The sequence below is a fragment of the Cytobacillus sp. SAFR-174 genome, from assembly GCF_051964675.1.
Lineage (GTDB): Bacteria > Bacillota > Bacilli > Bacillales > Cytobacillaceae > Cytobacillus.
Window position 1 is genome coordinate 1 of record NZ_JBQCMZ010000007.1, and the last position, 115343, is coordinate 115343.

Annotated in this window: 104 protein-coding genes and 3 other annotated features (1 of these 107 running past the window's edge); of the genes, 85 read left to right on the top strand and 19 right to left on the bottom strand. The window is 42.2% G+C overall.

All coding sequences use genetic code 11. The annotated features are described in order from the left end of the window. Positions 1–281: 281 nt before the first annotated feature. From ccpA to motS, 3 genes are all read left to right on the top strand, one after another. The gene (ccpA, locus tag ACTHRG_RS09140; protein ID WP_076261960.1) at positions 282–1280 is read left to right on the top strand and encodes a catabolite control protein A; all 999 of its coding nucleotides are present in this window, start codon (positions 282–284) and stop codon (positions 1278–1280) included. Positions 1281–1667: 387 nt separating this feature from the next. Beyond that, a complete protein-coding gene (motP, locus tag ACTHRG_RS09145) occupies positions 1668–2486 on the top strand; it encodes a flagellar motor protein MotP (RefSeq protein WP_076261962.1) in 819 nt (272 codons plus the stop codon). Then, entirely contained in the window at positions 2476–3207 is a 732-nt protein-coding gene (gene motS, locus ACTHRG_RS09150) for a flagellar motor protein MotS (protein ID WP_076261965.1), read from the top strand. The genes motP and motS overlap by 11 nt, the downstream gene beginning before the upstream one ends. 77 nt (positions 3208–3284) lie before the next feature. On the opposite strand, the gene ACTHRG_RS09155 is transcribed toward motS, so the two are convergent. From ACTHRG_RS09155 to ACTHRG_RS09165, 3 genes are all read right to left on the bottom strand, one after another. Beyond that, positions 3285–4457 carry an acetoin utilization protein AcuC gene (locus ACTHRG_RS09155; protein WP_076261968.1) on the bottom strand — a complete coding sequence of 391 codons (1173 nt, stop codon included), beginning with the start codon at positions 4455–4457 and terminating at the stop codon, positions 3285–3287. Beyond that, positions 4454–5101 (bottom strand): acetoin utilization AcuB family protein, encoded by a 648-nt coding sequence (locus ACTHRG_RS09160; RefSeq protein ID WP_076261970.1) that lies wholly within the window; start codon positions 5099–5101, stop codon positions 4454–4456. The genes ACTHRG_RS09155 and ACTHRG_RS09160 overlap by 4 nt, the downstream gene beginning before the upstream one ends. A gap of 466 nt (positions 5102–5567) precedes the next feature. After that, positions 5568–6200 (bottom strand): GNAT family N-acetyltransferase, encoded by a 633-nt coding sequence (locus ACTHRG_RS09165; protein ID WP_440231033.1) that lies wholly within the window; start codon positions 6198–6200, stop codon positions 5568–5570. Positions 6201–6422: 222 nt separating this feature from the next. Between ACTHRG_RS09165 and acsA the strand changes: the two genes are divergently transcribed. Further along, positions 6423–8141, top strand: coding sequence for an acetate--CoA ligase (acsA, locus tag ACTHRG_RS09170; protein ID WP_076260806.1), 1719 nt, complete (start codon positions 6423–6425; stop codon positions 8139–8141). A gap of 102 nt (positions 8142–8243) precedes the next feature. Here the strand turns inward: acsA and ACTHRG_RS09175 are convergent, their stop codons facing one another. Beyond that, positions 8244–11120 (bottom strand): transglycosylase domain-containing protein, encoded by a 2877-nt coding sequence (locus ACTHRG_RS09175; protein ID WP_076260803.1) that lies wholly within the window; start codon positions 11118–11120, stop codon positions 8244–8246. Between the two features lie 156 nt (positions 11121–11276). Further along, positions 11277–11501, top strand: a binding site (T-box leader). Between the two features lie 75 nt (positions 11502–11576). Between ACTHRG_RS09175 and tyrS the strand changes: the two genes are divergently transcribed. Next, complete coding sequence (gene tyrS / locus ACTHRG_RS09180; protein WP_076260801.1) at positions 11577–12836, top strand: tyrosine--tRNA ligase; 1260 nt, start codon at positions 11577–11579, stop codon at positions 12834–12836. Between the two features lie 181 nt (positions 12837–13017). On the opposite strand, the gene rpsD is transcribed toward tyrS, so the two are convergent. Continuing rightward, the gene (gene rpsD, locus ACTHRG_RS09185) at positions 13018–13620 is read right to left on the bottom strand and encodes a 30S ribosomal protein S4 (RefSeq protein ID WP_035330337.1); all 603 of its coding nucleotides are present in this window, start codon (positions 13618–13620) and stop codon (positions 13018–13020) included. Positions 13621–14148: 528 nt separating this feature from the next. On the opposite strand from rpsD, the gene ACTHRG_RS09190 reads away from it, so the two are divergent. Continuing rightward, positions 14149–16017: a diguanylate cyclase domain-containing protein gene (locus tag ACTHRG_RS09190; protein WP_440231034.1), complete on the top strand. Its 1869-nt coding sequence runs from the start codon at positions 14149–14151 to the stop codon at positions 16015–16017. A 142-nt stretch (positions 16018–16159) separates the two neighbouring features. After that, positions 16160–17347, top strand: coding sequence for a methionine gamma-lyase (megL, locus tag ACTHRG_RS09195; protein WP_076260796.1), 1188 nt, complete (start codon positions 16160–16162; stop codon positions 17345–17347). 49 nt (positions 17348–17396) lie between these two features. On the opposite strand, the gene ACTHRG_RS09200 is transcribed toward megL, so the two are convergent. After that, on the bottom strand, positions 17397–17876 hold the full coding sequence (locus ACTHRG_RS09200) for a GAF domain-containing protein (RefSeq protein ID WP_440231035.1): 480 nt from the start codon (positions 17874–17876) through the stop codon (positions 17397–17399). A gap of 190 nt (positions 17877–18066) precedes the next feature. On the opposite strand from ACTHRG_RS09200, the gene refZ reads away from it, so the two are divergent. Continuing rightward, positions 18067–18696, top strand: coding sequence for a forespore capture DNA-binding protein RefZ (gene refZ, locus ACTHRG_RS09205; RefSeq protein WP_440231037.1), 630 nt, complete (start codon positions 18067–18069; stop codon positions 18694–18696). Here refZ and hisJ read toward each other — a convergent pair. After that, a complete protein-coding gene (hisJ, locus tag ACTHRG_RS09210) occupies positions 18693–19487 on the bottom strand; it encodes a histidinol-phosphatase HisJ (protein ID WP_440231038.1) in 795 nt (264 codons plus the stop codon). The genes refZ and hisJ overlap by 4 nt on opposite strands. A 494-nt stretch (positions 19488–19981) precedes the next feature. On the opposite strand from hisJ, the gene ezrA reads away from it, so the two are divergent. Further along, on the top strand, positions 19982–21670 hold the full coding sequence (gene ezrA, locus ACTHRG_RS09215; RefSeq protein WP_076260786.1) for a septation ring formation regulator EzrA: 1689 nt from the start codon (positions 19982–19984) through the stop codon (positions 21668–21670). Positions 21671–21964: 294 nt separating this feature from the next. Here the strand turns inward: ezrA and brnQ are convergent, their stop codons facing one another. Beyond that, a complete protein-coding gene (gene brnQ / locus ACTHRG_RS09220; protein WP_440231039.1) occupies positions 21965–23311 on the bottom strand; it encodes a branched-chain amino acid transport system II carrier protein in 1347 nt (448 codons plus the stop codon). Between the two features lie 334 nt (positions 23312–23645). Between brnQ and ACTHRG_RS09225 the strand changes: the two genes are divergently transcribed. The 6 genes from ACTHRG_RS09225 (at position 23646) to rarD (ending at position 30831) form a co-directional block, all read left to right on the top strand. After that, entirely contained in the window at positions 23646–24791 is a 1146-nt protein-coding gene (locus tag ACTHRG_RS09225; RefSeq protein ID WP_440231040.1) for a cysteine desulfurase family protein, read from the top strand. Next, on the top strand, positions 24788–25996 hold the full coding sequence (gene thiI, locus ACTHRG_RS09230; RefSeq protein ID WP_440231041.1) for a tRNA uracil 4-sulfurtransferase ThiI: 1209 nt from the start codon (positions 24788–24790) through the stop codon (positions 25994–25996). Before ACTHRG_RS09225 ends, thiI begins: the two co-directional genes overlap by 4 nt. Before the next feature lie 121 nt (positions 25997–26117). Beyond that, positions 26118–26321 carry an alpha/beta-type small acid-soluble spore protein gene (locus ACTHRG_RS09235; protein WP_035330326.1) on the top strand — a complete coding sequence of 68 codons (204 nt, stop codon included), beginning with the start codon at positions 26118–26120 and terminating at the stop codon, positions 26319–26321. 171 nt (positions 26322–26492) lie between these two features. Then, positions 26493–28082 carry an acyl-CoA synthetase MbcS gene (gene mbcS / locus ACTHRG_RS09240; protein ID WP_440231043.1) on the top strand — a complete coding sequence of 530 codons (1590 nt, stop codon included), beginning with the start codon at positions 26493–26495 and terminating at the stop codon, positions 28080–28082. A 91-nt stretch (positions 28083–28173) separates the two neighbouring features. Further along, positions 28174–29769: an amidohydrolase gene (locus tag ACTHRG_RS09245; RefSeq protein ID WP_440231044.1), complete on the top strand. Its 1596-nt coding sequence runs from the start codon at positions 28174–28176 to the stop codon at positions 29767–29769. 129 nt (positions 29770–29898) lie between these two features. Then, positions 29899–30831 (top strand): EamA family transporter RarD, encoded by a 933-nt coding sequence (gene rarD / locus ACTHRG_RS09250; protein ID WP_440231045.1) that lies wholly within the window; start codon positions 29899–29901, stop codon positions 30829–30831. 38 nt (positions 30832–30869) lie between these two features. On the opposite strand, the gene ACTHRG_RS09255 is transcribed toward rarD, so the two are convergent. Then, the gene (locus ACTHRG_RS09255; protein ID WP_076260770.1) at positions 30870–31670 is read right to left on the bottom strand and encodes an NAD kinase; all 801 of its coding nucleotides are present in this window, start codon (positions 31668–31670) and stop codon (positions 30870–30872) included. A 214-nt stretch (positions 31671–31884) separates the two neighbouring features. Here ACTHRG_RS09255 and sppA point away from each other — a divergent pair, with 214 nt between their 5' ends. The 9 genes from sppA (at position 31885) to ACTHRG_RS09300 (ending at position 39497) form a co-directional block, all read left to right on the top strand. Beyond that, the gene (gene sppA / locus ACTHRG_RS09260; protein WP_440231046.1) at positions 31885–32895 is read left to right on the top strand and encodes a signal peptide peptidase SppA; all 1011 of its coding nucleotides are present in this window, start codon (positions 31885–31887) and stop codon (positions 32893–32895) included. A 15-nt stretch (positions 32896–32910) separates the two neighbouring features. Then, on the top strand, positions 32911–33495 hold the full coding sequence (locus ACTHRG_RS09265) for an RDD family protein (protein WP_076260765.1): 585 nt from the start codon (positions 32911–32913) through the stop codon (positions 33493–33495). 87 nt (positions 33496–33582) lie between these two features. Continuing rightward, a complete protein-coding gene (locus ACTHRG_RS09270; RefSeq protein ID WP_076260763.1) occupies positions 33583–34278 on the top strand; it encodes a DUF2953 domain-containing protein in 696 nt (231 codons plus the stop codon). A 17-nt stretch (positions 34279–34295) separates the two neighbouring features. Next, positions 34296–34760, top strand: a complete 465-nt coding sequence (gene ytfJ, locus ACTHRG_RS09275; RefSeq protein WP_076260761.1) for a GerW family sporulation protein — start codon at positions 34296–34298, stop codon at positions 34758–34760. A gap of 111 nt (positions 34761–34871) precedes the next feature. Next, positions 34872–35372, top strand: coding sequence for a thiol peroxidase (tpx, locus tag ACTHRG_RS09280; protein WP_076260759.1), 501 nt, complete (start codon positions 34872–34874; stop codon positions 35370–35372). Positions 35373–35500: 128 nt separating this feature from the next. Then, positions 35501–36484 carry a class I SAM-dependent methyltransferase gene (locus ACTHRG_RS09285; RefSeq protein ID WP_440231047.1) on the top strand — a complete coding sequence of 328 codons (984 nt, stop codon included), beginning with the start codon at positions 35501–35503 and terminating at the stop codon, positions 36482–36484. Between the two features lie 289 nt (positions 36485–36773). Beyond that, on the top strand, positions 36774–37961 hold the full coding sequence (locus ACTHRG_RS09290) for an acetate kinase (protein WP_061792491.1): 1188 nt from the start codon (positions 36774–36776) through the stop codon (positions 37959–37961). Between the two features lie 141 nt (positions 37962–38102). Next, positions 38103–38942, top strand: coding sequence for an EcsC family protein (locus ACTHRG_RS09295; RefSeq protein ID WP_076260750.1), 840 nt, complete (start codon positions 38103–38105; stop codon positions 38940–38942). A gap of 42 nt (positions 38943–38984) precedes the next feature. Then, a complete protein-coding gene (locus ACTHRG_RS09300) occupies positions 38985–39497 on the top strand; it encodes a MogA/MoaB family molybdenum cofactor biosynthesis protein (protein WP_440231048.1) in 513 nt (170 codons plus the stop codon). Between the two features lie 36 nt (positions 39498–39533). Here ACTHRG_RS09300 and ACTHRG_RS09305 read toward each other — a convergent pair whose 3' ends face one another. Continuing rightward, positions 39534–39848, bottom strand: coding sequence for a hypothetical protein (locus ACTHRG_RS09305; RefSeq protein ID WP_440231050.1), 315 nt, complete (start codon positions 39846–39848; stop codon positions 39534–39536). Positions 39849–40088: 240 nt separating this feature from the next. Here ACTHRG_RS09305 and pbp4b point away from each other — a divergent pair, with 240 nt between their 5' ends. The 3 genes from pbp4b (at position 40089) to argH (ending at position 44272) form a co-directional block, all read left to right on the top strand. Beyond that, positions 40089–41477 (top strand): penicillin binding protein PBP4B, encoded by a 1389-nt coding sequence (pbp4b, locus tag ACTHRG_RS09310; RefSeq protein WP_440231051.1) that lies wholly within the window; start codon positions 40089–40091, stop codon positions 41475–41477. 192 nt (positions 41478–41669) lie between these two features. Next, the gene (locus tag ACTHRG_RS09315) at positions 41670–42878 is read left to right on the top strand and encodes an argininosuccinate synthase (protein WP_440231052.1); all 1209 of its coding nucleotides are present in this window, start codon (positions 41670–41672) and stop codon (positions 42876–42878) included. Further along, on the top strand, positions 42875–44272 hold the full coding sequence (gene argH, locus ACTHRG_RS09320) for an argininosuccinate lyase (protein ID WP_440231053.1): 1398 nt from the start codon (positions 42875–42877) through the stop codon (positions 44270–44272). Before ACTHRG_RS09315 ends, argH begins: the two co-directional genes overlap by 4 nt. A gap of 36 nt (positions 44273–44308) precedes the next feature. Here the strand turns inward: argH and ACTHRG_RS09325 are convergent, their stop codons facing one another. Then, on the bottom strand, positions 44309–44761 hold the full coding sequence (locus tag ACTHRG_RS09325; protein WP_076260737.1) for a universal stress protein: 453 nt from the start codon (positions 44759–44761) through the stop codon (positions 44309–44311). A 111-nt stretch (positions 44762–44872) separates the two neighbouring features. Between ACTHRG_RS09325 and ACTHRG_RS09330 the strand changes: the two genes are divergently transcribed. Together ACTHRG_RS09330 and ald are read left to right on the top strand one after the other, a co-directional pair. Further along, positions 44873–45040 carry a hypothetical protein gene (locus ACTHRG_RS09330; RefSeq protein WP_175609141.1) on the top strand — a complete coding sequence of 56 codons (168 nt, stop codon included), beginning with the start codon at positions 44873–44875 and terminating at the stop codon, positions 45038–45040. Positions 45041–45184: 144 nt separating this feature from the next. Next, positions 45185–46306, top strand: coding sequence for an alanine dehydrogenase (gene ald, locus ACTHRG_RS09335; RefSeq protein WP_440231055.1), 1122 nt, complete (start codon positions 45185–45187; stop codon positions 46304–46306). A gap of 108 nt (positions 46307–46414) precedes the next feature. On the opposite strand, the gene ACTHRG_RS09340 is transcribed toward ald, so the two are convergent. Continuing rightward, complete coding sequence (locus ACTHRG_RS09340) at positions 46415–47512, bottom strand: M24 family metallopeptidase (protein WP_440231056.1); 1098 nt, start codon at positions 47510–47512, stop codon at positions 46415–46417. 561 nt (positions 47513–48073) lie between these two features. Here ACTHRG_RS09340 and ACTHRG_RS09345 point away from each other — a divergent pair. The 3 genes from ACTHRG_RS09345 to ACTHRG_RS09355 all read left to right on the top strand — a co-directional run bounded on the left by ACTHRG_RS09345 (position 48074) and on the right by ACTHRG_RS09355 (position 50510). After that, positions 48074–48754, top strand: a complete 681-nt coding sequence (locus ACTHRG_RS09345) for a metal-dependent hydrolase (protein ID WP_335690848.1) — start codon at positions 48074–48076, stop codon at positions 48752–48754. 105 nt (positions 48755–48859) lie between these two features. Continuing rightward, on the top strand, positions 48860–49108 hold the full coding sequence (locus ACTHRG_RS09350) for a hypothetical protein (RefSeq protein WP_048008355.1): 249 nt from the start codon (positions 48860–48862) through the stop codon (positions 49106–49108). An 82-nt stretch (positions 49109–49190) separates the two neighbouring features. Further along, positions 49191–50510: a CBS domain-containing protein gene (locus ACTHRG_RS09355; protein WP_076260721.1), complete on the top strand. Its 1320-nt coding sequence runs from the start codon at positions 49191–49193 to the stop codon at positions 50508–50510. Between the two features lie 72 nt (positions 50511–50582). Here ACTHRG_RS09355 and ACTHRG_RS09360 read toward each other — a convergent pair whose 3' ends face one another. Continuing rightward, entirely contained in the window at positions 50583–50888 is a 306-nt protein-coding gene (locus tag ACTHRG_RS09360; protein WP_440231058.1) for a YtpI family protein, read from the bottom strand. Positions 50889–51026: 138 nt separating this feature from the next. On the opposite strand from ACTHRG_RS09360, the gene ACTHRG_RS09365 reads away from it, so the two are divergent. Next, on the top strand, positions 51027–51965 hold the full coding sequence (locus ACTHRG_RS09365) for a DHH family phosphoesterase (RefSeq protein WP_440231059.1): 939 nt from the start codon (positions 51027–51029) through the stop codon (positions 51963–51965). A gap of 30 nt (positions 51966–51995) precedes the next feature. Here ACTHRG_RS09365 and ytrI read toward each other — a convergent pair whose 3' ends face one another. Together ytrI and ACTHRG_RS09375 are read right to left on the bottom strand one after the other, a co-directional pair. Beyond that, positions 51996–52496, bottom strand: coding sequence for a sporulation membrane protein YtrI (gene ytrI / locus ACTHRG_RS09370; protein WP_076260716.1), 501 nt, complete (start codon positions 52494–52496; stop codon positions 51996–51998). Continuing rightward, entirely contained in the window at positions 52493–52888 is a 396-nt protein-coding gene (locus ACTHRG_RS09375; RefSeq protein WP_335690840.1) for a YtrH family sporulation protein, read from the bottom strand. The genes ytrI and ACTHRG_RS09375 overlap by 4 nt, the downstream gene beginning before the upstream one ends. Positions 52889–53002: 114 nt before the next feature. On the opposite strand from ACTHRG_RS09375, the gene dnaE reads away from it, so the two are divergent. The 8 genes from dnaE to ACTHRG_RS09415 all read left to right on the top strand — a co-directional run bounded on the left by dnaE (position 53003) and on the right by ACTHRG_RS09415 (position 64138). Then, complete coding sequence (gene dnaE / locus ACTHRG_RS09380) at positions 53003–56362, top strand: DNA polymerase III subunit alpha (protein ID WP_440231118.1); 3360 nt, start codon at positions 53003–53005, stop codon at positions 56360–56362. Positions 56363–56551: 189 nt separating this feature from the next. Next, the gene (locus tag ACTHRG_RS09385) at positions 56552–57790 is read left to right on the top strand and encodes an NAD(P)-dependent malic enzyme (protein WP_048008362.1); all 1239 of its coding nucleotides are present in this window, start codon (positions 56552–56554) and stop codon (positions 57788–57790) included. An 8-nt stretch (positions 57791–57798) separates the two neighbouring features. Further along, positions 57799–58422 (top strand): FadR/GntR family transcriptional regulator, encoded by a 624-nt coding sequence (locus ACTHRG_RS09390; protein WP_440231060.1) that lies wholly within the window; start codon positions 57799–57801, stop codon positions 58420–58422. A gap of 162 nt (positions 58423–58584) precedes the next feature. Further along, on the top strand, positions 58585–59463 hold the full coding sequence (gene accD, locus ACTHRG_RS09395) for an acetyl-CoA carboxylase, carboxyltransferase subunit beta (protein WP_048008363.1): 879 nt from the start codon (positions 58585–58587) through the stop codon (positions 59461–59463). After that, a complete protein-coding gene (gene accA / locus ACTHRG_RS09400) occupies positions 59448–60425 on the top strand; it encodes an acetyl-CoA carboxylase carboxyl transferase subunit alpha (protein WP_076260711.1) in 978 nt (325 codons plus the stop codon). Before accD ends, accA begins: the two co-directional genes overlap by 16 nt. A gap of 399 nt (positions 60426–60824) precedes the next feature. Beyond that, positions 60825–61784: a 6-phosphofructokinase gene (gene pfkA, locus ACTHRG_RS09405; RefSeq protein WP_035330297.1), complete on the top strand. Its 960-nt coding sequence runs from the start codon at positions 60825–60827 to the stop codon at positions 61782–61784. Between the two features lie 85 nt (positions 61785–61869). Further along, complete coding sequence (pyk, locus tag ACTHRG_RS09410; RefSeq protein WP_076260709.1) at positions 61870–63630, top strand: pyruvate kinase; 1761 nt, start codon at positions 61870–61872, stop codon at positions 63628–63630. A gap of 121 nt (positions 63631–63751) precedes the next feature. Continuing rightward, a complete protein-coding gene (locus ACTHRG_RS09415; RefSeq protein ID WP_076260707.1) occupies positions 63752–64138 on the top strand; it encodes an FxsA family protein in 387 nt (128 codons plus the stop codon). A gap of 177 nt (positions 64139–64315) precedes the next feature. On the opposite strand, the gene ytvI is transcribed toward ACTHRG_RS09415, so the two are convergent. Beyond that, complete coding sequence (gene ytvI / locus ACTHRG_RS09420) at positions 64316–65437, bottom strand: sporulation integral membrane protein YtvI (protein WP_076260705.1); 1122 nt, start codon at positions 65435–65437, stop codon at positions 64316–64318. A gap of 375 nt (positions 65438–65812) precedes the next feature. On the opposite strand from ytvI, the gene ACTHRG_RS09425 reads away from it, so the two are divergent. From ACTHRG_RS09425 to ACTHRG_RS09550, 26 genes are all read left to right on the top strand, one after another. Further along, a complete protein-coding gene (locus tag ACTHRG_RS09425) occupies positions 65813–66274 on the top strand; it encodes a DUF441 domain-containing protein (RefSeq protein ID WP_076260703.1) in 462 nt (153 codons plus the stop codon). Between the two features lie 656 nt (positions 66275–66930). Next, on the top strand, positions 66931–68052 hold the full coding sequence (gene citZ / locus ACTHRG_RS09430) for a citrate synthase (protein WP_076260701.1): 1122 nt from the start codon (positions 66931–66933) through the stop codon (positions 68050–68052). A 212-nt stretch (positions 68053–68264) separates the two neighbouring features. Beyond that, a complete protein-coding gene (icd, locus tag ACTHRG_RS09435) occupies positions 68265–69533 on the top strand; it encodes an NADP-dependent isocitrate dehydrogenase (protein ID WP_076260699.1) in 1269 nt (422 codons plus the stop codon). Positions 69534–69742: 209 nt separating this feature from the next. Then, complete coding sequence (gene mdh / locus ACTHRG_RS09440) at positions 69743–70684, top strand: malate dehydrogenase (RefSeq protein WP_440231063.1); 942 nt, start codon at positions 69743–69745, stop codon at positions 70682–70684. A gap of 185 nt (positions 70685–70869) precedes the next feature. Continuing rightward, positions 70870–71346, top strand: coding sequence for a MaoC/PaaZ C-terminal domain-containing protein (locus ACTHRG_RS09445; protein WP_076260694.1), 477 nt, complete (start codon positions 70870–70872; stop codon positions 71344–71346). Positions 71347–71557: 211 nt separating this feature from the next. Then, positions 71558–72274 (top strand): response regulator transcription factor, encoded by a 717-nt coding sequence (locus ACTHRG_RS09450; RefSeq protein WP_076260692.1) that lies wholly within the window; start codon positions 71558–71560, stop codon positions 72272–72274. Continuing rightward, positions 72271–74031 (top strand): two-component system histidine kinase PnpS, encoded by a 1761-nt coding sequence (gene pnpS / locus ACTHRG_RS09455; RefSeq protein WP_076260689.1) that lies wholly within the window; start codon positions 72271–72273, stop codon positions 74029–74031. Before ACTHRG_RS09450 ends, pnpS begins: the two co-directional genes overlap by 4 nt. A 263-nt stretch (positions 74032–74294) precedes the next feature. Beyond that, positions 74295–75260, top strand: coding sequence for an FtsH protease activity modulator HflK (gene hflK, locus ACTHRG_RS09460; RefSeq protein WP_440231066.1), 966 nt, complete (start codon positions 74295–74297; stop codon positions 75258–75260). Beyond that, complete coding sequence (hflC, locus tag ACTHRG_RS09465; protein WP_440231067.1) at positions 75253–76185, top strand: protease modulator HflC; 933 nt, start codon at positions 75253–75255, stop codon at positions 76183–76185. The genes hflK and hflC overlap by 8 nt, the downstream gene beginning before the upstream one ends. Positions 76186–76520: 335 nt before the next feature. Then, positions 76521–79154, top strand: coding sequence for a DNA polymerase I (gene polA, locus ACTHRG_RS09470; RefSeq protein ID WP_440231068.1), 2634 nt, complete (start codon positions 76521–76523; stop codon positions 79152–79154). 51 nt (positions 79155–79205) lie between these two features. Then, positions 79206–80033, top strand: coding sequence for a DNA-formamidopyrimidine glycosylase (mutM, locus tag ACTHRG_RS09475; RefSeq protein ID WP_440231070.1), 828 nt, complete (start codon positions 79206–79208; stop codon positions 80031–80033). A 94-nt stretch (positions 80034–80127) separates the two neighbouring features. Beyond that, positions 80128–80763 (top strand): sporulation membrane protein YtaF, encoded by a 636-nt coding sequence (ytaF, locus tag ACTHRG_RS09480; protein WP_076260677.1) that lies wholly within the window; start codon positions 80128–80130, stop codon positions 80761–80763. A 23-nt stretch (positions 80764–80786) separates the two neighbouring features. Beyond that, positions 80787–81386, top strand: a complete 600-nt coding sequence (gene coaE / locus ACTHRG_RS09485; RefSeq protein WP_440231071.1) for a dephospho-CoA kinase — start codon at positions 80787–80789, stop codon at positions 81384–81386. A 247-nt stretch (positions 81387–81633) separates the two neighbouring features. Continuing rightward, positions 81634–82665, top strand: coding sequence for a glyceraldehyde-3-phosphate dehydrogenase (locus tag ACTHRG_RS09490; RefSeq protein ID WP_440231073.1), 1032 nt, complete (start codon positions 81634–81636; stop codon positions 82663–82665). Positions 82666–82986: 321 nt separating this feature from the next. Continuing rightward, complete coding sequence (gene speD / locus ACTHRG_RS09495; RefSeq protein WP_048008383.1) at positions 82987–83361, top strand: adenosylmethionine decarboxylase; 375 nt, start codon at positions 82987–82989, stop codon at positions 83359–83361. A gap of 133 nt (positions 83362–83494) precedes the next feature. Further along, entirely contained in the window at positions 83495–83899 is a 405-nt protein-coding gene (locus ACTHRG_RS09500; RefSeq protein ID WP_076260671.1) for a hypothetical protein, read from the top strand. A 102-nt stretch (positions 83900–84001) separates the two neighbouring features. Continuing rightward, positions 84002–84463 carry a transcriptional regulator NrdR gene (gene nrdR, locus ACTHRG_RS09505; protein WP_048008385.1) on the top strand — a complete coding sequence of 154 codons (462 nt, stop codon included), beginning with the start codon at positions 84002–84004 and terminating at the stop codon, positions 84461–84463. Between the two features lie 140 nt (positions 84464–84603). Further along, positions 84604–86034 carry a replication initiation and membrane attachment family protein gene (locus tag ACTHRG_RS09510; RefSeq protein ID WP_440231075.1) on the top strand — a complete coding sequence of 477 codons (1431 nt, stop codon included), beginning with the start codon at positions 84604–84606 and terminating at the stop codon, positions 86032–86034. Then, on the top strand, positions 86034–86963 hold the full coding sequence (dnaI, locus tag ACTHRG_RS09515; protein ID WP_440231119.1) for a primosomal protein DnaI: 930 nt from the start codon (positions 86034–86036) through the stop codon (positions 86961–86963). The genes ACTHRG_RS09510 and dnaI overlap by 1 nt, the downstream gene beginning before the upstream one ends. 417 nt (positions 86964–87380) lie before the next feature. Continuing rightward, positions 87381–88265, top strand: coding sequence for a putative sporulation protein YtxC (gene ytxC / locus ACTHRG_RS09520; RefSeq protein WP_076260666.1), 885 nt, complete (start codon positions 87381–87383; stop codon positions 88263–88265). Positions 88266–88727: 462 nt separating this feature from the next. After that, the gene (gene thrS / locus ACTHRG_RS09525) at positions 88728–90659 is read left to right on the top strand and encodes a threonine--tRNA ligase (protein ID WP_440231076.1); all 1932 of its coding nucleotides are present in this window, start codon (positions 88728–88730) and stop codon (positions 90657–90659) included. A 240-nt stretch (positions 90660–90899) separates the two neighbouring features. Further along, positions 90900–91023, top strand: a sequence feature (ribosomal protein L20 leader region). Between the two features lie 176 nt (positions 91024–91199). Beyond that, positions 91200–91703, top strand: coding sequence for a translation initiation factor IF-3 (gene infC / locus ACTHRG_RS09530; protein WP_048008086.1), 504 nt, complete (start codon positions 91200–91202; stop codon positions 91701–91703). 14 nt (positions 91704–91717) lie between these two features. Further along, a complete protein-coding gene (rpmI, locus tag ACTHRG_RS09535) occupies positions 91718–91918 on the top strand; it encodes a 50S ribosomal protein L35 (RefSeq protein WP_009333215.1) in 201 nt (66 codons plus the stop codon). 26 nt (positions 91919–91944) lie between these two features. Further along, a complete protein-coding gene (gene rplT / locus ACTHRG_RS09540) occupies positions 91945–92304 on the top strand; it encodes a 50S ribosomal protein L20 (RefSeq protein ID WP_009333214.1) in 360 nt (119 codons plus the stop codon). Between the two features lie 118 nt (positions 92305–92422). Continuing rightward, positions 92423–92695: a DUF1294 domain-containing protein gene (locus tag ACTHRG_RS09545; RefSeq protein WP_048008087.1), complete on the top strand. Its 273-nt coding sequence runs from the start codon at positions 92423–92425 to the stop codon at positions 92693–92695. Between the two features lie 65 nt (positions 92696–92760). Then, the gene (locus tag ACTHRG_RS09550) at positions 92761–93330 is read left to right on the top strand and encodes a TVP38/TMEM64 family protein (protein WP_076260660.1); all 570 of its coding nucleotides are present in this window, start codon (positions 92761–92763) and stop codon (positions 93328–93330) included. 27 nt (positions 93331–93357) lie between these two features. On the opposite strand, the gene ACTHRG_RS09555 is transcribed toward ACTHRG_RS09550, so the two are convergent. Beyond that, positions 93358–93771 carry a sigma-w pathway protein ysdB gene (locus tag ACTHRG_RS09555; RefSeq protein ID WP_076260658.1) on the bottom strand — a complete coding sequence of 138 codons (414 nt, stop codon included), beginning with the start codon at positions 93769–93771 and terminating at the stop codon, positions 93358–93360. Positions 93772–93912: 141 nt separating this feature from the next. Between ACTHRG_RS09555 and ACTHRG_RS09560 the strand changes: the two genes are divergently transcribed. Together ACTHRG_RS09560 and ACTHRG_RS09565 are read left to right on the top strand one after the other, a co-directional pair. Continuing rightward, positions 93913–94404, top strand: coding sequence for a dUTP diphosphatase (locus tag ACTHRG_RS09560; protein WP_076260656.1), 492 nt, complete (start codon positions 93913–93915; stop codon positions 94402–94404). Positions 94405–94511: 107 nt separating this feature from the next. Continuing rightward, positions 94512–95597: a M42 family metallopeptidase gene (locus tag ACTHRG_RS09565; RefSeq protein ID WP_076260654.1), complete on the top strand. Its 1086-nt coding sequence runs from the start codon at positions 94512–94514 to the stop codon at positions 95595–95597. A gap of 148 nt (positions 95598–95745) precedes the next feature. Here the strand turns inward: ACTHRG_RS09565 and sspI are convergent, their stop codons facing one another. Continuing rightward, entirely contained in the window at positions 95746–95952 is a 207-nt protein-coding gene (sspI, locus tag ACTHRG_RS09570; RefSeq protein WP_035330267.1) for a small acid-soluble spore protein SspI, read from the bottom strand. A 140-nt stretch (positions 95953–96092) separates the two neighbouring features. Between sspI and ACTHRG_RS09575 the strand changes: the two genes are divergently transcribed. From ACTHRG_RS09575 to pheT, 3 genes are all read left to right on the top strand, one after another. Continuing rightward, positions 96093–96842: a TrmH family RNA methyltransferase gene (locus tag ACTHRG_RS09575; RefSeq protein WP_076260652.1), complete on the top strand. Its 750-nt coding sequence runs from the start codon at positions 96093–96095 to the stop codon at positions 96840–96842. Between the two features lie 76 nt (positions 96843–96918). Beyond that, positions 96919–97197: a binding site (T-box leader), on the top strand. Positions 97198–97262: 65 nt separating this feature from the next. After that, positions 97263–98300, top strand: a complete 1038-nt coding sequence (gene pheS, locus ACTHRG_RS09580; protein ID WP_076260650.1) for a phenylalanine--tRNA ligase subunit alpha — start codon at positions 97263–97265, stop codon at positions 98298–98300. A gap of 42 nt (positions 98301–98342) precedes the next feature. Beyond that, a complete protein-coding gene (gene pheT / locus ACTHRG_RS09585) occupies positions 98343–100757 on the top strand; it encodes a phenylalanine--tRNA ligase subunit beta (RefSeq protein WP_440231078.1) in 2415 nt (804 codons plus the stop codon). 163 nt (positions 100758–100920) lie between these two features. On the opposite strand, the gene rnhC is transcribed toward pheT, so the two are convergent. Beyond that, complete coding sequence (rnhC, locus tag ACTHRG_RS09590; RefSeq protein WP_076260645.1) at positions 100921–101859, bottom strand: ribonuclease HIII; 939 nt, start codon at positions 101857–101859, stop codon at positions 100921–100923. A 156-nt stretch (positions 101860–102015) separates the two neighbouring features. On the opposite strand from rnhC, the gene zapA reads away from it, so the two are divergent. From zapA to uvrC, 13 genes are all read left to right on the top strand, one after another. Further along, positions 102016–102282, top strand: coding sequence for a cell division protein ZapA (gene zapA / locus ACTHRG_RS09595; RefSeq protein WP_009333202.1), 267 nt, complete (start codon positions 102016–102018; stop codon positions 102280–102282). Between the two features lie 2 nt (positions 102283–102284). Next, entirely contained in the window at positions 102285–102827 is a 543-nt protein-coding gene (locus ACTHRG_RS09600; protein WP_076260643.1) for a CvpA family protein, read from the top strand. Between the two features lie 400 nt (positions 102828–103227). Then, a complete protein-coding gene (gene polX, locus ACTHRG_RS09605; protein WP_076260641.1) occupies positions 103228–104946 on the top strand; it encodes a DNA polymerase/3'-5' exonuclease PolX in 1719 nt (572 codons plus the stop codon). Positions 104947–104976: 30 nt separating this feature from the next. Further along, complete coding sequence (locus ACTHRG_RS09610) at positions 104977–107334, top strand: endonuclease MutS2 (protein WP_076260639.1); 2358 nt, start codon at positions 104977–104979, stop codon at positions 107332–107334. A gap of 64 nt (positions 107335–107398) precedes the next feature. Continuing rightward, positions 107399–107806, top strand: a complete 408-nt coding sequence (locus ACTHRG_RS09615; protein ID WP_076260637.1) for a DUF350 domain-containing protein — start codon at positions 107399–107401, stop codon at positions 107804–107806. A gap of 118 nt (positions 107807–107924) precedes the next feature. Then, on the top strand, positions 107925–108182 hold the full coding sequence (locus ACTHRG_RS09620) for a hypothetical protein (RefSeq protein WP_076260633.1): 258 nt from the start codon (positions 107925–107927) through the stop codon (positions 108180–108182). After that, positions 108157–109860 (top strand): long-chain-fatty-acid--CoA ligase, encoded by a 1704-nt coding sequence (locus ACTHRG_RS09625; RefSeq protein ID WP_440231080.1) that lies wholly within the window; start codon positions 108157–108159, stop codon positions 109858–109860. Before ACTHRG_RS09620 ends, ACTHRG_RS09625 begins: the two co-directional genes overlap by 26 nt. Before the next feature lie 274 nt (positions 109861–110134). Continuing rightward, complete coding sequence (locus ACTHRG_RS09630) at positions 110135–110719, top strand: TetR/AcrR family transcriptional regulator (RefSeq protein WP_440231081.1); 585 nt, start codon at positions 110135–110137, stop codon at positions 110717–110719. A 39-nt stretch (positions 110720–110758) separates the two neighbouring features. After that, positions 110759–111532 carry an enoyl-CoA hydratase gene (locus tag ACTHRG_RS09635; protein ID WP_440231082.1) on the top strand — a complete coding sequence of 258 codons (774 nt, stop codon included), beginning with the start codon at positions 110759–110761 and terminating at the stop codon, positions 111530–111532. Positions 111533–111797: 265 nt separating this feature from the next. After that, the gene (locus tag ACTHRG_RS09640) at positions 111798–112571 is read left to right on the top strand and encodes an electron transfer flavoprotein subunit beta/FixA family protein (protein ID WP_440231083.1); all 774 of its coding nucleotides are present in this window, start codon (positions 111798–111800) and stop codon (positions 112569–112571) included. Between the two features lie 41 nt (positions 112572–112612). Then, a complete protein-coding gene (locus ACTHRG_RS09645; RefSeq protein ID WP_076260617.1) occupies positions 112613–113590 on the top strand; it encodes an electron transfer flavoprotein subunit alpha/FixB family protein in 978 nt (325 codons plus the stop codon). A 170-nt stretch (positions 113591–113760) separates the two neighbouring features. Then, complete coding sequence (gene trxA, locus ACTHRG_RS09650; RefSeq protein ID WP_035330252.1) at positions 113761–114075, top strand: thioredoxin; 315 nt, start codon at positions 113761–113763, stop codon at positions 114073–114075. A gap of 633 nt (positions 114076–114708) precedes the next feature. Beyond that, positions 114709–115343, top strand: the beginning of a protein-coding gene (uvrC, locus tag ACTHRG_RS09655) for an excinuclease ABC subunit UvrC (RefSeq protein WP_076263469.1). It continues 1159 nt past the right edge of the window; the window shows 635 of its 1794 coding nt (coding positions 1–635); its start codon is at positions 114709–114711; its stop codon lies beyond the right edge, outside the window.

Consider the following 115343-nt stretch of genomic DNA (forward strand, 5'->3'; position numbering starts at 1 on the left):
TTTCGAACCGCCGTATACCGAACGGTACGTACGGTGGTGTGAGAGGTCGGGGGTTAATCACCCCCTCCTACTCGATTTCGCTTGTAAAGTGAAGTTTTAAGTTTTTTTCAGAAATATAAGCCTTGACATTGCGGCAAATCCTGGACTGTCGTATGATTAAATACATAATTGTTCATGTGTAACTACTCACAAATTAGGATAAAAAATGAGTAGGTTATGTCGTGTTGCTGTAAAATATAAAATAATAGAAGTGACCGCTAATTAAAGAAGGAGTGTCAGTAATGAATGTAACAATATATGATGTGGCAAGAGAAGCGAATGTATCAATGGCAACGGTTTCTCGTGTTGTAAATGGCAACCCGAATGTTAAACCGGCAACAAGAAAGAAAGTAATGGAAGTAATTGACCGGCTTGGATACCGTCCTAACGCAGTTGCAAGAGGATTGGCAAGCAAGAAAACCACTACAGTCGGTGTGATCATTCCCGACATTTCCAGCACCTTTTTTGCAGAACTGGCAAGAGGCATAGAAGATATTGCGACAATGTACAAATACAATATCATTCTCAGCAACTCCGACCAGAATATCGAAAAAGAGATGCACTTGCTCAATACTATGCTAGGGAAACAGGTGGATGGTATAGTCTTCATGGGCGGCAACATTACGTCCGAGCTTGTTGAAGAGTTTGAAAAGTCTCCGGTTCCAATTGTGCTGGCCGGCTCTATTGAAGAAACAGGCAAAATTCCATCCGTAAATATTAATTATGAACAGGCAGCATTTGATGTCACAAAGTCATTTATTGAAAAAGGCCATAAAGATGTAGCGCTTGTGGTAGGACCCCTTCGTGAGCCGATTAATCAGGAAAAGAAGCTTGCAGGTTATAAGCGTGCATTGGAAGAATCTGAAGTATCCTTCCGCGAGGATTTGGTGGTTGAAGGAGATTATACGTACGATTCAGGTATAGAAGCCTTTGAAAAGCTGCTTGAGGCCGACCCTCGTCCAACTGCTATATTTGCGGGATCTGATGAGATGGCTTTAGGAATCGTCCATGGGGCTGAGGATAAAGGCTATCATGTCCCGAAAGACTTTGAGGTCATCAGCTCAGACAATACCAGATTGACCTTAATGGTCCGTCCCCAGCTGACGTCAGTTGTACAGCCATTGTATGATATCGGTGCAGTTGCCATGAGATTGCTTACGAAACTTATGAATAAAGAATCTGTCGATGAGCAAATTGTTGTACTCCCACATCGAATTGAAGAACGAAGCTCAACAAAATAAGAAACATGCCGATATAAAAGAAAAGCGGAAGCGCCTCGACCATCCCCGACAAGCGCTGGAGGTCCAGAAGTTGAAGTCGTTCTTTGACTTCAGCATCTGGACCGAAGTGACTCGGGGGGCTAGGCGCTGCAGCTGGACAAGGGAAGAAAGAAAAACGCCTTAATTTGAAAGGCGTTTCTTTCTGTCAAAGTTTATCGCAGTCTAACGGGCAGCAAGATCCCCACTTCAAGACTCAGTGGAATCAAAGGAGATAAGTGGGGGTCAAACTGCCCGTAAAGGCCCGATTGGTTCAACTAACAATCAGCGGGGAGAAAAGCACTCCCACTGATTGAAGTTTCACTTTATCCTAAAACTTTTAGATAATGCAGTGAATCAGGGAGAGAGAGTATGAGAAAGTTCGATATGTTAACACCTGCAGGGTTAATGGTGGGCATGGCTATGCTTATTTTTGGGATTATGTGGAATGGTGGAGCAGATGGATTTTTATCATTTATTGACCCTTCATCAATCCTTATTGTTTTAGGGGGATTAATAGCCGGGCTGCTTGTTAGTTTTCCATTAAAAGATATCAGGCATATGCCCACAGTTTTTAAGCAGGTTTTTTCCAATGAAGAACAAAGCGTTGGCGAGATGATTGGAATTTTTGTCAAACTCTCTGAGCGTGCCCGGCGTGAAGGGCTGCTGTCGCTTGAGGCTGAAGTCGGGAAAGTTGAAGATTCTTTTATTCGGAAAGGCATTTATCTCGCTGTGGATGGCATAGAGCCGGATGTCATTACTGACATTATGAATGCCGAAATAATGGCGATGGAAGAGAGGCACAGAAAAGGCAGGAGCATTCTTGAAAGAGCGGGTGAGTACGCTCCCGCATGGGGAATGATAGGGACTCTGATCGGCCTGGTTCTGATGCTGAAAAATTTAAATGATCCCTCCACTCTTGGGCCAAATATGGCCATTGCCTTATTGACTACTTTATATGGCTCACTTCTGGCTAATCTTATTTTTCTGCCGATGGCAGCAAAGCTGGCTTTAAAGACAGAGAAGGAAGTGTTTTTAAAGGAGATCATTATTGAAGGGGTCATCGGTGTTCAATCCGGTCAAAATCCAAAAATTCTGGAGGAAAAGCTGAGTGCCTTTTTATCCTCTGAGGAACGGAGAGAGCTTGAGAGAGCTGTAAACGCGGGGGAGGCTTTGGATCATGAGGCGTAGGCGAAGACCTCCTGAGCCTCCCAAGGGTGCCCCGCGCTGGATGGTGACTTTTTCAGATCTCGTCACATTAATTTTGGTTTTCTTTATTCTGCTTTTTTCAATGTCACAGATCGATTTAATGAAATTTCAGACGATATCTGACTCCTTCAGGGACAGACAGGTGCTTGATTTCCAGCCGTCCATCATCCCCGCGGAGAATCAGGGAGAAATGAAAGAAAATACGGAAGAAGAAGGTAGCGGTCAATCTGATTCACTTGATAAGCTCCAGATGGAAATACAGTCCTTTCTGGATGAGAATGGATTAGAAGAGGTGATAGTGGCAAACAGAACGGAGCGTGGTGTTGTTCTCGTTCTGCAGGAACAGGTTTTATTCGAATCCGGGGAGGCCAGTCTTATAGACAGCTCATACCCTTTCCTGGATAAAGTAGGAACCCTGTTAGCAAACATGCCCAACCTGGTGAAGGTGGAAGGACATACTGATGACCGGCCCATAACCACATACAGATATCCGTCCAATTGGGAGTTATCTGCCGCCAGGGCCAGTACAGTAATCAGATATTTAACAGAAGGGCATAAACTTGACAGCCACAGATTTATGGCTGTCGGCTACGGGGAAACCCGTCCCATCGTTCCCAATTCCGGACCGGAAAATTGGGAGAAGAACAGGCGTGTTGAAATCATTATTTCTGATCCGAAATTTAATGAAGAGAATAATCAATAAACAGGTCTGGCTAAAGCCAGACCTGTTTATTTGCGTGTGAAGAAATGGCAGCCGGATGTTTCCGGCCAGTCACTTTCTTATTTAGACTCTGTCATTGATTTGTTCCGGATGGGATATAGAACCTTGTCCAATGTCCGGGCATTTTTTTCAGTTATTTCACTTTTTCGGGGGATAGGGTTATATAAATCAGCCGGATCTTCCCATTCAGAGGGAAGAGGCACAGGTGCGTGTTCTTTCCACTTATTTATCCATTCCTCCGGGATATTGCCGTAACAATTAGAGTTTTCAGTCATTTCGAGCCAAATCATGGCCCATGCCCGGGGAACAACTCGCCAAATATCATAGCCGCCGCCGCCGACTGCAATCCATTTCCCTCCGCAATATTCATGGGCAATTTCATGAGCCAGTTTCGGAATTTCCCTATAGATTCTTATAGTAGATGATAGATGGGTAAGAGGGTCAAGGTAATGTGCATCAGCACCATTTTGCGTCAAAATTACATCAGGCCTGAAAAATTCCGCAACCTCCCGAAAAGCTGTACGGTATGCATGCAGCCAGGAATCGTCTTCAGTGAAAGCATCCACGGGAATATTGAAAGAGAATCCATATCCTTTCCCTTGTCCCCGTTCATTGATATTTCCGGTACCGGGAAACAGGTATCGGCCTGTTTCATGAATTGATAGGGTGCATACATCCGGGTCATCATAAAAAGACCATTGGACACCGTCACCATGATGAGCATCAGTATCTACATACAGAACACGGGCTTTATACTTTTCCTGCATGTACTTTATGGCTACTGAGCTATCGTTGTAAATGCAAAATCCGGAGGCTTTTCCCCGAAAACCATGGTGAAGGCCTCCACCAAGGTGCAGTGCATGCTTAGCACGTCCGCTCATTACGGCATCAACGGCTGCCAGGGTGCCTCCTACTAAAAGAGAGCTCGCTTCATGCATATTGGGAAATACGGGTGTGTCCTCAGTTCCAAGACCATAGTTTTCGCATGATTCCTCCGGAAGCTGTCCCCGGCCGGCAAGCTTGACAGCATTCACATAATCAGGATCATGAATCAGGTGAAGCTCTTCATCCGCAGCCTGGCGGGGCGGGATAATATGAGTGTCATCGATGGCATTTATATTTTTGAGCAAATCGAGTGTCAGCTTCAGCCTTATCTGATTAAAAGGATGATTTTTGCCGAATTTGTAATTCAGCAGGTCTTCCGAATAAACAAATACTGAATCATGTATCATAGTGACATCCCCGGCATATTTGGCCATAAAACGTGGTGGCCTGCTTTTTTCAAATCTTCCACTACAAGCGTAGGGTTCATTGTCTGTACCCTTATCACGAGTATTTTGAATTTATCATCCGTTTTGTCAGGATATACAAGGACACTCTGGATATTTGCTTTCCTTTTGCAAATGACTTCAGCGATTTCAAACAGCATGCCCGCCTTGTTTGGCACCTTAACTTCAATCTGCGAGCCTGGCTGATGAGCTCCCGTCAATTGAACTAATGTATGAAGCAAATCGGTTTCTGTGACAATCCCAACCACCTTATTATCGTTTAATATAGGCAGGCAGCCAATCCGCTGCTCGTAAAAAACCGCAGCAATTTCTTCAGCAAAATCAAGCGGATGACCAGTGATGATATCTGTCTTCATAATCATTTTTAACGGTCTCTGCAGATCTTCCTTAAACAGTTCTGTATGAAAAATAGAAGGGGTGGCATCCCGGATATCTCTGTCTGTTACAAGTCCCTGGAGTCTGCCATCTTCATCTGTTATCGGCAAATGCCGGATTCTTTTTTCGCTCATAATTCTTATGGCGTCGGCAATCGTGTCTTCTTTTGACAAAGCAGTGACATCCGTTTTCATAATTTCTTCAACAATCACCTTAAATGCCTCCTTTTAAAGTGAAACTTCAATCAGTGGGGGTTTTCCTTATCCCCCACTGATTGTTAGTCGCGTTCTAGTGTTGCTAAGGTCTCCGCTAGCGCTTCGATCAATCGACACTGCGAACCCGATTGGTTCAACTAAGCCTCTGCCTGCGCGACGGCAAGTTTCACTGTATCTCACCAATCGGGCCTTTACATTATAAAGCGAGGCGACTTGCCTTGGGGTGACAAGCATAAGACGAGCAGATGGTGGGGAGTGCTTTTCTTCCCATCAGCTGATTGGCTTATGACCTCGAGCCCCTAGGAGCCGCAGCTAGATCGGGCAGTTTGCCCCCCACTTATACTCCTTTGATTCCTCTGAGTCTTGAAGTGGGGGTCTTACTGCCCGTTAGACTGCGATAAAATATATGGAGATACACTCATGCAGGAAAAATTATAGCATGAACTATGTATTTACACTTCTATTAATACATAAAGCGATTCATAAAGCGCAGGCGGTCAAATTGCTGCACAGAATCCTGGTCTACTCTTTTTCCGATTCGGGCCATCAGGCAGTTTGCAGGGTGAGAACTGATTTCCGGGTCATCTGTGGCGTACCATTCAAGACCGCCTGCATTCATCATCTTTTCCATGATTTTTCGATATTCCCATACATTCAGGCCAGTTCCTTTTAAATCCCAATGCCAATAATACTCTGTAGTTATAACAATATAATCCTCCATAGCATCATCCATCATAGATACTTTCAGGAGGCTCTTGCCTGTTCCTGAACCCCGGAAAGCAGGAATCACTTCTATAGCGCCCAATTCAATTAAATTATCCATCTTACCTTCCGACCAGCGTTCAAGAGGATCCGGATATAAGTAAGTGACATAGCCGACGATGGTATGTCTGTCTCGGGCCACTATTATTCTGCCCTCAGGCAATCCCGCAATTTCAACCAGGGCTTTATGCTGCTGTGCCGGCGGCCTGAAAGCGACAAGATCTTTATGAAACTCATAATCTGCCAATTTTTCGGGTGTAATTGGCCCCTCAATGATTAGTTTTCCATTGGCTGTTTTTAATTCCTTTGCATTATACGTTTTTTTATGTTCCATGTATTCACCACCCAGGTAGCATGATCAATGTATCTTCTATTATACATAAAAACGCGGATGATAAAGCGCTTTCACATAATTTTCTGTGTAATTTATAAAAGTTTGTGACAATTTACGAGTCTTGTCATAACTACTTTTTTCTTCTTTAAAATTTTAAAAATTGAGAAAATATAATGTTTATACTATAATAATATCAAATCTAAATAAGGGGGAGAATGATTTATGAAAGTGGAAGCGCTGCCAGTAACACAAGGGGACTTCAATTTAAAAAATTATGATGAACTTTATGCAAATTTCAACTGGGCTGATGTTGAAAAAGAATTTTCCTGGAAAGAAACCGGCCGCATGAATATGGCCTATGAGGCTATTGACCGTCATGCGGAATCTTTTAGAAAAAATAAGGTTGCCCTTTATTATCGCGATGGGGAGAGAAATGAGAAATATACTTTTAAAGAATTGAAGGAACTATCCAATAAAGCGGGAAATGCATTAAAAGCATATGGCGATGTTGAAAAAGGCGACCGGGTGTTCATCTTTATGCCGCGTTCTCCTGAGCTCTATTTTGCCGTATTGGGGGCTGTTAAGCTGGGGGCTATTGTGGGTCCTCTATTTGAAGCTTTCATGGAAGGTGCTGTCCGTGACAGGCTTGCTGACAGTGAAGCAAAAGTCCTGATTACAACACCTGAGCTGTTGGAACGGGTGCCTGTTGACCAGCTGCCTGCTTTAAAGCATGTATTCCTAGTTGGGGAAAATATAGAGGAAACCGGACCATATGTTAATTTTAATAAAAGAATGGCTGAATCCAGCAGGAAGCTCCCAATTGAATGGGTTGACGGAAACGATGGGCTTATTTTGCATTATACTTCCGGTTCAACAGGCAAGCCAAAAGGGGTGCTGCATGTACATAATGCAATGATTCAGCATTACCAGACAGCTAAATGGGTGCTGGACTTAAAAGAAGAAGATGTATATTGGTGCACTGCTGATCCAGGATGGGTAACCGGTACTTCATATGGTATTTTCGGCCCGTGGCTGACAGGGACTTCAAATCTTGTGGTCGGAGGCAGGTTCAATCCGGAGACTTGGTATAAAATGATTGAGGAGTATGGCGTTACAGTTTGGTATAGTGCTCCGACTGCATTCCGCATGCTGATGGGAGCGGGTGATGAAGTTGTGAAAAAATTTGATTTAAGCTCCCTTCGCCATGTCCTCAGTGTGGGTGAACCGCTAAATCCTGAAGTTGTCAGATGGGGTACAAAAGTCTTTAACATGCGCATCCATGATACATGGTGGATGACTGAAACAGGTGCACAGCTCATCTGCAATTATCCTTGCATGGAAATAAAGCCGGGATCCATGGGTAAGCCGATTCCGGGTGTAAAAGCAGCCATTGTCGATGATCAGGGAAATGAACTGCCGCCTAACCGTATGGGCAACCTTGCGATTAAAAAAGGCTGGCCTTCGATGATGCATACCATCTGGAATAACGAGCAAAAATATGAATCTTATTTTATGCCGGGTGATTGGTATGTTTCCGGAGATTCCGCTTATATGGATGAAGATGGATACTTCTGGTTCCAGGGCCGTGTAGATGATGTTATCATGACATCTGGCGAACGTGTAGGGCCGTTTGAAGTAGAGAGTAAACTGATCGAACATCCTGCGGTTGCAGAAGCCGGGGTTATCGGCAAGCCGGATCCTGTCCGCGGCGAAATTATTAAAGCGTTTGTTGCTTTACGGGATGGGCATGAACCTACTGAGGAATTAGTGGAAGAAATTCGCCAATTCGTTAAGAAAGGCCTTGCTGCCCACGCTGCTCCGCGTGAAATCGAATTCCGCGACAAGCTTCCAAAAACCCGCAGCGGCAAAATCATGCGCCGTGTGCTTAAGGCATGGGAACTGGATCTCCCAACCGGTGATTTGTCTACAATGGAAGATTAAGAAAGTTGAAGGCCGCTGTTCAAAAACAGCGGCCTTCATGTGCTTATGAAAGTATAAAACGGGAAAAGCAGACATCCAATCAATGGATCTCTGCTTTTCTTTTTAACCATTTTCAGCTGATGTCTCTCCATCTTCACCAGATTCTGCTGGTTTTTCTTCCTTGGGCTTTTCTTCGGCTGGCGGATCTTTCGGTTTTTCTTCCTTAGGCTTTTCTTCTTTTGGTTTATCTTCCTTAGGTTTCTCTTCTTCCGGCTTTTTGCCGATTTCCACTGCATTGGATGGAGCAGACTCTCTGCCGGCAATGTCAACGGCTGTTACATGGATTGAGCCGCTTCCAGCTTTAAAGCTAAGGGAGGAGCCGGCTTTTATGGTACCGACTTTTTTGCCTCCGTTATAGACACGGTAACCTATCACATCTTTTTCGGGGTGTGCGCCCCATGTAATGCTTTCACCCGAAGCTTTTATGCCTGGAGCTGCCGGGGATTTACCGTTGTCTTTAAGCTGGTCAGCGCTAGTCAGGATGCTCTTCCAGCGTTCTTTATTCGGAATTAGAGTACTTAAATTTGCTTTGATGCCGAACAGCTTTTGAATATATTCCGGATTCACAACCATTCCAGGTTCAGTAAACTCTTCAGGTGTTGAATCAAGTGCCATATATTTTTTATCGCCAATTCGTACAAGTTTTCCATTGCCGAGGCTGTCATCCACTTTTGTAGGAACAAATTTGGCATTAAATAAATCAGTCTCGACCAGGCCAGCTTTTGAACATGCCTCTGAAGGGAGCAGGCCGGAAATAGCACAGAATGAACGTCTTACGATCCCGCCCGGCATTTTAAAGCTTTCGCTTGGGTCCACAAGGTCAGGGGCAACATCATATGCTGCATTCATCAGGTCAGCCCACAGATAATTATTTCTCAGGCTATAGCTTAATGGGCCAGGAGCCTTCAATGATTTAGGCGTATCATAACCAGACCAGATGCCGAAGGTGACATTCGGGTTGGTTGCCACAAACCAGGCATCTATGAATTCAGTACCAGTACCTGTTTTTCCCGCCCAGTCAGAACCGAACTTTAATCTGCTCTTAATCGATGTGGCAGTTCCACTGTTAATAACGTCTCTCATCATATCGATTGTAAGGTACGCTGTCTGCGGGCTAAATACATCAACAGGCTCGGACTTATGCTGGAATATGACGTTCCCGTCTTTATCTGTAATTTTTTCAATCATATAGGCGTCAATAAATTTCCCGCCATTAGCAAACGTAGTAAATGCGTTCGTATTTTCTTCTACAGTTACACCGTATTCCAGTGATCCGATGGATGTAGACAAGTTTGTATAGTCAGGGCCGATAAGAGAAGTAAAGCCCATTTTTTCCAGGTAAGCAGCAGGCCGCTGTCCGACTATATCCTTATAGAGCTTTACAGCAGGGACATTGTAGGAATGCTTAAGTGCATGTCTGGCCGAAACGAGCCCGCTATAGGTATTTGTATAGTTCTTTGGCCAAGGTCTGTTTAGTCCCGGAGCAAGGTGCAGCGGCACATCAGGCAGAATGGTGCCCGGCGCTGCTTTTCCAAGTTCTATTGCCGGAGCATAGACTAAAAGCGGCTTCATGGTTGAACCATTTTGCCTTAGAGCGCTTGTAGCATGGTTCAGCTGCTCGCGTTTGTGATCGCGTCCGCCGACAAAGCTGATAATTTTACCGGTTTTATTTTCAATTAGGATCGCACCAACTTCTACAGGCTCCATGATTTGCTTGTTTTCACCAGTTTCCGGATCCTTCACGGTCTCAGGTTTGTCCGGCCCGTAATAAGGGTAGTTATCTTTGACCTGCTGCATCTTATCATAAATATCTTTATTTATCGTCGTATGGATCTGGAAGCCATTTTGACGGATCGTCCGGTCTGCAAGAGTCCTGTATTCCTCCCGGACCTCGTCATCTTCTTTTAAGTCCTTCTCTTCGTATCCATCATTTTTTGCGAGAATTTTAGTCATGATGTCTACTGCGCGTTCTTCTATTTCATACGTTAAATATGGATACTTTTCCAAAGGGCTCTCTGAAGCTGTGGTAAAATCCTTTGTCAGGTCGTAGGCAATAGCTTCCTCATATTGCTTCTGGTCAATCTTTCCGTCATCATACATTCTTTTCAGAACTGTTTTCATCCTAGAAAAACCTGGTTCCAGATTCTCTTTGACCGTTCCCTCCCTTGTAAAAGGAGTGTAGCCGAATGGACTCTGAGGGAGACCTGCAATGAAAGCGGCCTGAGGCAATGTTAATTCTTTTGCACTCACCCCAAATATACCTTTGGCAGCTGCTTCAACTCCGGCAATATTACGTCCGGACGCATTTCTTCCAAAGGTGGAAACATTGAGATATGCTTCCAATATTTCTTTTTTATCAAAGAATTTCTCCAGCCGCAAAGCAAGGAGAATTTCTTTTGCTTTCCGCTCGAAAGAAACTTCATTCGTTAAGATTTGGTTCTTTATCAGCTGCTGTGTCAGCGTACTTCCGCCGGATTGAACAGATGAATTTGTAACTTCCTGGAACAGTGCGCGCATGATCGCTTTTGGCACCACCCCATCATGCTCGTAGAAATACTCATCTTCAGTAGCTACCACTGCATTAATTAAGTGCTCCGAAACGTCATCAAGCTTAACTTCCTCACGTTCAAGGTCTGTTCGGAGCTTTCCGAGATATACATTGTTTGCAAAGTATAGTTCGGATGTTTCTTCATAGTCATAAATATCCTTTTTCATGCTGGCATAGGATCGAATGGGTTCATCCTTTACAAGCGAAGCGAAATAACCGGCTCCGAGTCCACCGGCAAATGCACCGCCAATGACAGCCAGGATGATAAAAAGCAAAGTAAGATTCCATATGACCTGGTATGTAATACTTGCGCCTTTAGCGGCTTTCTTATTACCAAAAAGGCCCGGATTCTGCCTCAATTTATCCATTAACATTTGAAACTTTTCTTTCATCGTATCAATCCCCCTAAAATCACCTATATTATAGCACAACGTGACAGCTCAATATGACATGGTTCGCCATTTATCTGAAATTTCCTTTTTTGCACAGGGATTTGACATTTGGCTCATTTATATGATAAAAATATTCTATCTTAGACGTTAAATATTTTACAGGCATTGATGGGAATCCAGTAATGCTTCTATCCCTGTTTCAGAAAGCCGGCGTTTGCTGCGAGCCGGTACAAATAGAAGGATGAATTACCTCCCTGAGCTTTCACTGTCAACCTGCACAGCAGTTATAGCAGTGGACGGAATTATCCGTTATTCTGAAAGAGTGGAGGACATTTGTCCTCAATCTGGGTGGTACCGCGCAAATGATCATGCGTCCCTGCATAATTGCAGGGGCGCTTTTTGTATGGTTAAAACCTTCAATGCCTTGAAAATAACTGTTGATTAGGAGGATATAAGATGAGCTTACTTGAAGATCTGCAATGGAGAGGAATTGTTTATCAGCAGACAGATGAAGAGGGTATCCAAAATACTCTCGAGAAAGAGAAAATTTCTTTATACTGCGGTGTTGACCCTACTGCTGACAGCATGCATATCGGACACCTGCTTCCATTTTTAACATTAAGACGTTTTCAAAAAGAAGGCCACCGTCCAATTGTACTTGTTGGCGGAGCCACTGGACTTATTGGTGATCCAAGCGGCAAAAGCGAGGAACGGAAGCTGCAGACTCTTGAAACAGTACAGCATAATGTGGACTGCATAAAGGGACAGCTGAAAAGAATTTTTGATTTTGAAAGTGAAAATGGTGCAATCATGGTTAACAACTACGATTGGGCAGGATCCATGGATATCGTTACGTTCCTGCGTGATTACGGGAAACATGTCGGAGTCAATTACATGCTCGCTAAAGACACCATTTCTTCCAGGCTGGAAACAGGGATATCCTTTACGGAATTCACTTATACCATCCTGCAGGCAATGGATTTCCTTCATTTATATGAGAACCATAACTGTAAAATGCAAATTGGCGGAAGCGACCAGTGGGGAAATATAACAACCGGACTTGAGCTTATCCGAAAAATGGCGCCTGAAGGTTCTAAGGCTTACGGCCTGACAATTCCTCTTGTAACGAAAGCGGATGGAACAAAGTTCGGCAAAACGGAAAGCGGCGCAATCTGGCTTGATCCTGAGAAAACATCTCCTTATGAGTTTTACCAATTCTGGATTAACACAGCAGATGCCGATGTAATTAAATACCTTAAATTCTTTACCTTCTTATCCCGTGAAGAAATTGAAAATCTTGAAAAAGCTGTTCAGGAAGAACCGCATCTCCGCAAAGCCCAAAAAGCACTTGCTGAAGAAATGACGCGTCTGATTCATGGAAATGAAGCATTAGAACAGGCTATCAAAATTACAGCTGCCCTCTTTAGCGGAGATATAAAAAACCTTTCGGCCTCAGAGATTAAACAAGGCTTTAAAGATGTTCCATCTTATGAGCATTCAGAAGGAGAGGAATTGGGCATAGTTGAGCTGCTTGTTGCTGCCAAAATTTCTCCATCCAAACGCCAGGCGCGTGAAGATGTGACGAATGGCGCTGTTTCAGTAAACGGAGAACGTGTAACAGAGCTTGATTACACTCTTACTGATAAAGACAAGATTGAAGGTCAATTTACTGTCATTCGCCGTGGAAAGAAAAAATATTTCCTGATTAAATACTAAAAATCAAAAGTCCTCCTGTGAAGGAGGGCTTTATTTATACAGAATTGAATCAAAAATAGGGGACAGATAGCTGATCCTGTTGATTAATGGAAAAATAAGGGTTGAGGGAGAAAAATGGTAGTTAGTTAATCCAGAGATATAACAAAAAAACTGCCGAAATGCATCGGCAGTTTTAATATTATTAACGAGAGTAGAATTCAACGATTAGAGATTCGTTGATTTCAGCTGGAAGTTCAGAACGCTCAGGCATACGAGTGAAAGTTCCTTCTAGCTTGTCTGCATCGAAAGATACGAAGTCAGGTACGAAGTTGTTAACTTCGATTGCTTCTTTAACGATGTCAAGGCTGCGAGATTTTTCGCGAAGTGTAATTGTTTGACCAGGTGCTACGCGGTATGATGGGATATCAACACGAGATCCATCAACCATGATGTGACCGTGGTTAACAAGCTGGCGAGCTTGACGGCGAGTGCGTGCAAGACCCAAACGGTAAACAACGTTATCAAGACGTGATTCAAGAAGAATCATGAAGTTTTCACCGTGCTTACCAGGCATTTTGCCGGCTTTATCGAATAAATTGCGGAATTGACGCTCATTTACTCCGTACATGTGACGAAGCTTTTGCTTCTCCTGCAATTGTAATCCGTATTCAGAGATTTTTTTGCGCTGGTTTGGACCATGTTGTCCAGGAGCGTAAGGACGCTTTTCTAATTCTTTTCCAGTACCGCTTAGAGAGATTCCAAGACGACGGGATAATTTCCAGCTTGGACCAGTATAACGAGCCATTTAAGACTCCTCCTTTTGTGTTTTTATTTGGGTAAAATAAAAACAGAAACAGATGCGCACAACAATCATGTTCATTTTGTTTTCATGTACCTTCGCCCTAGCAGCAGAGGGTTACACAGTACCCCATCCCCAGAAACATATAAGTCACCAAAGGCGACTGAAGCTGGTTGAGGAACAAAATGAGTACATCAAGGTGCTCACATAGGCTGCAATATTTTACACAAGGAGTATTATATAATTTTCAGAGGATAAAAGTCAAGGTTATCTTTATTTTTTACTTCTTTTGATTTAAAACATGTACTCATTATATGGCAAAGTTTTTTTCTAAACCATATTTCACAAAACTTGCAGGAGTCTCTTCGAAACTGTGATATAATAAAGAAAAATTTGGCAGATTACTATCCTGCTAAAAACCGAATTGAAACGAAATAGCCACATTTTTACCGGGATTATTAATTTTGGTCCGTTATAATATACCTTATTGGTTTAAAGATTCATGATCTGAGACATTTGATGGGTGATAAGAAGATGGATACACTTGAACGTCAAATCATACTTAATATAAAAAGCCGCTTTTTTGATATTATCGATACGGAGAACGGTTTCTTTCATTATGAAAAATTACTGAATGAAATGCTTTCTGCCATTCAGGCCCTTACCGAAGCGGATGAAATAACCCTCTGCGTTTTTAATGAATGGAAGCAGGAGTTTTTTGCAGAAGCTTCCACAAATCCGGATGCTTTGGATTCACGTCGGTTTTCAGGTGATTTAAAAAGATGGGCTAAAACAAACAGAGAGTTCCAAAGGTTAGACACGGAGGTTACGGAGGAACAAATCATGATTCCTCTTGTAAAAGGAAACCAGCTGCTGGGCTGTATGATTCTAACAGGGTCATCAGGCTGTTTTCACACTTATCCAGAAAAAGTTTTTCAGGAACTTAGCGAAGAATGCGGGCAATTTCTTGATAAAGCTCAGGGTATGGCCAAAATTGCTTCTGAAGAGAAACGCTACAAACAGCTGTACCGCGTTACTGAGAAATTCCATTCTTCAATGGATATGGATATGGTGCTGGGGGAAATTATCTTTACTCTCCAGGAAATGTACCCCACTTTTACCTATTATCTTCTGCTGTCCCAGGATAATAATAATCATGGTGATCTGCCTATTAGAGATCTTGAATATGACAGCGAAAACATCGCGGCCATGCAGGCTTATGTCACGGGGGCTGTTCAATTTGAAGATTCCCTGCAGGAGGTTCGCTCTATTCTGTATGCTCCCTTAAAAGGGAAACAGGGGGTTTATGGCGTGCTTCAGGTTATTGCACCTAATACCATCATATTCCCTAAAAATGAAATTGAATTTATAACTCTTCTGGCCAATACTGCAGGCAGTGCCCTGGAGAATGCACAGCTTTACCAGCAATCCAAGCGGCTTATAGCGGATCTTCAATTAATTAATGAAACATCCCATCGCCTGAACTCGAATTTGCGCCTTACAGAAACGATGAACTTTATGTCAGATCAGATTATGCAGTCCTTTGATGCTGAAGAAGCCGGTTTCATCCTGATATCTGCTGATGCTTCTGATGTGAATATTATTCAGGGCAGTACTGAGTTTTTTCATACAAAAGAGGCAGAAAGCTATATCCAGTATATGAAGGAAAAGATCATCAGGGAGAAAGAGTCTCTTTTTATTGGAGATTTTTCTTTACAGTCCGAGGGTGCGGCGGGCTGCTTTAAATCCATTATGGCGGTACCGATGACCCAGTCTGGAGTATTAAAGGGATTTGCGCTTGTCCTGCACAGTTCTCCTTATCATTTTTCATTTGAAACATTCAAGCTGCTGCAATCATTGATTCATCATTCCACCCTTGCCTTTACCAATTCAATGCTAAGAGAAGAGCTCGAAAAGATGGTTGTAACGGATCACTTAACAAAGCTTTATTCACGAAGCTATCTGGATGATCGCATACATCAGTCCATGAATGAAGATCATGAAGGAACCTTTATGCTGGTTGATATAGATGATTTTAAATTGATAAATGATACATACGGACATCAGGTAGGCGATGAAATCATTATTCAAGTCGCCAATTTAATTAACAGCAATATTCGCGGCACTGATATAGGAGCAAGATGGGGCGGTGAGGAGCTGGCTCTTTACCTGCCCGGTGTATCATTGTCAGCGGGTGCGCTTATTGCTGAGCGGCTTGTCAGAAAGGTATGCCAGATTACAGATCCCAAAGTAACTATTTCTTGCGGAGTTTCGCATTGGAGCAGGGGAAATAAAGATTCATATGCTGCGCTTTTTAAGCGGGCTGACAGGGCTTTATATACTGCCAAGAATACAGGTAAAAATAAAGTGGTACTTGAGTCGGCAGCAGATTCATTTATATAGGGGACTGCCTTATTAAGAGGCAGTCTTTATTAATATTTTTCCAAAACAAATTACTTTCAAAAAATATGCAATTATCATATGCTGAAAGAGGAGCTTATTATAGCAAATAATGTAAGCGTTTTCAGTGAAGGGGAGAGTTATAATGGATAGAAATCATCGGTTTAACTTCGAGACGCAGGTCATCCATGAAGGATACGATGCAGAAAGCTTCAAGGGAAGCCTGGCGCCGCCTATTTTTCAGACGTCAACTTTTACTTTTGAGACAGCACAGCAAGGGGAAAAGCGTTTTGCCGGTGAAGAAGAAGGCTATATTTATTCCCGTCTGGGCAATCCAACAGTAAAGATGCTGGAAGAAAGAATGGCCGCTCTCGAAAAGGGAGAAGCTGCCCTTGCTTTTGGTTCGGGCATGGCCGCGGTTTCAGCTGTTCTGTTTGCTTTAACGAAAACAGGTGATCATATCTTATGTTCCCAGGGAGTGTATGGTTGTACATTTGGACTTCTGGAGATGATGGAGGAAAAATATAAAATCAGCCATGATTATTCAGCTATGGAATCAAAGCAGCAGCTGCTTGATCAAATAAAGCCTGAGACTGTCTGTATATATGTTGAAACCCCGATAAATCCAACAATGAAATTGGTGGATTTGAAGATGGTTGCAGAAGTAGGAAGGGAGAAAGGAATTCCAGTTGTGGTTGATAATACTTTCTGTTCTCCATATTTACAGAATCCGATTGAGCTGGGATGCGATATTGTCATTCATAGTGCGACAAAATACATCGGGGGTCATGGTGACGTAATTGCCGGCCTTGTTATTGGCAGCAAGGAATTCTTGAATGAAGTAAGGATGACTACACAAAAAGACATTGGGGGCATTATTTCACCTTTTGATGCCTGGCTGCTGCTCCGCGGATTGAAAACACTTGCAGTCAGACTTGACAGGCACTGTGATAATGCCGAACAGCTTGCATCATACTTATTGGCGCATCCAAAAGTGGAAAAAGTTTATTTTCCAGGAGACAGCAGTAATGCAGATTTTGAAATAGCACAAAAACAAATGAGGAAGCCGGGTGGTATGATTTCCTTTACTCTAAAAGGAGATAAAGAGACTGCTCAGGAATTTATGAACAGGCTGAATCTAATAAAAATTGCCGTGAGCCTTGGAGATGCAGAGACATTAATTCAGCACCCTGCAACTATGACGCATGCAGTTGTTCCAAAAGAATTCCGTGAGAAAATGGGCATTGAAGATACACTGCTGAGGCTTTCAGTCGGCCTCGAATCATGGGAAGATATCAGGGATGATCTGTCCCAGGCTCTTGAAGAAGTCTGATAAAAAAGAGATGGCCGTTTTTAAATGGCCATCTCTTTTTTGAAATCTTTTACAGGAAGGATACAAGTACCTCTGAGAATTGTTCCAGGTATTTTTGGTCAAGTTCATCAAAACGGTTTTTTTCCGGGGAATCAATATCCAGCACACCGAGAAGCTTGCCATCTTTGATAAGCGGAATAACGATTTCGGACAGTGAAGCAGCGTCACAGGCGATATGTCCAGGGAATTGTTGGACATCTTCAACACGGACAGTTACCAATTGCTTCGCGGCTGTTCCGCACACGCCCTTGCCAATGGGGATTCTCACACATGCAGGCAGACCCTGAAATGGCCCGAGAACAAGCTCGCCTTCTTCCATCAGATAAAACCCTACCCAGTTTGTACGTTCCAGAAATTGATTTAGAAGTGCTGATGCGTTACTTAAATTGGCAATGCTGTTCGTTTCTCCTTCAAGAAGAGCAGAGAGCTGTTTAATCAATAATTGATAATTTTCTTCACGGGTTCCCTTGTATGATTCGACACTAAACATCACAAATCACCTTGCTTTCTCAAAGATATATGAATTTCCTGGCAGATGAACAGGAAATTAGAAGGACATTGTCGAGAACTTTATAAAGGATAAGACGATTTTAGCAAGAATGTTTAATTATCACAACAAATCCGTTTATGAATTCGCGTGTTTGGACAGAAACTTTACAAAAGAAAGTGAGGCGGGAACTTTGAAGAAAAATTCAAAAGAGGCAATTGTGTCTGCCGCTATCTCCTTATTTAATACGAAGGGTTTTTCTGGGACTTCCATCCGTGATATTGCAGGCAAAGCTCAGACGAATCCAGCGAATATCGCATACTATTTCGATAACAAACACGGGCTGCTTGAATATTGCTTTACTGCTTTTTTCGAAGGGTATATTCAGGAGATAGAGAAGGGGTTTTCATTTCTTGAGCAGGGGGCGGCTCTGAGCCTGAAAAAAATGGCGCAAAACATCATGGTTTATCAATTTGAGCATAGCCATTTAACAAGATTGATACTCAGGGAAATTTCAATAGATTCACAGGTGGTAAGAGAAATCATGTCCACTTATTTAGCAAAGGAAAAGTTTTATTTTAGCAAGGTGCTCGAAAGGGGCATGAAAACAAAAGAGTTCCGTAACCATTCAGCCAATTATATGATTATCCAGCTGAAAGGACTCCTGTCCATGCCATTTCTGAACACACATTATATGTCTGAAGTTCTGCATGTATTTCCTCATGAAAAATATTTCGCTGACAAATATACGAAAGAGATCTTCAACTGGGTTGATGGAGTCCTGTGCAATCATGCCGGAAAATCATATGCTGCTGTACTCTAAAGGTGTTTCATTCTATCAAGGCCCTGACCCATTTCCTTTGCCTGATGAGAATCGGATCCATATACCAGTGTAATGCCTTTTTGGGCCGCTGCTGCAGCAGCCCAGTCCGGAGGATAGGAATCCTTGCATAAAGGCTTGGCGAAACCGGCTCCATTATAGTCGAGTTCATAGCCATGGGTATGAACCTCATCAAGTATTTGGTTTATTTCCTCTCTAAATTCCCGATCAGCGGGATATTTTTTTTGAAATTTTTTCACCAGGGTGATATGCCCAATTCTTTTTGGTTTAAACGGTCCCAAATCTGCTTTTATAGATAAAAGCAAGGTGCGGAAATAATTCATATAAACTGCATCAATAGAACCATATTCTTCGATCATCTTTGCAAAAACATCCGGGCTGTAGTCCACGCATTCGTAGCGACTGCCATGTTTTAGAAAATGTACAGATAAAATAGAATCATCCATGTATTTTCCATTTTTATCGAGGAATTCTTTAATCTCCCGTTCAAAGCCTTCAATGTAATCCACTTCAAGTCCCGCATTAACCCTGATTTTTCCTTGATAATCTGCTTTTATTCTTGAAATATCAGTAAAATATTTTTCAAGATTCTCCTTGCGCATCGCACTGTCCCGGGCAGGTGCCGGGTCCTCAAAGCTATCAGGGAGCGGAGCATGTTCAGTAAAAGAAATCTCCTTAAAACCCAGACTTATTGCTTTTTCAACATAATTTTCCAATGAATCCTTTGTCCCGTGCGGGCAATAGGGTGTGTGAATGTGGCCGTCTTTTAGCATATGAAGAGCTTCCTTTCTGAAATGGTTTAATGGATGTAGTACTCAAGTCTCTTTTTAACATATCTCCTAAATAAAGAAGGATATCTTTTATAAAAAGCGAATTGTTTGTATTTGAACAGTTCATATTGTTCAATTAAAAAGGCGGTTTACTGTTGCATATTATATATTAATTACTGAGTTGATTGTAGCGAGCAGCCTGGAGCGGAAATCAACGGACAACATTGAAAGGCAAAAACAACAATTTATACGAAAAGAGCCTTGAAAGAAACATTAAAAAAATTATAGATGCTATAGTTATTTTTCGAAAATAGCATTTTAGATGAGATATAAAAGAAGAAATTCATAAAAAAATGAAATAAATAGTCAAAAAATGTCGTTTACATGGTATCATAAAAGCATTGAAAATAACATGTGAAATAAAGAAACGCCTCACACTATTAAATAAAAACTTTACATATACATACTGGCTCGGGAACAGAACAGGGGGCTTTAAAATGGAATACATAATTGGAGCTATAGTCATTCTTTTAGGCCTATATCTCACCGGATATTTTTTAAAGAAAAAACATTACAAAGAAATTGACAGGCTGGAAACATGGAAAATGGATATAACGGACCGCCCTGTTCTAGATGAAATGTCTAGAGTTAAAAAGCTGAATATGACAGGGCAGACAGAGGAATTATTTGAACGCTGGAGAAATGAATGGGATGAAATAGTTACATCGCAGCTTCCGGATGTGGAAGAATTGTTATTTGATGCTGAAGAGAGCATAGATAAGTACCGCTTTAAAAATTCCCAGGAAATTCAGCAGAGAATAGAAAAAAGATTAACTGAGATAGAAGAAAACATCAAAAACCTGCTTGCTGAATTGAATGAACTGGTGGGCAGTGAAGAGAAAAATAGAGCGGAAATTGAAGAATTGAAGGAAATGTACCGCCAATGCAAAAAGTCTCTCCTTGCACACCGCCATACATTCGGCAAATCTGAAAAAATTCTTGAAGAACAGCTGGATGAAGCTTTGGCAAAATTTGAAGAATTCGATGACAAAACCGAAAAGGGCAATTACCTTGAAGCACGTGAAATCCTTCTTATAATCAAAGCGCTGATAGAGGATTCTCAAGCGAAAATGGAAGCTATCCCAAGCCTGATGGTTGACTGTCAATCCAAGATCCCTTCCGAGCTGGAAGAGTTGAGAGACGGATATAAGGAAATGCTGGAGCAGGGATATCTGCTTGATCATCTGCAGATTGATAAAGAAATTGAGAGGCTTGAAGAACAAGTAAATGTATATGCAGGCTCCATTGATCAGGCACAAATCGAAGAAGTTCAAACAGGGGTCGAAGAGATTAAAGATAATATTGAACATTTATACGACCTGCTCGAAAAGGAAGTACATGCCAGACATTACTTAAGTCAGCAGGATGAGGCAACAAGAACCATGCTATATAATAACCGTGATATGAACAACCAGCTAAAGACAGAGATAGCTGCTGTCCGGAATAGCTATCATGTTCCAGAAAAGGATCTTGAAATTCAAATCCACCTGGAGAAAAAAATAAGCCAGCTGTTCAAAAAATTCGAAGTGCTGGAGCATAAGATTAACAGCCAAAATACTCCTCATACACTTCTGAGAGAAGAGCTGGCTGAAGTCAAGGAACACATTGAGGAGATTTCAGATGAGCAGACAGCCTTTGCCGAAAAGCTTCAGGCCTTACGAAAAGACGAAATGTCTGCAAGGGAAAAAGTAAAAGAATTAAGCAAGAAAGTGGCAGAAACAATAAGGCTTATTTCCAAAAACAACGTGCCCGGAGTCTCCCAGGAATATAAATATTTGATCCAGGATGCGAAAGAAAGCATAGATAATGTGCTGGCTAAGCTCGATGAAAAACCATTGAATATTCCCTCGGTCCAGCAATATCTTGAAGTTGCGGTGCTGACTGTTGATAAGGCTGCTGATTCTGTGAGTGATATGATTGAGACGATCCTTCTAGCTGAGAAGGTCATCCAATATGGCAACCGATACAGAAGCAGTTATCCATCTATTGATAATGGATTAAGGGAAGCAGAGGCCTCATTCAGAAGCTATGAATATAAAAAAGCATTGGAGCAGGCTGCCTCTTCAATTGAAGAAGTTGAGCCGGGTGCGATCAAGAGAATTGAAGAATTAATAACTGAACAATAAAAAAACAGATCCGATTATCGGATCTGTTTTTTTAAAAGGAATCTGTCTGGCTCCTGCGATAAGCGTGCGCCAAGAGCTTCTTTATCGCAGTCTAACGGGCAGTTACACCCCCACTTCAAGAGTCAGCGGTATCCTCGAGAATAAGCGGGGGTCAAACTGCCCGTAAAGGCCCGAAATAAGGTCAAAGACTAAAAACGCCACATCCTGTGGCAACGTCTTTGTGACCCACCTCCTGTGGGCCTCAACTAACAATCAGCAGGGAGAAAAGCACTCCCTGCTGATTGAAGTTTCACTTTATTTTTCGTTGCCAGCAATTATTTTTTTCGGCTCCCCAACAGCAATTGCCAGAAAGTAGCCTATAACAGCTCCAGCAATGGCAGGCACAATCCAGCCAATACCCTCAGCAAAGAATGGGAGGAATTGAAGTGAGTCTGTGATGAAGGATACGTCCATACCTGCTGTATTCAAGCCATCCACAAAACTAATTAATCCTGTTGGAATTAATGCGCCAATATATACCACCGAGTAGCCATTAAAGGCATTGTGCATAAACGATAGAAGTATCAGCACGATGGCCAGAGGATAAATGATGATCAAAATTGGCAATGAAAGCTGAATCAACTGAGTTAACCCAATGTTTGCAACCACCATACTGAACAGTGAAAGGATGATTACAATGGTTTTATAGGATATTTTTGGGAGCAGTTTATGAAAGTATTGCGCACAAGCGGAAACGAGTCCGATTGAGGTTGTCAGGCATGCAACCGTTATAGCCAGCCCAAGGATCACTGCTCCCGCAGATCCAAATAGATAATGAGAAGCGGCAGATAGGATAGCGCCGCCATTATCGAATTCACCTATAGCATCTGTACTTGTTGCACCGATGTATGCAAGAGATAAATATACTGCCGCAAGGCCGGCAGCAGCTATCAGTCCGGCAGTAATGCAAATTTTCATTAGTGAATGTTTATTTGACACACCCATACCCTGTATGGAGCTGATAACGATAATACCGAATACCAGAGCTGCAATTGTATCCATCGTCAGGTAGCCTTCAATGAAGCCCTTAAAGAACGGCCCCTCTGCATATGCACCCACTGGCGCCTGCAATTCGCCCATAGGAGTAATGATGCTTTTTATAACCAGTACAGCAAGAATAATGAGCAAGGCAGGTGTAAAAATATTGCCGATTCTATCCACTAATTTCGATGGATTGAGAGAAAGCCAGGCTGTGATGCCAAAAAAGGCAATGGTATAAACCAATAACGAAAAAGCACTATTGGAAGCGGTTTCAGATAAGAACGGAGTAACCCCAATTTCATAAGCAACTGTCCCGGTACGCGGGATTCCGAAAAATGGTCCAATAGCTAAGTACATAATAATAGTAAAAATCATTCCGTATAAAGGGTGTACGCGGCTTGCAATTGTTTGTAAATCACCATTTTTAGCAATGGCGATAATTCCTAATAGCGGCAATCCAACCCCTGTAATTAAAAATCCAATAATAGCAGTCCATACACTTGTGCCGGCAGCTTGTCCCAGGAAGGGAGGGAAAATCATATTTCCTGCCCCAAAGAATAGAGCAAATAACATGAGTCCGACGGCGAGAATTTGTTTGGTTGACAGTGTTTTATTCTCCATATATATCCTCCTGAAAGAGTTCTATATCATAATGTTTAGAACATTTTCATATTAGCATAAGAACTAAAAAAAATGTCGAAAAAATACGAAGTCTTAATATTTAGTATTTTGTAATAGTAAATTCGAAATGTGCTTTGCTCAAATTACAATAATATCAGCCTCTCCACGTAAGAATTTATCCATTCATTTGGTTAAACTGCTCAAACTTGATTAATTTAAATAGTATAGATTTGGATAGTTGAATCTAATGCTTCAATTACAATTTCCATTCTTCACTAATTATGATAAGATTTAAAGTTGGCTAAAGGGTTATCGGAACGGAAAGGAGAAGACCGTGATTTATTTAGATAACAGTGCAACAACTAAACCATATAAAGAAGCGCTTGATTCTTTTATGAAGGTTTCTTCAGAATACTTTGGGAATCCCTCTTCCCTGCACGAATTTGGAGGTAAGGCAGAGAGGTTGCTCATGCAGGCGCGTGAGCAAATTTCCCAATTGCTGAATGTTAAGAGCAATGAAGTGTTTTTCACATCTGGAGGGACAGAGAGCAATAATCTTGCTATAAAAGGAACTGCATTAATGCATAGAAAAAGAGGGACCCATCTTATCACCACCGGGCTGGAGCATGCATCTGTAAGGGAAACTGCTGATCAGCTGAAGGAATTGGGCTACCGCATAACCGTAATTGAACCGGATAGTAAGGGTATTGTCCATGCTGAAGACATTGAAAAGGAAATTACACATGAAACTGTTTTAGTCTCTGTTATGCACGTAAATAATGAAATTGGTTCCATTCAGCCAATTAATGAAATAGGAGAGATGCTGAAGAAGCATGCGCGGGTCATTTTCCATGTGGACAATGTTCAGGGAATCGGCAAGGTGCCCCTTGACCTTTATCAGGCCCGCGTGGATCTGTGTACGATTTCGGCTCATAAATTTCACGGTTTGAAGGGAAATGGGGTTTTGTTCATTCGTGATGGACTTCGTCTTTCGCCGCTGCTATCCGGGGGCAATCAGGAATGGAGAATGAGAAGCGGTACGGAAAATGTAGCTGGCATTGTAGCTATGGCAAAGGCACTAAGGCTTACGATGAATAATATGGAAAGGCACTTAAGCCGGCTTACATCCATCAAAACCTATATTATGGAGGAAGCGGGAAGAATTGAGGGCATTACAGTTCATACCCCTGAAAAAGATTCTGCTCCCCACATCGTCAATTTCTCCATAAAAGGATTCAAAGCGGAGGTATTTGTCCACGCTTTAGAAGAGCGCGGAATTTTTATTTCAACTACAAGTGCCTGCTCTTCGAAGAAATCTGCTGCCAGCAGTACCCTGATGGCTATGGGAATTCCTGAAAAGGATGCGAAAAGTGCAGTCCGTGTCAGCTTGTCTTATGATAATACGAAGGAAGAGGCAGAAATTTTTATACAAGCAGTAAAAGAGACCGTTATTAGGCTAAGAGAGGTTATGAAATCATGATAAATTATGACCGTATACTTATACGATATGGAGAAATCTCCACAAAAGGCAGAAACCGCAATATGTTTGTCGATAAACTAAGAAGAAGCATATACGATGTGCTGAATGAATTTCCCGGCATCAAGATAGAATCTACAAGAGACCGAATGTACGTTGTTTTGAATGGTGCAGATGGCGGAGAGGTTGCTGATCGCCTTAAAGGGATCTTTGGCATTCAGTCATTCAGTCCTGCTGTGAAAGTCAATAAAGATATCGAAGAAATGAAAGCTGCAGCGTTGGCGTTATTTTTAAAACATTTTGAAGAAGGAAAGACTTTCAAGATTACGGCTAAGAGAGCCGATAAAAGCTTCCCTTTAAATACTGACGAACTTAATCATGAATTTGGCGGACACCTCTTGAAAAATGTGCCGGATCTAAAAGTGAATGTGAAAAAACCGGATATCAATCTGCAGATTGAAGTTCGCGAAGAAGCGGCTTACTTATCATGCGAAACCATTGAGGGAGCCGGCGGACTTCCTGCAGGCTCGAGCGGTAAAGCCATGCTTATGCTCTCCGGAGGAATTGACAGCCCGGTAGCAGGCTACTTATCCATGAAGAGAGGATTGGAAATTGAAGCTGTCCATTTTCACAGCCCGCCTTTCACGAGTGAGCGTGCAAAGCAAAAAGTAATTGATTTGACAGAAAAACTTGCGAATATTGCTGGAAACGTTGTTCTCCATATTGTCCCGTTTACAGAAATCCAGCAGCTGATCCATCAGCAGGTTCCGTCTAATTATACGATGACAGCAACAAGACGATTAATGCTGCGGATCACTGATGAAATCCGCGATAAAAACGATGGCCTGGCCATTATCACAGGGGAAAGCCTTGGACAGGTAGCAAGCCAGACGCTTGAGAGCATGTTTGCCATTAACGATGTTACGACAACACCTATCCTGCGGCCGCTGATCACAATGGATAAATCAGATATCATCGACATTGCCCAAACCATCGATACCCACGACATATCCATCAGGCCGTTCGAAGATTGCTGTACCGTTTTTGTTCCATCATCACCCAAAACAAAACCAAAACGCGACAAAGTCCGCCGCTTCGAAAGCTTTGTAGACTTCGAGCCGATTATTGCAAAAGCAGTTAATGATACCGAAAAGATGGTTATTAAACCTCAATCGCACAATGAAGAGTCTTTTGGGGAGTTATTTTGATCTTAAATGCAGATTAATTGTTAAATTTAACTTTAAAAAATAATACAACAATTACCAATTAAATAGTGTATATGGCCATGTGATTCTACACATTCTATACTCACAAGGAGGTGAAAATCACATGGCAAACAACAACAGCTCAAACCAACTTCTAGTTCCTGGAGTACAACAGGCTCTTGACCAAATGAAGTACGAAATCGCTACTGAATTCGGTGTAAACCTTGGTGCTGAAACTACTTCTCGCGCTAACGGTTCTGTAGGTGGAGAAATCACTAAGCGTTTAGTTCAAATGGCTGAACAGCAATTAGGCGGTTTCCAAAGATAATTAAATAATATGGCTACAAGGAGCAGGAATCATTCCTGCTCCTTATTTTTGTGCAAAAAACTTTTTAAATAATAAATAATTTTAAATTTTATAATAATTTAGTATAATAATTCTATAGAACAAGCATCCAAGTTCTAGCAACAGCAAAAGAAATGGTCAGGGGGAGATTTGATGAAACGGGAAGACTTAATCGCACCGGAAAAGTACAACCTCGTAACAGAAATGGAGCGGTTTGCCGGGGATAAGGACAACCTTGCACTTAAGTGGGAAAATGAGCATGGAGAAAAGAAAGAGATTACATACAGTGACCTGATTCACAATGCGAACAGAATTGGAAACGTTTTCTTAGAAAATGGTTTGAATAAAGGGGATGTTATTCTTATCATTGTTCCAAGACTGATTGAAGCGTATCAGGTTTACATTGCATCACTAAAAGCGGGAATTGTTGTTATACCAAGTTCCGAAATGCTTCGTTCGAAAGATCTGCGATACCGCATTAATCATGGCGATGTTAAAGCGATCGTAAGTTATTATCCATATGTTGACCAATTTAAAGATATTAAGGAAGCAGAAGCCCTGCCGAAATTTGTGATAGGCGGGAACGCAGATGGATGGATCGGTCTGGACGAGGAAATGAAACAGGCTTCGCCGGAACTATCATTGGCTGATACCTCCAGGGATGACATGGCATTCCTTTCCTATACATCAGGAACAACAGGAAATCCTAAAGGTGTCGTACATACACATGGCTGGGCATTTGCTCACCTAAAAACAGCAGCACCTAACTGGTTATGCATTAACGAAGGTGATACAGTATGGGCAACGGCAGGTCCCGGCTGGCAAAAGTGGATTTGGAGCCCGTTCCTTTCCGTTCTGGGTTCTGGTGCCACGGGAGTTGTCTACAATGGAAAGTTTGAGCCGAAAAAATATTTGCAGCTATTAGAGGATTACCAGGTCAATGTTCTTTGCTGCACACCGACTGAATACAGGCTGATGGCAAAGGCTGACAATATTCATGAATACAAGCTGCCGGCCCTTCATAGTGCTGTTTCGGCGGGTGAACCGCTTAACCGGGAAGTAATTGATACATTTAAGAAGCATTTTAACGTGAATGTCCGTGATGGGTATGGACAGACTGAAAATACCCTGCTTGTCGGCATTACAAAGGAAATGGAGCTAAAGGCAGGCTCAATGGGCAAACCGACTCCAGGCAACAGAGTCGAAATAATAAATGAAGACGGTGAAGTATGTGCTGTGGGTGAGACAGGAGATATCGCTGTCCATGTAGAAACTCCTGCACTCTTTAAAAATTATTATAAAGACCCGGAAAGAACTGCTATGCAATTCCGAGGTGATTACTATATTACCGGAGATAAGGCAAAGAAGGATGAAGATGGCTATTTCTGGTTTGAAGGCCGCGGTGATGATATTATTATCAGCTCAGGCTATACGATTGGACCATTTGAGGTGGAAGACGCACTCGTAAAGCACCCATATGTAGCCGAATGTGCAGTTGTAGGAAGTCCTGATGAAGTTCGCGGATTGATCGTTAAAGCATTTGTTGTTTTAAGGGAGGGTGTCGATCAAAATAATCCTAACCTTGTTTCAGAGCTCCAGGAGCATGTAAAAGAGCTGACAGCTCCTTATAAATATCCTCGGAAAATTGAATTTTTATCTGAGCTGCCAAAAACGACTTCAGGAAAAATAATGCGTGTGGAATTGCGGAAGAAAGAAGCGGAAACTGCTTCAGCTCAAAACTGAATGCTTTGAAAAATACAGGCGGAATTCCGCTTGTATTTTTGTTATACTATGGTAAATGTGAACTTTTACTTATTAAAGGAGAAAAGATTATATGGGAACGCTATGGCACGGGGGGCCAATATATACCCTTCAACAGGAAGGCCATCAGATAGAGGCCGTTTTTACAGAAGGCAGCCAAATTATTGAAATTGGCTCCCTGGAAGATTTAAGGGATAAGTATAAAGGAGAGATTCAAAAGGAGATTGATCTGCAGGGAAGCACCATGCTTCCGGGATTTGTGGATAGCCATATGCATCTCATCGGGCATGGCGAAAGGCTGATAAGACTCGACTTATCTGAGCACACGTCAAAGCAGGAAGTACTTCTGGCTGTTAAGCAATTTTCAGAGACAATAGAGGAGGGAGAATGGGTCATTGGGGAAGGCTGGAATGAAAATTTATGGGATCAGCCGGAGCCTATATATGCTTCAGAACTGGACCAATATGTTCCCAATCACCCTGTTATGCTGAAACGTGTGTGCAGACATGCTCTTGCAGTCAATTCTCTTGGATTATCTAAAGCAAATATTACTGAAGATACTGAATGTCCTCCAGGAGGAGTAATTGAAAAAGATGAACTGGGAAAACTCAATGGACTTTTGAAGGATCAGGCCCAGGAGCTTTTATACAATGTGATGCCAGCTGTCTCAGAAGGCTATTTAAGGAAGGCGCTTCATGCTGCCATTAATGACGCCTATAAGCTTGGATTGACAGGAGGGCATACGGAGGATCTCAATTATTATGGAGGGTTCACCCAGACCTATCAGGCTTTCAGGCAGGTAATTGAGGAGGAAGGTCTTTCTTTCCGGGCACATCTGCTGGTTCATCATGAAGTTGCTGATGAAATGAAGGAATCAGGCGGAGGATTTTTAGCGGGAAGTAAACATATAGAGTTTGGTGCTATGAAGATATTTGCCGATGGGGCTTTAGGGGGAAGGACGGCTTTGTTAAGCCATCCCTATGCAGATGATCCGTCCACTTCGGGAGTTGCTATTTTTTCACAGGAGCAGCTCGATGCCTTAGTGGAGAAAGCCCGCAACCATGAAATGCCGGTTGCCATCCATACGATTGGAGATTTGGCATTTGAAATGGCATTAAATGCAATAGAAAAGCATCCGTTGGAAGGTCTGGGGCGAGACAGACTGATTCATGCTCAAATATTGCGCAAGGACCTTATTGAAAGGGCTAAAAAGCTGCCTTTAATCCTTGATATCCAGCCGAGATTTACAGCCTCCGACTTTCCTTGGGTGATCGACCGTATTGGTGAAGAAAATATGGAGTATTGCTACGCATGGAAGACACTGCTGAAAGAAGGAGTACATTGTGCAGGAGGCTCTGACGCACCGATTGAGCCGGCCAATCCATTTCTTGGTATTCATGCAGCTGTTACGAGAACAAACATAGATGATCCGCATAACACAGTCTATTATCCAAGTGAGGCATTATCTGTGTATGAAGCAGTATGTTTATTCACAAAGGGCAGTGCATATGCTGCTTCCCATGAAAATGATAGAGGCGTCATACAAGAAGGGTATCTGGCAGATTTCACTATTTTAAATGAAGATATTTTTAAAATGCCAATAGGGCAAATTGCAGCCGTTACCGTTAACAAAACTGTTATTGATGGAAAAATAGTATACGAAAAATAAATGAAAATGTCAGGTGCCTATCCAATAGGTGCCTGACATTCTTTTTGGCAGGAAAAAATGATTGCAAACATTTTTCTGGCAGCCTTATAATATAAATATTTCGATACTGGAAAGAATTGAGGAAATGAAATGAAAAATAATGAAGTGCAAATGGGAGCTTTATACGCAGGGTTTGCTTACTTTTTATGGGGCATTTTGCCCGTATATTGGAAGTTAGTGGACCACGTGCAGGCAGATGAAATTTTGGCTAACCGGATTTTTTGGTCATTCTTCTTTATGCTGATTATTTTGCTGGTCTCAAAAAAGTGGAGTGCTTTCTCTGCAACACTTAAAGGGTTTAAAACTAACAAGAAGCAGCTTTTCGCCCTTGTGATTGCTTCCATTCTGATCAGCACAAACTGGTTTTTATATATTTGGGCGGTCAATACCGATCAGATGATTGAGGCCAGTCTCGGCTATTATATTAATCCTCTTGTAAGTGTGATTCTGGGCATGCTGGTTTTTAAAGAGAAACTGTCACCTGCGCAATATGTATCTTTTGGATTTGCGTTTGCCGGAGTTATGATTTTGACTGTCAGCTATGGGCGTTTCCCCTGGATAGCCATTGTTCTTGCATTATCCTTTGGCCTTTACGGGCTGGCCAAAAAGCTTATAAAAGTAGATTCGGCTGTTGGCTTAACGCTGGAAACATTAGTAGTGACTCCGATCGCATTTATTTATATGGTGATGCTTTTTATGAATGATAAGCAGGCTTTTCTGCATGTTTCGCTAAGCACCGATTTGCTTCTTATTGGGGCAGGTGCAGCCACAGCAGTGCCTCTCTTGTACTTTGCCAAAGGAGCTCAGAAGATACCGATGTCCATGCTTGGCTTTCTGCAGTATATTGCGCCGACAATTACGCTGATTCTGGGAATTTTCGTTTATCATGAGCACTTTACAAAACTTCACATGCTTTCCTTTATGTTTATCTGGCTGGCTTTAACGATTTACTCTGTTTCGAGGACAAAGCTTTTTGCCCATCGGGAAACAAAATTAAAGCGCGGAAAAGGTATTGGTATTTAGAAAAAAGAGTTTCGCACGAACATGCGAAACTCTTTTTTTTATAAAAATGTCCTCTTCACTTTTTCCCAGAAGGAATTGTCTTTCAGTTTTACGGTTTTAATGATTTTGCTGCTCAGTTTTATATCAATTTTTTCAACATGCTGAATGCTAAGGGCTTCATTGTCCATTCCCATTGTAGGATGGTCATTGCCATCTTGAACGACTTTGAGGGTCAGCTTGCGGTCTCCGCTCAGGATAAAGGAGGATCCCAGTGTACGATAGCGGTTGTTATTCAGTGAAGCTAGTTCGCTCACCTGCATGCATGGCAGCAGCGGGTCAACAACTGCTCCATTTACTGACTTATTATAAGCTGTGCTTCCGGTTGGAGTGGCAACAATCATTCCGTCCCCGCGGAAAGTTTCAAAATGGAAATCATCGATAAAGACATCGATTACAAATGTTTTAATTATGGCAGAGCGGATGCTGAATTCATTTAAGCACTGAAAGGATGTCTGGTCATCAACTGTAACATCAATAGTGGGATAGCGTCTTACCTCTACTTGTTCATTTGTCATTGCCTCCACCATCTTGTCTGTATCATCAAGATGGAAATCACAGTACAGGCTAAGGCTTCCGGTCGTCGAAATTCCGGCATACAAACAGTCATCTCTATAGCCGGTTTTCCGGACAGCCTGCAAAAACGTACCGTCTCCCCCTATACTTACAATGATATTGGCTTTTTTGAAGTCATTGACGATTGTAAAGGCATGCTCCTCTGCCAGGCTGTATAGAGGAGCTACTTTTTCCATCGTTTCTTCATCTTTTTTGTGATAGAAGTATATATTGCGTCTTTCAGGCATATTCATTCCTCCAAGCAGTAAGAAAGTCTTTCCCAAATAATTCAAATTTTGCTATGATTATGGTTGTTGAATTCAGTTTACCTTTTTTTGAAACATTTTTAAAGTTTTATACGTATGAAGAATATGTGACAAATAGGTTTTCTGGGAATCATAATCAGTCTAACAAGGCGGCTGATTATGTTAGGAGAGGGCATTTTAAAAGGAGGATTTCTTAATGAATGGAAAACGTTGGGCTGCACTGGGAATAGCAGCAGGTTTGTTTGTATTTTCCGTTGTGCTGAATTTTGTGACTGCATTTGCATTTACAGATCTTGAAAGCTCGGTAAATGAACTGTTTGCAGGAGGCAATGAAGCATTTTTGGAAGAAGTTATTGAAGAGGGAAATGCACAGAAAAAGATTGCTGTGCTGGACGTGAATGGAGTGATCCAGGATACTGGTGATGCAGCCTCTTTATTTGCAAGTCCGGGATATAATCACAAAGCATTTATGGATAATCTTGACTATGTAAAAGAAGACAGTACAGTAAAGGCGATAGTCATTAAGGTTAATTCCCCAGGCGGAGGGGTAGTGGAAAGCGCCGAAATACATGATAAGATTATTGAAATCCAAGAAGAAGCAAAGAAGCCGGTATACATATCAATGGGATCAATGGCTGCATCAGGAGGCTATTATATTTCTGCTCCAGCTGACAAGATTTTTGCCAGCCCCGAGACATTGACCGGTTCTCTGGGTGTTATCATGCAGGGCTATAATTATGCGGGGCTTGCTGAAAAATATGGTGTCGAGTTCGTTACGATTAAGAGCGGTCCATATAAAGATATTATGAGCCCTACCAGGGAGATGACGGATGAGGAAAGAAAAATTCTTCAATCCATGATTAATAATTCCTATGAGGGATTTGTTAAAGTTATTTCGGAAGGCCGAGGATTAACTGAGGCACAGGTGAAGGAAATTGCGGACGGCCGAATTTATGACGGGCGGCAGGCGAAAGAACTGAATCTGATTGATGGTTTTGGCTATGACGATGATGTTATTGAACAATTAAAGAAAGATCATAAATTAAATGGTGCGCAGGTAGTAAAGTATACTGAGAATTTCGGGTTCGGCTCCATGTTCAGCATGGGAGCACGAAAAATCATGGGTGATGACCTGGAAATGGCAGGCGTAATGAAGTTGTTATCACAGCCAAACTCACCGCGTTTAATGTATCTTTATGCTGAATAGGAAGGGGGAGAAAAGATGACTTCAAATGATCCGAATGAAAGAGAGCTTGCCCATTCTGAGTTAAAGCAGGATGAAGGCGGGATCGAGTCAGCCTTTGATGAAGCAGATCCTGCTCGTAAGGAAACGGTCATACAGACAGAAACCCTCCCTATTCAAAAAGCTTCGGCACCCATCAGGTTTGCTGGTTTCTGGATGAGATTTTGGGCGTATCTTTTAGATTTGGCTGTGGTTGGCAGTGTAGACCGGATATTGATCAATCCAATTTTTAGAGCATTGGATATTCCTTTGCATGAAAGCAGTTTGTTTGCACCGATTTCCATAGCAACTGCCATTACGTTTTACGCTTATTTTGTGCTGATGACAAAGTTTTTTGGACAGACGCTCGGGAAAATGGTATTTGGTTTAAGAGTAGTAGATCTTAAAGGAGAAAAGCTGACATGGGGCACAATTTTGTTCCGTGAATGGATCGGCCGTTTTATATCAGTGAGCATTTTTATCGGCTATGTCATTGTAGCTTTCCTGCCGAAGAAACAGGGATTGCATGATCTTTTTGCAGACACTTCAGTGGTTCACGAAAGGCAAAATGAACAAGTCATTTAATGGAGAGATGGAAGCCTGTCACCGCCTGGTGGCAGGTTTATTTTTATTTAGTTGGGCATAATACAAAGCTGAAAGGGTGTGAAAAAAGTGAAGTGGCTCCTGATTGCCGTAATTGCCCTCATACTTCTTTTAATACTAGTTATGATAACAAAACTAAAGATATATTTTCATTTTTATCATGGAAATGATAATGATCATTTAAAAATCCAAGTGAAAGCCTGGTTCGGGCTGATCAGATACAAAATAGAAGTCCCGCTGATAAAAGTGGATGATGACTCGCCAACCATTGTCGTAAAGGAAAAGACAGCAGCAGGGCCACATGAGAATACAACTGGCAAAGATACTAAGCAATTCTCCGCGACTGATTTAATGAATAGTTTGCATGACACGAAAGCTATGATTAATCATATCGTTTCTCTCCACAAAATAATTAGGAAATTTCTAAAGCGTGTAACCATCCGGAATCTGGAATGGCATACTTTTGCAGGTCTTGGGGATGCAGCTCACACAGGGATGATCACCGGGGCTCTCTGGGCGATAAAAGGGAGCATTCTTGGATTAATAAGTCATTATATGAAACTGAAAACGCCTCCCGTTATCACTGTTACTCCCCATTTTCAATTTTCCGTTTCACAAACAGCCATTTCATGTATGATTCATTTTCGGGTCGGGCATGCTATGTTAGCAGGAATTAAACTGATCAAATATTGGAAAGGCGGACGGCCGGATTTCAGAACTAAGCCGCTTTCTGCCTTATCTGATGATGGTACTAAAACTGTCTAATAGAGGAGGAGCAATGAATGTCTGACCATCCTATTCAAGGGCTTATGACAACTGCCATGGAAAACCTGAAAGAGATGATTGACGTTAACACGATAATTGGGGATCCAGTAGAAACCCCTGATGGCAGTGTAATTTTAACCGTTTCAAAGGTTGGGTTTGGCTTTGCCGCTGGAGGAAGCGAATTTATGCTTGATGGACAATCAGGCGAGGAAAAGGGCCACCCGTTTGGCGGCGGCAGTGGAGGCGGTGTCTCCATCACGCCAATCGCTTTTTTGATTGTCAATTCCCACGGGGTGAAAATGGTTCATCTTGATGAAAGCACTCATTTATATGAGAAAATTTTGGATCTTGCCCCGCAGGCAGTCGATAAAATTCAGCAGATGTTTAATAAAAAAGACAGCGGGTCCGGCAGCCATCAAGGCCAGAATCAGCACGAAAACAGTGATGAGTACAACGGACCTAAGCAGGATCTTGATCTCTAAGAGAAGAAGGAAGTTAACTTTTTTCTTGGAATGTATCCTTAATAATTGCAAAAAAGATTCTGAAAAGATATGATTTACACTGTACATAAGTGATTAAGGGGGACGATTTAAATGGCATCTATTACGTTCAAAGGAAATCCAGTAACATTGCTTGGCAATGAAGTAAAAGCAGGAGATAAAGCTCCTGAATTCAAGGTTCTGGCAAATGACCTTTCTGAAGTTACACTTGCTGATTCAAAAGGGCAAGTACGTCTAATCAGCGTAGTTCCTTCTATCGACACTGGTGTTTGTGATGCACAGACACGCCGTTTCAACGAAGAAGCTTCCAAGCTTGATAATGTTAAAATTCTTACTGTAAGCGTAGATCTTCCGTTTGCTCAAAAGCGCTGGTGTGCAGCAGCAGGAATTGAAAATGTTCAAACTGTTTCCGATCACCGCGACCTGTCTTTCGGAGAAGCTTATGGGGTAGCCATTCAGGAACTTCGTCTACTGGCTCGTGCCGTTTTTGTAGTCGATTCGAACGACACTGTGACATATGCGGAATATGTCAGTGAAGCAACGGATCATCCAAACTATGAAGCAGCAGTGGAAGCTGCTAAACAAGCGAAATAATATAGAAAATTGGAAGCTCCGGATCCGTTCCGGGGCTTTAATTTTTTTTTGTTCCTCAGCACGAAACTTGTGAATGAACCAAAAGCCCGTTAAAATAGGAAAAAGAATAAGGACGGGAGGAATATGCTGTGAAAATAACTCCGGTTGAGGATTTATTTACGATTTTAAACGAAACGGCTGTAATTATGCAGGAAGAACTGCATTGTACATACTTAGAAGCTCTTGCTGAAACAGGAGAGAATTTATTTCATGAAAGTATTCTTCAGGATGGGCTCAGTGAATTAACAGTTAAAAGGCTCAGGAAGAGTTATGAATCCATTGACTTAAGCAGCTGCACAAAAGAAGAAATCAGAAAATCCTTTCAGCTTGCTATATTAAAAGGCATGAAAGAAAATGTGCAGCCTAATCATCAAATGACTCCTGACGCAGTCGGAATGCTGATGGGGTATCTTGTGGAAAAGTTCATTCAGGATAAAAGCTACCGCCTGCTTGATCCTGCGGTAGGAACAGGAAATTTATTGACCACTGTTATGAATCACCAAAGCGGTAAAGTGATTGAGGCAACAGGGATTGAAATTGATGACTTATTGATTAAGCTTGCTTATATCAATGCCAATTTACAGGAGCACCCCATTCAATTCTTCAATCAGGATAGTCTTGAACCGCTGTTTATCGAATCTGCTGATGCTGCAGTAAGTGATCTGCCTGTCGGGTATTATCCGAATGATGTCCGTTCGGCCGAGTATAAGCTAAAATCAGATGAGGGGCATTCCTATTCTCATCACTTATTTATTGAGCAGAGTATGAATCATGTGAGATCTGGCGGCTATTTATTTTTTATCATTCCTAATGGGATGTTCGAAAGTGATCAGGCTCCAAAGCTTCATGAGTTCATCAAGGAAAATGCCTACATTCAGGGATTGATACAGCTGCCGCTCACTATGTTCAAAAATGAAAAAGCAGCCAAAAGCATATTCATCCTTCAGAAGAAAGGGGAAGGAGTCACTCCCCCTAAGCAGGCGCTCCTGGTCAACTTGCCAAGCTTGTCCAAAACAGCAGAAGCAGAAAAAATCCTCAAGAAAATTGATGTCTGGTTTAAAGAAAACAAATAAGGATAAACGAAAAAGAAGCTGTGCATTTGCCGGCTTCTTTTTAAATGAATAAATATAAGGAAGTATCAGAAAATATTTAATTTAACATGTAAACGATGTCATTGCAAGGTGATTCTTGAAATGTTTGGCATACAGTGTTTAAATGGAAAATTGAGAGATATTAATTGTGGCCGATGCACAAAATAAAGTTGTATGACTTTATATCGCCGTATCACACATTATTATATAAAAGTATGAGTTTAAAGTGACAGATCAGTCCCTTTGAACATTCTAAAGGAGCGGTAGCTTTATGGCAAAAATCATTGCAATTAACGCCGGAAGTTCTTCATTAAAATTTCAATTATTTGACATGCCGAGTGAAGAAGTTATTACTAAAGGTTTAATCGAGCGTATTGGGCTGGATAACGCAGTCTTCAATATTTCTGTAAACGGTGAAAAAATCAAGGAAGTAACAGATATTCCAGATCATGCAGTAGCAGTTAAAATTCTTCTGGACAAATTAACAAATCTGGGGATCATTAAATCGCTTGATGAAATCGAGGGCATTGGCCATCGTGTTGTTCACGGCGGCGAAGCTTTCAATGATTCAGTTGTTATTACGGATGAAGTGCTTGCAAAAATAGATGAACTATCTGAGCTTGCACCTCTTCACAACCCGGCTAACATTACAGGAATAAAGGCGTTCCAGCAGGTTCTTCCAAATGTCCCTGCAGTGGCAGTATTCGATACTGCGTTCCATCAGACGATGCCTGAAAGCTCTTTCCTATATAGCTTGCCATATGAGTATTATGAAAAATATGGCATTCGCAAGTATGGCTTCCATGGAACTTCACATAAATATGTTTCAGAGCGTGCAGCAGAAATGCTTGGCCGTCCGCTTGACCAGCTTCGCCTCATCTCCTGTCACTTAGGAAATGGAGCAAGCATTACAGCTATTGAAGGCGGAAAATCAATCGATACATCAATGGGATTCACTCCATTAGCGGGTGTTACAATGGGTACGCGATCAGGTAATCTGGACCCTGCTCTTATACCATTCATTATGGAAAAGACAGGCTTGAATGCAGATGAAGTTCTTGACGTTCTTAATAAAAAGAGCGGTATGCTAGGTGTTTCCGGCTTCTCGAGTGATCTTCGCGACATTGAAATTCAAGCTGTCGAAGGAAATGAAAGAGCAGAATTGGCTCTTGAAGTATTTGCAAATAGAATCCATAAATATATCGGATCTTATGCTTCCCGCATGTATGGCGTAGATGCTATCATTTTTACAGCCGGAATCGGTGAAAACAGTGATGTCATCCGTGAACGTGTTCTTCAGGGACTGGAATTCATGGGCGTATACTGGGATCCAGCATTAAACAAAGTGCGCGGTGAAGAAGCATTCATCAACTACCCTCATTCACCAGTTAAAGTCATGATTATCCCGACAAATGAGGAAGTTATGATTGCACGTGATGTTGTGAGATTAGCTAAATAAGACTCATAGTAAGGCAAGGGCTTAATAGCTCTTGTCTTTTTTATTGTATCGGGAATATGGCACAATCAGGCTGAAGGAGAATTCCCCATCCAACTTATGCTATACTGAGTCCAAGAAAAAATGTTTTTGGGAGGAATTGCGGTGCCATTGAACGAACGGGAAGAAAGCGTTTTGGCAGGTATTCAGGAGTGGGAAAACAAGCTGTTGAGTTATGAGCCCAATGATTTGGAAATGGTTTATGATAAGTCATTAGAGGGGTCTTTTTCACTGTTGCCAGAAGAAGTTCAGCAACAATTTTTTTCGGCAATGGATAGCTGGCTGTTTCATCTTCATGCGCTTATTCAAGGTTCACAGCTTCAAATGGATGCGAAAGAGCGAATTTTGACGGCAGGGCGTGTATTTCATTCTGATATCGAGACGATCGAAGATCTAAAACAATTAAATATCGACCAGCTTCAATACATAGCTCATCAGCAAATTGCCCGGCATCGTCTTTATTCTTTTGCACAGGGCGGCATTTCCGGGTCAGGCAGCTCTCTCATGCTGGGGGCAGATATTCCTGCAATGGCAGTTATTAATCTTCGTGCCGTACAGCTGATTGCCATGACCTATGGTTTTGAGGTTAATACTCCATTCGAAATGATGAGCTCTCTTAAGGTTTTTCACGCAGCCACACTGCCGCCTCGCATGCAGGGCAGTGCTTGGGAAGAATTAATGAACGAGCTGAAGAATCAGGAAGAATTCTACTTTTATGAAGGAAAAGAAGAGTTGACTGATATCACCTGGATTGAGCAGCCAATGAAGCAGCTTTTTAAAGGAATGGCTATTTTCTTTTTCCGAAGAAAATCGATTCAGGGAATTCCTTTCATCAGCATGGCTATTGGAGCAGGGGCCAATTACCAGCTGACAAGAAAAGTAACTGAATTTGCCCATAAATATTATCAGATGAGATATCTGCATAGAAAGAATGATCAGCAGTGAACTCAAGGATAAATAGGATCTTTAAGTAAAGGTGGTGCCAAAATGAGTACATTAGAGCATAAAAAAGAAGCGCCAAAAGAAGTAAGATGCAAAGTGATCACCGTGAGTGATACGAGAGATGAAGAAACGGATAAAAGCGGAAAGCTGATGATTCAGCTGCTTGAAGAGGCAGGGCATATTATTGTTGATTATGAAATCGTCAAGGATGAAAAAACTCTCATTCGACAGGCCGTATTAAAAGGCTGCGAAAACCCCGGGGTTGACGCTGTACTTACGAATGGAGGCACAGGTATAGCCCTCCGGGACGTAACGATCGAGACGGTTAGAGAATTATTTGATAAAGAAATTGACGGATTCGGTGAATTGTTCAGGATGCTGAGCTACACTGAAGATATCGGGTCTGCGGCCATACTTTCACGGGCTGCTGCAGGCACCGTGCAAAATAAAGCAGTTTTCTCAACACCGGGATCATCCGGGGCAGTCCGCCTTGCGATGAATAAGCTGGTTTTGCCTGAACTCGGGCATATCGTCAGGGAACTAAGAAAAGATTTATAAAAGGCAAAAAACCTTTCCGCCGCGGAAAGGTTTTTCTTATGAATGCATTTTTCCTGTAATATCCTGATTCGTTCGATACCATAGCCACAGATCATTTATGACGGATGCAAGTTCTGAAATTTCACTGTTGAGTCTGCATGATCTTTCAAAATTCCCCTCATCTGACAGCTCAGCCTGTTTCCTGTTGATATCCTCTTCAAGCTCGGCAATGCGGTCAGGAATCCGGCCTCTTATTTTTTCCCATTGAAACAGAATCATCTGCTGTGTTTTTGGTGAATATTCATCCCACTCCCGGTCAAAGTTGGGAATGTCAATTCCAAGCCGGCTATTATGTGAAAAATGCTCCTCCATTATAAATCCCCCAAACGATAATCTTGCTTTTATTTTACTATAAAGATGTTTGCGGTGCATGAATGTTTTAGTATTCAATCATTTTCTGCAGATACTACTATGGAACTAATATGAAGATAAATGAACTTGGTTCACAAGAACTGATTTAATAGAAAGGCTAAGGTATTGGTTTACAGCTTTAATATATATCGATAGTATATTGACTATTGAGAATATTAAAATAAATAAATGGGGGAGAATATGAAAAGATTTATAGCGCATTTAACAGTTTTAGTCCTGGTGCTGGGTTTGCTTTTGCCTTACCCCGCTGCAGCCATGGGAGAAGAGCTGGGCAGAACAGGAAACAGCCCAGTAGAGCAAGTATTTAAACATAAAAAAGCTTTAGAATATCCAACCTTGTCAAAAGCAAAGCGGCCCGAGGATGCAGGCTTTTCTTCCAAAAAGCTCAAAGAGGTTGATAAGCTGATTGAGGAGGAAATCAAAAATGGTTTTCCAGGAGCTGCTTTAGTCGTTATTAAAGATGGCAAGATTGTTAAAAATTCTGCATATGGTTCAGCCAAAGTCTTTGATGAATCTGATCCTTTAAATCACCCGCAGAAAATGAAAACAAAAACCATGTTTGATTTAGCATCAAATACGAAAATGTATGCCGTTAATTTTTCACTGCAGCATCTTGTCAGTGAAGGAAAGATCAATCTTGAAGAAAAAATTCAGCATTATTTTCCTGAATTTAAAGATTCAGCGGACGATGAGATAAAAGGGAAAGGTGAACTCCGGATCATCGACTTGCTTCATCATACAGCCGGATTTCCTTCAAGCGTCCATTATCATAATCCTGAAAGAGCGGGAGAATTGTATTCCCAGGAACGCAGTAAAACGCTTTCCATGATTTTAAAAACTCCCCTTCAGTATGAACCTGGCACCAAACAGGTTTACAGTGATATTGACTATATGCTGCTGGGATTTATTATTGAAAAAATTACTGGAGAGCAGCTTGACCGTTATACTGAGAACCATATTTATAAGCCTTTAGGGTTAAAGAAAACTTTATTTAATCCTCTCCGCAAGGGATTTAAAGAAAAGGATTTCGCTGCAACTGAACTGCACGGCAACACCAGGGATGGCGTCATTTCCTTTCCGAATATCAGGACTTATACTCTCCAGGGAGAGGTTCATGATGAGAAGTCCTTTTATTCAATGGATGGAATATCAGGGCATGCAGGTCTTTTTTCCACGACTTCAGATCTTGCTGTACTGATGCAGGTGATGCTTAATAATGGGGGCTATGGAAATATAAAGGTATTTGATAAAAAAACAATTGATAAATTTGTAAAACCTTATGATATGAATCCTACATATGGGTTAGGATGGCGTTTGAACGGAGATCCAAGTATGGAGTGGATGTTCAGCGAATATGCCGGGAAAGAAGTATTTGGACATACCGGCTGGACAGGAACAGTAACGGTTATAGACAGAGAAAATAATTTAGCAATCGCTCTCCTGACAAATAAAAAACATTCTCCTGTCATCGATCCATTAAAAGATCCGCACAAATTTCAAGGAGACACATACAGTATCAGTCAATATGGAAGTGTAATATCAGCGGTTTATGAAGCATTAAAACATTAACCTATACTGCAGGCAAAAGCTAAATACAGGGCTTTTGCCTTTTTTTAATGAAAAAATTGTATTTATTTTTATACATTTTTACGAATAAGTATTGATTTTTAAATAAAAGGTTGTTAAAGTAAGAGAATAATAAATGAATAAAAACATAATTTAAATGTATATTTATACGTATATTCTAAGGAGGAAATATAAATGTCACAAAATAAAGTTGTTCTTGCATACTCAGGCGGTCTGGATACATCAGTTGCGGTTAAATGGCTGCAGGATCAAGGTTATGCTGTTGTTGCCTGCTGCCTTGACGTTGGGGAAGGAAAAGATCTGAACTTTATCCAGAAAAAAGCTTTAACTGTTGGAGCAGTCCAATCTTATGTGATTGATGCAAAAGAGGAATTTGCTAATGAATATGCATTAATTGCGCTTCAGGCACATGCTTTATATGAAAACAAGTATCCATTGATTTCTGCACTTTCACGCCCGCTGATCGCCAAAAAGCTTGTTGAAGTAGCAGAAAAAGAAGGTGCAGTAGCAGTCGCGCATGGATGTACCGGCAAAGGAAATGACCAGGTTCGTTTTGAAGTGGCAATTCAGGCTCTTAACCCTGATCTTCAAGTATTAGCTCCGGTTCGTGAATGGAGCTGGTCACGTGAGGAAGAAATTGAATATGCAAAACAAAATAATATACCTATCCCAATTAACCTGGATTCTCCATACAGCATTGATCAAAACTTATGGGGAAGAAGCAATGAGTGTGGTGTACTGGAAGATCCATGGGCTGCTCCTCCGGAAGATGCATACGATCTTACCGTTTCTCTTGAAAAAGCTCCTGATACACCTGATACGGTTGAAATCGGTTTTGAAAAGGGTGTGCCAGTCAGCTTGAATGGTAATAGCATGAAGCTTTCCGAACTTATTGCCGACCTGAATGAGCTCGCAGGCAAGCATGGGGTTGGGCGTATCGACCATGTGGAAAATCGCCTTGTCGGCATCAAATCCCGTGAAGTATACGAGTGCCCGGGTGCGATGACACTTCTGAAAGCTCATAAAGAGCTTGAGGACTTAACAATGGTTAAAGAAATGGCCCACTTTAAACCGGTTATTGAGAAAAAAGTGGCTGAACTTATATATGAAGGATTGTGGTTCTCTCAGCTTAACAATGCGTTATCGGCTTTCCTGAAAGAAACACAAACATTTGTAACAGGAATAGTCAGAGTAAAGCTCTTTAAAGGCCATGCAATTGTTGAAGGGAGAAAATCTCCTTATTCCCTGTACGACGAAAAGTTAGCAACATATACTTCAGATGATGAATTTGACCATAATGCGGCAGTTGGCTTTATTAAGCTATGGGGGCTGCCGACAAAAGTGCAGAGCATTGTTCAAAACAGCAAGAAGGTGACAGTGTGAAAAAACTATGGGGAGGCAGATTCACAAAATCTGCTGAAGAATGGGTAGATGAATTCGGAGCATCGATTTCGTTTGACCAGGAATTGGTTATGGAAGATATCGAAGGAAGCATGGCCCACGTTTCCATGCTTTCTAAAACAGGAATTATTACTGAGAAAGAAGCAGAAAAAATCAAAACAGGCCTTCATCAGCTAAAACAGAAGGCTGCGAAGGATGAACTGGATTACTCAGTAAAGCTTGAAGATATTCATTTAAATCTAGAGAGTCATTTGACTGAACTGACGGGACCTGTCGGCGGCAAACTCCATACAGCAAGAAGCCGAAATGACCAGGTGGCAACAGACATGCATTTATATCTCCGCAAGCAGGTGGAGCAAATTGTTGAATTGATTCAGGAAATGCAGGAGGAGTTAATCATCCAGGCTGAAAAGAATGTGGAAACCATCATGCCGGGCTATACTCATTTGCAGCGGGCACAGCCGATCTCTTTCGGCCACCATCTGATGGCTTATTTCTGGATGCTTGAGAGGGACAAAGAGCGCTTTGCTGAAAGTCTAAAGAGAATTAACGTATCACCTCTTGGAGCTGGGGCGCTGGCTGGCACAACTTTCCCGATTGACCGTGAGTATACGGCTGAGCTTCTCGGGTTTGAAGGCATTTATGAGAACAGCCTGGATGCTGTCAGCGACAGAGACTTTATTTTGGAGTTCCTGTCTTCAAGCTCCATCCTGATGATGCATCTGTCGCGTTTAAGTGAAGAATTCATCCTTTGGTCAAGCCAGGAATTTCAATTCATTGAACTCGATGACAGCTTTGCAACAGGCTCAAGCATCATGCCGCAGAAGAAGAACCCCGACATGGCGGAGCTCATACGCGGTAAAACAGGACGTGTCTACGGAAACCTCATGGGTCTCCTGACAGTATTGAAAGGTCTGCCTCTTGCCTATAACAAAGATATGCAGGAAGATAAGGAAGGGATGTTTGATACTGTAAAGACAATCACAGGATCACTTAAAATCTTTGCCGGGATGATCCGCACCATGAAGGTTAAAACCGGGCAGATGGAAAAAGCGACTAAAAATGACTTTTCCAATGCTACTGAACTGGCGGATTATCTGTCTGATAAAGGCATTCCATTCAGAGAAGCACATGAGATTGTCGGGAAACTGGTGCTTGTCTGTGTACAAAAGGGATGCTTCCTTGGAGATTTGCCGCTTGATGATTTTAAGAGTGCCCATCCATTGTTCGAAGAAGATATTTATGAAGTGCTGGATCCATATACAGCTGTCAAAAGAAGAAATAGTGCAGGCGGAACAGGATTCAAACAAGTAAGTATCGCGATTGAAAAAGCGAAGGAATACGTCGCCGGCACTAAAGAGGTTGCCAATAAATAGTAAAAAATGGCGCTGCATCAGGCAGCGCCATTTTTTCTACTCTTCTTCTTTATCCGTTCTGACTACGAGGACATCACAGCGGGCATAGCGGGTAATATGTTCAGAAACACTGCCGATGATGAAACGTTCAACCGCGTTCATGCCTGTTGCTCCGCAAATGATCAGGTCAACATTGTGCTTTCTGGCAATATCCTTTGGAACCTTCACTTTAGGAGAACCATAGTCAACTTCATATGTTACATTCTCGATGCCTGCATCCATAGCCGTTCTTTTGTATTTTTCCATTAATTCTGTTGCGAAACGGTCAGCCCTTTCAGCTATTGTACGGTCATAGGCTTCAACAGTGGCAAACGTGCGGGTATCAATGATATGCGCCAATATCAGAGAAGCGTTATTGCGCTTGGCAATTTCAATTGCCTTTTTAAAAGCCCATTCTGCTTCAGTTGAACCATCTACAGCGACTAATATGTTTTTATACTTCATGCCCATTTGAATCTCCTCCTTTACCTATATTATACATCTATAAAAACTGAATATCTGTAACAGAAAATCGAACAATAGTAAGGCTGATAAAAATTTTATGAAGAGGAGCAGATGAAGATGGAAAAGAGAGAACCAAAAGCAGAATCCGGATATTTTTTTGATGAGCAGGGTACAAATGAGGTTAGCGCACAAATCATGAATGCTTATAACAGCGGTGTTATTGATCAGCCAAATGCCGAGTTTGACATGGAAGCTCACGAACGGAATGAAGGCAATCTGCAATAAGAAAAGCAAGCTCTCATAAATACATGAGGGCTTTTTATATGCTTGTTTGGGAAGAGAAAAATAGGCGAAGGAATTGTATACTTTTCCCTAAAATAGCCATATAAAGTTAATAGCGGTATCATTAAAAATACGGAGGTATGCAGAATGCGTATCGGAGTTCCAAAGGAAGTAAAAAACAATGAAAACAGGGTTGCCATGACTCCTGCCGGTGTTATGAATCTTATCCAATTTGGCCATGAAGTCTATATAGAAACGGGTGCCGGGATCGGATCGGGCTTTTCTGACAGCGACTATATGAGTGCAGGCGCACATATTGTTCAGTCTGCGGAAGAGGCATGGGCCATGGATATGGTCATGAAGGTAAAGGAGCCGATACAGAGCGAATATGTGTATTTTCGGGAAGGGTTAATTCTCTTTACATATTTGCATTTGGCTGCTGAACCTGATTTGACAAATGCTTTAATAAATAAAAAGGTTGCAGGCATTGCTTATGAAACAGTCCAGCTTCCCAGCCGGACTTTGCCTCTATTGACTCCAATGAGTGAAGTAGCGGGAAGAATGGCAGCTCAGGTAGGCGCACAGTTCCTTGAAAAAATACATGGCGGGAAAGGAATTCTTCTATCGGGGGTCCCGGGTGTACAGCGTGGGAAAGTTACAATAATCGGCGGCGGTGTTGCTGGAACTAATGCGGCAAAGATGGCAATTGGTCTTGGTGCCAAGGTGACTATGATCGATTTGAATCCAGATCGCCTTCGGCAGCTTGATGATATCTTTGGAAGAGAAGTAACAACTTTAATCTCAAATCCTTATAATATCGCTGAAGCTGTTAAGGATTCAGACCTCGTCATTGGAGCTGTACTGATTCCGGGTGCTAAAGCTCCTAAGCTTGTGACGGAGGAAATGATCAAAACGATGAGCCCGGGTTCTGTTATTGTGGATATCGCCATTGATCAGGGAGGGATTTTTGAAACAACTGATCGAATTACTACCCATGACCATCCCACATATGAAAAACATGGCGTCGTTCATTATGCGGTAGCTAATATGCCGGGGGCAGTTCCGAGAACATCAACAATGGCACTGACAAACGTGACGGTTCCCTATGCAGTTCAAATAGCAAATAAAGGCTGCAAACAGGCATGTCTGGATAATGAAGCTTTATTAAAGGGAGTCAATACATTAAATGGCTACGTGACATACAAGGCGGTAGCTGAGGCCCATAGTCTTGACTACTCAGATGCGAGAACACAATTGGAGCAGCAATAGAAAAAGCTGAAGGCGCCCGTTTATTGATGATATTGATCTAATACAGAATTTATATAAAAAATCCGGGGCTGATTAGCCCCGGATTTTCTGTGGAATTTGTTCAACTCTCTATTTAATAATTTGAAGTTCTTTCGGGAATTTGGTCAAAATTTCTACTCCGTCTGCTGTTACAGCAAGGTCATCTTCAATCCTCACTCCGGCAACACCTGGAACATAGATACCCGGTTCGATGGTGAAGACCATACCTTCTTCAAGCAAAAGCGGGTTTGTTTCTGTTAATGAAGGGTACTCATGCACGCTCACACCCAGCCCATGGCCTAATCGATGCGGGAAATAGTCGCCGTATCCGGCTTCTGCTATCAGGTTTCTTGCTGTCAGGTCAATATCTGCGCAAGTGACTCCCGGTTTGCTCGCTTCCACAGCTGCAAGCTGAGCTTTTAAGACTGTATCATAAATTTCTTTCTGTTTATCATTGATATCACCGTAAGCTACAGTTCTTGTAATATCTGAGCAGTAGCCATTCCAGACAACTCCGAGGTCAAACAGGACTAAGTCCCCTTTTTGAATCTTGGTCATTCCTGGTGTGCCATGAGGGGAAGCTCCGTTAGCCCCCGTCAGGACCATGGTAGAAAAGGACATTTCATTAACGCCTTTTTTCTTTAATGCGTACTCTACGGCAGCCAGAACATCCAGTTCTGTTTTTCCTTCCTGGATCTCGGCACAGCCTGTTTCAATCGCAAAATCAGCCAGTGCACATGCTTCGCGGATGATTTCCAATTCTTTTTCATCCTTAACCATACGAAGCTGACGCAGCTTTGCTTCAGCCGAAACGAATGAAGCACCGCTGAACAGGCCGGAAATGGCTTCATAACGCTCCACATTCATATGCTCTTTTTCAATTGCTGTTTTATTTACTGTTCCGATTCTTTTATGTATGGATGTCTGGATAAATTCCCAAGGGTTTTGAATATCGCTGTACCCAATAATTTCATGGCTCCAGCCGGCATTTTTGGCATCTTCTTTTTCCATAGCCGGACATACGAGGAATGGCTCCTCTTCCTGGAAAACAGCCAGTCCAAGCAAGCGTTCATGAGGGTCGCTTAAAAAGCCGCTTAAATAAAACACATTATCCGGTGATGTGACAAAAGTGACTTGTATATCATTTTCCTTCATCCACTGTGACAGTTTCTGCAATCTGTTATTCATTGTGAACCTCCTTATATATTCATACTTTGAGAGTAGCAACTAAAAACGAAAAGCGCAAGCGCCTTGGTCACGATTGAACGCAGACTAAAAGCGCCACGTCCTGTGGCAACGTCTGCATGACCCCCATCCTCCCAAAAGCTGTCGCTTTCGGTCGTGCGATGTTTATGCTGACGAAGCCTTCCTTGTCCTGGGGGCCTCAAGCACAAGACGAGCCTCCCGGAAAGGCGTTCTTTGCCTTTTTGGGAGGGTTGCCCGAAATGTGGAGGCGACTGCCAGGGACTACAAGCATAAGACGAGCCCTGCAAGAAGGTGTTCTTTCCTTCTGGAAGGGATTGGTTTATGTCGCGAGTCCCTAGGAGCCGAAACAAGACAGGCTTGTGACCTCGAGGGGGTAGGCGGCTTGCGCTAGACAGTTATCTAACTTCAGAAATATACCTTTAACCTTAGATATTGTAAACTTTTTAAAGATTGCCAATTCGGGTATATATAAAAAGGAAGCAGGAATAACTTATTTTTCGTTGAAGTAACTTACATAAGTGAAAATAGGAGAGGAGCATCAAATTGAAAGTATCATTTCATGGCCATTCAGTAGTAAAAATCGAATCACAGGGAAAAACCATTTTAATAGACCCCTTTATTACCGGAAATGGTTCGACAGACTTAAAAGCTGAGGATCAGAAGCCGGACGTCATCATTGTTACCCATGGACATGGTGACCATCTCGGGGACACGATTGAGCTGGCAAAACGCAATGATTCTCTTGTCATTGCCAACTTTGAGCTTGCCACCTATCTTGAGTGGCAGGGAGTAAAAGCGCATGGAATGTCGATCGGCGGCGGATATAATTTTGACTTTGGAAGAGTGAAGCTGACACCTGCATTTCATGGGACAGGTCTCGAGACGGAAAACCAGGAAATCATCTACCTGGGAATGCCTGCAGGTGTGCTCATCACATTAGAAGGAAAAACCATTTATCATGCAGGGGATACAGGGCTTTTCTCTGATATGAAGTTAATTGGCGACCGTCATCCGATCGATTTGGCATTTCTGCCGATTGGAGACAATTTTACAATGGGGCCGGATGATGCAGCATATGCAGCAGAACTTCTGGGCGCCAAGAAGGTTGTTCCCATTCACTTCAACACATTTCCGCCAATCAGGCAGGATCCGCATAAATTCATCAGCATGCTCGAAGGTGGAGTCGGGCAGGTTCTCGAAGCAGGGGAATCAATCGAATTGTAATATGAAAACGCAGCTTCTGATGGAGGCTGCGTTTGTTTTTTTATAACTAAATCCCGGCCTGTCCGCATACATTTTAGGGAGGACAGGATAAAGGAGGAAGCGAAAGTGAACAAAAACCGATATTTGCTATGCTTGCTGCTTTGCGGCTTGATGCTTTATTATGCAGCTCCAAGAATGGGCGTATTTAATGGAGGGACGGAAGGGATCTTTGCCATCAGCTGGCTGGCACTTGCTCTTTTTGTCATTGCCGGAAACCTGACTGCATTGCTCTATGCGCCGAAAAAAGCGGCTGTTTCGGGGAAGCAGGTGCGCAAATTGGCAGACAGGAAGCGGGCGCACTCCTTAGGCAGGTAATGAAGATTGCCGGAGTCAATTGTATCAAGGCCTCTTTACCCTTATAATGAAAATAAGGAATAATTTGTAGAGGGTGAAAGTCTTGGCTACTAAGCATGAGCAAATATTACAATATATTGATGAGCTGCCAATTGGAGAAAAGATATCGGTCAGACAGATCGCCAAGGCGCTCGCTGTGAGTGAAGGGACGGCATACAGAGCGATTAAGGATGCTGAAAATAAGGGATATGTCAGTACAATAGAACGTGTTGGTACCATAAGAATCGAGCGGAAAAAGAAAGAGAATATTGAGAAGCTTACTTTTGCAGAAGTTGTTAATATCGTTGACGGCCAGGTGCTCGGTGGAAGAGCAGGGCTTCATAAAACATTGAACAAATTTGTTATTGGGGCGATGAAGCTTGAAGCAATGATGAGATACACAGATGCCGGAAATCTGCTGATCGTCGGAAACCGGACACAGGCACACGAATTAGCTTTGAAGGCTGGCGCTGCTGTACTAATTACCGGGGGATTTGATACCGAAGACCATGTCAAAAAGCTGGCCGACGATTTGCAGATGCCTGTGATCTCAAGCAGTTATGATACCTTCACAGTGGCGACTATGATCAATCGGGCTATTTATGACCAGCTGATTAAAAAAGAGATTGTACTTGTTGAAGATATCCTTACTCCTCTGCAAGAGGCAATTTTCCTGAAAACAACCGATACAATCGCAGATTGGATGACATATAACCGCGAAACCGGCCACAGCCGATTCCCGGTTGTCGATAATAATCTCAAGGTGCAGGGAGTAGTTACTTCCAAGGATATCATGGGACATGACAAGGAAACGCTTATCGAAAAAATCATGACTAAAAACCCAATGACAGTTGGCGGAAAGACGAGCGTTGCTTCTTCCTCGCATATGATGGTGTGGGAAGGAATTGAATTGCTTCCAGTCGTGGATGAAGCGAATAAACTCGAAGGCATTGTAAGCCGACAGGATGTGCTGAAAGCTTTGCAGATGATACAAAGGCAGCCGCAGGTGGGTGAAACAATTGACGATATTGTCACCAGCCAGCTGGTTATGACACGGGGGAAAACAAAAGGGGATGACGTCTATCGCTGCGAGGTTACTCCGCAGATGACGAACCACCTTGGAACGATTTCCTATGGAGTCTTTACAACCATTGTATCGGAAGCGGCAAACAGAGTGTTAAGAAGCTATAAAAAGGGAGATCTCGTAGTTGAAAATATGACTGTCTACTTTATAAAACCTGTTCAGATTGACAGCATGCTTGAAATCAATCCCAAAGTCCTGGAAGTAGGGCGGAAGTTCGGTAAAGTGGATGTTGAAGTTTTTAACGAAGGTGTCCTTGTTGGCAAAGCGATGATGATGTGCCAGCTGATTGATAGACATTAATAGAGAAATGATAAAAAGCCGCTCAAAAATGAACGGCTTTTTTTGCAGGGCCCTTTCTGAAGAGCCGGGTATTTAATTTTTCCTTGCTGCTTCAGCTTCTTTCACAGCATGAGGCGTGTAAAATTTATATGCTTTTATGCCGCCCCATATGCTTAGACCGCCAATAAGAATAAACACAATCGCCACAATGAGAGCAGTTGTTGTGTCGTATAAAAACAGCTGATTAAGGCCAAATATGGAAACAAATGAACCCAGGGCAATTCTGGACTTGGCTGATATCCATTGTCTTTCAGCCGGCTGTCTGCTTCTGAAGAACTTTACTTTGTAGAAAATATAGAAAGAAAAAGAGAGTATAATCAGGATAACAAATATAGGCATTCCATAACCTCCAAGTTTCGACAATCTCTTATTATTCTACCTTCATTATTAAAAAAATGCCATAAGCGTGCAGTGTTTTCTTTTTCTTTTCATGGTGGTATGGTAAAAATATAGTATTCAGAATAAAAGGAGCGCGCCATGAAACAGAAGATATTAGATGAAATAATAAAATATGAAACAATCATTATTCATAGGCATGTCCGTCCGGACCCGGATGCGTATGGTTCACAGGGGGGCCTTGCTGAAATCCTTAAGGCTTCATTTCCGGAGAAAGCGATCTTTACTGTCGGGCAGGAAGAAGAAACACTTCATTATATGAGAAGGCTTGATCAAATATCTGATGATACATATAAAGGTGCGCTGGTCATTGTCTGTGATACAGCAAATGCAGAGCGGATATGTGATGGCAGATATGGAACGGGCAGCAAGCTGATTAAAATTGATCATCACCCTAATATGGATCCGTATGGGGATTTAATGTGGGTGGATACAGATGCAAGCTCTACAAGTGAAATGATTTATGAGTTTTATCTTTTCGGCAAAGAACAGGGACTAAAAATGTCTGATGAGGCGGCCAGGCTTTTATTTGCTGGAATAGTTGGCGACACCGGCCGTTTCCTTTATCCCAGCACAACAGAAAAGACGTTTGCCTTTGCAGGTGAACTGATTCATTATAATTTTTCACGTCCGGAACTGTTTGATAAGATGTACGAGCTGGACGCAAATATTGTTAAACTGAAGGGATATGTGCTGCAGAATTTTGAGATGAGATCCAGCGGGGCTGCTGTAATGATCCTGAAAAAGGAATTGCTCGAAGAATTTAAGGCGGTGCCTTCCAAAGCATCCCTGCTCGTAAGCACTCTTGGCGATGTGAAGGGAATAAAAGCATGGGTTTTCTTTATCGAGGAAAGCGATCAAATCCGTGTACGGTTCCGTTCTAAGGGTCCAATAATCAATGAAATTGCAAGGAAGTATAAAGGCGGAGGACACCCCCTTGCTGCCGGAGCTTCCATTTATTCATGGGATGAGATGGAAACCGTTGTAAGTGACCTTGAGGCTGTCTGCAGAGACAACTGACATATAATGCCCGGCAAAAAAAGCCGGGCATTAATCCAGCATTATATTCAATTCAATTGAGACAGTGGTATAGATGACCAATTCTTTAACTTCCACCCGGTACCTTTTTTCGTTTACGCGATGTGTCTTATTCTCTATGATTTTTTTGATCAGTTCACTGCTTTTATATACAGTATCCATGTCTTTGGCAATCATCATGCTGATATCCTCTTTTATTTTATCTTCCAGCTGGAAAACACTGAAGGAATCCAGTTTATATTTGTCGCCGTTGACAATTTTAATGGAAATATCCTGGACAGTCAGTTTTTTCTGGTTTTCTTTATTTAATTTTTTGAATTCCTCCTGCCAGATTTCTTTATCTTTTTCCAATTCATAAATAGCATCCTGCTGAAGCTTGATTTCTTTGCTGTATCTCTCCTGCCATTGCCCGAAGATAAATAAGAAAATAAACCAGCTGATGATGCCTCCCAGGGCCATTCCTGCAAAAAAACGCTGCCAGGATGGCAATCGGTAGTAAGGCGGTATCCTCATGCCGAAATGTTCTCCTGAGTCAGCCAGTTAATGAGCATGGCGCCGGTCTGGGCCCCTCCGAGAGCAGAAAGAATCAGCATAAATTGCTTGAAGATGTCCTTAGTCTGTCCGTCCATAACGCCTCTTTCAAAGCTGTAAACTGTATCAAAGGTCCCCCCTATCGCTGCAATGATGGCCCAAATGCGAATCATGCTGGAAATCTGGAAGATTTGATTTAAAGGAGGCTTTCCAGTCAGAAAAGCAGCCATGCCGCCAATGATTGAACCTCCAATCAAAACACCGAACGCAATGAAATAGCTCTCAATTAAAGTGGAGAAAAAGGGCTGGGTATTCATATCATCCATCCTCGCTGCAGGAATGGTCCTGCCAGAATTATCTTGATACTTCATCATATGGACAAACTCAATAAAATATGTTTTTTAGGTGCTGTTAAAAAGAGAACATATTTTCTTTTTGGAAACGGGCGTTCTATAATGAAAATAGCAGAAATTAAGGGTGTGAGAAACATGTCATTTATTCACCTTCATGTATATAGCGCATATAGCCTGCTGTCGAGCACGGCAAGAATAGAGCAGCTTGTGACGGGCGCAAGGAAAAATAGGTTTCCTGCCCTGGCTCTGACGGACCGAAATGTCATGTACGGGGCAGTCGCCTTTTATAAAGAATGTCTTAAGCAGTCCATAAAGCCGATCCTGGGACTCACTGTGGATGTACTAAGCGAGATATCTGAAGGCGAAGCTTATCCACTGGTCCTCCTGGCTAAAAACCGGCAAGGGTTTCAGAATCTATTAAAAATCACGAGCACGGTCCAGACAAAATCGCCTGGAGGCATTCCTGTTAAATGGCTTAAACACTATGCCGGAGGATTGTTTGCTTTAACTCCAGGCTTGGATGGGGAGATCGAACAATCTCTTGTGGCAGGTGAATACGGCCAGGCAAAAAGAACAGCTGACCTTTTCAGCAGCATTTTCGGGCCAAATTCTTTCTTCTTCGCTTTACAGGATCATGGGCTGCATGATGAAAAAAAAATCCACGACACTCTGGTTAAGCTTTCAGAAGAAGCCGGGATTGGCCTGGCGGCTTCAAATGGTGTCTGTTACATCAAAAAAGAGGAAGCTTTTGCCCATGAGTGCCTGCTGGCCATTAAAAATGGTGAAAAGCTCCAGGATGAAGAAAGAGAACGGCTGAAGAGCAATGAGTATTACTTAAAGTCATCCGGGGAAATGGCGGAACTGTTATCAGAGTATCCGGATGCATTAGAGAATACGATTATGATTGCTGAGCAATGCAATGTAATGCTTGAGCTGGATAAACAGAATCTCCCTAAGTACCCTGCTGCAGGAGGAATGAGTGCCGATGAGCTGTTGGAAGAAGTGTGCCGGCAGGGCTTTGCTGACAGATATCCGGATGGCAATGATGAGCATAAGGATCGGCTGCGGTATGAGCTGAACATAATCAGGAACATGAAATTCAGTGATTATTTTCTAATCGTTTGGGATTTTATGAAATTCTCGAGGGAAAATGGCATTTTAACAGGTCCGGGACGGGGATCTGCAGCCGGTTCGATGGTTGCTTATGTCCTCTACATAACAGATGTGGATCCCATTGAGCATCAACTCCTATTTGAGCGGTTCCTTAACCCGGAAAGAATCTCCATGCCTGATATTGATATCGATTTCCCGGATCACAGAAGGGATGAGGTAATTCGGTATGTATCCCAAAAATATGGAGAACTGCGTGTGGCTCAAATTCTTACATTTGGGACCCTTGCTGCCAAAGCGGCACTCCGGGATGTCGGCAGGGCATTTGGGCTTAATCCTAAAGAGCTGGACATGCTTTCAAAAAAAATACCTTCCAAATTGGGCATCACTCTCAAAGAGGCCTACAAAGAATCTGAGCCTTTAAGAAGATTTACCCAGGAATCCGATTTAAATAGGAGACTATTTGAAACAGCTGTCAAACTGGAAGGACTCCCAAGACATACATCGACCCATGCAGCCGGGGTTGTCATCAGCGAACATCCGCTTGTTGAGGCCATTCCTATACAAAAAGGGCATGAAAATGTTTATTTGACCCAATATTCAATGGAGCATCTCGAGGATGTCGGCCTTTTAAAAATGGATTTTCTCGGTCTTAGAAACCTGACATTAATTGAGAATATCCTAAGCTCTATACAGAGAAAGACAGGCACACAGATTGATATAAAACAAATTCCCCTGGATGATGAGGATGTATACAGTCTTTTGGGAAGAGGAGATACAACAGGTATTTTCCAGCTTGAATCTGATGGGATGCGCAGTGTCCTGACAAGGCTTCAGCCAACGCGGTTTGAGGATATAGTGGCTGTCAATGCTCTTTATCGCCCAGGCCCAATGGAAAATATCCCTCTTTTTATTGACAGGAAGCACGGAAGGAAGCCAATCATATATCCTCATCCTGACTTGAAGCCTATTCTTGAAAATACGTATGGAGTCATCGTATATCAGGAACAAATTATGCAAATCGCTGCAAAAATGGCCGGATTTTCATTGGGTGAAGCAGATTTGCTTCGGAGAGCGGTCAGCAAGAAGCAAAAAGAAGTGCTTGACCGTGAGCGTGTCCATTTCGTTGGAGGAGCAGTCAATAAAGGCTATAATGAGCAAACCGCCCATGATATATATGACTTAATCGTCCGGTTCGCAAATTATGGATTCAACCGGAGCCATGCTGTTGCATATAGCTTCATAGCCTATCAGCTGGCTTATTTGAAAACTCATTATCCTCTTCACTTTATGGCTTCCCTGCTGACTTCTGCTATCGGAAATGAAGGCAGGATTGCCCAATATATCGGAGAACTGAGGCAGATGGGCTTAACGCTCAGCCCGCCTTCCATTAATAAAAGCGGCTACTCCTTTCTGGCAGAGAAAAATTCTATCAGATATAGCCTGGCTGCTATAAAAGGAATTGGTGCTGCAGCTTTAAGAGATATTTTTCAGGCGAGAAAAAACAAGCGCTTTGAAGATCTGTTTGATTTTTGCATAAGGGTTTCAACAAAAGCAGTAAATCGCAAAATCCTTGAATCGCTGGTACATTCAGGCAGCTTTGATGAATTTGGAGAAGATAGAGCTGTTCTTCTGGCAAGCCTGGATGTAGCTGCGGAGCATGCCCAGCTTGTTTTGCCGGAAGATGATCAAGCTGATTTCTTTGAAGATGATGAATTTTTTCCTAAGCCTAAATATACAGAAGTAGATCCGATCCGTTCCGAGGACAAGCTGAGATTTGAAAAAGAGGTGCTCGGCCTATATTTATCAGATCATCCTGTTTCAATTTACGAATCCTATTTTTCCCTGCTGGAAGCCTGTCCGCTGACTGAACTCGAAAAAACGGTTAAAAAGGCAAAGACAGTTGCTTATTTATCCGAAGTGAAAAAAATCCGTACGAAAAAAGGCGAGCCAATGGCGTTTCTTTCCTTGAGCGATCAGACGGGGGATATGGAGGCAGTTGTATTTCCAAAGGTGTTTAGCCGGTTTTCCATGCTCTGCTCTCAGGGAAACATCGTCTTAGCGGAGGGAAAGCTGGAGGAACGGGACGGAAAAAAGCAGCTGATTGTACAGCACCTGGATGATGTGAAGGAAGCCGTTGAAAAAATGCAAAATAAAGATCCCGTATTGTATTTAAGGATTACTGAGGATCGGGAGACAACGGAAAATCTTCGTTTGCTCAAAGAATTATTTAAGAAAAATGAAGGCAATGTTCAAGTGGTTTTGTATTATGAAACCTCCCGAAAAACCATTCGCCTGGGTGAAGAGGATCTGGTCTCGCCGACAGAGGATTTCCTTAATTTACTTATGCAGCTGCTTGGCCGGAATAACGTCGTTTTAAAGTAATTACCCTTTACAACAATAACAATTATGGTATATTTGTAAGAAGAAAAATAAACTGGTCTGACCACTGTGAGTGAAAGAAAAGCCCTGCTCAATCTGATACTGAAACAGAACTGCAGCTGGGTTTAAAGCATGTATTCGTCAAGTCTATGTTTATATATAATCCTATCCGGAATATGAGGAGTGAAAATTTTGACCTTACGCGAAGAAGCTTTGCATATGCATAGAGCTAATAAAGGGAAATTGGAATCTAAATCTAAAGTACAGGTGCGAAATGCCAAAGACTTAAGTCTTGCTTACTCACCGGGGGTTGCTGAGCCCTGCAAGGAAATTTATGATAAGCCGGAAACTGTCTATGAATATACAATGAAAGGCAACATGGTCGCGGTTGTTTCCGATGGAACAGCAGTGCTGGGACTGGGGAATATCGGGCCGGAAGCTGCCCTGCCTGTAATGGAAGGAAAAGCTGTACTTTTCAAAAGTTTTGCAGGAGTGGATGCATTTCCAATTTGCCTTAATACGACAGACGTAGATAAAATTGTTGAGACTGTAAAACTGCTCGAGCCTACATTTGGAGGCGTAAACCTTGAAGATATTGCTGCTCCCAATTGCTTTTATGTAGAGGAGCGACTAAAGAAGGAAACAAACATTCCCGTTTTTCATGATGATCAGCATGGCACTGCCATTGTAACTGTTGCAGGCCTTGTAAATGCCCTGAAGCTTTCCGGGAAGAAGATGAATGAAATTAAGGTAGTCGCAAATGGTGCCGGTGCTGCCGGGATTGCCATTATTAAACTTTTATACAGCTACGGTGTACGCGATATCATTATGTGTGACACCAAAGGTGCTATTTATGAAGGCCGCCCTCAGGGTATGAATGAAATTAAAAATGAAGTTGCAAAGTACACGAATCGCGAGAATGCGAATGGAAGCCTTGCAGATGTTATTAAAGGGGCTGACGTATTCATCGGGGTTTCTGCTGCCGGAGCCCTGACGGCTGAAATGATTGGCACTATGAATCAGGATCCGATTATATTCGCTATGGCTAATCCAACTCCTGAAATTATGCCTGAAGAAGCGAAAGCGGCTGGGGCAATGGTGGTTGGAACCGGAAGATCCGATTTTCCAAACCAGGTAAACAATGTGCTGGCTTTCCCAGGAATCTTCCGCGGAGCACTGGATGTCCGGGCAACTCATATCAATGAGAAAATGAAAGTGGCTGCTGTAGAAGCCATTGCTAATCTGGTGCATCAGGATGAATTGAATGCAGATTATGTCATCCCGGGGCCATTCGATCCCCGTGTAGCACCGGAAGTTGCAGCTGCTGTAGCAAAGGCAGCTATGGAAACCGGCGTTGCCCGCATTAAAGTCGATCCTGAAGAAGTGAAGGAAAAAACGAAGCAACTTGCAGTCATTGGAAAAGGTGAGTGATTTCATAAGTGAATTCACCTCAAAATAACACGAAGGTTTATATCGGCATTGTCAAACAGCTTAGGACCATGATTGAACATGATGGCCTTAAGCCTGGAGATCGATTGCCTTCCGAAAGAGAGCTGTCAGAGCGCCTGGGTGTCGGGCGCTCTTCCGTTCGGGAAGCATTAAGAGCTCTTGAACTTCTTGGCTTAATTGAGACAAGGAGAGGCGAGGGAACTTTTATGAGGGATTTTAGGGGGCATCAGCTCGTACAGCTGCTCAGCACGTTTATTCTTCAGGATAAAAAATCTATAAGAGATGTAAAAGAAACCAAGTTTCTTATCGAACTTGACTGTTTATGGCTAATTATTCAAAAGGCTGATGAAGATCGGCTTCTGAGGTTCAAAGAATGGACCCTGGAAGCAGACTACACAGATGATGACTTTTTTCTTGAAATCGTCACATTCGCAGATAATCATCTTTTCCTCCGTATTTGGATCATTCTCAAAGATTATTACAATTCTTTGGATTTAGAGAAAATGATGATCACCAAGCAGCAATATGCAGAGCTGATTGACACCTTGATTTCCAGAAAAGATTCCGAAGTTATTCGCGTATACAGGAAATTAAGAAATTTGTCGAAGGATTAACGACAATTTTTTGCAGAATTAATTTTTGATATCATCTATATTTAAATAATCAGACAAGCATAAATGAAGCCTAGAAAAGTTAGGCATTCATTTTTACATTAGTGGTCTGACCACTGATGAAATTAATGGAAATGATTCAGCTATTATCAGGGAGGTTTCATCTTGCTTAAAGATATTTTTACTAAGACGAAGAAGAAGAAATATGCTACCATTCCATCGGAAACGGCAAAGCAGGATGTGCCGGAAGGAATCATGACAAAGTGTCCAAACTGCAAGAAAATCATGTATACCAAAGAATTGGTTAAGAACCTTAAAGTGTGTTTCCATTGTCATTACCACCATACCATGAATTCAAAAGAGCGTTTAGCAAGCTTTTTGGATGCTAATAGTTTTGAAGAAATTAACGCGAACATGATTTCTGAAAATCCTCTGAATTTCCCGGATTATATTGAAAAGCTGGAGAAGGATCGGGAAAAGACAAAGATAAATGAAGCGGTAGTGACTGGGACAGGCACTGTAAATGGCCAAAAAATTGCAGTAGCTGTTATGGATTCCACATTCAGAATGGGAAGCATGGGTTCAGTAGTCGGAGAGAAAATTACCCGCGCCATTGAAAAAGCTGATGAATTGCAGGTTCCTTTTATTATTTTTACCGCTTCAGGCGGTGCACGAATGCAGGAAGGAGTCTTGAGCCTGATGCAAATGGCCAAGACAAGTGTCGCACTAAAAAGATTCAGTGATAATGGAGGACTCATTATTTCAATCATGACTCACCCGACAACAGGCGGAGTATCTGCAAGCTTTGCTTCACTGGGCGACTATAATCTGGCAGAACCTGGTGCGCTGATTGGATTTGCGGGACGCAGAATCATAGAACAAACGATCCGTGAAGAATTGCCGGAAGACTTCCAGACAGCAGAATTCTTATTAAAATGCGGTCAATTGGATGCAGTAATACCTAGAACAGAGTTAAAAGAAAAAATATCAGCTATTTTATCCATACATCAACCAGGAGGTGACTTCCAATGGCAGGAGAATTAGAATTTGAGCGCCCGGTTATGGAACTGAAAAAAAAGATTGCTGAATTAAAAGAGTTTACCAAAACAGCCGATGTAGACCTATCTTCCGAGATAGAGAAGCTGGAGGCGCGGCTGGAAAAATTAGAAGCCGATATATATGAAAATATGAAACCGTGGGATCGAGTGCAGATTGCAAGGCATCCCGCAAGACCGACTACACTGGATTATATCTCTCACCTTTTTGAGGATTTTTTCGAGTGTCATGGGGATCGTGCTTTTGGTGATGATGAGGCGATTGTTGGCGGTATCGCAAAGTTTAGGGGAATTCCGGTTACTGTCATCGGCCACCAGCGGGGAAAAGACACAAAAGAGAATATCCGCAGAAATTTTGGAATGCCGCATCCCGAAGGTTACCGCAAAGCATTAAGGCTTATGAAGCAGGCCGATAAATTCAGGAGGCCTATTATCTGTTTCATTGATACAAAGGGTGCTTACCCAGGGAAAGCTGCAGAGGAACGGGGACAGAGTGAGGCAATTGCCAAGAACCTGTTTGAAATGGCAAGCCTCAGAGTCCCGGTTATCTGTATCGTCATTGGTGAAGGCGGAAGCGGCGGAGCTCTTGCTCTTGGTGTAGGAAACCATATCCATATGCTCGAAAACTCCACTTATTCGGTTATTTCTCCAGAAGGAGCGGCTGCTATACTTTGGAAAGATGCAACTCAGGCAAAGAAGGCTGCAGAATCCATGAGAATTACTGCACCGGACTTAAAGGAACTGGGTGTGGTTGATGAGATTATTGAAGAGGTAAAGGGCGGAGCCCATAAAGATGTCAAGGTTCAAGCTGCGGAAATCGGAGAAGTCCTTACTCACTCATTGAAGGATCTGATGGATCTTACTGAAGACCAGCTGATCGATCACCGGTACAACAAGTTCAAATCTATTGGAGAATATTCGTTTTTAAAGGAATTTATTGGGGTAAAATAAAAGCGTGCTTTCGGGCACGTTTTTATTTTTTCATAGCTGGCTGTGCAGAAAAGCGAGGGCCACTTAGACGTTGGAGAGTCGCAATAATACTGTCTGTATAGTAGAAAAAAGCAGTTTCTTCTATATAAAACGCTTTCAGTATCCCGACAATTCTGTATTTCTTTGAAATTGTCTGATTAAGTTGAGATGCTCCCTTCTTCATGGTATTTTAGAAATATTCAATAGCGTTTTGTTCAATAATAAGATAAGCATAGAATGCTCTGCTTTACATATAGAGAGCCTATATTACATACAGAATTTTCGGGCAGGCATGTACATTCTTTATAGGCTGTTAAAATACAGCACAGCAAGAAAACGCGTTTTCTTATGGTGATATAAATTACATTTGAGGTGATTATTGTGAAGAAAATAGGAGTCTTAACAAGCGGCGGCGATTCTCCTGGAATGAATGCGGCTGTACGTGCAGTTGTCCGTAAAGCGATCTATCATAATATTGAAGTGTATGGTGTTTATGGCGGATATTCCGGCTTGATGTCAGGAAATATTAAGAAGCTTGACCTCGGTTCGGTTGGTGATATCATCCATCGCGGCGGTACAGTTTTGCATTCAGCAAGAAGCGAAGAGTTCAAAACAAAAGAAGGCCAGCAAAAGGGCATTGAACAAATGAACAAGCACGGAATTGAAGGTCTTGTCGTTATTGGCGGGGATGGATCATACCGAGGAGCAAAAGCTTTGACAGAGCATGGATTTCCTTGTGTTGGCGTACCTGGCACTATCGATAACGATATTCCGGGAACGCAATATACTATTGGCTTTGACACTGCATTAAATACGGTTATTGATGCAATTGATAAAATTCGTGATACAGCTACTTCCCATGAAAGAACATTTATCATTGAAGTTATGGGAAGAGATGCAGGAGACATCGCTTTGTGTGCAGGATTAGCAGGCGGTGCGGAGACAATCCTCATTCCTGAAGCAGGCTATAGTATGGATGAAATTGCAGAGAGATTGAAAAAGGGACATGAACGCGGCAAAAAACACAGTATCATTGTAGTTGCAGAAGGAGTCTGCAGCGGCGTGGAATTTGCCAAGCAAATCAAAGAAACAACAAATTTTGATACACGTGTGTCCGTGCTTGGCCATATGCAGCGGGGCGGTTCCCCAACTGCATTCGACCGGGTGCTTGCCAGCCGCCTTGGAGCATATGCAGTAGAGCTTATTCTTGAAGGAAAAGGCGGACGTGCAGTAGGAATTCAAAATAATAAACTGGTTGACCATGATATAATTGAAATATTGGATAGAGAGCATACACTTGACCTGGATCTCTACAAACTCTCGAAAGAGCTGTCTATTTAATTTTGCCACATATAAACCTGCACGCGGCTCCCGAAAGCCGCCTGTGCCGGTAATCTAGCTGCACTAATTCAGGAGGTAAATTATAATGCGTAAAACGAAGATCGTTTGTACTATTGGACCTGCCAGTGAGAGTGTTGAAAAGTTAACACAGCTTATTGAAGCAGGAATGAATGTTGCCCGGTTAAATTTTTCCCATGGTGATTTCGAGGAGCATGGCCAGCGAATTCAGAATATCCGTGAAGCTTCAGCAAAGACCGGCAAGACTGTAGCAATCCTCTTAGACACTAAAGGGCCGGAAATCCGCACAAATAATATGGTGGATGGCGCGATTGAACTGCAAGCTGGGGAAAACATTATTATTTCTATGAACGAGGTTGAAGGAACAGCAGAAAAGTTTTCTGTTACATATGCAGGCCTTATTGAAGATGTGGACACAGGAAGCAAAATTTTGCTTGATGACGGTTTAATTGGTCTGGAAGTGACAAAAATTGATAAGGCCAACAGTGAAATCCACACAAAAATTTTAAATAGCGGAACACTTAAAAATAAAAAAGGCGTCAATGTTCCAGGTGTTTCTGTGAATCTTCCCGGCATAACAGAGAAAGATGCGCAGGACATCATCTTTGGAATTGAACAGGGCGTCGATTTCATTGCGGCTTCTTTTGTCCGAAGAGCATCTGATGTTTTGGAAATCAGACAGCTGCTTGAAGAGCACAATGCATCATATATCAACATCATTCCTAAGATTGAAAATCAGGAAGGTGTAGATAATATTGAAGAAATACTTGAAATTTCTGACGGGCTTATGGTAGCGCGCGGAGACCTTGGAGTTGAAATTCCAGCAGAAGAGGTGCCGCTCGTACAAAAGCAATTAATTAAAAAATGCAATGCACAGGGAAAACCAGTCATTACTGCAACTCAAATGCTCGATTCCATGCAGCGCAACCCGCGTCCTACACGCGCAGAAGCGAGTGATGTAGCAAATGCCATTTTTGATGGTACTGATGCGATCATGTTATCCGGTGAGACGGCTGCGGGCTCTTATCCTGTCGAGGCTGTGCAGACAATGCACAACATTGCATCAAGAGCGGAATCTGCATTAGATCATAAAGAAATTTTGTCAAATCGCAGCAAAGATAATGAGCATAACATTACTGATGCCATCGGAGAATCAGTGGCACATACAGCTCTAAACCTGGATGTTAACGCAATTATCACTCCAACTGAAAGCGGCCATACAGCCAGGATGATTTCCAAGTACCGTCCTAAAGCACCAATCGTTGCCGTTACTTCTAATGATTATGTGTCACGGCGTTTATCTTTAACTTGGGGTGTATACCCTCAAATTGGCCAAAAAGCGTCTACAACAGACGATATGCTTGATATCGCCGTTGAAGAAAGCTTGAACAGCGGAATTGTTGCTTCAGGAGATTTAGTTGTAATTACAGCAGGAGTTCCTGTGGGTGAAGCAGGTACCACCAACTTAATGAAAATTCATGTAGTGGGGGACATTCTTGCTAAGGCACAAGGAATCGGGCGGAAATCAGCCTTCGGAAAAGTCGTTGTAGCAAGAAATGCAGAGGAAGCATTAGCGAAGGTAACAGAAGGCTCTATTCTGGTTACAATCGGCTCAGACCGTGAAATGGTGCCTGCGATTGAGAAATGCAGTGCGCTCATTACAGAAGAAGGCGGGCTTACAAGCCATGCAGCTGTTGTTGGCCTTAATATTGGCATACCTGTCATTGTAGGGGTTGAAAATGCAACAAGCCTGCTAATGGATGGGCAGGAAATCACTGTTGACTCTCAGCGCGGTGTAATTTATAACGGCCACGCAAGCGTATTATAATTTGAATTTGTAAAAGGAAGGGGCTCCCTTCCTTTTTTTATTTTCCCGGACAAATAGTTATATTCTCAGTGCCTTGTTTGATATAATAATGGTAAGTCTTAAACAAAATAGAGGTGGCTTAATGCGCTACATTCTCTTGCTGATGATAATCGTTCCAGCAGCTGAAATAGGCGTTTTACTACTTTCAGGCAATACAATTGGTCTATGGCCTACACTTGCGATTATCCTGCTTACGGGTGTTCTCGGTGCTTATCTTGCTAAAAAGCAGGGTATTGAAACAATCAGAAAAATCCAGGATCAGCTGCGATACGGGCAAATGCCTGGTGACGCTATTCTTGAAGGGGCCTGCATCCTTATTGGCGGGACGCTGCTTTTGGCACCCGGTTTCATTACAGATGCATTAGGTTTTACTTTGCTTCTTCCTTCTGCAAGAAAAGTCCTCAAAAACATGCTTTATATAGGGCTGAAAAAGTGGATGAACAAGGGAACGATCACGATAATAAGGTAAAAATAGCTATATAAAAAGCCGCTCCGATTCATTGGAGCGGCTGGTTTAATTTACTGGAAGATGGCAATATTGTCCCGCTCAGTGGAATTATTGCCATTGAGCGGGGAGATGTCAGGCAAGTGCCCTATATCCAATCCTCAGCATAGCATGGCTTAAGGGGTGCCAGAATTTATAACCCTAATCGGCTTTTTCGCTGCCTTTTATAAACAGCCAGATATCTCTGAATACCCCAGCTTTATGAAGAGTAGTGAGGAGTACAAGAGTGACCGGACCTGCAATCAGGCCCAAAAAACCAATCAGCTTAAAACCGGCAAATAAAGCAATCAGGGTAGCTAAAGGATCAAGCCCGATGCTTGATGAAAGAATCTTTGGCTCCATTATCTGGCGCTGGACCAAAACAATGATATAAAGAATGCCCAGCCCGAGTGCCCTGCTCATTTCTCCGCCGATCGCCTCATATATAATCCACGGCACAAAAATCAGCCCTGTTCCGAGATAGGGAATAATATCGACAAGGCCAGTCACAAGTGCAATGGTGATGGCGTAATCGACACGCAGAATAAGAAGTCCGATAAGTATGATAACCGTTGTAATAGATACTAATGTAGCCTGTGCCTTGACGAAACCAAATAAAGCCTTCTGCAGATCGGCAAATACGGTTCTGCCGCTTTTTTTTGCCCGGCTGGGGAGCATGCGGCTGAATATACCTGAAAGCCTGTGCCAATCCTTGCTGATAAAAAAAGTGGCAAGCAGCGAGAAGATCAGGACAGTTGCAGCATTGGGAAACCATGAAAGAATGTTAGGGATTTTCTCGAAAAACGCCTGGATAAAGTCTCCCAGTGTAGATCCGAATTGCTTTCCGACATTTTCTATATTCGTCATAATGGTATCCTGCTGTCCTGTTCCCAAGTTATTAAATAAACTTGCCAGCTGGTTATAAAGAGGAATGATTTGCCCTGCAAAGAATTGCTCAACAAAACCTATTAAGGTATCAAGGTGCTGCGGTACTACTTTTGCTAAATAATCCGCACCTGATACGATCTCTGCCACCAGCAATGTGATTAATCCGGCAAAAATGGCAAAGATAAGAATCAGTGCAATGAGGACTGCAAGAGCCCTCGGTAATTTCCATTTAACCTCCATTATATTGACCAAAGGGTTAATTAGAAAGGCAATGGCCAGTCCAATAATGAAAGGATAAGTCACTTTGGATAAATATAGGAAAGCATAGAGACTTAAGATCACCACTCCAATGACAAAGAAAAATCTTACCGTCCGATAGATATATGCCGGGTTCAAGTAATAGCCTCCTTATTAAATTTGAACAGACTAAGTCATTGCAGCTTTGCTTTATCGCAGTCTAACGGGCAGTAAGCCCCCACTTTAAGACTCAGAGGAACCAAAAGAGGGTAAGTGGGGGGCAAACTGCCCGTAAAGGCCCGATTGGTTCAACTAACAATCAGTGGGGGATAAGGACCCCCCCACTGATTGAAGTTTCACTTTATGTAATGTTATTAGTCATATCATACATCATTTTTTCTAGAGCTAAAAATAATTAGATATATTCTATTAGTACTTATTCTATTTTAAAATATCCGGCAAAGAACCCGGAAATTATTAAATTGAATTAAATTATGTTACGATAATATAGAAAGCTGGCAGGTGAATTAGCAGATGTTTTCCCAATCACTCATTTTTTTGTTTCTATTGCTGGGGATAGGTGTAATAGCAAAAAATCAATCACTGATCATTGCTGTCTTTGTTTTGATTATCCTTAAAACAGCCGGCCTGGATTCAAAAACCTTTTCATTTCTGCAGTCCAAGGGAATTAACTGGGGTGTAACCATTATTACCATTGCTGTCCTTGCACCTATAGCCAGTGGTGAAATCGGCTTCCGGGATTTAGGCGGGGCATTTAAATCTCCTTATGCGTGGGTTGCTCTAGTCTCAGGGATTGCAGTTGCGCTCCTGGCAAAAGGCGGCATCGTATTGCTGGCTGAAGATCCCCATATTACAACTGCTCTTGTTCTGGGGACCATTCTTGCTGTCTCCCTTTTTAAAGGCATTGCCGTCGGTCCTCTGATAGGAGCAGGGATTGCGTATATGGCAATGAAAGTCTTTGAGCTTTTTAAATGAATGATTAAAGTGCTCATGATAGATTTTTTTGAAAAGAAGAAAGAAAACTGTGAACTTTGATGTCTGTCTAGCTCGAGCGCCTATCCCCTCGGGGTGTGGGGGATGGGCAAGGCGCTTCAGCTTTTCTTATTGCCTTTGGGCAATAATGCAAATAAACTTTTCTTGAAAAATAATATTTTTTAACAAATTAAGTGCTTTTCGTTCACAAAAGTCAGATAATTGTTTATAATAGGACTTGTAAGCGTAACCTATTTCACGGTACCTATTAAATTCAGTTAAGCTCTATTAAAATGTTATTAATATATTTATTTTTTCATTTTTGGAAAAATGTAAGCATTTTCTTTTTTTTTAAGTGAGTACCGAGCAACCGCTCGATTAATGCATGCCAAGTGAAAGTTTATTTCTTCCATATATCGGGAGTTCGCCAAATGAAGGTTGCACCTTTCATAAATTTGGTCTGTAGATCGGCTGATAAAGCCGGCTTTTCAATGGCTGCCCTGCAGCCCTATAATAGTGTCCCAAAAAGAGAAAGCAGAATGCGGACATGACGAGGAAGCTTTTCTGAAAGATGAAAAATCAGGTTCGGCTTACTTATGTTTAATGTACAGACAAAAATGGGTATGGGGAAATTTTATTATGTAAAGGAGAGATTCGGTATGACAGTAACACGCGGTCTTGAAGGGGTAGTAGCTACTACTTCGTCTATCAGCTCCATCATAGACGATACATTAACCTATGCTGGCTACAATATTGATGATTTGGCTGAAAATGCAAGCTTTGAAGAGGTTATTTATCTTTTATGGCACAGAAAGCTTCCTGCTCAAACCCAACTGGATGAGTTAAAGAGTCAGCTTGCAGCAAACTACTCTCTTCCAGAGGAAGTTCTGAACCATTTTAAAACATATCCAATTGACAAAGTGCATCCAATGGCTGCCCTTCGTTCTGCAGTGTCTCTATTGGGACTTTATGATGAAGAAGCAGACCAGATGGATGAAGAAGCGAACTATAAAAAAGCAATTCGCCTTCAAGCTAAAATGCCTGCTATCGTAACGGCATTTGCAAGAGTAAGAAAAGGTCTTGAACCAATTGCTCCTAGAACAGATCTTGGATTTGCAGCCAACTTCTTATACATGCTTACAGGCGAAGAGCCTGAACCAATCGCAATTGAAGCATTTAATAAAGCGCTGGTTCTTCATGCGGACCATGAACTGAATGCCTCCACGTTCACTGCACGGGTGTGTGTAGCTACTTTGTCAGATATCTATTCAGGAGTTACAGCGGCTATTGGCGCATTGAAAGGACCATTGCATGGCGGTGCCAATGAGGCGGTAATGAAGATGCTTACTGATATCAGCACTCTTGAAAATGTAGAGCCGTATATCCGTGAAAAGCTTGAAAAGAAAGAGAAAATTATGGGATTTGGCCATCGTGTTTACCGTCAGGGCGATCCTCGTGCCAAGCACTTAAGAGAAATGTCTAAAAAGCTTACAGAACTTACCGGGGAACCACACTGGTACGAAATGTCCACGCAAATTGAAGCGATCGTTACCGGGGAGAAAAAACTTCCGCCAAATGTCGACTTCTATTCTGCTTCTGTTTACCATAGCCTGGGAATCGACCATGACCTGTTCACGCCGATTTTTGCTGTTAGCCGTGTATCTGGCTGGCTGGCTCATATTCTCGAACAATATGAAAATAACCGTTTGATCCGCCCGCGTGCAGACTATACAGGCCCGGGAATGCAAAAATACGTGCCAGTAGAGCAAAGAGGTCTATAATAGGCTGAAAAAACAGATTAAAAGAACTAAAATTATTACTCAGCATTTTACTTTTTATCAAAAAATTGATGTAATAGAGAGAGCAGGGAAAAGGTTAGGGGCATATGCCTTCTAACCTTTGAATCTGATATACTGATGCAGCATTGCGCCGACCGAAAACTATATAAATAAAAAGGCTGATGCTTGCACTTTTCAAAATGGAGGGTATAACAATGCAAGGTGAAAAAATCACAGTTACTAATGGTGTACTAAACGTACCAAACAATCCAATCGTTCCTTTTATCGAAGGAGACGGAACAGGACCTGATATTTGGGCGGCAGCTTCCCGTGTATTGGATGCATCTGTAGAAAAAGCATATAAAGGTGAGCGCAAGCTTGTCTGGAAAGAAGTGTTAGCAGGGGAAAAAGCCTTCAACCAGACTGGCGAGTGGCTCCCTTCCGAAACACTTGACGTGATCAATGAATATCTTATTGCCATTAAAGGTCCATTAACAACACCAATTGGCGGCGGAATCCGTTCTCTAAACGTTGCGCTTCGCCAGGAGCTTGACCTGTTTGTGTGCCTGCGTCCGGTTCGCTGGTTTGAAGGTGTTCCTTCTCCAGTCAAACGCCCTCAGGATACTGATATGGTTATTTTCCGTGAAAATACTGAAGATATTTATGCCGGCATTGAGTACGCAAAAGGCTCTGATGACGTTAAAAAGCTAATTTCATTCCTTAAGGATGAGATGGGTGTTAATAAGATCCGCTTCCCGGAAACTTCAGGCATCGGCATTAAGCCTGTTTCAGAAGAGGGAACCAGCCGCCTTGTACGCGCAGCTATCGAGTATGCAATCAAAGAAGGCCGTAAATCCCTAACACTTGTACATAAAGGCAATATCATGAAATTTACTGAAGGTGCCTTTAAGAACTGGGGTTATGAGCTTGCTGAAAGAGAGTACGGAGAAAAAGTATTCACTTGGGCTCAATATGACCGCATTAAGGATGAGCAGGGTGTTGAAGCTGCAAACAAAGCTCAGGCAGATGCAGAAGCAGCCGGCAAAATTATTGTTAAAGATGCGATTGCTGATATTTTCCTTCAGCAGATCCTTACTCGTCCAAAAGAGTTTGATGTTGTTGCAACAATGAACTTGAATGGTGATTATATTTCTGATGCTCTTGCTGCACAGGTAGGCGGAATTGGCATTGCTCCTGGAGCAAACATTAACTATGAAACTGGACATGCGATCTTTGAAGCAACACATGGTACAGCTCCGAAGTATGCCGGTCTTGATAAGGTTAATCCTTCATCTGTTATTCTTTCAGGTGTATTAATGCTTGAGCACCTTGGATGGAACGAAGCTGCAAACATGATCGTTAAATCTATGGAGAAATCTATTGCTTCTAAAGTCGTAACATATGACTTTGCGCGTCTAATGGATGGAGCAACTGAAGTAAAATGCTCTGAATTTGCCGACGAACTAATTAAAAACATGGAATAAAAAAGTAAAAGCGCCTTTAATAAAAGGCGCTTTTGATTAATATACTATTCATGCAGTATATTTTGTGTGCTTCCCTGAGGAAAACTTCTTTTGCCGGTCAGCTGGCGATTCTCTGAAATTGTGTATATAGGAAGGCTGTTCCTTGAAACAGCCTCTTACATAAAGGATGCAAATCCTGAAACTTTCATTTCCAAAAGGAGGAACTGCTCATGTCATTGAAACGCAAAAAGATTTCTGTAATCGGTGGAGGATTTACTGGAGCAACAACTGCATTCTTACTGGCTCAAAAGGAACTTGGGGATGTCTTGCTGGTCGATATTCCGCAAATGGAAAACCCTACAAAGGGAAAAGCTCTTGATATGCTTGAAGCAAGTCCTGTTCAGGGATTCGATTCGAATATCACCGGTACTTCAAGCTATGAAGATACACAAGACTCTGACATTGTAGTTATTACCGCTGGCATTGCACGGAAGCCGGGCATGAGCCGTGATGACCTTGTTCAAACGAACCAGAAGATTATGAAAAGTGTAGCGCAGGAGATTGCAAAACATTCTCCAAATAGCTATATTGTTGTGCTGACTAATCCAGTGGATGCGATGACTTATACAGTTTTCAAGGAATCAGGTTTCCCGAAAAACCGTGTAATTGGACAGTCAGGTGTTCTTGACACAGCCCGCTTCCGGACATTTGTCGCGCAGGAACTGAATTTGTCTGTTAAAGACATTACAGGATTTGTACTTGGCGGACATGGTGATGACATGGTTCCGCTAGTCCGCTATTCATATGCTGGCGGCATTCCTTTAGAATCATTAATTTCAAAGGATCGTCTGGATGCTATTGTTGAGCGTACACGCAAAGGCGGTGGAGAAATCGTCAACTTATTAGGCAATGGAAGTGCTTACTATGCTCCAGCTGCTTCCCTTGTGGAAATGTGTGAAGCTATCCTTAAAGATCAGCGCCGCGTACTGCCTTCCATTGCTTACCTTGAAGGAGAATATGGCTACGAAGGAATCTATCTGGGTGTCCCTGCAATCCTTGGAGCAAACGGAATCGAAAAAGTAATAGAGCTTGAACTGACAAGTGAAGAAAAAGCTGCCCTCGATAAGTCGGCAGATTCAGTTCGCAAGGTAATGGAAGTATTAGCTTACTAGGATGGTCTAATCTATGTGAAGAAATTCCGGGGGGCTTTCTCCCGGATTTTTTTTACTGGAAGCCCTTTTGGGAAATAGTATAAGATGATATCATAGAGAAAATAGACTGAATAATTTAAAATATTAAACCGTCTATTTTTTACAGTAATTATGTAAACGGTTACAAAACTCGGAGGTGCTTAGCTATGCTGCTTGGAAAGAAAAGAAAACTGGGAAGATCCATAGAAGAAATATCTGTGGGCGAAAAATTGACGCTAACAGAAAAAATAGAAGATAAGGATCTATTGCTGTATCTGGGCCTTACAAACGATGCAAACCCTTTATATATTCAGCATGATTATGCTTCACAAACCCCTTATAAAAAACCAATTGTACCAAGTGTTATGCTGAATGGCATCATTAACTCCGCCATATCAAAATATTTGCCGGGTCCCGGAAGCCATGTATTAAAACAGGAAATCGAGTACACGAAGCCTGTCTATCATTATGGTACGGTTCAATTTTTATTTGAAGTAACAGAAGTGAACACATCAAATCATACCGTGCAAATTAAGGTCCAGGGAACAAATGAAGAGGACCAGACGGTTATTAATGGACAGCTCCTTGTATGCCCTCCATACAAGCCTCAGCCTATGGATGGCAATGCTTTGGATAATTTCTGATAGTCAAAAGATGTGCAGCATATGCACATCTTTTTTGATGAAATCCTTCCTTTACAACAATTGACCCGAAAAAAATCATGAACTATATTATAATAAAGATATGTGGCAAAAGGGGTTTAATAGGCAGGAGGGATACCTGCTTTTTATAAAGAATCGCTGAAAAACAACAGTGAAGTTTAAACAGGGGTAATTCATTCACTCGGAGGATCGTATGGATAAGAAAATTCTAGTTGTAGATGACGAACAATCTATCGTAACTTTACTTCAATACAACCTGCAGCAGGCGGGCTATGAAGTAATTACAGCCATGGATGGCCAGGAGGGCAAAGATCTGGCCATTTCTGAAAAGCCGGATCTTATTGTACTTGATCTTATGCTGCCAAAGCTTGATGGAATAGAAGTATGCAAACAGCTTAGACAGCAGAAAATAGTGACGCCTATTTTAATGCTGACGGCCAAGGATGATGAGTTTGATAAGGTGCTTGGTCTTGAACTGGGTGCAGATGATTACATGACAAAACCTTTTAGCCCCCGGGAAGTGGTTGCCAGGGTTAAAGCGATCTTGCGGAGAACACAATTTGTGCCTGAAGCTTCCGAAGAGAAAGCAGAAGATGGTGATTCTTTTAGGATTGGCGGTCTTAAAATCTTTCCGCAGCATTACGAAGCTTATTTTGAAGAAGAACTCCTTGAATTAACTCCGAAAGAATTTGAATTGCTATTATATCTTGCCAAGAATAAAAGCCGTGTCCTTACAAGGGATCAGCTGCTTAGTGCAGTCTGGAATTATGATTTTGCAGGAGACACGAGAATCGTTGATGTACATATTAGCCATTTAAGAGAGAAAATCGAAGCAAACACAAAAAAACCTGTATATATCAAGACCATTCGCGGACTGGGCTACAAATTGGAGGAGCCTAAAGGAGAATGACGACCTTTCGCACCCGCCTGCTTTTCGCATTGCTTTCATTAATTCTGGTTGTTTTAATTGCATTAGGCCTTCTTTTAGGCCAGCTTTTTAAAAGCTATTATTTAAATACATTTGATGCACGTCTTCAAAAAGAGACTGAAATGGCTGCGAGCTATATTGAGGGCAATGGAGGAATTGGATCCATTAGTATTGAGAGAATCAATGAGCTTGGTGACATACTTGATGTGCATGTAACTGCTACTGATAGCAAGGGCAGAATATTAATGGATAGCAGCATCAAAAATGAGACAACGCAAAACAGGCACCAGGAAATCATCTTTGAAGTATTAAAAAAGAAATCCGCATATGAATCAGGATGGGAAGTGGCCGGAGGGTTTAATCTGCACTATTATTGGCAGCCTGTCATGATAAATGGCGAGAAGGAAGGCTATATCTTCTTAAGCACGAAGCTGGCTGAATTCCAAAAGGCCTATCAGCAGATTTGGTGGATTTTAGCGGTCAGTCTTGGGCTGTCTTTATTTATGATTATTCTGCTCGGGTCAAGAATTATGGCTCGATATACAAAGCCTATCGAGTCAGCAACACAGGTTGCGATTGAACTTACTAAGGGAAACTATCGGGCAAGAACATATGAAGATCAGGAAGATGAAACAGGTATGCTGAGTAAGTCTATCAATGTACTGGCGAGAAATCTTCAGGAAATGGTGAAATCCCAGGAAATGCAGCAGGACAGACTTGGGGCGCTCATTGAAAACATGGGAAGCGGTTTGATTCTAATTGACAGCAGAGGCTATATTAATTTAGTGAACCGGCCATATAAAGAGGTTTTCAATGTCAATCCCTCCGAATACCTTTACAAGCTTTATTATGAAGTGATAGAACATAAAGGTATTAACGAAGTGGTTGAAGAAATTTTTATGACCGAGCAGAAAGTAAAAAAACAGCTCATTATTCCCGTCAATATCGAAAGACGTTATTTTGAAGTATATGGAGTTCCAATTATCGGCACGAATGATGAATGGAAAGGGATATTGCTGGTTTTTCATGATATTACAGAACTGAAGAAGCTTGAGCAGATGAGGAAGGATTTTGTAGCGAACGTTTCTCATGAATTGAAAACACCTATTACCTCTATAAAGGGCTTCTCTGAAACTCTTTTGGATGGTGCGATGGAAAACAAGCAGACTCTTAATGATTTTCTCAACATCATTTTAAAGGAAAGTGATCGCCTGCAATCTCTTATTCAGGAATTGCTGGATCTGTCAAAAATCGAAAAACAAGGCTTTAGCTTGTCCATTCAGCAGCTGGATCTGGCTGATGTGCTCGAAGATGTGGTAGCCATCATGAAAGGAAAAGCAGCGGAAAAGGAAATCGTTTTGGAATATAAGAGAGTGGATAAACCTGTATATATTGAAGGTGATGTTCACCGGCTTAAGCAGGTGTTTATAAATATCATATCAAATGCAATTTCTTATACGCCAAATCAAGGGGTCGTCTATATTTCGTCTGCAGATTCAGGCAGCACAGTTTTAACCGAAATAAGGGATACGGGGATTGGAATTGAAGCCGCAGAAATTCCGCGTATCTTTGAACGTTTTTATCGGGTTGATAAAGCCAGAAGCAGGAACTCCGGCGGAACAGGGCTGGGGCTTGCAATCGTAAAGCATCTCGTTGAAGCACATAAGGGAACCATCTCAGTAAAAAGCGAGGTCGGCAAAGGCACCGCCTTTATTATTGAACTTCCGAAAAAAATATAGGGAAAAATGGATGAAGTGGCAGGATTAACTTTACATTATTTTTACAGGAGATTTATGTTCCCTTTACATTCAGCTGATAAAATCATAATTGTTAAACCCCTTCATCCAAGGAGCCATAGAAAAAGGTGAAAGCTGACCCCGCTTTCGCCTTTTTCATTTTCTTCGACTTTCCTTCTTTCTTTAACTTTTGTCATATTTATGAAACCTTTACGTAAATAAATCGTATGAAAAGTTATAGAAATTGCTGGGAAGGGGAGAGAGAAATGATCAGCTTAAAGCGGATTTATACAATCGCAGGGCTAATTATCGCAATTGTTATTTTAAGTATAGTTGCCTTTACAACATGGTATACCGTCGATGAATCGGATCAGGCAGTCATTTTAACATTTGGAAAAGTTGAGGAAGGCATTACGGAGCCGGGCCTTCACTTTAAATTGCCGTGGCCTGTCCAAAGCGTGGAGAAGCTTTCAAAGGAAACATTCTCACTGCAGTTTGGATATGAAGAAAAAGATGGCAAAATAAAGGATTTTCCCGATGAGACAAAGATGATAACCGGGGATGAAAATATCGTTCTTGCAGATCTGGTTGTCCAGTGGAAAATTACTGATCCGGAAAAATACCTTTATAATGCTGAGGAGCCGGAAGAAATTCTATATGATGCTACTTCCTCATCCTTAAGAAGTATTATCGGAGGATCGAAGATAGATGACGCGCTGACTTCAGGTAAAGCAGATATCGAAGCGGATGTCAGAGAGCTCCTAACCTCTTTAATTGGCAAATATGATATTGGCATATCCATTCTTGCAGTAAAACTCCAGGATGTCGAGCTGCCGAATGATGATGTAAGAAAAGCTTTTACGGATGTAACTGATGCGAGGGAAACCGCAAATACTAAAAAAAATGAAGCAGATAAATATAAGAATCAGAGAATGAATGAAGCAGAAGGTGAGAAGAAAGCACTTATCTCTAAAGCAAATGGGGAAAAGGCAGCCCGTCTCGAAAGAGCACGTGGAGATGTAGCAGTCTTTAATAAATTGTATGGGGAATATAAAAATAATCCTGATATAACAAGAGAGCGTCTTGTCATTGAAACCCTTGAGCAAGTTCTTCCAAGTGCAGAGATTTACATTATGAATGACGATGGAAACACTATGAAGTATTTCCCGATCAGGCCTCTGGAGAAAGAACAGGCTAAACCGAAAGAGGAGGGAGGCACGGATAATGAGTGATCAAAATATTGTGAATATCAATGAACGGGGCGGAAATTTCAAGTGGAGAAGCTATACCAAACTAGGAATCATCCTGGTGCTCATCATTGCAGGACTAGGGATATTGTTCAGCAACCTGTTTATTGTAAAGGAAGGGGAATACAAGGTTATCCGGCAATTTGGAGAGGTGGTCAGGATTGAGAGTGAACCTGGATTAGCGTATAAAATACCATTCATCCAAAGTGTTACCACACTTCCAAAATATCAAATGACTTATGACGTGTCTGAAGCTGAAATCAATACTAAGGACAAAAAGGTCATGATTATCGATAACTATGCAGTCTGGAAGATTGAGGATCCGAAAAAAATGATTTCAAACGCCAGAACATTGGAGGGAGCGGAGGCCAGAATGGAAGAGTTCATCTACTCCGTGACCCGCTCCGAACTGGGCCGGCTGAATTATGAAGAAATCATCAATGATGAAAAATCTTCACGAGGATCATTGAATGATCAAATCACCACAAAAGTGAATGAGCTGCTTGCAAATGATAATTATGGAATCACGGTAACAGATGTTCGCATTAAAAGGACTGATCTGCCGGCTGAAAATGAACAGTCTGTGTATACCAGGATGATTTCCGAGCGCCAGTCGACAGCCCAGGAATATCTGTCCAGGGGTGATGCCCAGAAGAATGTTATTATCGCTGAAACAGACAGGACCGTCAGGGAAATGCTTGCGAAGGCCCAGGCAGATGCTGAAGTCATTCGGGCAGAAGGGGAAGCGGGGGCCGCGAAGGTCTACAATGAAGCATTCTCAAAAGATCCTGAATTCTATTCCTTATTCCGGACACTTGAATCCTATAAAAAGACTATCAATGGCGAGACTGTAATTGTTCTGCCTTCTGATTCACCATATGCGCGTCTGCTGATGGGGAATACTAATTAAATAGCATTTAAGTGAAAAGCCGTTATTTTTCTTTCTCTATCTGCTCATGATAGAATAAAGGAAAATAACGGCTTATTTATTGTGGGCAAGGGCACTTGCCCTTTTCAAGTTAGACAACTGTCTAGCTGCAGCGCCTACCCCCTCGAGGTGTCGGGGGTGACCAAGGCGCTTCCGCTTTTCAAGTTAGATAACTGTCTAGCTGCAGCGCCTACCCCCTCGAGGTCACAAGCCAACCCTCCCAAAAAGGCAAAGAACGCCTTTCCGGGAGGCCCGTCTTGTGCTTGTCGGGGGTGACCAAGGCGCTTCCGCTTTTCTTAATAAGGAGGAGATATTAATTGGATAAAAAAAAGCTTGTTCTGATAGATGGCAACAGCATCGCTTATCGGGCATTTTTTGCTTTGCCGCTCTTAAACAATGATAAAGGAATACATACCAATGCTGTCTACGGATTCACCATGATGCTGCAGAGGATTCTGGAGGATGAAAAACCGACTCATCTCCTTGTGGCGTTTGATGCCGGAAAAACAACCTTCCGCCATAAAACCTTTAGTGAATATAAAGGCGGCCGGCAGAAAACCCCGCCTGAGCTATCAGAGCAGTTTCCATATATAAGAGAGCTTCTTGATGCTTATGGAATCTCGAGATATGAACTGGAAAATTATGAAGCGGATGATATCATTGGAACACTGTCCCTCCATGCCGAAAAAGATGGCTATGAAGTTAAAGTTATATCAGGGGATAAGGATTTAACGCAGTTAAGTTCCGATTCTGTCACAGTCAGCATTACCCGCAAAGGAATTACAGATATTGAAGAATATACGCCGGCTCATATAAAAGAGAAATACGGAATCACACCTGACAGGATTATTGATATGAAAGGCCTGATGGGTGATAGTTCAGATAATATTCCAGGTGTGCCGGGAGTGGGCGAAAAAACAGCCCTTAAATTGCTGAAAGAGTTTGGAACCCTTGAAGAGCTCTTGGAATCTGTTGATAAGGTGAGCGGAAAAAAACTGAAAGAAAAGCTGGAAGAATTCAGGGATCAAGCTTTAATGAGTAAAGAACTTGCTACTATCACGAGGGAAGCTCCCGTTGAAATAAAAGTTGAAGACATTGAATTTGAAGGTTTTGAAAAAGAGAAAGTTATAAGTATCTTTAAAGAACTTGGCTTTAACTCGCTGCTGGAAAAAATCGGCGGGGACACTGAAGCAATCGAAGAGAATCTGGATGAAATGGAATTTAGCATAGCAGACGAAATTAAAGAAGATATGTTTTCTGATGAAAATGCATTTTATGTTGAGCTTCTAGAGGATAATTACCATTATGCAGACATCATTGGTTTTTCCGTTGCGAATGATAAAGGGAATTTCTTCTTCTCCAAAGATAAGGCACTAGAGTCAGATGTTTTTAAAAAATGGGCTGAAGATGAAACGAAAAAGAAGACAGTGTATGATGCAAAAAGATCTGAAGTGTCACTCCGGCATCATGGGATTCATCTAAAGGGAGCAGACTTTGATCTTTATATTGCTTCATATATTATTAACCCGTCTCAGACTATTGAGGATATAGCATCTATTGCAAAAAATCATGGCTATCATGCGATTCAATCTGATGAAGCTTTCTACGGCAAAGGAGCAAAAAGGCGGATTCCGGAAGAAAAAGAACTTGGCGGACATTTAGCAAGAAAAGCAGCAGCCTTGATGACATTGAGGGAAAAGCTTGATAGTGATTTAAAGGAAAACCAGCAATCCGAGCTGTTTTATGACCTGGAAATGCCACTTTCTTTAATATTAGCAGATATGGAATCAACTGGAGTTAAAGTGGATTTAGAACGCCTGAGGACAATGGGACAAGATCTGCTCTCCAAATTAGATGAAATTGAAAAGCGGATACATGAGCTTGCAGGGGAAGCTTTTAATATCAATTCTCCTAAACAGCTCGGAGTAATCCTTTTTGAAAAATTGGGGCTGCCAGTCATTAAAAAAACGAAGACAGGCTATTCCACTTCGGCAGATGTTCTTGAAAAACTTGAGAACGCCCATGAAATAATCCGGGACATCCTGCACTACCGCCAGCTTGGCAAGCTTCAGTCCACTTATATTGAAGGCCTCCTGAAGGTAGTTAACAAGGAAACAGGCAAAGTCCACACCAGGTTCAATCAGGCACTTACCCAGACAGGAAGATTAAGCTCAACTGATCCGAACTTGCAAAATATTCCAATCCGTCTGGAGGAAGGGCGGAAAATCAGGCAGGCATTTGTTCCTTCAGAACCCGGCTGGGCTATCTTTGCTGCAGACTATTCCCAGATTGAATTGAGAGTGCTGGCTCATATTGCAGAGGATGAAAAGCTGATTGAAGCCTTTATTGAGGATATGGATATTCACACCAAAACGGCAATGGAAGTATTCCATGTTCATGCCGATGAGGTTACGTCCAATATGCGGCGCCATGCTAAGGCAGTCAACTTTGGAATAGTATACGGAATCAGTGATTACGGCCTTTCCCAGAGCCTTGGAATCACACGGAAAGAAGCCGGAAAATTTATTGACCGGTATCTTGAAAGCTATCCTGGTGTTAAGCAGTACATGGACGATATTATCCATGAAGCAAAACAGAAAGGATATGTCTCGACCCTTCTTCACAGAAGAAGATATCTGCCTGAAATTACAAGCCGGAACTTCAACCTGCGAAGCTTTGCAGAACGCACCGCTATGAACACGCCAATTCAGGGAAGTGCGGCAGATATAATAAAAAAGGCCATGATTGAAATGGCTGACCGCTTAAGAAAAGAAAAACTCAAAGCACGGCTTCTGCTGTCAGTTCACGATGAATTGATCTTCGAAGCACCTGAGGATGAAATAGAAACACTTAAAAAAATCGTGCCGGACGTAATGGAAAATGCAGTAGAACTGAAAGTTCCGCTTAAAGTTGATTACTCCTATGGTCCGACATGGTTTGATGCGAAATAATAGTTATCTGTATTTTGAATGAAGAAAATGCATGACAAAGGAGGGGTAACCATGCCCGAACTTCCTGAAGTTGAAACAGTCAGAAGAACATTGCAGGAATTGGTGATCGGCAAAACCATTTCACATGTTTCGGTTTTCTGGCCAAAAATGGTTAAGCATCCCGAAGAGCTTGGTCAATTCAAGGATGCTTTAGCAGGCCAAACCTTTCAGGACATTGGCAGGAGAGGGAAGTTCCTAATTCTCTACACCAATGACTATGCACTTGTGTCCCATCTGAGAATGGAAGGCAGATACGGCCTTTACGCTAAAGAAGAACCTGTGGAAAAACACACTCATGTCATTTTTCATCTTACAGATGGAACTGAACTCAGATACAAAGATGTTCGTAAATTTGGAACGATGCACCTATATGCAAAGGGTGAAGAACTTAAGACACTTCCTCTGGCACAACTGGGACCGGAACCATTTGCAGAAGAATTTACGGTGGACGACCTTGCTGCCCGGCTTGCCCGGACCTCCCGCCATGTCAAAACTGCGCTTCTCGATCAGAAAACGATCGTAGGGCTTGGCAATATATATGTGGATGAAGCTTTATTCCGTTCACGAATTCATCCTGAAAGAGCGGCAAATAGCTTAGCAAGAAGCGAATTGGAGACACTTCACAAAGAAATTGCAGATACCCTGAGAGAAGCGGTAGATAAAGGAGGGAGCACCATTCGCTCCTATGTTAATTCCCAGGGGCAAATTGGCATGTTCCAGCTCGAGCTTTTTGTTTATGGGCGAAAAGGCGAAGCTTGCAAAGTCTGCGGAAGCACACTTGAGCGGATCATAACTGGAGGCAGGGGCACAGTCTATTGTCCGGCTTGCCAGAGAAAATAATAATTCCGAATAGAGCTTAACTTCGTTTTGAATAACATTGGATGGGCTCCTTCCATATACTATCGTAGCGATTGACAGGGAGGAGCTCTATTCTATGGCGCATATATTCTCACTTTTGATACTTGCTTTTGCTGTCAGTCTTGACAGTTTCAGTGTCGGTTTAACATATGGTTTAAGGAAAATGAGCATACCATTTAAATCGATCAGTATAATCGCTTGCTGTTCAGCTCTCACATTAATGGCCGCCATGACCATCGGCCATTTAATAGAAGCCTTTCTTTCTCCGGCTTTAGCTGAAAGTTTAGGAGGAGTCATTCTGATTTTTCTCGGTGCCTGGGTCCTTTATCAATTTTTCAGGCCGGAAAAGGTGAAGGATGTCCTCCCGCATGAAAAGACAATTGTAAATCTGGAAATCAAATCTCTTGGGCTTGTCATTAATATTCTGAAAAAGCCGATGTCCGCCGATTTTGACAAATCCGGTGCCATCACAGGAATTGAAGCACTAATGCTCGGGCTCGCCCTATCACTTGATGCTTTTGGAGCGGGGATTGGTGCAGCTATGCTGGGGTACTCACCTTACTACCTGGCAATGACGGTCGCCGTTATGAGCTCTCTGTTTGTATTTATGGGAATGCAGGTGGGGGCTATTTTCTCAAAAAGCGGATGGGTCCAAAAGTTCTCATTCATTCCAGGCATTATTTTAATCGTAATCGGGATACTAAAAATTTAGCATTTATATGAAAGGAACACATTATGTCAATGACTGTAGGTTTGACAGGCGGGATTGCAAGCGGGAAAAGCACCGTTTCTTCTCTCCTGATCGAAAAAGGATATACTGTAATAGACGCGGATATAGAAGCGAGGTTAGTTGTTGAAATAGGAGAGGAAGCATATCAGGAAATTGTCCGTCATTTTGGGGAAAGAGTTCTTCTTAAAGACGGTTCAATTGATCGCGGAGAACTGGGCTCCATTATTTTTCACGATGAAAAAGAGCGGAAGACCCTGAATAGCATAGTACATCCTGCAGTCCGCAAAAGGATGACAGCCAAAAAGGAACAAGCAATCAGCCGCAATGAGCAGCTGATCATACTTGATATACCTCTTTTATTTGAAAGCAAATTACAATATATGTGCGACAAAACCTTATTAGTATATGCAGATGAAGTTATACAGCTGCAAAGGCTGATGCAAAGAAATCAGCTAACCGAGAAAGAAGCGATGGCAAGAATTCAATCCCAGATGCCTTTAAAAGATAAGAAGGCATTGGCCGATGCTGTAATTGATAATAATGGCACAATTGAAGAAACAGAAAAACAATTATGGGGTATTTTAAAAAAATGGAAAGCTGTCTGAGGAGCCTGTGACAGGCTCTTTTTTTGATGTGCTTAAAGCCTAATTAGTATGACAAAAATAATCAGCCATGTGTCTGTAAGATAGACTATTACCTTATAAAAAACAGAAAAAGCGTGAGCTGATATTTCTGAATTGTTGAACATTAAAAAATCCGCATTTTATTCATCACAAATGATCTTCAATATGTTATACTAATTACATCTTAGGGTAATAAAAAGTATAACACTAATGCGGAAGGGGCCGTAACATGAAGGCGAAAATAGCGATTAATGGTTTTGGAAGAATTGGACGTATGGTTTTTAGAAAAGCCATCCTTGATGAAAATCTTGAAGTGGCTGCCATAAATGCAAGCTATCCGGCTGAAACTTTGGCACACTTAATTAAATATGATACCAACCATGGACCATTCGAGGGAAGCGTTGTTCCGGAAGACAATGCTATTGTTGTGAACGGTAAAAGAGTTCAGCTTGTCAGCAGCCGGAATCCTGAAGAACTTCCCTGGAAAAAAATGAATATCGATATCGTTATTGAAGCTACAGGAAAGTTTAATTCCCGTGATAAAGCGGCTCTTCATCTTGATGCCGGCGCTAAAAAGGTCATACTTACTGCTCCTGGAAAAAATGAAGATGTGACTATTGTGATGGGCGTAAATGAAAGCGCATTAAAAATCGAAGAACATGATATTATTTCAAATGCATCCTGTACAACAAACTGCCTTGCACCTGTTGCAAAAGTCCTTGATGAACAATTTGGCATTGAAAACGGACTTATGACAACAGTTCATGCATATACAAATGATCAAAAAAATATTGATAACCCGCATAAAGATCTGCGCCGTGCACGTGCTTGCGGACAGTCGATCATCCCGACCTCCACTGGTGCTGCCAAAGCTTTGTCACTGGTATTGCCGCATTTAAAGGGCAAGTTGCATGGTATGGCACTGCGTGTGCCGACTCCTAACGTTTCCTTAGTGGATCTCGTGGTAGACTTGAAGCGGGACGTTACAATTGAAGAAGTGAATGCGGCATTTGCTACAGCTTCACAAGGATCGCTGCATGGCATCCTGGATATTACTGACGAACCGTTAGTGTCAATCGATTTCAACACAAATGAACACTCTGCCATCATTGATGGATTATCTACAATGGTAATCGGCACCAGCAAAGTGAAAGTGCTTGCCTGGTACGATAATGAGTGGGGCTATTCTTGCCGTGTCGTAGACTTGACAAAATATGTTGCACAGGAACTTTTTCAGGCATCTGCCGTAAAAGTTGGATAATTGCCAATCTCTTTTAAATAGAACTACCCATACCCTTAAAGCCTGCCATCCCCGGCAGGCTCCTTTTTTTGGACAAAATTAAATCCTGAGAAGGAAAAGTCTTCAGAAATTTTGCCAAAAAAAATGTAAAACAATGTGTTGCAAAAAGAAATTAAACAAAGTATACTAATCCTCGTGAACTTCTCCGAGGTTTTGGTATGGTAGCTACTTAAAGGGTTAGGACCTCTCTGGACTAACTTTCCCCCGTGGTAGTTATAGACCAGTATAAATCTGGAATTTCATTAATTAATAGCTTAAAAGTTTAAAGGGGGAAATTTGAATATGGAAACTATGGGTCGTCACGTTATCTCAGAACTTTGGGGATGCGATTTTGAAAAGTTAAATGATATGGATTTTATTGAGCAGACATTCGTAAATGCTGCATTAAAATCTGGTGCTGAAATTCGCGAGGTTGCATTTCATAAGTTTGCGCCACAGGGTGTAAGCGGAGTGGTGATCATCTCTGAATCTCATTTAACTATTCACAGCTTCCCGGAGCATGGCTATGCCAGCATTGATGTGTATACGTGTGGAGATCTTGACCCTAACATCGCTGCAGACTTTATTGCAGAAGCGTTAGGAGCTCAAACGCGTGAGAATATCGAAATTCCTCGCGGTATGGGTCCAGTTCAAGTTAAACAAGCTCAAGTACTTTAATACTAGAATGATCTTAGGCAATCCAGAGGTGTATCTGATACACCTCTTTTTATTTTGCTTAAAATCCATTGCCTTTAGTATCTTAATAAAAAATAGTACAATAAGGATACAAATAATATACGGAGGAAAGAGAATGTCAATTTTCAGGCAGCTTGCCAGCCGCTATAAAAAGCAGTGTGAAACAAATGAAAATCACTCTGACCCTGAGCTCGCTACAAGATATTATAGAACCAATACAGCACAAATGCTGCAGACGATTGAAGAGTTATTCAAAGCAGATCGCAATGTAAACATTCTCAGCATTTCTAAAGAACACGGCGAGATTGCAGCAGAACTTAAAAAAGACAAAACCTGTTTTGCGATTGTGACAGTCGTGACTGTCAAGCCTTTTGAAACGGCTGTAGATATCAATATTTCAACTGAGCAGTCCTCACCGGCAGGTGTGCATCCAATTCTTAAAAGAGAAGTACTTTCGATATATGAAAAATTAAATAAACGGCATGACTTTCTCGGTTCTGCAAGAAACGCAGATAAATAGTTGTACTTGTACTGTCAACTCCTTTTTTATAAGATAAGAGTATCAAATAATATTCGGTAATTTGTTTAAAGCCAACTTATAAAAAAATTCGGAGCTGATTGTATGAGATGCCCTTCATGCCAAAACAATAATACCCGTGTGCTCGATTCCCGTCCTGTGGATGACAGCCGATCCATCCGCCGCAGAAGGGAATGCGAGAAATGCGGATACCGGTTTACGACTTTTGAGAAAGTGGAAGAAATTCCGTTAATCGTTGTGAAAAAAGAAGGTACGAGAGAGGAATTCAGCCGGGAAAAAATTCTGAGAGGCCTTATTAAAGCTTGTGAAAAGAGGCCGGTAGCCCTTAAAGATCTGGAGGACATTACTTTTGAAGTGGAGAAAGAACTCCGCAGCAATGGTGTCTCTGAAATAAAAAGCGATGAAATTGGCGAAATGGTCATGGACAGGCTCGCAAATGTGGATGAGGTCGCATATGTCCGTTTCGCATCGGTATACAGGCAATTTAAAGATATCAATGTGTTTATTGATGAACTCAAGGAATTAATTAAAAAAGAACAATCGTAATCAGGACAGTTTTGCCGCTGCCGCTGATTTTTGATGAAATAGGCTGATGGGCTGAAGGTTTTTCTTTGGCTCTTTTTTTTGCGGGATATGCTTTTGATGAACATTCTAATAAAAATATTTTATAGAAAAAGGTGAACACCATGGCCCAGCATTGGCAGGAGATGCTCCCCATTGATCGATATACAGTAGCAGCCAGCGGGCTTTTGCATGATTATGACCGGAAAGTGCTGACACTGTTATATCAGCCGCTCATTGGCTCTGAGTGCTTCAGTTTGTATATGACTTTATGGGCAGAGCTTGAAGAAAACCGGCTATGGTCATCTTCAAATTCACACCATAGTTTAATGAATTTCATGGGGATGGGGCTTAAGGATATTTATGAAGCCCGTCTCAAGCTTGAAGGAATAGGACTTTTAAAGGTATATGTTAACAAGGATGAAGAGACAAGGTCATTCATTTACGAACTGCTTCCACCGCTGACACCTGAACAATTCTTTCTTGACGGCATGCTCAATATCTATCTTTATAAGAAGTTGGGCAAAAACCAATTTATGAGACTGAAGCGCTTCTTCTCGGATCAGAAGGTGCAGCCGGCCAGAGGGTACAAGGAAGTAACAAAGGCTTTCCAGGATGTATTTCAATCCGGGCACCCTGGTTCGTTTGACGATGAAGTGGTGCAGCTGATGAATGAAACAGATGAGGAAGGGTATATTGGAAGGCGTGAGCAGGAAGGCATTCAAATCGGGAATGAAGATTTTAATTTTGAATTGCTTCAGGCAGGGCTGAATGAATCGCTTGTACCAAAAAAAGCCCTTACAGTTAAAGTAAAGGAATCCATCAGCAATCTTGCTTTTTTATATGGAATCGACCCTATTCAGATGAAAAATATTGTCATCAGCGCCGTGAATGAAGATAATGAGATAAACATTGATGAATTAAGAAAATCTGCACGTGATTGGTATCAATTCCAAAACCAGGATATGCTGCCATCCCTGATTGACAGGGTTCAGCCTGCCAGCCATCAATCTCAAAAAAAGCAGCCTGAAACACAGGAAGAAGAATTGATCCGTTATTTGGAAATAACCTCACCAAGGCAGCTTTTAAAAGATATTTCCGGAGGAGCGGAACCTTCAAAAGGTGATCTGCAGATTATAGAAGATGTCATGTTCCAGCAAAAGCTTTTACCCGGGGTAATTAATGTGCTGATTCAATATGTTATGCTCAAAACAGATATGAAGCTGACCAAAGGGTACGTAGAAAAAATAGCAGGCCACTGGGCAAGAAAGAAGATTAAAACACCCCAGGCAGCTATTGAATTAGCTAAAAAAGAACATCGCCAATACCTTGATTGGGCAGAAGGAAAGAAAACAGCAGGCCCCACGGGGAACAAAAGGAAGCCGATCAGGACAGAGATGCTTCCGGACTGGTTTGATGAAAATAGCAGCAAAGCCTCCAAGAAGGAACAGGCCCAGCAGCCAAACAGCGAAAAGGAACAGTATGAGCGGGAAATGAAAAAAAGGGAACTTAAAGAAAAATTAAAAAAACTGCGATCACAGGAGGTGACTGATTGATGGAAAAAATTAACGAAACATTAAGGCGCCTTGCAGGCAATGAAGGCTTTCAAAAAAGATATGAAATGATGAGGAACCAAACGCTTAATCACCCTGAAGTCAAGGCTTTTATCCAAACTCATCGGGATGAATTGACATCTGAAAAGGTTGAAAAGAGTCTTAGCAAGCTCTTTGAATATACACAGCAGAGCAAGGAGTGCAATAAATGTCCGAGCCTGGAGGGCTGTGTGAATTTTATGCAGGGCTATCATCCTGAACTTGTGATTCAAAGAGGATCAATCGATCTGAAGTATGATAAGTGCCCGCGCAAGATCATGCACGATGAAAAGCGGAGAAATGAAAAGTTAATCCAGAGTTTATATGTGCCAACTGATATCCTTCATGCCACTTTTGACTCGATTTATGATGATGACGACCGCATTGAGGCTGTGGATAAGGCTGCATCTTTTGTAATGGACTACCAGCCGGGGTCCAAGCAAAAGGGGATCTACTTTTACGGGAAATTCGGTGTAGGCAAATCTTATTTGCTTGGTGCTATTGCCAATAAGCTTGCAAGCCGGAAAGTATCCTCCATGATTGTCTATGTTCCTGAATTATTCAGGGAATTGAAAAATTCAATTGGAGATCAGACTCTGAACAGCAAGATGGAAACCATTAAGAAAGCGCCTGTTTTAATGTTTGACGACCTTGGTGCAGAAACCATGTCCAGCTGGACAAGGGATGAGATTTTAGGGCCGATTCTGCAGTTCCGCATGCAGGAAAGCCTCCCAACCTTCTTCACTTCCAATTTCGACCTGCAGGGCCTCGAACATCATTTATCCTATAGCCAGCGCGGCGAGGAAGAGAAAATGAAAGCAAGAAGAATCATGGAACGCATTAAATACCTTGCTGAACCGGTGCTTGTAGAAGGACCGAACAGGAGAGTATAATCTGAAAGCTGCCGATAAAAACATCGGCAGCTTTTTTCATTATAGCTGTTTTCACAAGGGTTTGTTGCTATTTGTATATTATTCGCTGAGTTGATTGCAGCGGAAGGTACGAGATCCTCGAAAATGCATTCGCATTTTCTTCGTGCGGTGTTTTTTCCGGGAAGTTTATTCAACGTCCTGCGGGAGTAGCGGGACAGGTGAGACCCCGCAGACGCGGAGCGTTGAGGAGGCTCACCGCCCGCCCCGCGGTTCGCTGAGCAGCCTGGAGCGGAAATCAACGGGTAATATTGATAGTAACAATTTTTTCTAAAAGAACATATAATATCGTTTAACCCACTAAATGACCAAACCCCACTTCTAACTTGGCCAAGTCCGCCATATACATAGAATAGAGATTTGTATAAAGGGGGGATTTGGTTGATCGAAATCATTTTCCAGAGCAGCATGGATGCGAGGAATTTTTATGAGCATCTTTATGAACAGCTGCAGTCTTTTTGTCATTGTGATAATAATATTCTTCATTTTGAAGATCAACATATAGTCAGAGTTTCTGCTGGAAATAGCGGCAATATCCTGAATACTGTTAAGACAGCATTCTTTCAATTTATCGTGAACCAGAAGCAGGATGATTGGTTTAAACGGATACTGATGGAGCATTATTATTATGATGATGAAGGCGAGCAGCAGCAGATCCTTGAAATCATTCACTCTATCCTGGAAGGAAGCCGTGAGGATCTTGCTGCGTTTGTCAGTGGACTGAATGTAAAAGAAAGCCTAAAAAGCGCAATTGATCAGTTGTTTCAAAATAACATTTCCTTTTCTTTTGACTCATTCGTAAAATTCCGGATGCGCCCGCTTATGAATGAAATGACCAAGTATGTGGAAGTCTCCATCGATGAGTACAAAATGGAACAGGAATATCAGATGTTCATTCATACATTAAGAGATTTCCTGTCAGGCAGGCAGCCAAAAATGAATACGATCCATGTCCTTATGGATGAAGGTGTTTATTTTTATGATGAGCAATTGTGTGAAATTAAACGCGGCGAGCTCTTAAGAATGATTGACCGCAAGCTATTATCCAATCATCCTGTATATGTGGATTCAGTTACAATTGCGCCGCTGCTCTCTATAGCGCCTTCAGCTATTTATCTCTATTCAGATGATTTTGACCAGCCGCTGGTCAGAACAATCCGCAATATTTTTGAAGAAAGGCTTCAATTAAGCCCTCTTGCAGCATTTTATCATTATCAAAACGCCCATTCTTATGCTGATAATGAAAAATGTAAAAGATACCCTTGATTTTCCTGAAATAACAAACTATAATAACCTACATATTACAAAAATCAAGCAAAAGTTGCGATGAGGATACGGGTATTCTAATACGGTTTAAAGAGAGGGAAGGCAAGGCTGAAACCTTCCTAACACGATCTGAATGCTTACCGCCTCTGAACTCCAGCCAGGAAATGGGCTGGCGGGAAAAGACCGTTATCTTACTACAGAGTCGTTTGTCTTCTATGAAAGCGAGAAGTAGGGTGGAACCGCGTGTTAATAATAACTCGTCCCTTTTTTAGGGACGGGTTTTTTTATTTTTAGTGTAAAACGCGTTTTAGGAGCAAAATCTGAATCCAGCTCCAGCGCCTAGCCCCTCGAGGTCACAAGCCAATCCTCCAAAAAAGGATAGAACGCCTTTTTAGGAGGCTCGTCTTGTGCTTGTCGGGGCTGATCGAGGCGCTTGCGCTTTATAATAAGGGAGGAAATATCATGTCAGAAGTTGTTAAAGTTTCGTTTCCGGATGGAGCTGTAAAGGAGTTTCCAAAGGGAACGACAACAGAAGATATTGCAGCTTCGATCAGCCCGGGCCTTAAGAAAAAGGCAATTGCCGGAAAGCTGGATGGAGGAATGTATGATCTTCGCCGTCCAATCGAAAAGGATGGAGCTATTGAAATTGTAACACCGGACTCAAACGATGCCCTGGAGGTTCTTCGCCACAGCACTGCCCATTTGATGGCTCAGGCAATCAAGCGTTTATATAAAAATGTAAAGCTTGGGGTAGGACCAGTCATTGAGGGCGGATTTTATTATGATATCGACCTGGAAGAATCGCTTTCACCAGAAGATCTTCCAGTGATTGAAAAAGAAATGAAAAAGATTATTAATGAAAACCTTGATATTGTCCGCAAAGAGGTCAGCCGCAATGAAGCGGTTGAGATGTACAAAGAAATAGATGACGAATATAAACTTGAACTGATCGAGGCTATTCCTGAAGATGAAACAGTGACAATCTATGAGCAGGGCGAATTTTTTGACCTCTGCCGCGGTGTTCATGTTCCTTCTACAGGCAAATTGAAAGAGTTCAAACTATTAAGCATTGCCGGAGCGTATTGGAGAGGCGACAGTGACAATAAGATGCTTCAGCGGATCTATGGAACAGCTTTCTTCAAGAAAGAAGACCTGGCAGAGCATTTGCGTCTCCTTGAGGAAGCAAAAGAGCGTGACCACCGTAAAATCGGCAAAGAGCTTAACCTGTTCATGAATTCGCAAAAAGTAGGCCAGGGCCTGCCAATGTGGCTTCCAAAAGGGGCGGCAATCCGCCGCAATATCGAGCGCTATATCGTGGATAAGGAAGAAAGACTGGGCTATGACCATGTCTATACTCCAATCATGGGAAGCGTGGATCTTTATAAAACATCCGGCCACTGGGATCATTACCAGGAAGACATGTTCCCTGTAATGGAGATGGATAACGAACAGCTTGTTCTGCGTCCAATGAACTGCCCGCATCATATGATGATCTATAAGAATGGCATCCACAGCTACCGTGAACTGCCAATCCGTATTGCAGAGCTTGGAACAATGCACCGCTATGAAATGTCAGGAGCCCTATCCGGCCTTCAGCGTGTACGAGGCATGACTTTGAATGATGCACATATCTTTGTAAGACCTGACCAGATCAAGGAAGAGTTTAAGCGCGTAGTACATCTGATCCTCGAAGTATATAAAGACTTCGATATCAATGACTACTCATTCCGTCTTTCCTACAGAGATCCGCAGGATACTGAGAAGTACTTTGATGACGATGAAATGTGGGAAAAAGCACAGGCAATGCTTAAAGAAGCGATGGATGAAATCGGCCTCGATTATTTTGAGGCAGAAGGCGAAGCGGCTTTCTACGGTCCTAAATTGGATGTGCAAGTTAAAACTGCGCTTGGCAAGGATGAGACACTATCTACTGTCCAGCTGGATTTCCTGCTTCCAGAACGTTTTGACCTGACATATGTAGGGGAAGATGGAAAGCCTCATCGCCCGGTCGTTATCCACCGAGGAGTAGTTTCCACTATGGAGCGTTTTGTGGCATTCCTGATTGAGGAGTACAAGGGAGCGTTCCCAACTTGGCTTGCCCCAGTTCAAGTCCAGGTCATTCCGGTTTCTCCTGATATTCACTTTGATTATGCGAAAAAAGTCCAGGAGCAGCTTCAGGCAGAGGGCTTCCGCGTTGTGCTGGATGACCGCAACGAAAAAATCGGATATAAGATCCGTGAAGCTCAAATGCAAAAAACTCCATACATGCTTGTTGTTGGAGACAATGAAGTTGCTGAAAAAGCTGTCAATGTCCGCAAATATGGAGAGCAAAAATCAGAAACTATTTCATTTGAGGACTTCATCTCAGCACTAAAAGCTGAAGTTAAACGATAATAATCAAAAAGGGCTGCAGCACGTGCTGCAGCCCTTTTTGATAAGTTATTCCATAGAACATTTAAGAGCCGGATGAGACAAACGAAGGAGCTGGCATTAAATTCATTTTGAAAAAATATTAAAATCGTATTGCCAAAATCAATTAATTTTGTTATGCTTTTCTTCGTTGTGATAAAAGTTATTCGTTTGACACGGAATCATTCTTTGTGATATAGTAGCTAAGGTAAATGAATACAGTTTGAGGAAAAGAAGAAGCACCCGCTTCTCACCTGATTGACGCAAAGCGCAGTTGGCAGGTTTTACGTGAACATTTTCTGTTTATATACGTAAGTGTGGGTGTTTTCATCCGCACTTTTTTATTTGGTTAAAAACAGCTCTAATTCCGTCACGGAAGAGAAATGTTGCATAACTTGCGATTCAGCTTTGGTCCGGTGCAGCTTACAGCTTTAAAGTTGTCTGCTAAGCAGGCGCTTGCGCTTTTCTTGACCCAAACGTTGTGTTCGCATTAAACCTTGGAGGTGTCTAGCTATTAGCAAAGATATGTTGTTAAACGAGGGCATTCGCGCCCGCGAAGTCCGTCTTATTGACCAAAACGGCGAGCAGTTAGGTATTAAATCAAAATTCGACGCACTTGAAATTGCTTCTCGTGCCAATCTGGATCTTGTTCTGGTTGCACCGAGTGCGAAACCTCCGGTAGCCCGTATCATGGACTACGGAAAGTTCAAATTCGAGCAGCAGAAGAAAGATAAAGAAGCTCGCAAAAACCAGAAGATTATCAGTATTAAAGAAGTTCGTCTTAGCCCGACTATTGAAGAACATGACTTTAATACAAAGCTTCGCAATGCTATTAAATTCCTTGAAAAAGGCGATAAAGTAAAAGCATCGATCCGATTCAAAGGACGTGCCATTACCCATAAGGAAATTGGCCAGCGTGTACTAATTCGATTCGCACAAGCATGCAATGAAGTTGCAATAGTGGAATCACATCCAAAAATGGATGGCCGAAGCATGTTTATGGTGCTAGCACCGAAAAACGACAAGTAAGAGGAGGAATTCCCATGCCAAAAATGAAAACTCACCGCGGCGCTGCTAAGCGTTTCAAAAGAACAGGTTCTGGTAAACTGAAGCGTTCTCATGCTTACAGAAGCCATATGTTCGCGAACAAATCACAAAAGCAAAAGCGTAAGCTTCGCAAAGGAACTCTTGTTTCTTCAGGCGATTACAAGCGCATCCGTAACTTATTAGTAAATCTTAAGTAATATCTCGAAATTAGGAGGGAAATAATATGCCACGTGTAAAAGGCGGTACAGTTACTCGCAAACGTCGTAAAAAAGTCATCAAATTAGCTAAAGGTTATTTCGGTTCAAAACATACATTATACAAAGTTGCTAACCAGCAGGTTATGAAATCCCTAATGTATGCTTACCGCGACCGTCGCCAGAAAAAGCGCGACTTCCGCAAACTTTGGGTTACTCGCATTAACGCAGCAGCTCGCATGAACGGTCTTTCTTACAGCCGTTTAATGCACGGTTTAAAGCTTGCTGGCATCGAAGTTAACCGCAAAATGCTTGCTGAATTAGCAATCGCTGACGAAAAAGCATTTGCTGAATTAGCATCAGTTGCAAAGCAGCAGCTTAGCAAGTAATAATTTATACAATAGCCATTCCCTATGGGGATGGCTTTTTAATTTGCTTTTGATGGACAGAAAGCTTCTATTTCATTTAAGCTCAATACAGACTTAATACATATAAAGGAGAAAGCTCATGATTAAAACAATTGCTCTTATCTATCTGATCATGAATGTGATTGGCTTTTACCTGATGAAGCTTGATAAAGAAAAAGCAAAACGGAATGAGTTCCGTATAAGCGAGAAGAACCTCTGGATCACAGCCTTTTTGAGCGGGGCAGCGGGAATGACTTTGGGTATGAAGACCTTCAGGCATAAAACGAAGCATGTTCAGTTTAAATGGGGACTGCCTTTCTTGGCATTGCTTGAAGCAGGCCTGCTATTGTACCTGGTTATTCAATTGTCATAAACAGTCAGCGCCATCCATAAGCTTTAGGGAACAGCAGGAAAGTCATCGGGGAGAGGTGGAGGCACATGAATGATCAATTGACTTTATTGTTTGCTATGGCAGAGACTGCCGGCATTCTTGCTCCCATTGCTTTTATCTTTTTTCATATTATCCGGCAGTTTCTATTTATTCCGGTACCGCTTGTCTGCATAACAGGGGGAGTTCTTTTTGGCAGTTTTTTTGGCTCTGTTTTCTCTCTTGCAGGGTTAATGATCAGCAGCATTCTTTTTTATTTTCTAATCACAAAAATGCCGGGGACGCATGAGAAGCTTTCTTTATTAAAGAGGCGGTGGTTCGGGGAGTATCGGAATTTAACTGTCGGCCAGGTTGCAGTTTTAAGGCTTATCCCTTTTATTCATTATCATTTATTGAGCTTTTGTCTGATGGAAAGAAACAAGGGATTTAATCAGTTTCTTAAAAATTCATGGATCACTAATATGCCGCTGGCTGTTTTTTATACCGTTTTCGGAGAATTCATCAGCCGATTTACTCCTTCAATGATTGTCCTGATTTTGCTGTCACTTTCTGTTTTAGTATTTGTACTGAGGGAAAAGGTGACAGTTATTAAATGGAAGGAATTCTTCAAAACAGCATAAAAAACGTTCGGGGATGCCGAACGTTTTTTAAAAATGATCCTTAATTTCCTCGCCTGGAGAAGCTGTTTTATGCATGAACTCCTTCACAGGGCTTTTCCAGTCAATTTTTGCAGTAGGATAGGCCTCGCTTATCTTTCTTTCAATAAAAAGAAAATCCTCCCTTACCATCCCTTTAAGGGCCGATGTATTGTGTGGCCAGAGGAAAATAGAGACCACATCAAAAGCATTATCGGTGGTACCCAAATACTTTTCACCTTCAAATAAAACTCCTTTATACGTAATCAGGAAGTTCTTCCTGACATTTTCCTGGTCATCCCAAAAATAATATCGTTTCTGTTCGTGGGCAAGCTCTAGCTTTCTCTTGGAATTGAGCAGATATTTTACCGTGGTGTATATAAGAAAAAGAATCAGAGCAAACAATAGCATACGCAGGAGCCACATAGTAACCAGCCCTCCATTATTATTTTCCTTACTATACGGATGAGCTAAAAAAAAGTTTCAACTTTTTTGCGATTTGTTATAATTTTTTTGATGGGCATTATAATGTAAGTTAATCATTAATTTCATATAGGACGGTGGAAAATGAATTATCAGCAATTATTCCAAATGCAAAAAGGGCTGGACAGCCATATAGAATCAAACCATGGTTTAGAGGAAGAAGACTTATTTGACCGTAAGATACTGGCGCTGCTTGTTGAATTGGGAGAGCTTGCAAATGAGACAAGATGCTTTAAGTTCTGGAGCCTTAAGACTTCCTCCCCTCAGGAAACAGTATTGGAGGAGTTTGTAGACGGTATACATTTCATTTTATCGCTTGGAATTGAATGCGGATTTGACGTGGAAAAGGACTTTACTGTTTCGGTGGAAAAGGAGGTTTCAGTGAATGGCCAGTTCTTGTCTGTTTATGAAGCTATCGGAAAGTTTCGGACCAGCCGTTCTTTAACGGATTATAAAGACCTTATTGCAGTCTACTTACATCTGGGGGAAATGCTTGGATTTAACTCTTCGCATATAGAAAAAGCATATATAGACAAGAATGAAGTAAATTATAAGAGGCAGGCTGAAGGATATTAAGCGATTTTTCCGCCTGCAGCCTGAGGGATTATCCGTCTGATAATTCTTTATATTGAATTCGATGTTCGGTATAATAGGATTAAATAAATATTAAGGGAGTCGAAATGATGGCTAAATTAGATGAAACATTAACGATGCTTAAAGACTTAACAGATGCGAAAGGAATACCGGGAAATGAGCGCGAACCGCGCGAGGTTATGAAAAAATACATAACAGCATATGCTGATGAAGTGACAACAGATGGACTGGGGAGCCTCATTGCTAAAAAAACCGGCAAAGAAGGCGGCCCGAAGATTATGGTAGCCGGCCATTTGGATGAAGTTGGATTTATGGTAACAAACATTGATGATAAAGGTTTCATCCGCTTCCAGACAGTTGGCGGCTGGTGGTCACAGGTTATGCTGGCCCAGCGCGTGACGATTGTAACATCGAAAGGAGATGTTACCGGGGTAATTGGTTCAAAACCGCCGCATATCTTATCACCGGATGCACGCAAAAAACCTGTTGAAATTAAAGACATGTTTATTGATATTGGTGCTTCAAGCCGTGAAGAAGCGAAAGAATGGGGCATAAAACCTGGTGACATGGTGGTTCCGTATTTTGAGTTTACGGTTATGAATAATGAAAAGATGCTTTTGGCGAAAGCCTGGGATAACCGCATTGGCTGCGCAATTGCCATAGACGTGCTCAAGCAATTGAAGGATGCTGAACATCCAAATGAAGTTTATGGTGTAGGAACGGTACAGGAAGAGGTTGGTCTTCGCGGAGCCCGTACTTCTGCGCAAAAAATCGAGCCGGATATCGCATTTGGTGTAGACGTTGGAATCGCAGGCGACACACCGGGCATTTCTGAAAAAGAAGCCATGAGCAAAATGGGCAAAGGTCCGCAAATCATCCTATATGATGCATCAATGGTCTCTCACAAAGGCCTGCGTGACCTTGTAACAGACACTGCAGATGAACTGAATATCCCTTATCAATTTGATGCCATTGCTGGCGGAGGAACAGATTCAGGAGCGATTCATGTTACACATAATGGAGTTCCATCCCTTTCAATCACCATTGCAACACGGTATATCCATTCACATGCAGCAATGCTTCACCGTGATGATTATGAAAATGCAGTAAAGCTGATTGCTGAAGTGATCAAGAAGCTTGACAGGGAAACAGTTGATAAGATTACATTTGAATAAAATGAAAAAACTCCGGCACTTTCCGGAGTTTTTTCCGTTTTATCGCAGTGTCGATTGATCGAAGCGTTAGCGGAGATCTTAGCGACACTAGAACGCGACTAACAATCAGTGGGGGATAAGGAAAATCCCCACTGATTGAAGTTTCACTTTATTTAAGACTGCTCTCCAAGGTTTGAAGCATTTCCAGCTTGTCTTCTTCAGAGGAGTTTTTCCAGATTACCTCAAATAATACACCTAAGCCAGGCAGCATTTTTTCTTCCCCATTTTGAATGGCATCCACGATTGTATCTTTCAGTTCATCTTGAGAGTTGCCTGATACATTGTGTAAAATGGCATTGCGCAGGTTTAAATTCACCATAATGCACTCCTTCCAGATTTAATTCGTTATTATCTTCTCTAATTTTGCTTTTATTATGTATTTCAAATAAGCTATAATGAAAAACTGTACAGAAAAATTCCGGTTGTATGGGATTTTCTTTAAAAGGAGAGACCGTGTTGAAGCATATACAATCTGCAAAAAATCCTAAAGTTAAAGAATGGAAGAAACTTCTGGCCAGAAAAGAGCGTGACAAAACAGGAACCTTTTTAGTTGAAGGTTTTCATTTGGTGGAAGAAGCACTTAAAGCCAATCAAATAGCAGAAATAATCATCAATGAAAATAAAAATATGCCTCCCGGCTGGGATTATGGCGACATCCCTGTAACAATGGTTACAGATGAAATCATCGGATTGCTGGCGGATACGGAAACACCACAGGGAATTTTTGCTGTATGCAGCCAGGAGCCATCCACTGAGGAAGTGAAGGGAAAACAGTTTTTATTAGTTGATGCAGTCCAGGATCCCGGCAATCTGGGTACGATGATCAGGACGGCTGATGCTGCTGGAATTGATGCTGTTATTGTGGGTGAAGGCAGCGTTGACGCATATAACCCGAAGGTACTCCGTTCTGCACAGGGCAGCCACTTTCATTTGCCTGTTTTAAGAGCAAACCTTTCTGACTGGATCGTCAGATTGAAAGAAAGTAATGTGCCTGTCTATGGAACCGCTTTGGAAAATGCCCGGGAATACACGAATTATGATTCCTCAGATTCCTTCGCTCTGCTCGTTGGAAATGAAGGAAACGGGGTAAATGAAGAGCTCCTGGCTAATACAGCAGCAAACCTTTATATACCGATATTCGGGAAAAGCGAATCACTTAATGTGGCGGTGGCTGCCGGAATTCTTCTTTATCATCTAAGAAAATAGAAAATGGGCGGCAATTTTATGAAAACCGTTTGAAACAGCCTTAAGAATGTAATATAATTAACAGCAAAATTATAATAATAAAACGATGACGGAGACCAGTACCTTGCAGTCAGCCTTTTCAGGGAGAAAATGCCTAAGACTGAAAGCATTTTTACAGGAAATGCAAGAGAAGTTTCACCTCCAGAGTTGGCATCGGGACCATTGAAAAGTAATGTTGGCGCTCTGCTGAGCGAGCCGCTTCCGATTTTCGATGTAAAGATGTACCGGCATAAGCCGTTATCCCAATGAAGTGAACACGTGCATGAAGTACATATATGTGTTAAAAAGGGTGGTACCGCGAAACCTCGTCCCTTTATGGGGATAGAGGTTTTTTATTTTGGCCAAAAAAGTAAAAGTATTAATTTCAAGGAGGATTTTTAGATGCAAGAGCGTTTAAAGGAACTGCAAACTGAAGCGTTAGAAAAGATCAGCACCGCCGCTGATTTGAAAGAGCTAAATGATATCCGTGTATCCTATTTAGGCAAAAAAGGCCCTATTACTGAAGTGCTTAAAGGAATGGGGAAATTGTCTGCTGATGAGCGTCCAAAAATGGGGGCCCTTGCGAATGAAGTGCGGGACAGCATTGCTGCCGGAATTGAGGAAAAACAAAAGCACCTGGAGGAAGCGGCTGTTCAGGAAAAACTGGCTGCAGAAAAAATTGATGTCACTCTTCCGGGAAGACCTGTTAAATCAGGAAATCACCATCCGCTGACAAGAATTATCGAAGAAATTGAAGATCTGTTCATTGGAATGGGTTATACGGTAGCTGAAGGCCCTGAAGTTGAAAAAGATTATTATAATTTTGAAGCATTGAATCTTCCTAAAGGCCATCCTGCCCGGGATATGCAGGATTCCTTCTATATTACAGAAGACATTCTCCTTCGTACCCATACTTCGCCGGTACAGGCAAGAACAATGGAGAAGCATGAAGGCAAGGGACCAGTTAAAATCATCTGTCCGGGTAAAGTATATCGCCGTGATAATGACGATGCTACACACTCTCACCAGTTCATGCAAATAGAGGGGCTTGTTGTAGATGAAAACGTCCGTATGACTGATTTAAAAGGAACATTGGAGGTCTTTGCAAAGAAAATGTTTGGTGATGACAGAGAAATCCGTCTTCGTCCAAGTTTCTTCCCGTTTACAGAGCCATCTGTGGAAATGGATATTTCCTGTAAGATATGCGGCGGAAAAGGCTGCAGCGTATGTAAAGGCACTGGCTGGATTGAAATTCTTGGTGCAGGAATGGTTCATCCAAATGTTCTTGAGATGGCAGGCTTCGACTCTAAGAAATACACAGGCTTTGCATTCGGAATGGGTCCTGAGCGAATTGCCATGCTGAAGTATGGTGTCGATGATATTCGTCATTTCTATACAAATGATGTGCGTTTCTTGAAGCAATTTTCAATTCATGAATAATTAGAAAGCCCGGAGTTGGACAATAATTAAGGAGGATCACAAATGTTCGTTTCATATAAATGGCTGCAGGAATATGTTGATTTATCAGGCGTTACACCTGAAGAGCTTGCAGAAAAGATTACTAAAAGCGGTATAGAAGTTGAAGGCGTAGAGGTTTTGAATGAAGGCATCAAAGGTGTGGTTGTAGGGCATGTCCTTGAAAGGGAACAGCACCCAAATGCTGATAAACTGAATAAATGTTTAGTCGATACAGGGGCTGGTGAGCCTGTACAGATCATCTGCGGTGCCCCGAATGTGGATAAGGGACAGAAAGTGGCCGTGGCTACAGTAGGAGCTGTTCTTCCAGGCAATTTTAAAATAAAGCGGGCCAAGCTGCGCGGCGAGGAATCGAATGGAATGATCTGTTCGCTTCAAGAGCTCGGCATTGAAAGTAAGCTGATTGCAAAGGAATACTCTGAAGGCATTTATGTTTTCCCTAATGATACAGAGGTTGGCGGGGATGCTCTTCGGCAGCTTAATCGTGACGACCAGATTCTGGAGCTTGGATTGACTCCTAACCGTTCTGACTGCTTAAGCATGCTGGGTGTTGCATATGAAGTGGCAGCTATTTTAGGAAGGGAAGTAAAGCTTCCTGCACCTCAAGCAGAGACTTCTTCAGAGAAGGCATCTGATTACATCGATGTTCAGGTGGACGCAAAAGAAGATAATCCACTATACGTTGCGAAGGTTGTTAAAAATGTAAAGGTTGGCCCATCTCCTGTATGGATGCAGGCTCGTTTAATGGCAGCAGGCATTCGTCCTCACAATAACGTGGTGGATATTACAAACTACATTTTGCTTGAATACGGCCAGCCGCTTCATGCCTTCGATTATGACCGGCTGGGATCAAAGCAAATCCTTGTCCGCAGAGCAAATGATGGCGAAGTGATTGTCACTCTTGACGATGCAAAGCGTGAGTTAACATCAGATCATCTTTTAATAACAAATGGGACAGAGCCAATTGCACTTGCGGGTGTCATGGGCGGGGCAAATTCTGAAGTGCAGCCTGACACTAAAAATGTGATTATCGAATCAGCTTATTTTAAAGGGGCAACGGTTAGAAAAGCTTCAAAAGACCATGGATTAAGAAGCGAAGCAAGTGCACGCTTTGAAAAAGGTGTGGATCCAAACAGAGTTAGAGCTGCTGCTGAAAGAGCTGTTCAATTGCTTGCACAATATGCGGACGGGGAAGTGCTTGAAGGTTCTGTGGAAGCTGATGCACTGCAGGTGGAGCCTGCTGTGGTGTCTGTAACGCTTGAAAAAATCAATCGTGTCCTTGGCACGGAATTATCCATGAAAGAAGTAGAGGATATTTTTGCCCGCCTTCAATTTGCAGCGAATACTGATAACGATACAATTACTGTTACAGTTCCGACCCGCAGAGGCGACATCACGATTGAAGAAGACCTGATTGAAGAAGTTGGCCGTTTATTTGGCTATGATAACCTAGCATCAACTTTACCGGTTGGCTCATCTACACCAGGGCATCTTACCCAATACCAGAATAAACGCAGATTGGTCCGCCGCTTTCTTGAAGGTGCGGGACTATATCAGGCAGTAACTTATTCATTAACAAATGAAGCAAAGGCGGCTCAATATGCACTGGAGGAACGCAAGCCTGTGCAGCTGGCAATGCCTATGAGTGAGGATCGCAGTCTGCTTCGGTTAAGTATTGTTCCGCAGCTTCTGGAGGTATTAAAATATAATTCGGCACGCCAGAACGACAGCCTGGCAGTTTATGAAACAGGAGCAGTGTTCCTCTCCAATGGAGAAGAGGAATTGCCTGAAGAGCGTGAGCATCTTGCCGGTGCGGTTACTGGTCTATGGCACAGCCATCCATGGCAGGGAGAAAAGAAGCCGGTAGATTTCTACGTTGTAAAAGGTATCCTTGAAGGGTTATTTGAAAAGCTGGGGCTTTCTGATAAGCTTGAATTCCGTCAAGCGCAAAAGGATGGAATGCATCCTGGCAGAACAGCAGAAGTATTCCTTTCCGGGGAATCAGTGGGATTTGTCGGCCAAATCCATCCGACTGTCGAGAAAGAGCTTGATTTGAAAGAAACCTATGCATTTGAGCTTTCATTAAAAGCGATTCTGGAAGAAGAGGTTTCACCTTTGCAGTATGAAGCTATTCCGCGTTTCCCTTCAATCACAAGGGATATTGCACTTGTGGCAGATCAGGAAACAGCAGCAGGCGAGCTTAAAGGGATCATTAAAGAAGCTGGCGGCAAATTACTGAAAGACGTCCTTGTTTTTGACTTGTACGAAGGCGAAAGGATGGAGCCAGGCAAAAAATCGCTTGCTTTCTCCCTTAAATACTTCGACCCTGAACGTACTCTGACGGATGAAGATGTAACAAAAGCGCATGACAAAGTATTGGAAGCTGTGAAGGAAAAAGCCGGAGCAGTATTGAGAGGATAAAATAAGGAAGGCAGCCTGGGGGCTGCCTTTTCTTCGTTTGGCCGATAAATACCCAAAAGTAGCCGATAAATTCTGATTGTTGACTGAAAAGATATACTCAGAAGAATGAAGGTCTCTTAAACAAAAAAGCATCCAATCTCTCATTAGATTGAATGCTTCATTATCAATTATATTTCCTGTTATACAGCTTCATGGCCTTTTCAGTATTGGCAAAATGCAGTTTTACAAAAGAAGGCAATACCTCTCGTCCTTTTTCCTTTATAAGCCGGGCAGCTGCCTCATCAACCTTCGGACCGGCGCCTTTAGTGAGCCGGAAACCGGCCTTTGTGCTAAGATTTTCAAAGTGGCGCACAAATGCATAGCGTGCCAGGATGGATGCTGCTGCAACTGCCAGATGGATTCCTTCCGCTTTTGTGCTGAAAAAGACCCGTTCCCTCTGTATGGTCTGCTGGTTTTTTATATAATTGTAGTAAATTTCTTCCTTGGCAAATTGGTCAATCAGAATGGCCTCAGGCTTTTCAGGAGAGATTTTCCCTAAAACATGCCCGATTGCCTGATTGTGCAGCAATGCTTTGATTTTCCCCTGTGACATCCCTGATTGCTGAAGTTTATTATATTTTTCATTATGCAGTGTTAACAGGCTGTGGGGAACGATATCTTTGATCTGCTTTGCGATTTCGATGATCTTTTCATCTCCGAGGTTTTTTGAATCCTTAACTCCAAGCTCCTTCAGCAAAGGAATTTGATCTTTTTTTACGTAAGCTGCAACCACCGTAATGGGGCCAAAATAATCCCCGGTACCCACTTCATCTGAACCGACGACTGAAAGGGAACTGATATTTTCAGGCAGGTTTGCTGCGGCAGGGCTGGTTTTTTTGCTGGGCTGTGCACTGCGGGCGGTATCTCCCCACTTTTTGGCCTCTGCTTCACATCCGCTCCCTTGGAAGAGAACCTTGCCTGATTTATAGGCAGTGATCGAACATCCTGGCACTTTTGCAGCAAATACGCTTCCCGGAGGCTGTTTGTCATTTAGGCTGCCTGAATAATGGGCCTTCATTTTTGAGATTTCACTTGCTTTTTTTAATAGTACTACCTGGCTCATATTAATTCTCCTCATCTTAGTGTACTGTTGAATTTATTCCCTCTATTTGGAAAAAACCTGCATTAACTGAGCTCATCTGACATGCTTTGACTTCCCACCAATATGCGTTCGTGTTATGATATTGATTAGGATTCTTTAAAGAAGGGGGCATGGACGTTGTCAGAGATACAAAGAAACCGAACAAGTGTAGATATTTATGGACAGCAATATGTAATAGTTGGCTCAGAAAGCTCCAGCCATGTTCGCCTTGTCGCTTCGCTGGTTGACGATAAAATGCGTGAGATCAGTTCGAAGAATCCTTCACTCGACATTAGTAAGCTGGCCGTGCTGACCGCAGTTAATGCAGTTAATGATTATATAAAGCTAACAGACCGTCTGGAACGGCTGGAAAACGAATTAAATAGAGTAAAGGACGGAAAGTAGTCATGCTGGATCTTGCAATTATCATTATTTTGGTTTTTGGTTTTTTAATAGGCTTGAAAAGAGGGTTTATCCTCCAATTAATTCATTTGACCGGATTCATCATTGCTTTCATTGTTGCCCGTATGTATTACGGTGAGCTTGCGCCTAAGCTGACCTTATGGGTACCATATCCAAGCTTTAGCAGTGACTCGGCGATTAAGACGTTATTTGAGAATGGGGATCTTGAAGATGCTTACTATCGCGCCATTGCATTTGTCGTGATTTTTTTTGCGGTAAAAATATTACTGCAGATTATTGGAAGCATGCTCGACTTTGTTGCCCATCTTCCGGTCCTGAAACAGCTGAATGTTTGGGCTGGCGGAATTCTCGGATTTATCGAAGTCTATCTTATCATGTTTATTCTATTATACATAGCAGCACTCGTTCCAATCGAAGTCCTGCAGGGACCGATCAATAATTCCTTTATGGCAGAATTAATGGTTAAGAATACGCCTGTTCTCTCTGACCAGCTCAAAGAAATGTGGGTTGAATATATGGCTGCGTAACTTCTCTATTTCTAGAGGAGTTTTCTTTTTGAAAGGCTGTTTTGTAAAAAATGTTGTTATTCGCCAGCTATGTTGTCCGTTGATTTCCGCTCCAGGCTGCTCAGCGAACCGCGGGGCGGGCGGTGAGCCTCCTCGACGCTGCGCGTCTGTTGGGTCTCACCTGTCCCGCTACTCCCGCTGGACTTTGAATAAGCTTCCTTGAGTAAACACCGCACGAAGTAAATACGAATGCATTTTCGAGGATCTCGCACCTTCCGCTCCAATCAACTCAGTGAATATAATATATAAAAAGCAACAAACATTGCGAAAAACAGTCTTTTGAAAATAGCCATGATTTGAAGTTGCACTGCAAAATAAGAGATAATACGGTTACGAATACAGTTACGGGCAGGTGGTTTTCATGAGTATAAATAAAAAAGATGTAGTCAGACTTTTAGAAACGATCGCTGTTTATATGGAGTTAAAAGGAGAAAATCCGTTTAAAACAGCCGCCTTCCGGAAAGCGGCACTCGCACTTGAATCAAATGATGAAAGCTTGACTGAAATTGATGACTTTACAAAGCTATCCGGCATCGGAAAAGGAACCGCTGCTGTTATAGAGGAGTACATCAAAGAAGGTAAGTCTTCTGTTCTGGATGAACTGAAAGAAGAAGTCCCTGCTGGATTAATTCCTCTGCTTCAGCTCCCGGGACTTGGCGGCAAGAAAATAGCCAAGCTATATAAAGAGCTGGGCGTCGAAAATGCAGCAGACCTTGAGGATGCGTGCCGCAATCAGAAGGTCCGGGGACTGGCAGGCTTCGGGGAAAAATCTGAAGATAAGATACTCGCAGCCCTTGAAAATGCAGGAACCAGACCGGAACGGCTCCCGCTTGCATTCATGCTCCCGATAGCAGAAGGCATAGAAGCAGCCCTGGCTGAAATGAAGGATATCGATAAGTATTCAAGGGCAGGAAGCTTAAGGAGAATGAGGGAAACAATCAAAGACCTCGACTTTATAATAGCTACTGACAATCCTGCTTCTGTGAAAGAACAGTTATTAAGCCTTGCCGGCATTAAAGAAGTAATTGCCGCAGGAGATACAAAGGTTTCCGTTGTCTTTCAGCATTCCTATGATATATCGGCTGATTTCCGATTAGTTGAGCCGCATGAATTTGCCACAACCCTCCATCATTTTACTGGATCAAAGGACCATAATGTCAGAATGCGCCAGCTCGCAAAAGAGCGCGGGGAAAAAATCAGTGAATATGGAGTCGAAAATACAGGAACAGGTGAAATCCTTACATTTAAAAATGAAGAGGATTTTTACGCACATTTTGGGCTTCCATTTCTCCCTCCTGAAATTAGGGAGGATGGGAAGGAAGTAGATGAATACACGCAGGACATGGAGCTCATTTCACTTGAAGATATTAAGGGTGATCTTCATATGCACTCAACCTGGAGTGATGGCGCCTATTCCATAGAGGAAATGATTGAAGCGTGCCGTGCCCGAGGCTATAAATACATGGCTATAACAGATCACTCCCAATACCTGAGAGTGGCGAACGGTTTGACAGCCGAAAGGCTTCGAAGGCAGAAAGAAGAAATAAAGAGGCTTAATGAGCAATTCGATGATTTCACCATCTTATCAGGGGTAGAAATGGATATTCTGCCTGACGGATCGCTCGATTATGACGATGAACTTCTGGAGGAGCTGGACATTGTCATTGCTTCCATCCATTCTTCTTTTTCACAGCCGAAGGAAAAAATCATGGCCCGCTTGAAAACGGCGCTGCAGAATGCCCATGTTGACATTATTGCCCACCCTACGGGAAGATTGATCGGGCGCAGGGAAGGCTATGAAGTAGACATGGAAATGCTCATCGAGCTCGCCAGGGAAACAAATACAGCCCTTGAGCTGAATGCAAATCCGAACCGGCTTGATCTTGCTGCCGAACATATCAGACAAGCTCAGGAAGCCGGTGTGAAGATAGTGATTAATACAGATGCACATAAAATAGACACTTTAAATCACATGGAAATCGGTGTTTCTGCGGCAAAGAAAGGATGGATCAAGAAAGAATCCGTTCTAAATGCCATGGAAACAAAAGATTTGTTCAAATTTCTGAAAGAACGCCAGTAGGAAAATTGGGCATGAAAGGGGAAAGTCCTCATGCAAGAAAGAGTATTGAAGATACTTGAGTTCAATAAAGTGAAGGAACAGCTGCTGGAACATGTTTCTTCGTCCCTGGGAAGAAAAAAGGCCTTAAATATTCTTCCTTCAACTGACTATGAAGAAGTAATCCGCAGGCAGGAAGAAACAGATGAAGCCGTAACAGTGCTTAGAATTAAAGGGAATGTACCGCTTGGCGGCATTTTTGACATCCGTCCTCATGTGAAGCGGGCGGTTATTGGCGGAATGCTTAGTCCCCAGGAACTTAACCAGATATCCAGCACGATTCATGCAAGCAGGCAGATGAAACGGTTCATCGAGGAATTTGCCGAGGAAGAAAGCAGCCTGCCGATCCTATTGGGATATACAGATAAAATTATTGTTCTGGCTGATTTGGAAACATCTATCCGCAATGCGGTCGATGATAATGGGGAAGTTCTTGACAGTGCGAGCGAGACTCTCCGTTCCCTTCGAAATCAGCTCCGTACAAAAGAATCGCGTGTAAGGGAGCGGCTGGAGAGCATGATTCGGTCTACCAGCGCACAAAAAATGCTTTCCGATGCGATTATAACGATCCGAAATGACCGGTTTGTCATACCGGTTAAGCAGGAATACCGGGGCCATTATGGAGGCATAATCCATGACCAAAGTTCTTCCGGCCAGACATTATTCATTGAGCCCGCGTCCATTGTCCAGCTGAACAATGAATTACAGGGCATCAGGGTAAAAGAACAGCAGGAGATTGAACGGATTCTCATAGTGCTGTCAGGACAGACAGCTGAGAATAGCAGTGAACTGGAAACCATTGTAGATGTGCTTGGAGAAGTCGATTTTACGTTTGCGAAAGCCAGATACAGTAAACGCATAAAAGCCTCCAAGCCAAAAGTTAATAATCAAGGGAAAATTTCATTATTCAAAGCCCGGCATCCGCTTATTCCATATGATGAAGTGGTGGCAAATGATATAAAGCTCGGAGATGATTATTCAACAATAGTCATAACGGGACCTAATACCGGCGGTAAGACTGTTACTTTAAAAACAGTAGGGCTTTGCACATTGATGGCACAGGCCGGTCTGCAAATTCCGGCGCTTGATGGTTCTGAAACAGCGGTCTTCGGAAATGTTTATGCTGATATCGGAGATGAACAGTCAATTGAACAAAGCTTAAGTACCTTTTCTTCTCATATGGTTAATATCGTGGATATTCTTAACCAGGTTGATTTCAATAGTCTGGTTTTATTCGATGAGCTTGGTGCAGGCACAGATCCGCAGGAAGGTGCAGCTCTCGCGATTTCCATTCTTGATGAAGTATACAAGCGGGGGGCAAGAGTTATTGCCACAACTCATTACCCTGAACTGAAAGCCTATGGCTATAACAGAGAAGGAGTTATCAATGCCAGTGTAGAATTTGATATTGAAACGCTAAGCCCGACCTATAAGCTGCTGATTGGGGTTCCGGGCCGAAGCAATGCTTTTGAAATATCCAAACGGCTCGGCCTCAATGATCAAGTGATTGAGACAGCACGATCCTATATCGGAACAGATACAAATCAGGTTGAGAATATGATTGCTTCACTGGAGGAAAGCCGCAGACAAGCAGAGGCTGATATGGAAGAAGCCAATGACTTTTTAAAAAGCGCTGAAAAACTCCATAAAGATCTGCAAAAGCAAATGGCTGAATTTTATGAGCAAAAAGATGCTATGCATGAGAAGGCTGCAGAGAAAGCAGGCGATATCGTTGAGAAAGCCAAGGCTGAAGCAGAAGAGATTATCCGTGAATTAAGAAAGATGCGGATGGAGAAACATGCTGAGGTGAAGGAACACGAGCTAATAGAAGCAAAGAAACGCCTGTCCGATGCTGCGCCCCAGATGAGTACAGCCAAAAATAAACTAAAGCCAAAGAATACTAAGCACGTTTTTGAAGCTGGCGATGAGGTTAAAGTTCTGAGTTTTGGGCAAAAAGGGCATCTGCTTGAAAAGGTGTCTGAAAATGAATGGCAGGTTCAGATTGGTATCCTGAAAATGAAAGTTGCCGAAAAAGATCTGGAGTACATTAAAAGCCCAAAACCTGTGGAAACAAAACCAGTGGCAACGGTGAAAGGAAGAGATTTTCACGTCAGCCTTGAGCTTGATTTACGTGGCGAGCGCTATGAAAACGCGCTCTTAAGAGTCGAGAAATATTTAGATGATGCCCTGCTGGCTGGATATCCCCGTGTCTCCATTATTCATGGTAAAGGGACCGGTGCATTGAGGCAGGGTGTGCAGGAATTTCTGAGAAATCACAGATCTGTAAAGAAAATCCGGTTTGGTGAAGCTGGAGAAGGCGGTACAGGGGTTACAATCGTTGAATTCAAATAAGCTTCCCATCCCCTTATGATTATTCAAAGGGGAAGGGGATTTAATACCGGCGGGGAGAATATAAATGAAAGAATTTTGGGAAAATGAGTTTATCCAGACAGCTGCTTATTACAGTGTTGTCATTTTGTGTTTGATCGTTTTTTTAGCCGTTTTTGAATTAGTCACCAAGTACCGCAATTGGGACGAAATAAAAAACGGTAATCTTGCAGTAGCGATGGCGACCGGCGGGAAAATTTTTGGGATCGCCAATATCTTCAGGCACTCCATTATGCATAATGATACCTTGCTGACAATGATTACCTGGGGTGTTTTTGGCTTCTTTCTTTTGTTAATAGGCTATTTCATATTTGAATTTTTAACACCAAAGTTTAGAATAGACGAAGAAATTGAGAATAATAACAAAGCTGTCGGCTTTATTTCCATGGTGCTGTCAATTGGTTTGTCTTATGTCATTGGTGCAGGTTTATTATAAGGAGAGAATTAACATTGGAAAAGTTAGCAAAAGTTCTGCTGGTTCTTAGCGGAGTATTTCTTCTTATTGGGGCCATTTATTTATTTTTCATTGCATAATATTTTTGTGAAATAGGGAAATGAAGAAATCGCCAATTTATATGGCGATTTTTTTTATTTTAATCATTAGAAGAATATTGCAAATAGATTGGACAGCCTATGGAAAAATTTCTTCCTGTGTGCAAGGTCTTATTCTAATTGTCATAGATCCAGCATTATATTATAATAAGAACGAACAGTTAGAATGTTCAAAAAGTTCAGAAGGAGTACATCGCTATTCTGAAACTTTAGCAAGAATGAAGGAGGGACAAAATGGCAGAAGCAAAACCATGGCTTAAGCAATATCCGGAAGAAATCCCCTCAACTTTGTCATATCCAAAACAGCCGGTACAGGATTATTTGAAAAATGCTGCAGAAGAATTTCCGGAAAAAATAGCAATCCACTTTATGGGGAAGGAATTCACATATAAATATATATACGAATGTTCCCTGAAGCTCGCTGCATATTTGCAGAGTCTTGGAATTGAAAAGGGAGACCGGGTAGCGATCATGCTTCCGAATACTCCTCAGTCCGTTATCAGCTATTATGGAATTCTGATGGCTGGCGGGATTGTTGTCCAGACAAATCCGCTGTACATGGAACGGGAATTGGAATACCAAATGAAAGACTCAGGAGCAAAAGCGATCATTACAATGGATATCTTATTTCCCAGAGTGACCAAAGTGATGCCGCATACAGAATTGAAGCATATAATTGTAACGGCAATCAAAGATGCACTTCCATTCCCAAAAAATTTAATATACCCTTTTATCCAGAAAAAACAATATGGAATCGTTGTTAATGTAAAACATGAAGGTCATAATCATTTGCTGACAGAAATATTAAAAAGACCGGCAGAGCCTCTTAGAATCCATGACTTTGATTTTGAAGAAGATTTGGCATTATTGCAGTACACAGGCGGCACGACCGGTTTCCCTAAGGGTGTCATGCTATCTCACAGCAACCTTGTATCCAATACAGCGATGTGCAAGGCCTGGCTTTATAAGTGCAGGCGCGGCGAGGAGACGGTGCTTGGCATACTTCCATTCTTTCACGTGTATGGAATGACAACAGTCATGATTTTATCTGTAATGGATGCGCATAAAATGGTCCTCCTTCCAAAGTTTGATCCTGAAACTACCCTGAAAACCATTCATAAACAAAGGCCAACCTTATTTCCTGGAGCACCTACTATTTACATTGGGTTATTGAACCATCCGGATATAAAAAAATATGATCTGTCTTCTATAGACTCCTGCATTAGCGGATCTGCTGCCCTGCCAGTTGAAGTCCAGCAGAAATTTGAAGAAATAACAGGAGGCAAGCTTGTAGAGGGCTACGGTCTGACTGAATCATCACCTGTTACTCATGCGAACTTCTTATGGGACCGCCCCCGTGTCAAAGGCAGTATAGGTGTCCCATGGCCTGATACAGATGCAGCAATTTTCTCACTGGAGACAGGAGAAGCACTTCCGGCAGGAGAAGTTGGCGAAATTGCGGTTAAAGGGCCTCAGGTAATGAAAGGCTATTGGAAACGCTCCGAAGAAACGGAGCAAACCTTAAGAGATGGCTGGCTGCTCACAGGTGACCTGGGCTACATGGATGAGAAGGGATATTTCTATGTAGTGGACAGGAAAAAGGATATGATTATTGCAGGAGGATTCAATATTTACCCGCGTGAAATAGAAGAAGTGCTATATGAGCATCCAGCAGTACAGGAAGTGGTTGCTGCCGGAATACCGGATCCGTATCGCGGAGAAACAGTAAAAGCTTATATTGTGCTGAAGGAGGGAAAAGAGGCAACGGAAGATGAACTGGATCAGTTTGCAAGAAAGCATCTGGCAGCCTATAAGGTTCCACGGCTATATGAATTCCGCAGAGAGCTTCCTAAGACAGCAGTTGGAAAAATACTGAGAAGGGCGTTAGTGGATGAAGAAAAGAAGAAATTTAAAGAAGAAGAGGAAAAGCGGGCTTAGCTACAGAGACCGATTTTCAATCGGCTCTTTATTTTTGAATCAATAAGCTTGTCCAGATATAAAGGAAATGTAATAATAAAATATATTTACAGGGAAATTCTTGACACAAATGAATTGTCCTACTATTATAAAAATATGAATGACGATTCATTCATTTTAGTTTAAAAATAATAAACCCAGTGGATTGGCTGATCCCGGCAGCAGGATAGGAATTTCCCCGCACTGCTGCCCGATAGAAATCAATGCCCCGTTTATTCTGAAAGGAGGGAGCCACATGAAAAAAACAAAGCCTAAATACCGGCAAATTATTGATGCGGCTGTAGTCGTGATCGCTGAAAATGGCTATCACCAGGCTCAGGTATCAAAGATTGCCAAACAGGCTGGTGTCGCTGACGGCACGATCTACTTATATTTTAAAAACAAAGAAGATATATTAATATCCCTCTTTCAGGATAAAATGGGCTACTTTGTTGAGAAAATTGAGGAAAAAATTGCAGGAAAAGAGAAAGCTGCAGAGAAACTATTAATGATGGTAGAATCGCACTTTAAAATGCTCTCGGAAGACAAGCACCTGGCAATTGTAACCCAGCTCGAGTTGAGGCAGTCCAATAAAGACCTGCGCCACAAAATTAATGAGGTGCTCAAAGGCTACCTCACTTTAGTGGAAAGGATTCTTGATGACGGCAGGGAGAACGGTGAGTTTTCAGCAGATCTGGATATCAGGCTGGCGCGTCAGATGATTTTTGGCACCATAGACGAAACCGTGACCACATGGGTAATGAATGAGCAGAAATATGATCTTACGGCATTGGCAGGACCTGTCCATAAACTTTTAATCAGCGGGTGCGGAAAACCTTGAAAATGATAAAGTGCTCAATAATATTGTAGGAGGGATACGATGGAATACCTGAAATGGTCCCATAACGACTTCGTAGCGACGATTACAATTGAACGTCCGCCTGCGAATGCTCTTTCATCAGGTGTATTAAAAGAGCTTTCAGCTGTCCTGGATGAAGTTGAAGATAATAGTGACGTTAGAGTTATTTTAATTCACGGAGAAGGCAGATTCTTTTCAGCAGGAGCTGATATAAAAGAATTTACTACTATTGAAAGCGGGGAGGATTTTTCAAGCTTAGCGACCTATGGACAGAATCTCTTTGAGAGGATGGAAAAGTTCCCTAAGCCAATTATTGCAGCCATTCATGGTGCAGCACTTGGCGGCGGCCTGGAGCTTGCGATGGGCTGTCACTTCCGTCTTGTAGCTGATAACGCAAAGCTCGGTCTTCCGGAGCTTCAGCTTGGATTAATTCCCGGTTTTGCCGGAACTCAGCGGCTTCCCCGCTATGTAGGTACTGCTCGTGCAGCTGAAATGCTGTTCACAAGCGACCCGATCACCGGGCTTGAAGCAGTTCAATACGGTTTGGCTAACCATGCCTTTCCTGAGGAGCAGCTTTTGGAAAATGCCTATAATATGGCAAAGAAAATTGCCAAGAAGAGCCCAGGCTCCATCAAGGCGGCTATTGAGCTATTAAACTTCGGAAAAACCGGACAATTCTACGAAGGTGTAGTGAAAGAAGCGGAATTGTTTGGAGAAGTGTTTGTATCTGAAGATGGCAAGGAAGGCATATCTGCATTTATTAATAAGCGGGAGCCAAACTTCACCGGAAAATAGCAGTTAAAAGAATTGAGCTGAAAGATTACATTCATCTTAATAATCTATTATAATAGACATGTAAGCGGTTAATTTAATCTTCAGAAGATTCATTGGTTAAGTTATGGTCAGTGAGCGAGCGCCCGCTCAATTTTAAAATAAGCGGGCACTTCGAAGCAGATGAACCTTTCTGTACGCATTAAATATTTTCAATCTTTAGAAGTGAAGAAATGTTTTAATTAATGGCTTTGTTATAGGACAATGCTTAATTACTAGGAGGGAAATCATGAACATCTACGTATTAATGAAGAGAACATTTGATACTGAAGAAAAAATTACAATCTCCGGCGGCAAAATCAATGAGGATGGCGCTGAATTTATCATTAATCCTTATGATGAATATGCAATTGAAGAAGCAATCCAGGTTCGCGATGCGAATGGCGGAGAAGTAACAGTTGTTTCTGTGGGAACAGAAGAAGCTGAAAAGCAGCTTCGTACCGCTCTTGCGATGGGTGCTGATAAAGCTGTTTTAATAAATACAAAAGATGACGTTGAGAATGGGGATCAGTTCACGACGGCAAAAATCTTATCTGAATTCCTGAAAGACAAAGATGCTGACTTAATCATTGCTGGGAATGTAGCAATTGATGGGGGTTCCGGACAGGTTGGACCGCGTGTAGCAGAGATTTTAGGAATTTCTTATGTAACAACTATCACTAAACTTGATATTAATGGCAGTTCTGCCACAGTAGTACGTGATGTTGAAGGGGATTCAGAAGTAATTGAGGCATCTCTTCCATTATTGGTCACTGCCCAGCAGGGTCTGAATGAGCCTCGCTATCCATCCTTGCCAGGAATTATGAAGGCGAAAAAGAAGCCTCTTGATGAGCTTGAGCTTGACGATCTTGATCTTGATGAGGACGATGTTGAAGCTAAGACAAAGACAATTGAAATCTATATGCCGCCTAAAAAAGAAGCAGGTAAAGTTCTTGAAGGCGAATTGGAAAATCAAGTTAAGGAACTGGTGAAGCTTCTTCATACTGAAGCTAAAGTTGTCTGATCATCAATAACTGATTAATAATAACGCAGGGGGTAAAACATATGGCTAGAAAAGTATTAGTGTTAGGTGAAGTCCGTGACGGTTCATTGCGTAATGTATCCTTCGAAGCTGTTGCAGCCGGTAAGACTGCATCAGAAGGCGGAGAAGTTGTAGGAGTTTTAATTGGTGATTCTGTAAGCGCTTTAGCGAGTGGGATGATTCATTATGGTGCTGACCGTGTTGTAACTGTTGAAGATGAGAAGCTGAAGCAGTATACGCCTGATGGTTTTTCACAGGCTTTAATGGCTGTGATTGATTCCGAAAGTCCGGATGGTCTTATTTTTGGACATACAGCAATGGGGAAAGATCTTGCTCCTAAAATTGCTGCCAAGCTAGAGTCTGGTTTAATCTCTGACGTAACAAGCCTTGAAGAAGCAGGCGGCAATCTGGTCTTCACACGCCCGATTTATTCAGGCAAAGCTTTTGAAAAGAAGATTGTGACAGATGGTCTCCTTTTTGCCACAATCCGTCCAAATAACATAGCTCCTTTGGAAAAGGATGAATCAAGATCAGGAGAGGTTGCTTCTGTTGCTGCAGAGATCAAGGATCTTCGCACAATCATTAAGGAAGTTGTCCGCAAAGCGAGTGAAGGCGTTGACTTATCCGAAGCTAAGGTTATTATTGCCGGCGGCCGCGGTGTTAAGAGCGAGGAAGGCTTTGAGCCATTAAAAGAGCTTGCTTCTGTTTTAAACGGAGCGGTAGGGGCATCACGCGGAGCCTGTGATGCTGATTATTGCGATTACTCACTGCAAATTGGACAGACGGGTAAGGTTGTAACACCAGATCTGTATATTGCATGCGGTATCTCCGGAGCTATTCAGCACTTAGCGGGGATGTCCAACTCCAAAGTAATCGTAGCGATTAACAAAGATCCGGAAGCCAATATCTTTAAAGTAGCTGATTACGGTATTGTCGGAGACCTGTTTGAGGTTGTTCCTCTGTTAACAGAAGAGTTCAAAAAGCTTAAAGTAAACGCATAAAGTACAAATGGGCGGCAGATGGCCGCCCATTATACATAAAGTCCATAAGAAAGAAGAGAATAATTTGCTTTACATAGGGTAAATTACGATCGAGCAGATTGTTCGCATCATAGAATAAACGATGATATACTGTCGTTAGTATTTGAGTTAAATTTTAGGAGGCATATCAAATGGCTATTACACACGCGACTGACCAAAATTTCACTGCTGAAACTGGTTCGGGATTAGTATTGGCAGATTTCTGGGCTCCATGGTGCGGCCCTTGTAAAATGATCGCTCCTGTATTAGAAGAACTTGATTCTGAAATGGGCGATAAAGTCAAAATTGTAAAAATCGATGTTGACGAAAACCAGGAAACAGCCGGCAAGTTTGGCGTAATGAGCATCCCAACTTTGATCGTACTAAAAGACGGTGAAGTGGTGGATAAAGCGGTTGGCTTCCAGCCGAAAGAAGCTCTTGCTGAATTACTTTCAAAACATGCTTAATCTAAAAGAAATTTCCCGGTGTCCCATGCGGACATCGGGATTTTTTTATCGCAGTCTAACGGGCAGTAAGACCCCCGCTTCAAGACTCAGAGGAAACAAAGGAGGATAAGCGGGGATCAAACTGCCCGATCTAGCTGCGGCTCCTAGGGGCTCGAGGTCATAAGCCAATCAGCTGATGGGAAGAAAAGCACTCCCCACCATCTGCTCGTCTTATGCTTGTCACCCCAAGGCAAGTCGCCTCGCTTTATAATGTAAAGGCCCGATTGGTGAGATACAGTGAAACTTGCCGACGCGCAGGCAGAGGCTTAGTTGAACCAATCGGGTTCGTAGTGTCGATTGATCGAAGCGCTAGCGGAGATCTTAGCGACACTAGAACGCGACTAACAATCAGTGGGGGGATAAGGAAAACCCCCACTGATTGAAGGTTCACTTTATCATGTGTGTTTAGCGGTTATGCTGCAGGTTTACCAGCTGATATAATAAGATGGGGATGCCGTGCTTTTATCATGCAGACTAATCTTCATGGCGAGCTTGCATACCAGGTGATTATGAAAATTCAAAATAAATGTTAGATAAAATCTTTCTAAAAAAGCCTTACAATAAGAAAATTTTTAATCGGGGAGGTGGAGTGCCATGAATGAAACGATAAAAAATAAACTGATGCTGCTGCCTGCACAGCCAGGCTGCTATTTAATGAAAGACAGGCAGGGGACCATTATCTATGTGGGGAAAGCCAAAATTCTCAGAAACCGGGTCAGATCCTATTTTACAGGCTCACATGACGGAAAAACATTAAGACTTGTTAATGAGATTGTGGACTTTGAGTATATTGTCACATCTTCAGATATGGAAGCATTGATTCTTGAGATGAATCTGATCAAGAAATATGATCCCAAATATAATGTAATGCTGAAGGACGATAAAAGCTACCCTTTTATCAAATTGACGGCCGAACGCCATCCCCGTCTGATTACAACCAGAAAAGTAAAAAAAGACAGGGGAAAATACTTTGGCCCTTATCCCAATGTGCAGGCTGCCAATGAAACAAAAAAGCTGCTCGACCGTATTTACCCTCTTCGCAAATGTTCAACACTTCCGGACAGAGTTTGCCTTTATTATCACTTAGGACAATGTCTTGCACCATGCGTAAAGGAAGTAAGTGCAGATCAATATAAGCAAATGACAGATGAAATTGCGAAATTTTTAAATGGCGGATACAAAGAGATTAAAAAAGACCTTACAGCAAAAATGACAGCCGCTGCTGAAGA

Coding starts and splice junctions, on each gene's coding strand:
- ccpA (WP_076261960.1), top strand. CDS start 282: ATGAATGTAACAATATATGATGTGGCAAGAGAAGCGAATGTATCAATG.
- motP (WP_076261962.1), top strand. CDS start 1,668: ATGAGAAAGTTCGATATGTTAACACCTGCAGGGTTAATGGTGGGCATG.
- motS (WP_076261965.1), top strand. CDS start 2,476: ATGAGGCGTAGGCGAAGACCTCCTGAGCCTCCCAAGGGTGCCCCGCGC.
- ACTHRG_RS09155 (WP_076261968.1), bottom strand. CDS start 4,457: ATGATACATGATTCAGTATTTGTTTATTCGGAAGACCTGCTGAATTAC.
- ACTHRG_RS09165 (WP_440231033.1), bottom strand. CDS start 6,200: ATGGAACATAAAAAAACGTATAATGCAAAGGAATTAAAAACAGCCAAT.
- acsA (WP_076260806.1), top strand. CDS start 6,423: ATGAAAGTGGAAGCGCTGCCAGTAACACAAGGGGACTTCAATTTAAAA.
- ACTHRG_RS09175 (WP_076260803.1), bottom strand. CDS start 11,120: ATGAAAGAAAAGTTTCAAATGTTAATGGATAAATTGAGGCAGAATCCG.
- tyrS (WP_076260801.1), top strand. CDS start 11,577: ATGAGCTTACTTGAAGATCTGCAATGGAGAGGAATTGTTTATCAGCAG.
- rpsD (WP_035330337.1), bottom strand. CDS start 13,620: ATGGCTCGTTATACTGGTCCAAGCTGGAAATTATCCCGTCGTCTTGGA.
- ACTHRG_RS09190 (WP_440231034.1), top strand. CDS start 14,149: ATGGATACACTTGAACGTCAAATCATACTTAATATAAAAAGCCGCTTT.
- megL (WP_076260796.1), top strand. CDS start 16,160: ATGGATAGAAATCATCGGTTTAACTTCGAGACGCAGGTCATCCATGAA.
- ACTHRG_RS09200 (WP_440231035.1), bottom strand. CDS start 17,876: ATGTTTAGTGTCGAATCATACAAGGGAACCCGTGAAGAAAATTATCAA.
- hisJ (WP_440231038.1), bottom strand. CDS start 19,487: ATGCTAAAAGACGGCCACATTCACACACCCTATTGCCCGCACGGGACA.
- ezrA (WP_076260786.1), top strand. CDS start 19,982: ATGGAATACATAATTGGAGCTATAGTCATTCTTTTAGGCCTATATCTC.
- brnQ (WP_440231039.1), bottom strand. CDS start 23,311: ATGGAGAATAAAACACTGTCAACCAAACAAATTCTCGCCGTCGGACTC.
- thiI (WP_440231041.1), top strand. CDS start 24,788: ATGATAAATTATGACCGTATACTTATACGATATGGAGAAATCTCCACA.
- ACTHRG_RS09235 (WP_035330326.1), top strand. CDS start 26,118: ATGGCAAACAACAACAGCTCAAACCAACTTCTAGTTCCTGGAGTACAA.
- mbcS (WP_440231043.1), top strand. CDS start 26,493: ATGAAACGGGAAGACTTAATCGCACCGGAAAAGTACAACCTCGTAACA.
- ACTHRG_RS09245 (WP_440231044.1), top strand. CDS start 28,174: ATGGGAACGCTATGGCACGGGGGGCCAATATATACCCTTCAACAGGAA.
- rarD (WP_440231045.1), top strand. CDS start 29,899: ATGAAAAATAATGAAGTGCAAATGGGAGCTTTATACGCAGGGTTTGCT.
- ACTHRG_RS09255 (WP_076260770.1), bottom strand. CDS start 31,670: ATGCCTGAAAGACGCAATATATACTTCTATCACAAAAAAGATGAAGAA.
- sppA (WP_440231046.1), top strand. CDS start 31,885: ATGAATGGAAAACGTTGGGCTGCACTGGGAATAGCAGCAGGTTTGTTT.
- ACTHRG_RS09265 (WP_076260765.1), top strand. CDS start 32,911: ATGACTTCAAATGATCCGAATGAAAGAGAGCTTGCCCATTCTGAGTTA.
- ytfJ (WP_076260761.1), top strand. CDS start 34,296: ATGTCTGACCATCCTATTCAAGGGCTTATGACAACTGCCATGGAAAAC.
- tpx (WP_076260759.1), top strand. CDS start 34,872: ATGGCATCTATTACGTTCAAAGGAAATCCAGTAACATTGCTTGGCAAT.
- ACTHRG_RS09290 (WP_061792491.1), top strand. CDS start 36,774: ATGGCAAAAATCATTGCAATTAACGCCGGAAGTTCTTCATTAAAATTT.
- ACTHRG_RS09300 (WP_440231048.1), top strand. CDS start 38,985: ATGAGTACATTAGAGCATAAAAAAGAAGCGCCAAAAGAAGTAAGATGC.
- ACTHRG_RS09305 (WP_440231050.1), bottom strand. CDS start 39,848: ATGGAGGAGCATTTTTCACATAATAGCCGGCTTGGAATTGACATTCCC.
- pbp4b (WP_440231051.1), top strand. CDS start 40,089: ATGAAAAGATTTATAGCGCATTTAACAGTTTTAGTCCTGGTGCTGGGT.
- ACTHRG_RS09315 (WP_440231052.1), top strand. CDS start 41,670: ATGTCACAAAATAAAGTTGTTCTTGCATACTCAGGCGGTCTGGATACA.
- ACTHRG_RS09325 (WP_076260737.1), bottom strand. CDS start 44,761: ATGGGCATGAAGTATAAAAACATATTAGTCGCTGTAGATGGTTCAACT.
- ACTHRG_RS09330 (WP_175609141.1), top strand. CDS start 44,873: ATGGAAAAGAGAGAACCAAAAGCAGAATCCGGATATTTTTTTGATGAG.
- ald (WP_440231055.1), top strand. CDS start 45,185: ATGCGTATCGGAGTTCCAAAGGAAGTAAAAAACAATGAAAACAGGGTT.
- ACTHRG_RS09340 (WP_440231056.1), bottom strand. CDS start 47,512: ATGAATAACAGATTGCAGAAACTGTCACAGTGGATGAAGGAAAATGAT.
- ACTHRG_RS09360 (WP_440231058.1), bottom strand. CDS start 50,888: ATGCCTATATTTGTTATCCTGATTATACTCTCTTTTTCTTTCTATATT.
- ACTHRG_RS09365 (WP_440231059.1), top strand. CDS start 51,027: ATGAAACAGAAGATATTAGATGAAATAATAAAATATGAAACAATCATT.
- ytrI (WP_076260716.1), bottom strand. CDS start 52,496: ATGAGGATACCGCCTTACTACCGATTGCCATCCTGGCAGCGTTTTTTT.
- ACTHRG_RS09375 (WP_335690840.1), bottom strand. CDS start 52,888: ATGATGAAGTATCAAGATAATTCTGGCAGGACCATTCCTGCAGCGAGG.
- dnaE (WP_440231118.1), top strand. CDS start 53,003: ATGTCATTTATTCACCTTCATGTATATAGCGCATATAGCCTGCTGTCG.
- accA (WP_076260711.1), top strand. CDS start 59,448: ATGGCAGGAGAATTAGAATTTGAGCGCCCGGTTATGGAACTGAAAAAA.
- pyk (WP_076260709.1), top strand. CDS start 61,870: ATGCGTAAAACGAAGATCGTTTGTACTATTGGACCTGCCAGTGAGAGT.
- ACTHRG_RS09415 (WP_076260707.1), top strand. CDS start 63,752: ATGCGCTACATTCTCTTGCTGATGATAATCGTTCCAGCAGCTGAAATA.
- ACTHRG_RS09425 (WP_076260703.1), top strand. CDS start 65,813: ATGTTTTCCCAATCACTCATTTTTTTGTTTCTATTGCTGGGGATAGGT.
- citZ (WP_076260701.1), top strand. CDS start 66,931: ATGACAGTAACACGCGGTCTTGAAGGGGTAGTAGCTACTACTTCGTCT.
- icd (WP_076260699.1), top strand. CDS start 68,265: ATGCAAGGTGAAAAAATCACAGTTACTAATGGTGTACTAAACGTACCA.
- mdh (WP_440231063.1), top strand. CDS start 69,743: ATGTCATTGAAACGCAAAAAGATTTCTGTAATCGGTGGAGGATTTACT.
- ACTHRG_RS09445 (WP_076260694.1), top strand. CDS start 70,870: ATGCTGCTTGGAAAGAAAAGAAAACTGGGAAGATCCATAGAAGAAATA.
- ACTHRG_RS09450 (WP_076260692.1), top strand. CDS start 71,558: ATGGATAAGAAAATTCTAGTTGTAGATGACGAACAATCTATCGTAACT.
- pnpS (WP_076260689.1), top strand. CDS start 72,271: ATGACGACCTTTCGCACCCGCCTGCTTTTCGCATTGCTTTCATTAATT.
- hflK (WP_440231066.1), top strand. CDS start 74,295: ATGATCAGCTTAAAGCGGATTTATACAATCGCAGGGCTAATTATCGCA.
- hflC (WP_440231067.1), top strand. CDS start 75,253: ATGAGTGATCAAAATATTGTGAATATCAATGAACGGGGCGGAAATTTC.
- mutM (WP_440231070.1), top strand. CDS start 79,206: ATGCCCGAACTTCCTGAAGTTGAAACAGTCAGAAGAACATTGCAGGAA.
- ytaF (WP_076260677.1), top strand. CDS start 80,128: ATGGCGCATATATTCTCACTTTTGATACTTGCTTTTGCTGTCAGTCTT.
- coaE (WP_440231071.1), top strand. CDS start 80,787: ATGTCAATGACTGTAGGTTTGACAGGCGGGATTGCAAGCGGGAAAAGC.
- ACTHRG_RS09490 (WP_440231073.1), top strand. CDS start 81,634: ATGAAGGCGAAAATAGCGATTAATGGTTTTGGAAGAATTGGACGTATG.
- speD (WP_048008383.1), top strand. CDS start 82,987: ATGGAAACTATGGGTCGTCACGTTATCTCAGAACTTTGGGGATGCGAT.
- ACTHRG_RS09500 (WP_076260671.1), top strand. CDS start 83,495: ATGTCAATTTTCAGGCAGCTTGCCAGCCGCTATAAAAAGCAGTGTGAA.
- nrdR (WP_048008385.1), top strand. CDS start 84,002: ATGAGATGCCCTTCATGCCAAAACAATAATACCCGTGTGCTCGATTCC.
- ACTHRG_RS09510 (WP_440231075.1), top strand. CDS start 84,604: ATGGCCCAGCATTGGCAGGAGATGCTCCCCATTGATCGATATACAGTA.
- dnaI (WP_440231119.1), top strand. CDS start 86,034: ATGGAAAAAATTAACGAAACATTAAGGCGCCTTGCAGGCAATGAAGGC.
- thrS (WP_440231076.1), top strand. CDS start 88,728: ATGTCAGAAGTTGTTAAAGTTTCGTTTCCGGATGGAGCTGTAAAGGAG.
- infC (WP_048008086.1), top strand. CDS start 91,200: ATGTTGTTAAACGAGGGCATTCGCGCCCGCGAAGTCCGTCTTATTGAC.
- rpmI (WP_009333215.1), top strand. CDS start 91,718: ATGCCAAAAATGAAAACTCACCGCGGCGCTGCTAAGCGTTTCAAAAGA.
- rplT (WP_009333214.1), top strand. CDS start 91,945: ATGCCACGTGTAAAAGGCGGTACAGTTACTCGCAAACGTCGTAAAAAA.
- ACTHRG_RS09545 (WP_048008087.1), top strand. CDS start 92,423: ATGATTAAAACAATTGCTCTTATCTATCTGATCATGAATGTGATTGGC.
- ACTHRG_RS09550 (WP_076260660.1), top strand. CDS start 92,761: ATGAATGATCAATTGACTTTATTGTTTGCTATGGCAGAGACTGCCGGC.
- ACTHRG_RS09555 (WP_076260658.1), bottom strand. CDS start 93,771: ATGTGGCTCCTGCGTATGCTATTGTTTGCTCTGATTCTTTTTCTTATA.
- ACTHRG_RS09560 (WP_076260656.1), top strand. CDS start 93,913: ATGAATTATCAGCAATTATTCCAAATGCAAAAAGGGCTGGACAGCCAT.
- ACTHRG_RS09565 (WP_076260654.1), top strand. CDS start 94,512: ATGGCTAAATTAGATGAAACATTAACGATGCTTAAAGACTTAACAGAT.
- pheS (WP_076260650.1), top strand. CDS start 97,263: ATGCAAGAGCGTTTAAAGGAACTGCAAACTGAAGCGTTAGAAAAGATC.
- pheT (WP_440231078.1), top strand. CDS start 98,343: ATGTTCGTTTCATATAAATGGCTGCAGGAATATGTTGATTTATCAGGC.
- rnhC (WP_076260645.1), bottom strand. CDS start 101,859: ATGAGCCAGGTAGTACTATTAAAAAAAGCAAGTGAAATCTCAAAAATG.
- ACTHRG_RS09600 (WP_076260643.1), top strand. CDS start 102,285: ATGCTGGATCTTGCAATTATCATTATTTTGGTTTTTGGTTTTTTAATA.
- polX (WP_076260641.1), top strand. CDS start 103,228: ATGAGTATAAATAAAAAAGATGTAGTCAGACTTTTAGAAACGATCGCT.
- ACTHRG_RS09610 (WP_076260639.1), top strand. CDS start 104,977: ATGCAAGAAAGAGTATTGAAGATACTTGAGTTCAATAAAGTGAAGGAA.
- ACTHRG_RS09615 (WP_076260637.1), top strand. CDS start 107,399: ATGAAAGAATTTTGGGAAAATGAGTTTATCCAGACAGCTGCTTATTAC.
- ACTHRG_RS09620 (WP_076260633.1), top strand. CDS start 107,925: ATGAAGAAATCGCCAATTTATATGGCGATTTTTTTTATTTTAATCATT.
- ACTHRG_RS09625 (WP_440231080.1), top strand. CDS start 108,157: ATGGCAGAAGCAAAACCATGGCTTAAGCAATATCCGGAAGAAATCCCC.
- ACTHRG_RS09630 (WP_440231081.1), top strand. CDS start 110,135: ATGAAAAAAACAAAGCCTAAATACCGGCAAATTATTGATGCGGCTGTA.
- ACTHRG_RS09635 (WP_440231082.1), top strand. CDS start 110,759: ATGGAATACCTGAAATGGTCCCATAACGACTTCGTAGCGACGATTACA.
- ACTHRG_RS09640 (WP_440231083.1), top strand. CDS start 111,798: ATGAACATCTACGTATTAATGAAGAGAACATTTGATACTGAAGAAAAA.
- ACTHRG_RS09645 (WP_076260617.1), top strand. CDS start 112,613: ATGGCTAGAAAAGTATTAGTGTTAGGTGAAGTCCGTGACGGTTCATTG.
- trxA (WP_035330252.1), top strand. CDS start 113,761: ATGGCTATTACACACGCGACTGACCAAAATTTCACTGCTGAAACTGGT.